Annotated in this window: 114 protein-coding genes and 5 tRNA genes (2 of these 119 only partly in view); 42 read left to right on the forward strand and 77 right to left on the reverse strand. The window is 53.7% G+C overall.

Going from position 1 to position 113,056, the window contains the following annotated elements; all coding sequences use genetic code 11:
• From ptsG to yceD, 14 genes are all read right to left on the reverse strand, one after another.
• Positions 1–1,255, reverse strand: the 5' portion of a protein-coding gene (ptsG, locus tag PAGR_RS13530; RefSeq protein WP_013025374.1) for a PTS glucose transporter subunit IIBC. Its footprint begins 185 nt before the window's first position; the window shows 1,255 of its 1,440 coding nt (coding positions 1–1,255); its start codon is at positions 1,253–1,255; its stop codon lies beyond the left edge, outside the window.
• A 289-nt stretch (positions 1,256–1,544) separates the two neighbouring features.
• Positions 1,545–2,336 (reverse strand): metal-dependent hydrolase, encoded by a 792-nt coding sequence (locus PAGR_RS13535; protein WP_026020996.1) that lies wholly within the window; start codon positions 2,334–2,336, stop codon positions 1,545–1,547.
• Between the two features lie 15 nt (positions 2,337–2,351).
• Entirely contained in the window at positions 2,352–3,341 is a 990-nt protein-coding gene (holB, locus tag PAGR_RS13540) for a DNA polymerase III subunit delta' (RefSeq protein ID WP_014606127.1), read from the reverse strand.
• On the reverse strand, positions 3,338–3,973 hold the full coding sequence (gene tmk, locus PAGR_RS13545) for a dTMP kinase (RefSeq protein WP_014593431.1): 636 nt from the start codon (positions 3,971–3,973) through the stop codon (positions 3,338–3,340). Before tmk ends, holB begins: the two co-directional genes overlap by 4 nt.
• Positions 3,963–4,982, reverse strand: a complete 1,020-nt coding sequence (gene yceG, locus PAGR_RS13550) for a cell division protein YceG (RefSeq protein ID WP_013025370.1) — start codon at positions 4,980–4,982, stop codon at positions 3,963–3,965. The genes tmk and yceG overlap by 11 nt, the downstream gene beginning before the upstream one ends.
• Positions 4,979–5,794 (reverse strand): aminodeoxychorismate lyase, encoded by an 816-nt coding sequence (gene pabC, locus PAGR_RS13555; protein ID WP_044042559.1) that lies wholly within the window; start codon positions 5,792–5,794, stop codon positions 4,979–4,981. The genes yceG and pabC overlap by 4 nt, the downstream gene beginning before the upstream one ends.
• Before the next feature lie 122 nt (positions 5,795–5,916).
• Complete coding sequence (gene fabF, locus PAGR_RS13560; protein ID WP_014606129.1) at positions 5,917–7,158, reverse strand: beta-ketoacyl-ACP synthase II; 1,242 nt, start codon at positions 7,156–7,158, stop codon at positions 5,917–5,919.
• A gap of 85 nt (positions 7,159–7,243) precedes the next feature.
• A complete protein-coding gene (acpP, locus tag PAGR_RS13565; protein WP_003849865.1) occupies positions 7,244–7,480 on the reverse strand; it encodes an acyl carrier protein in 237 nt (78 codons plus the stop codon).
• 153 nt (positions 7,481–7,633) lie between these two features.
• Positions 7,634–8,368: a 3-oxoacyl-ACP reductase FabG gene (fabG, locus tag PAGR_RS13570; protein ID WP_014593428.1), complete on the reverse strand. Its 735-nt coding sequence runs from the start codon at positions 8,366–8,368 to the stop codon at positions 7,634–7,636.
• Between the two features lie 10 nt (positions 8,369–8,378).
• The gene (fabD, locus tag PAGR_RS13575) at positions 8,379–9,311 is read right to left on the reverse strand and encodes an ACP S-malonyltransferase (protein WP_014593427.1); all 933 of its coding nucleotides are present in this window, start codon (positions 9,309–9,311) and stop codon (positions 8,379–8,381) included.
• A 16-nt stretch (positions 9,312–9,327) separates the two neighbouring features.
• Positions 9,328–10,281 carry a beta-ketoacyl-ACP synthase III gene (locus PAGR_RS13580; RefSeq protein WP_014606130.1) on the reverse strand — a complete coding sequence of 318 codons (954 nt, stop codon included), beginning with the start codon at positions 10,279–10,281 and terminating at the stop codon, positions 9,328–9,330.
• Positions 10,282–11,322 (reverse strand): phosphate acyltransferase PlsX, encoded by a 1,041-nt coding sequence (gene plsX / locus PAGR_RS13585; RefSeq protein ID WP_013025363.1) that lies wholly within the window; start codon positions 11,320–11,322, stop codon positions 10,282–10,284.
• Positions 11,323–11,347: 25 nt separating this feature from the next.
• On the reverse strand, positions 11,348–11,518 hold the full coding sequence (rpmF, locus tag PAGR_RS13590) for a 50S ribosomal protein L32 (RefSeq protein WP_013025362.1): 171 nt from the start codon (positions 11,516–11,518) through the stop codon (positions 11,348–11,350).
• A 14-nt stretch (positions 11,519–11,532) separates the two neighbouring features.
• On the reverse strand, positions 11,533–12,054 hold the full coding sequence (gene yceD, locus PAGR_RS13595; protein ID WP_014593425.1) for a 23S rRNA accumulation protein YceD: 522 nt from the start codon (positions 12,052–12,054) through the stop codon (positions 11,533–11,535).
• A gap of 140 nt (positions 12,055–12,194) precedes the next feature.
• On the opposite strand from yceD, the gene PAGR_RS13600 reads away from it, so the two are divergent.
• Positions 12,195–12,782 carry a Maf family protein gene (locus PAGR_RS13600; protein WP_013025360.1) on the forward strand — a complete coding sequence of 196 codons (588 nt, stop codon included), beginning with the start codon at positions 12,195–12,197 and terminating at the stop codon, positions 12,780–12,782.
• 11 nt (positions 12,783–12,793) lie between these two features.
• Here the strand turns inward: PAGR_RS13600 and rluC are convergent, their stop codons facing one another.
• Positions 12,794–13,750 carry a 23S rRNA pseudouridine(955/2504/2580) synthase RluC gene (rluC, locus tag PAGR_RS13605; RefSeq protein WP_014606131.1) on the reverse strand — a complete coding sequence of 319 codons (957 nt, stop codon included), beginning with the start codon at positions 13,748–13,750 and terminating at the stop codon, positions 12,794–12,796.
• 571 nt (positions 13,751–14,321) lie between these two features.
• Between rluC and rne the strand changes: the two genes are divergently transcribed.
• Complete coding sequence (gene rne, locus PAGR_RS13610; protein ID WP_014606132.1) at positions 14,322–17,642, forward strand: ribonuclease E; 3,321 nt, start codon at positions 14,322–14,324, stop codon at positions 17,640–17,642.
• Positions 17,643–17,924: 282 nt separating this feature from the next.
• Here the strand turns inward: rne and flgL are convergent, their stop codons facing one another.
• The 11 genes from flgL to flgB all read right to left on the reverse strand — a co-directional run bounded on the left by flgL (position 17,925) and on the right by flgB (position 27,857).
• Positions 17,925–18,887, reverse strand: a complete 963-nt coding sequence (flgL, locus tag PAGR_RS13615; RefSeq protein WP_013025357.1) for a flagellar hook-associated protein FlgL — start codon at positions 18,885–18,887, stop codon at positions 17,925–17,927.
• Between the two features lie 14 nt (positions 18,888–18,901).
• On the reverse strand, positions 18,902–20,542 hold the full coding sequence (gene flgK / locus PAGR_RS13620) for a flagellar hook-associated protein FlgK (protein ID WP_014593422.1): 1,641 nt from the start codon (positions 20,540–20,542) through the stop codon (positions 18,902–18,904).
• Between the two features lie 124 nt (positions 20,543–20,666).
• On the reverse strand, positions 20,667–21,611 hold the full coding sequence (gene flgJ / locus PAGR_RS13625; protein WP_013025355.1) for a flagellar assembly peptidoglycan hydrolase FlgJ: 945 nt from the start codon (positions 21,609–21,611) through the stop codon (positions 20,667–20,669).
• Positions 21,611–22,720, reverse strand: coding sequence for a flagellar basal body P-ring protein FlgI (locus tag PAGR_RS13630; RefSeq protein ID WP_014606133.1), 1,110 nt, complete (start codon positions 22,718–22,720; stop codon positions 21,611–21,613). Before PAGR_RS13630 ends, flgJ begins: the two co-directional genes overlap by 1 nt.
• A gap of 9 nt (positions 22,721–22,729) precedes the next feature.
• Entirely contained in the window at positions 22,730–23,434 is a 705-nt protein-coding gene (locus PAGR_RS13635; RefSeq protein ID WP_014593420.1) for a flagellar basal body L-ring protein FlgH, read from the reverse strand.
• Between the two features lie 65 nt (positions 23,435–23,499).
• Positions 23,500–24,282 (reverse strand): flagellar basal-body rod protein FlgG, encoded by a 783-nt coding sequence (flgG, locus tag PAGR_RS13640; protein WP_013025352.1) that lies wholly within the window; start codon positions 24,280–24,282, stop codon positions 23,500–23,502.
• Positions 24,283–24,299: 17 nt separating this feature from the next.
• A complete protein-coding gene (locus tag PAGR_RS13645) occupies positions 24,300–25,058 on the reverse strand; it encodes a flagellar basal body rod protein FlgF (RefSeq protein WP_014593419.1) in 759 nt (252 codons plus the stop codon).
• 20 nt (positions 25,059–25,078) lie between these two features.
• Positions 25,079–26,326 carry a flagellar hook protein FlgE gene (gene flgE / locus PAGR_RS13650; protein ID WP_014606134.1) on the reverse strand — a complete coding sequence of 416 codons (1,248 nt, stop codon included), beginning with the start codon at positions 26,324–26,326 and terminating at the stop codon, positions 25,079–25,081.
• Positions 26,327–26,352: 26 nt separating this feature from the next.
• Positions 26,353–27,024, reverse strand: coding sequence for a flagellar hook assembly protein FlgD (gene flgD / locus PAGR_RS13655; protein WP_014606135.1), 672 nt, complete (start codon positions 27,022–27,024; stop codon positions 26,353–26,355).
• A 12-nt stretch (positions 27,025–27,036) separates the two neighbouring features.
• Complete coding sequence (gene flgC, locus PAGR_RS13660; RefSeq protein ID WP_013025348.1) at positions 27,037–27,441, reverse strand: flagellar basal body rod protein FlgC; 405 nt, start codon at positions 27,439–27,441, stop codon at positions 27,037–27,039.
• A gap of 2 nt (positions 27,442–27,443) precedes the next feature.
• Entirely contained in the window at positions 27,444–27,857 is a 414-nt protein-coding gene (gene flgB / locus PAGR_RS13665; protein ID WP_014606136.1) for a flagellar basal body rod protein FlgB, read from the reverse strand.
• 153 nt (positions 27,858–28,010) lie between these two features.
• Here flgB and flgA point away from each other — a divergent pair, with 153 nt between their 5' ends.
• The 3 genes from flgA (at position 28,011) to PAGR_RS13680 (ending at position 29,513) form a co-directional block, all read left to right on the forward strand.
• Complete coding sequence (flgA, locus tag PAGR_RS13670; RefSeq protein ID WP_014593417.1) at positions 28,011–28,670, forward strand: flagellar basal body P-ring formation chaperone FlgA; 660 nt, start codon at positions 28,011–28,013, stop codon at positions 28,668–28,670.
• 103 nt (positions 28,671–28,773) lie between these two features.
• Complete coding sequence (gene flgM / locus PAGR_RS13675) at positions 28,774–29,076, forward strand: flagellar biosynthesis anti-sigma factor FlgM (protein WP_013025345.1); 303 nt, start codon at positions 28,774–28,776, stop codon at positions 29,074–29,076.
• 5 nt (positions 29,077–29,081) lie between these two features.
• Positions 29,082–29,513 (forward strand): flagella synthesis protein FlgN, encoded by a 432-nt coding sequence (locus PAGR_RS13680; protein ID WP_013025344.1) that lies wholly within the window; start codon positions 29,082–29,084, stop codon positions 29,511–29,513.
• A gap of 371 nt (positions 29,514–29,884) precedes the next feature.
• Here PAGR_RS13680 and PAGR_RS13685 read toward each other — a convergent pair whose 3' ends face one another.
• The 5 genes from PAGR_RS13685 to rimJ all read right to left on the reverse strand — a co-directional run bounded on the left by PAGR_RS13685 (position 29,885) and on the right by rimJ (position 35,760).
• A complete protein-coding gene (locus PAGR_RS13685) occupies positions 29,885–31,576 on the reverse strand; it encodes a methyl-accepting chemotaxis protein (protein ID WP_014606137.1) in 1,692 nt (563 codons plus the stop codon).
• A 356-nt stretch (positions 31,577–31,932) separates the two neighbouring features.
• Positions 31,933–33,471: a murein biosynthesis integral membrane protein MurJ gene (gene murJ, locus PAGR_RS13690; RefSeq protein ID WP_014606138.1), complete on the reverse strand. Its 1,539-nt coding sequence runs from the start codon at positions 33,469–33,471 to the stop codon at positions 31,933–31,935.
• 120 nt (positions 33,472–33,591) lie between these two features.
• Positions 33,592–34,512 (reverse strand): Gfo/Idh/MocA family protein, encoded by a 921-nt coding sequence (locus PAGR_RS13695; RefSeq protein WP_014606139.1) that lies wholly within the window; start codon positions 34,510–34,512, stop codon positions 33,592–33,594.
• A complete protein-coding gene (locus tag PAGR_RS13700) occupies positions 34,513–35,154 on the reverse strand; it encodes a DUF480 domain-containing protein (protein WP_014606140.1) in 642 nt (213 codons plus the stop codon). It lies immediately after the preceding gene.
• A 15-nt stretch (positions 35,155–35,169) separates the two neighbouring features.
• Positions 35,170–35,760 carry a ribosomal protein S5-alanine N-acetyltransferase gene (gene rimJ / locus PAGR_RS13705; RefSeq protein WP_014606141.1) on the reverse strand — a complete coding sequence of 197 codons (591 nt, stop codon included), beginning with the start codon at positions 35,758–35,760 and terminating at the stop codon, positions 35,170–35,172.
• Between the two features lie 431 nt (positions 35,761–36,191).
• Here rimJ and PAGR_RS13710 point away from each other — a divergent pair, with 431 nt between their 5' ends.
• The 8 genes from PAGR_RS13710 to PAGR_RS13745 all read left to right on the forward strand — a co-directional run bounded on the left by PAGR_RS13710 (position 36,192) and on the right by PAGR_RS13745 (position 41,843).
• Positions 36,192–36,755, forward strand: a complete 564-nt coding sequence (locus tag PAGR_RS13710) for a lipoprotein (protein ID WP_014593411.1) — start codon at positions 36,192–36,194, stop codon at positions 36,753–36,755.
• 156 nt (positions 36,756–36,911) lie between these two features.
• Positions 36,912–37,955 carry a dihydroorotase gene (gene pyrC, locus PAGR_RS13715; protein ID WP_014606142.1) on the forward strand — a complete coding sequence of 348 codons (1,044 nt, stop codon included), beginning with the start codon at positions 36,912–36,914 and terminating at the stop codon, positions 37,953–37,955.
• 62 nt (positions 37,956–38,017) lie between these two features.
• Positions 38,018–38,263 (forward strand): DNA damage-inducible protein I, encoded by a 246-nt coding sequence (gene dinI, locus PAGR_RS13720; protein ID WP_013025336.1) that lies wholly within the window; start codon positions 38,018–38,020, stop codon positions 38,261–38,263.
• Positions 38,264–38,408: 145 nt separating this feature from the next.
• A complete protein-coding gene (locus tag PAGR_RS13725; RefSeq protein WP_014606143.1) occupies positions 38,409–38,681 on the forward strand; it encodes a hypothetical protein in 273 nt (90 codons plus the stop codon).
• A gap of 247 nt (positions 38,682–38,928) precedes the next feature.
• Entirely contained in the window at positions 38,929–39,183 is a 255-nt protein-coding gene (gene bssS, locus PAGR_RS13730; protein ID WP_013025334.1) for a biofilm formation regulator BssS, read from the forward strand.
• A 96-nt stretch (positions 39,184–39,279) separates the two neighbouring features.
• Positions 39,280–40,395 (forward strand): N-methyl-L-tryptophan oxidase, encoded by a 1,116-nt coding sequence (gene solA / locus PAGR_RS13735; protein WP_013025333.1) that lies wholly within the window; start codon positions 39,280–39,282, stop codon positions 40,393–40,395.
• 295 nt (positions 40,396–40,690) lie between these two features.
• Positions 40,691–41,266: a cytochrome b gene (locus PAGR_RS13740; protein ID WP_014606144.1), complete on the forward strand. Its 576-nt coding sequence runs from the start codon at positions 40,691–40,693 to the stop codon at positions 41,264–41,266.
• A 1-nt stretch (position 41,267) separates the two neighbouring features.
• Positions 41,268–41,843, forward strand: a complete 576-nt coding sequence (locus PAGR_RS13745; RefSeq protein WP_013025331.1) for a YceI family protein — start codon at positions 41,268–41,270, stop codon at positions 41,841–41,843.
• Between the two features lie 38 nt (positions 41,844–41,881).
• On the opposite strand, the gene trhO is transcribed toward PAGR_RS13745, so the two are convergent.
• Positions 41,882–42,931: an oxygen-dependent tRNA uridine(34) hydroxylase TrhO gene (trhO, locus tag PAGR_RS13750; protein WP_014606145.1), complete on the reverse strand. Its 1,050-nt coding sequence runs from the start codon at positions 42,929–42,931 to the stop codon at positions 41,882–41,884.
• Between the two features lie 260 nt (positions 42,932–43,191).
• Between trhO and PAGR_RS13755 the strand changes: the two genes are divergently transcribed.
• Entirely contained in the window at positions 43,192–44,115 is a 924-nt protein-coding gene (locus PAGR_RS13755) for a Kdo(2)-lipid IV(A) acyltransferase (protein WP_013025329.1), read from the forward strand.
• Between the two features lie 26 nt (positions 44,116–44,141).
• On the opposite strand, the gene PAGR_RS13760 is transcribed toward PAGR_RS13755, so the two are convergent.
• Positions 44,142–44,750 carry a TetR family transcriptional regulator gene (locus tag PAGR_RS13760; RefSeq protein ID WP_014593406.1) on the reverse strand — a complete coding sequence of 203 codons (609 nt, stop codon included), beginning with the start codon at positions 44,748–44,750 and terminating at the stop codon, positions 44,142–44,144.
• Positions 44,751–44,864: 114 nt separating this feature from the next.
• Between PAGR_RS13760 and PAGR_RS13765 the strand changes: the two genes are divergently transcribed.
• The 3 genes from PAGR_RS13765 to PAGR_RS13775 all read left to right on the forward strand — a co-directional run bounded on the left by PAGR_RS13765 (position 44,865) and on the right by PAGR_RS13775 (position 47,413).
• Positions 44,865–46,352 carry an MFS transporter gene (locus PAGR_RS13765; RefSeq protein WP_014606146.1) on the forward strand — a complete coding sequence of 496 codons (1,488 nt, stop codon included), beginning with the start codon at positions 44,865–44,867 and terminating at the stop codon, positions 46,350–46,352.
• Between the two features lie 144 nt (positions 46,353–46,496).
• Positions 46,497–46,847, forward strand: a complete 351-nt coding sequence (locus PAGR_RS13770) for a DUF3147 family protein (protein ID WP_013025326.1) — start codon at positions 46,497–46,499, stop codon at positions 46,845–46,847.
• 164 nt (positions 46,848–47,011) lie between these two features.
• Positions 47,012–47,413, forward strand: coding sequence for a MysB family protein (locus PAGR_RS13775; protein ID WP_013025325.1), 402 nt, complete (start codon positions 47,012–47,014; stop codon positions 47,411–47,413).
• On the opposite strand, the gene PAGR_RS13780 is transcribed toward PAGR_RS13775, so the two are convergent.
• The 3 genes from PAGR_RS13780 to PAGR_RS13790 all read right to left on the reverse strand — a co-directional run bounded on the left by PAGR_RS13780 (position 47,404) and on the right by PAGR_RS13790 (position 51,874).
• Positions 47,404–47,643 carry a YceK/YidQ family lipoprotein gene (locus PAGR_RS13780; RefSeq protein ID WP_013025324.1) on the reverse strand — a complete coding sequence of 80 codons (240 nt, stop codon included), beginning with the start codon at positions 47,641–47,643 and terminating at the stop codon, positions 47,404–47,406. The genes PAGR_RS13775 and PAGR_RS13780 overlap by 10 nt on opposite strands.
• A 147-nt stretch (positions 47,644–47,790) precedes the next feature.
• Positions 47,791–50,343, reverse strand: coding sequence for a glucans biosynthesis glucosyltransferase MdoH (mdoH, locus tag PAGR_RS13785; RefSeq protein ID WP_014606147.1), 2,553 nt, complete (start codon positions 50,341–50,343; stop codon positions 47,791–47,793).
• Entirely contained in the window at positions 50,336–51,874 is a 1,539-nt protein-coding gene (locus tag PAGR_RS13790; protein WP_041457564.1) for a glucan biosynthesis protein G, read from the reverse strand. The genes mdoH and PAGR_RS13790 overlap by 8 nt, the downstream gene beginning before the upstream one ends.
• A 281-nt stretch (positions 51,875–52,155) precedes the next feature.
• Between PAGR_RS13790 and mdoC the strand changes: the two genes are divergently transcribed.
• Entirely contained in the window at positions 52,156–53,280 is a 1,125-nt protein-coding gene (gene mdoC, locus PAGR_RS13795) for a glucans biosynthesis protein MdoC (protein ID WP_014593404.1), read from the forward strand.
• Positions 53,281–53,311: 31 nt separating this feature from the next.
• Here the strand turns inward: mdoC and PAGR_RS13800 are convergent, their stop codons facing one another.
• Positions 53,312–54,772: a phospholipase D family protein gene (locus PAGR_RS13800; protein ID WP_014606149.1), complete on the reverse strand. Its 1,461-nt coding sequence runs from the start codon at positions 54,770–54,772 to the stop codon at positions 53,312–53,314.
• Between the two features lie 156 nt (positions 54,773–54,928).
• Here PAGR_RS13800 and PAGR_RS13805 point away from each other — a divergent pair, with 156 nt between their 5' ends.
• A complete protein-coding gene (locus PAGR_RS13805; protein WP_014606150.1) occupies positions 54,929–56,089 on the forward strand; it encodes a glycoside hydrolase family 1 protein in 1,161 nt (386 codons plus the stop codon).
• Here the strand turns inward: PAGR_RS13805 and PAGR_RS24010 are convergent.
• The 6 genes from PAGR_RS24010 to PAGR_RS13825 all read right to left on the reverse strand — a co-directional run bounded on the left by PAGR_RS24010 (position 56,080) and on the right by PAGR_RS13825 (position 61,176).
• Positions 56,080–56,253 carry a hypothetical protein gene (locus PAGR_RS24010; protein WP_014606151.1) on the reverse strand — a complete coding sequence of 58 codons (174 nt, stop codon included), beginning with the start codon at positions 56,251–56,253 and terminating at the stop codon, positions 56,080–56,082. The genes PAGR_RS13805 and PAGR_RS24010 overlap by 10 nt on opposite strands.
• A gap of 32 nt (positions 56,254–56,285) precedes the next feature.
• Positions 56,286–56,429 (reverse strand): hypothetical protein, encoded by a 144-nt coding sequence (locus PAGR_RS24015; RefSeq protein ID WP_014606152.1) that lies wholly within the window; start codon positions 56,427–56,429, stop codon positions 56,286–56,288.
• A 157-nt stretch (positions 56,430–56,586) separates the two neighbouring features.
• Entirely contained in the window at positions 56,587–57,966 is a 1,380-nt protein-coding gene (locus tag PAGR_RS13810; RefSeq protein ID WP_014606153.1) for an efflux transporter outer membrane subunit, read from the reverse strand.
• Complete coding sequence (locus PAGR_RS13815) at positions 57,963–59,063, reverse strand: HlyD family secretion protein (RefSeq protein ID WP_014606154.1); 1,101 nt, start codon at positions 59,061–59,063, stop codon at positions 57,963–57,965. The genes PAGR_RS13810 and PAGR_RS13815 overlap by 4 nt, the downstream gene beginning before the upstream one ends.
• Positions 59,060–60,745: an MFS transporter gene (locus PAGR_RS13820; protein WP_014606155.1), complete on the reverse strand. Its 1,686-nt coding sequence runs from the start codon at positions 60,743–60,745 to the stop codon at positions 59,060–59,062. The genes PAGR_RS13815 and PAGR_RS13820 overlap by 4 nt, the downstream gene beginning before the upstream one ends.
• A gap of 2 nt (positions 60,746–60,747) precedes the next feature.
• On the reverse strand, positions 60,748–61,176 hold the full coding sequence (locus PAGR_RS13825; protein ID WP_013025313.1) for a MarR family winged helix-turn-helix transcriptional regulator: 429 nt from the start codon (positions 61,174–61,176) through the stop codon (positions 60,748–60,750).
• Positions 61,177–61,330: 154 nt separating this feature from the next.
• Here PAGR_RS13825 and PAGR_RS13830 point away from each other — a divergent pair, with 154 nt between their 5' ends.
• The 4 genes from PAGR_RS13830 (at position 61,331) to PAGR_RS13845 (ending at position 64,897) form a co-directional block, all read left to right on the forward strand.
• Positions 61,331–62,176, forward strand: coding sequence for an AraC family transcriptional regulator (locus tag PAGR_RS13830; protein ID WP_014606156.1), 846 nt, complete (start codon positions 61,331–61,333; stop codon positions 62,174–62,176).
• A gap of 42 nt (positions 62,177–62,218) precedes the next feature.
• Positions 62,219–62,626 (forward strand): DUF2000 domain-containing protein, encoded by a 408-nt coding sequence (locus PAGR_RS13835; RefSeq protein WP_014606157.1) that lies wholly within the window; start codon positions 62,219–62,221, stop codon positions 62,624–62,626.
• Positions 62,627–62,996: 370 nt separating this feature from the next.
• Entirely contained in the window at positions 62,997–63,257 is a 261-nt protein-coding gene (locus tag PAGR_RS13840; protein WP_013025310.1) for a biofilm/acid-resistance regulator YmgB/AriR, read from the forward strand.
• A 134-nt stretch (positions 63,258–63,391) separates the two neighbouring features.
• Positions 63,392–64,897, forward strand: coding sequence for a SulP family inorganic anion transporter (locus tag PAGR_RS13845; RefSeq protein ID WP_014606158.1), 1,506 nt, complete (start codon positions 63,392–63,394; stop codon positions 64,895–64,897).
• 36 nt (positions 64,898–64,933) lie between these two features.
• Here PAGR_RS13845 and PAGR_RS13850 read toward each other — a convergent pair whose 3' ends face one another.
• The 11 genes from PAGR_RS13850 to uvrY form a co-directional block, all read right to left on the reverse strand.
• Positions 64,934–65,131 (reverse strand): DUF6404 family protein, encoded by a 198-nt coding sequence (locus PAGR_RS13850; RefSeq protein WP_013025308.1) that lies wholly within the window; start codon positions 65,129–65,131, stop codon positions 64,934–64,936.
• Positions 65,132–65,373: 242 nt separating this feature from the next.
• Complete coding sequence (locus tag PAGR_RS24020) at positions 65,374–65,553, reverse strand: hypothetical protein (RefSeq protein ID WP_014606159.1); 180 nt, start codon at positions 65,551–65,553, stop codon at positions 65,374–65,376.
• A 109-nt stretch (positions 65,554–65,662) separates the two neighbouring features.
• On the reverse strand, positions 65,663–65,932 hold the full coding sequence (locus tag PAGR_RS13860; protein ID WP_013025306.1) for a YrhK family protein: 270 nt from the start codon (positions 65,930–65,932) through the stop codon (positions 65,663–65,665).
• Positions 65,933–66,235: 303 nt separating this feature from the next.
• Positions 66,236–66,637, reverse strand: a complete 402-nt coding sequence (locus PAGR_RS13865) for a hypothetical protein (RefSeq protein ID WP_014606160.1) — start codon at positions 66,635–66,637, stop codon at positions 66,236–66,238.
• 988 nt (positions 66,638–67,625) lie between these two features.
• Positions 67,626–67,832 (reverse strand): hypothetical protein, encoded by a 207-nt coding sequence (locus PAGR_RS13870; RefSeq protein WP_013025305.1) that lies wholly within the window; start codon positions 67,830–67,832, stop codon positions 67,626–67,628.
• 423 nt (positions 67,833–68,255) lie between these two features.
• Positions 68,256–68,342 (reverse strand) — tRNA-Leu (locus tag PAGR_RS13875).
• A 10-nt stretch (positions 68,343–68,352) separates the two neighbouring features.
• Positions 68,353–68,426 (reverse strand) — tRNA-Cys (locus PAGR_RS13880).
• Positions 68,427–68,466: 40 nt separating this feature from the next.
• Positions 68,467–68,542, reverse strand: a tRNA-Gly gene (locus tag PAGR_RS13885).
• Between the two features lie 191 nt (positions 68,543–68,733).
• On the reverse strand, positions 68,734–69,282 hold the full coding sequence (pgsA, locus tag PAGR_RS13890; RefSeq protein ID WP_006118776.1) for a CDP-diacylglycerol--glycerol-3-phosphate 3-phosphatidyltransferase: 549 nt from the start codon (positions 69,280–69,282) through the stop codon (positions 68,734–68,736).
• A gap of 68 nt (positions 69,283–69,350) precedes the next feature.
• A complete protein-coding gene (gene uvrC, locus PAGR_RS13895) occupies positions 69,351–71,183 on the reverse strand; it encodes an excinuclease ABC subunit UvrC (protein WP_013025304.1) in 1,833 nt (610 codons plus the stop codon).
• Entirely contained in the window at positions 71,176–71,835 is a 660-nt protein-coding gene (gene uvrY, locus PAGR_RS13900; RefSeq protein ID WP_013025303.1) for a UvrY/SirA/GacA family response regulator transcription factor, read from the reverse strand. Before uvrY ends, uvrC begins: the two co-directional genes overlap by 8 nt.
• 429 nt (positions 71,836–72,264) lie before the next feature.
• On the opposite strand from uvrY, the gene PAGR_RS13905 reads away from it, so the two are divergent.
• A complete protein-coding gene (locus PAGR_RS13905; protein ID WP_013025302.1) occupies positions 72,265–72,489 on the forward strand; it encodes a DUF2594 family protein in 225 nt (74 codons plus the stop codon).
• A 33-nt stretch (positions 72,490–72,522) separates the two neighbouring features.
• On the opposite strand, the gene PAGR_RS13910 is transcribed toward PAGR_RS13905, so the two are convergent.
• Both PAGR_RS13910 and PAGR_RS13915 read right to left on the reverse strand, forming a co-directional pair.
• Positions 72,523–73,134: an acyl-homoserine-lactone synthase gene (locus tag PAGR_RS13910; protein WP_014606161.1), complete on the reverse strand. Its 612-nt coding sequence runs from the start codon at positions 73,132–73,134 to the stop codon at positions 72,523–72,525.
• Between the two features lie 122 nt (positions 73,135–73,256).
• On the reverse strand, positions 73,257–73,979 hold the full coding sequence (locus PAGR_RS13915) for an autoinducer binding domain-containing protein (protein WP_013025300.1): 723 nt from the start codon (positions 73,977–73,979) through the stop codon (positions 73,257–73,259).
• A gap of 57 nt (positions 73,980–74,036) precedes the next feature.
• Here PAGR_RS13915 and PAGR_RS13920 point away from each other — a divergent pair, with 57 nt between their 5' ends.
• Positions 74,037–74,315: a hypothetical protein gene (locus tag PAGR_RS13920; RefSeq protein ID WP_128574356.1), complete on the forward strand. Its 279-nt coding sequence runs from the start codon at positions 74,037–74,039 to the stop codon at positions 74,313–74,315.
• A gap of 585 nt (positions 74,316–74,900) precedes the next feature.
• On the opposite strand, the gene PAGR_RS13930 is transcribed toward PAGR_RS13920, so the two are convergent.
• Complete coding sequence (locus tag PAGR_RS13930) at positions 74,901–75,596, reverse strand: extensin-like domain-containing protein (protein ID WP_014593363.1); 696 nt, start codon at positions 75,594–75,596, stop codon at positions 74,901–74,903.
• Positions 75,597–75,880: 284 nt separating this feature from the next.
• Here PAGR_RS13930 and cycA point away from each other — a divergent pair, with 284 nt between their 5' ends.
• Positions 75,881–77,272 carry a D-serine/D-alanine/glycine transporter gene (cycA, locus tag PAGR_RS13935; RefSeq protein ID WP_013025298.1) on the forward strand — a complete coding sequence of 464 codons (1,392 nt, stop codon included), beginning with the start codon at positions 75,881–75,883 and terminating at the stop codon, positions 77,270–77,272.
• 41 nt (positions 77,273–77,313) lie between these two features.
• Here the strand turns inward: cycA and PAGR_RS13940 are convergent, their stop codons facing one another.
• The 3 genes from PAGR_RS13940 to PAGR_RS13950 form a co-directional block, all read right to left on the reverse strand.
• The gene (locus PAGR_RS13940) at positions 77,314–78,288 is read right to left on the reverse strand and encodes a metal-dependent hydrolase (RefSeq protein WP_014606162.1); all 975 of its coding nucleotides are present in this window, start codon (positions 78,286–78,288) and stop codon (positions 77,314–77,316) included.
• A gap of 47 nt (positions 78,289–78,335) precedes the next feature.
• On the reverse strand, positions 78,336–78,971 hold the full coding sequence (gene rutR / locus PAGR_RS13945; protein ID WP_014593360.1) for an HTH-type transcriptional regulator RutR: 636 nt from the start codon (positions 78,969–78,971) through the stop codon (positions 78,336–78,338).
• Between the two features lie 169 nt (positions 78,972–79,140).
• Entirely contained in the window at positions 79,141–80,055 is a 915-nt protein-coding gene (locus tag PAGR_RS13950; protein WP_013025295.1) for a DMT family transporter, read from the reverse strand.
• A 563-nt stretch (positions 80,056–80,618) separates the two neighbouring features.
• On the opposite strand from PAGR_RS13950, the gene wrbA reads away from it, so the two are divergent.
• The 3 genes from wrbA to PAGR_RS13965 are packed head-to-tail and all read left to right on the forward strand — an operon-like array spanning position 80,619 to position 82,907.
• Positions 80,619–81,218 carry an NAD(P)H:quinone oxidoreductase gene (gene wrbA, locus PAGR_RS13955; protein WP_013025294.1) on the forward strand — a complete coding sequence of 200 codons (600 nt, stop codon included), beginning with the start codon at positions 80,619–80,621 and terminating at the stop codon, positions 81,216–81,218.
• Positions 81,219–81,238: 20 nt separating this feature from the next.
• Positions 81,239–81,469, forward strand: coding sequence for a YccJ family protein (locus PAGR_RS13960; RefSeq protein ID WP_013025293.1), 231 nt, complete (start codon positions 81,239–81,241; stop codon positions 81,467–81,469).
• Positions 81,470–81,524: 55 nt separating this feature from the next.
• Positions 81,525–82,907 (forward strand): NAD-dependent succinate-semialdehyde dehydrogenase, encoded by a 1,383-nt coding sequence (locus PAGR_RS13965; protein WP_024470944.1) that lies wholly within the window; start codon positions 81,525–81,527, stop codon positions 82,905–82,907.
• A gap of 60 nt (positions 82,908–82,967) precedes the next feature.
• Here PAGR_RS13965 and agp read toward each other — a convergent pair whose 3' ends face one another.
• From agp to PAGR_RS13980, 3 genes are all read right to left on the reverse strand, one after another.
• Positions 82,968–84,605, reverse strand: coding sequence for a bifunctional glucose-1-phosphatase/inositol phosphatase (gene agp / locus PAGR_RS13970; RefSeq protein WP_014606164.1), 1,638 nt, complete (start codon positions 84,603–84,605; stop codon positions 82,968–82,970).
• A 263-nt stretch (positions 84,606–84,868) separates the two neighbouring features.
• A tRNA-Ser gene (locus PAGR_RS13975) sits at positions 84,869–84,956 on the reverse strand.
• 72 nt (positions 84,957–85,028) lie between these two features.
• Positions 85,029–85,116 (reverse strand) — tRNA-Ser (locus PAGR_RS13980).
• A 221-nt stretch (positions 85,117–85,337) separates the two neighbouring features.
• Between PAGR_RS13980 and yccA the strand changes: the two genes are divergently transcribed.
• On the forward strand, positions 85,338–85,994 hold the full coding sequence (yccA, locus tag PAGR_RS13985) for an FtsH protease modulator YccA (protein WP_014606165.1): 657 nt from the start codon (positions 85,338–85,340) through the stop codon (positions 85,992–85,994).
• Positions 85,995–86,097: 103 nt separating this feature from the next.
• Positions 86,098–86,424: a sulfurtransferase TusE gene (gene tusE, locus PAGR_RS13990; RefSeq protein WP_014606166.1), complete on the forward strand. Its 327-nt coding sequence runs from the start codon at positions 86,098–86,100 to the stop codon at positions 86,422–86,424.
• Here the strand turns inward: tusE and yccX are convergent, their stop codons facing one another.
• Positions 86,425–86,703, reverse strand: coding sequence for an acylphosphatase (yccX, locus tag PAGR_RS13995; protein ID WP_013025288.1), 279 nt, complete (start codon positions 86,701–86,703; stop codon positions 86,425–86,427).
• 82 nt (positions 86,704–86,785) lie between these two features.
• Here yccX and rlmI point away from each other — a divergent pair, with 82 nt between their 5' ends.
• Positions 86,786–87,976, forward strand: a complete 1,191-nt coding sequence (gene rlmI, locus PAGR_RS14000; RefSeq protein WP_013025287.1) for a 23S rRNA (cytosine(1962)-C(5))-methyltransferase RlmI — start codon at positions 86,786–86,788, stop codon at positions 87,974–87,976.
• Between the two features lie 59 nt (positions 87,977–88,035).
• Positions 88,036–88,353 (forward strand): heat shock protein HspQ, encoded by a 318-nt coding sequence (hspQ, locus tag PAGR_RS14005; protein ID WP_014606167.1) that lies wholly within the window; start codon positions 88,036–88,038, stop codon positions 88,351–88,353.
• Positions 88,354–88,386: 33 nt separating this feature from the next.
• Here hspQ and PAGR_RS14010 read toward each other — a convergent pair whose 3' ends face one another.
• Positions 88,387–88,800 (reverse strand): CoA-binding protein, encoded by a 414-nt coding sequence (locus tag PAGR_RS14010; RefSeq protein ID WP_013025285.1) that lies wholly within the window; start codon positions 88,798–88,800, stop codon positions 88,387–88,389.
• A 167-nt stretch (positions 88,801–88,967) separates the two neighbouring features.
• Here PAGR_RS14010 and PAGR_RS14015 point away from each other — a divergent pair, with 167 nt between their 5' ends.
• Together PAGR_RS14015 and mgsA are read left to right on the forward strand one after the other, a co-directional pair.
• A complete protein-coding gene (locus PAGR_RS14015) occupies positions 88,968–89,606 on the forward strand; it encodes a YccT family protein (protein WP_014606168.1) in 639 nt (212 codons plus the stop codon).
• A 68-nt stretch (positions 89,607–89,674) separates the two neighbouring features.
• Positions 89,675–90,133 carry a methylglyoxal synthase gene (gene mgsA, locus PAGR_RS14020; protein WP_014606169.1) on the forward strand — a complete coding sequence of 153 codons (459 nt, stop codon included), beginning with the start codon at positions 89,675–89,677 and terminating at the stop codon, positions 90,131–90,133.
• Between the two features lies 1 nt (position 90,134).
• Here the strand turns inward: mgsA and helD are convergent, their stop codons facing one another.
• Positions 90,135–92,189 carry a DNA helicase IV gene (gene helD, locus PAGR_RS14025; RefSeq protein ID WP_044042382.1) on the reverse strand — a complete coding sequence of 685 codons (2,055 nt, stop codon included), beginning with the start codon at positions 92,187–92,189 and terminating at the stop codon, positions 90,135–90,137.
• Between the two features lie 120 nt (positions 92,190–92,309).
• Between helD and PAGR_RS14030 the strand changes: the two genes are divergently transcribed.
• Positions 92,310–92,753, forward strand: coding sequence for a YccF domain-containing protein (locus tag PAGR_RS14030; RefSeq protein ID WP_014606171.1), 444 nt, complete (start codon positions 92,310–92,312; stop codon positions 92,751–92,753).
• Positions 92,734–94,881 (forward strand): YccS family putative transporter, encoded by a 2,148-nt coding sequence (yccS, locus tag PAGR_RS14035; RefSeq protein ID WP_014606172.1) that lies wholly within the window; start codon positions 92,734–92,736, stop codon positions 94,879–94,881. Before PAGR_RS14030 ends, yccS begins: the two co-directional genes overlap by 20 nt.
• Here the strand turns inward: yccS and PAGR_RS14040 are convergent.
• A complete protein-coding gene (locus PAGR_RS14040; protein ID WP_014593353.1) occupies positions 94,878–95,504 on the reverse strand; it encodes a TfoX/Sxy family DNA transformation protein in 627 nt (208 codons plus the stop codon). The genes yccS and PAGR_RS14040 overlap by 4 nt on opposite strands.
• A 210-nt stretch (positions 95,505–95,714) precedes the next feature.
• On the opposite strand from PAGR_RS14040, the gene sulA reads away from it, so the two are divergent.
• The gene (gene sulA / locus PAGR_RS14045; RefSeq protein ID WP_013025278.1) at positions 95,715–96,206 is read left to right on the forward strand and encodes an SOS-induced cell division inhibitor SulA; all 492 of its coding nucleotides are present in this window, start codon (positions 95,715–95,717) and stop codon (positions 96,204–96,206) included.
• Positions 96,207–96,557: 351 nt separating this feature from the next.
• Complete coding sequence (gene ompA, locus PAGR_RS14050) at positions 96,558–97,631, forward strand: porin OmpA (RefSeq protein ID WP_014606173.1); 1,074 nt, start codon at positions 96,558–96,560, stop codon at positions 97,629–97,631.
• Between the two features lie 110 nt (positions 97,632–97,741).
• Here the strand turns inward: ompA and matP are convergent, their stop codons facing one another.
• Positions 97,742–98,212 (reverse strand): macrodomain Ter protein MatP, encoded by a 471-nt coding sequence (gene matP, locus PAGR_RS14055; RefSeq protein WP_014606174.1) that lies wholly within the window; start codon positions 98,210–98,212, stop codon positions 97,742–97,744.
• 95 nt (positions 98,213–98,307) lie between these two features.
• Here matP and PAGR_RS14060 point away from each other — a divergent pair, with 95 nt between their 5' ends.
• Positions 98,308–100,134 (forward strand): AAA family ATPase, encoded by a 1,827-nt coding sequence (locus PAGR_RS14060; RefSeq protein ID WP_013025275.1) that lies wholly within the window; start codon positions 98,308–98,310, stop codon positions 100,132–100,134.
• A gap of 68 nt (positions 100,135–100,202) precedes the next feature.
• Positions 100,203–100,721, forward strand: a complete 519-nt coding sequence (gene fabA, locus PAGR_RS14065) for a bifunctional 3-hydroxydecanoyl-ACP dehydratase/trans-2-decenoyl-ACP isomerase (protein ID WP_008925876.1) — start codon at positions 100,203–100,205, stop codon at positions 100,719–100,721.
• Between the two features lie 65 nt (positions 100,722–100,786).
• On the opposite strand, the gene rmf is transcribed toward fabA, so the two are convergent.
• The 6 genes from rmf to rlmKL all read right to left on the reverse strand — a co-directional run bounded on the left by rmf (position 100,787) and on the right by rlmKL (position 108,747).
• Positions 100,787–100,954: a ribosome modulation factor gene (gene rmf, locus PAGR_RS23225; protein ID WP_006118662.1), complete on the reverse strand. Its 168-nt coding sequence runs from the start codon at positions 100,952–100,954 to the stop codon at positions 100,787–100,789.
• Positions 100,955–101,208: 254 nt separating this feature from the next.
• On the reverse strand, positions 101,209–101,796 hold the full coding sequence (pqiC, locus tag PAGR_RS14070) for a membrane integrity-associated transporter subunit PqiC (protein ID WP_014606175.1): 588 nt from the start codon (positions 101,794–101,796) through the stop codon (positions 101,209–101,211).
• Complete coding sequence (gene pqiB / locus PAGR_RS14075) at positions 101,793–103,436, reverse strand: intermembrane transport protein PqiB (protein WP_014606176.1); 1,644 nt, start codon at positions 103,434–103,436, stop codon at positions 101,793–101,795. The genes pqiC and pqiB overlap by 4 nt, the downstream gene beginning before the upstream one ends.
• Positions 103,423–104,691, reverse strand: coding sequence for a membrane integrity-associated transporter subunit PqiA (pqiA, locus tag PAGR_RS14080; RefSeq protein WP_014606177.1), 1,269 nt, complete (start codon positions 104,689–104,691; stop codon positions 103,423–103,425). The genes pqiB and pqiA overlap by 14 nt, the downstream gene beginning before the upstream one ends.
• A 16-nt stretch (positions 104,692–104,707) precedes the next feature.
• Complete coding sequence (locus PAGR_RS14085) at positions 104,708–106,627, reverse strand: ABC transporter ATP-binding protein (protein WP_013025271.1); 1,920 nt, start codon at positions 106,625–106,627, stop codon at positions 104,708–104,710.
• Between the two features lie 5 nt (positions 106,628–106,632).
• The gene (gene rlmKL / locus PAGR_RS14090) at positions 106,633–108,747 is read right to left on the reverse strand and encodes a bifunctional 23S rRNA (guanine(2069)-N(7))-methyltransferase RlmK/23S rRNA (guanine(2445)-N(2))-methyltransferase RlmL (protein WP_014593346.1); all 2,115 of its coding nucleotides are present in this window, start codon (positions 108,745–108,747) and stop codon (positions 106,633–106,635) included.
• Positions 108,748–108,856: 109 nt separating this feature from the next.
• Here rlmKL and PAGR_RS14095 point away from each other — a divergent pair, with 109 nt between their 5' ends.
• Entirely contained in the window at positions 108,857–109,966 is a 1,110-nt protein-coding gene (locus PAGR_RS14095) for a YcbX family protein (RefSeq protein WP_014606178.1), read from the forward strand.
• Position 109,967: 1 nt separating this feature from the next.
• On the opposite strand, the gene PAGR_RS14100 is transcribed toward PAGR_RS14095, so the two are convergent.
• From PAGR_RS14100 to PAGR_RS14110, 3 genes are all read right to left on the reverse strand, one after another.
• Complete coding sequence (locus tag PAGR_RS14100) at positions 109,968–110,510, reverse strand: cell division protein ZapC (protein WP_015700640.1); 543 nt, start codon at positions 110,508–110,510, stop codon at positions 109,968–109,970.
• A gap of 141 nt (positions 110,511–110,651) precedes the next feature.
• Entirely contained in the window at positions 110,652–111,662 is a 1,011-nt protein-coding gene (gene pyrD / locus PAGR_RS14105) for a quinone-dependent dihydroorotate dehydrogenase (protein WP_014606179.1), read from the reverse strand.
• 134 nt (positions 111,663–111,796) lie between these two features.
• Positions 111,797–113,056 carry the 3' portion of a flippase gene (locus tag PAGR_RS14110; protein WP_013025266.1) on the reverse strand. Its footprint extends 42 nt past the window's final position, so the window shows 1,260 of its 1,302 coding nt (coding positions 43–1,302); the start codon falls outside the window, past its right edge; the stop codon is at positions 111,797–111,799.

A 113,056-nucleotide genomic window follows, 5' to 3' on the forward strand; every position in this document is an offset into this window, starting at 1 on the left:
GGTTAGTGATGTTTTCTTTGCCACCAAATGCAGACACCAGTTTGCCCGCCATTTCACCGCCGGTCGCGGAAGAAGACTGTTCGCTTGCGCTGTCTTCACGGCCAGGGGTTTTCAGATCCAGCTTCACGATCAGGACGCGGAAAACGGTGTAGTAAACCGCGGCGTAGATCATACCGATAATCGGGAACAACCAGATTTTGCTGCTGTTACCACTCAGGACGATAAAGTCGATCAGGCCATGGGAGAAACTGGTACCGTCACGCATGCCCAGCAGGATACAGATTGGGAAAGCCAGACCGGCCAGAATGGCATGGATGACATACAGGATTGGCGCAACAAACATGAACGAGAACTCGATCGGCTCGGTGATACCGGTCAGGAACGAGGTCAACGCCGCAGAGATCATGATACCGCCCACTTTGGCACGGTTTTCAGGTTTTGCCGAATGCCAGATGGCAATCGCCGCGGCAGGCAGGCCATACATTTTGAACAGGAAGCCGCCAGAAAGTTTACCTGCGGTTGGGTCACCCGCCATGTAGCGAGGGATATCGCCGTGGAATACCTGACCTGCGGCATTGGTGTACTCACCAATCTGCATCTGGAAAGGAACGTTCCAGATGTGGTGCAGACCAAATGGCACCAGCGCACGTTCAACGACGCCGTAGATACCAAACGCCACCACCGGGTTTTGGTAGGCCGCCCACTGAGAGAAGTCCTGAATCGCTGAACCGACCGGTGGCCAGATAAACGACAGCACCAGCCCCATCGCGATAGCCGCCAGGCCCGAGATAATCGGCACAAAGCGTTTACCGGCAAAGAAGCCCAGATATTCGGGCAGCTTAATGCGATAGAAGCGGTTAAACATATACGCGGCGATGGAGCCGGCAATAATACCGCCCAGCACCCCGGTATCGGCAAGGTGTTTTGCCTCAATTTCCGCTGCCGGCAGATGCAGGACTAAGGGAGCGACCACCGCCATGGTTTTCACCATGATGCCGTAAGCCACGACCGCTGCCAGTGCGGAAACACCGTCGTTATTGGTAAAGCCGAGTGCCACGCCAATGGCAAAAATCAGCGGCATATTGGCAAAGACCGATCCACCCGCTTCCGCCATTACATGCGATACCACCGCAGGTAACCAGCTAAAGTTCGCTGAACCAACACCTAATAAAATACCGGCAATCGGAAGAACCGATACCGGCAGCATGAGCGATTTACCAACCTTTTGTAAGTTGGCAAAAGCATTTTTGAACATAGCGTGAAACTCCTGAGTATGAGTGCGTTTTTCGCGCAGTGCGCGTGGTAAAGAGGGAGGTTCTTTACCGGTTGGCGTTATCCGCCTTTTTGATTTATTACGAAGGGTAAAATAAATTACCCTTCGTTACTTTGACGGCTATCACGTTTCGTCAATCACACGCCAGCAGCCGGCCACAACGGCGGTTTTTTTGCTGATTTTTCAGCCAATAAAAGTTGACCCTGTCGAATCACAACAGGGTCAACGAACATAATCTCGTATTTATTACAACGTCTGAAATAACTCTGAATCAGGCACCAAGACGGCTCATCGGCACATGAAACAGCGTAGAAAAGTTTTTTGTAGTGGCGGCGGCCAGCGTCTCAATATCTACGCCTTTCAGCACCGCAAGATAATCGGCAACGTCACGCGTGTAAGCAGGCTGGTTCTCTTTGCCCCGGTAAGGAACAGGCGCCAGATAAGGGGAGTCGGTTTCGACCAGAATGCGATCCAGCGGGACGTAGCGCGCCGCGTCACGAATCTGCTCTGCATTGCGGAAGGTGACGATGCCCGAGAATGAGATATAGAACCCCATATCCAGCAGTTTTGCTGCCGTCGCCTGATCTTCTGTAAAGCAGTGCAGTACGCCGCCACAGCGTTCAACCTGCTCTTCCTTGAGAATGGCCAGCGTGTCTTCACGTGCATCACGCGTATGCACGATAATCGGCTTATTCAGCGCAATTCCGCTACGGATATGTTCACGAAAAGAGTCCTGCTGCTGAGCTTTGGTTTCCTGCTGATAGTAGTAATCCAGCCCGGTCTCGCCCAGCGCGATCACCTGAGGATCGGCGGCCAGGCGGCGGAATAACTCAACATCATACGGCGCCTCCTGATTCAGCGGATGCACGCCACAGGAGAGCGCAATATTTTCACGATCGCCCACCAGCGCTTTCAGCGTACTAAAGCCGGGTAAGGTCGTGGCGATAGCCAGCATGAACCGGACGTCGCGCGCCGCCGCTTTGGCAATCACATCATCAAGATCGTGATGATTTTTCTCATAATCCAGACCATCAAGATGGCAATGGGAATCAACAATAAACATATTTTTCTCAGTCATTTAGCCGGGTAACCTGGGCTTCAGGTTATCTGCCCAACTCAGTAATCTGTCAGTCAGGAGGAGTTCACGATTCACTGCCGCAACCTGTAATAACGATTCACGGCAGCGCATCCAGTCTTGAGCGCTGTTATTGAGTGCCGTTTGCGAGAAGTGCTGCGCCAGCATGGCGACCACGTCCTGACGATCGACGTTAGTCAGCCACTGGGTTGCGCCCTGCTGCCATTTCATCGCATCCAGTATGAATGATAACAGCCAGCCAATCCGTGCCGCGCTGTTATCTGCGTTCAGCACGGGCAGGAGTTGCAGAATGTCCTGTTGCAACGCACCCGGCAGGGAATCGCACAGTTTTTGCCGGGCCTGCCACAGGCAATCATCCAACAGCGTCAGCGCCGCACCGGGCGCACCTGCACTGAGCCGCAGCGCGGCCAGTAGCGGGGCCTCATCATGTTGCCCCTGCTTTCTCAGCCAGGCCAGACTGTGATTTTCATCTGGTGGAGGTAACGTCAGCACCATGCAGCGACTGCGCAGCGTTGCCAGCAGGCGTGAGGGCTCGCGACAGCTTAAAAAGAACCAACTGTTGGCTGGCGGCTCTTCCAGCGTTTTCAGTAAGGCATTAGCCGCCGCCTCGCTGAGCTGAGCCGCATCTGGCAGCCAGACCACCTTGGCACCGCCCTGCTGCGCATAGTGATACATTTTTTCCGTGACCTGACGCACGGCATCAATGCCCAGCGTCGTTTTGCCTTTTTCAGCTTCAAGCCGGTACCAGTCAGGGTGCGTATTTGCCTGCATCAGCTGGCAGCCATGGCAGTGACCACAGCTTTTTAATCCGTCGCGTTGCAGGCACATCAGCCAGCGGCTGATCCCCCACACCAGCGCATCATCGCCCATGCCGTCAAGAGAGGTGATCAACAACGCATGATGGGCACGGCCATCCTGATGCTGACCAATCACCTGGCGGTAAGGTTGATTGAGCCAGGGATACCAGTTCATGCGCGCTGTTCCGCCAGCCAGGCCGTCAGGGTGGCGTGCAGCGCGCTTGTAACCTGCTCAAGCGGCTGAGTGGCATCTATCGTCAGGATACTGTCATCGGCGGCAGCCAGCGCCAGATATCGCTCACGCGTGCGTTCAAAAAAGCGCAGCGACTCCTGCTCAATGCGGTCTAATTCTCCGCGGGCGCGGGCACGCTGTAACCCGGTTTCAGGCGTAACATCGAGGTACAGCGTCAGGTCAGGACGAAAGTCGCCCAGTACCGTATCCCGTAAGGTGCGCATCAGTTCGGCGTCCAGCCCGCGACCGCCGCCCTGATATGCCTGGGAGGAGAGATCGTGACGATCGCCTATCACCCAGGCCCCCCGCGCCAGCGCAGGCTTGATCACCGTTTCCACCAGTTGGACGCGCGCGGCATACAGCATTAACAGTTCCGCTTTATCGGTTACCTGCTCGCCCTCAATGCCCTGCTTGACCAGCACGCGGAGCTGCTCAGCCAGCGGTGTGCCGCCGGGTTCGCGGGTAAAGACAATATCGTCGATTCCACTGGCCCGCAGTGTTGCAACGACCGCATCGCGCGCCGTGGTTTTTCCTGCGCCTTCCAGGCCTTCAATAACAATAAACTTACTGTCCATTTTTTTCCTTTAACACCAGCCGGTAAGCCTGCACGGCCTTGTTGTGGCTGGCAAGATTGGTGGTGAAGGTATGTCCACCTTTGCCATCCGCCACGAAGTAGAGATAGTCGGTTTTTTCCGGATGCGCGGCCGCAATCAGTGAGGCTTTGCTCGGCATCGCAATTGGCCCCGGCGGCAGGCCGCTGATGATATAGGTATTATACGGCGACGGCGTTTCCAGATCTTTACGCGTCAGCGTGCCAGTATAGGCGTTACCCATGCCGTAGATCACGGTAGGATCGGTTTGCAGACGCATCCCCACGCGCAGGCGATTAATAAACACGGAAGCCACCTTAGCCCGCTCTTCACTCACACCGGTTTCTTTTTCGATGATCGACGCCATCGTGACCATTTCCTGCGGATCTTTATAGGGCAGGTTATCCATCCTGCCCTGCCAGACTTCATCGATGGTCTTTTTCATCCGCTGATGCGCGCGTTCCAGCAACGCGACATCGGTGGTGTTTGCGGTGTACAGATAAGTATCCGGAAAGAAACTGCCTTCCAGCGCCTTTTCGTCCAGCTTCAGCGTGCTGGCGACGGTCGCATAGCTGTCATCCGGCAGCGTATGTTTCACGTAGGGCGCTTTACGTAATTCGCTAAGCCACTCTTGCAGGCGTTGTCCTTCCACAAACCGCAGCGGGAATTGTGCCTCTTTGCCGCTGGCGAGCAATTCCAGCAAACTGCGGACCGTCATTGTCGGTTCAAGGCGATAGGTTCCGGCTTTGAATTTGGCCAGCTCAGGCTCCAGTTTAAGCAATGCGCCAAACCAGATGCTGTGAGGGATAATCTTTTGACTTTCCAACTGCGCTTCCAGTGCAACGCGACCGGTTCCTGCCGGCAGCGTGTAGATCGTTTCCTGGGAAAGGGTCAACCGGGTTGCTGCAAGTTGTTTAACCTGCCAGTAACTCACGGCTGCCGCGATGAGCAGGATGACCACAACGCTCACCCCTATTTTTTTGATTCGGCTCATGATGCTTCCATTATCTTTCTACAGCTCGCCTGTAGGTGGTTAAACAAGGTGCGCTGTTCAAACGATAGCGCATCAAGTTGTCGAACGGGTAATACGGGCATCAGCGCGTTGCATACCACAATCTCATCGGCTGCCTGGAGTTGCGCCAGTCCCGCCTGAACCACCTGACAAATCTGACCTGCGGCGCGCATTTCCGCTATCAGACTGCGCCGCATAATGCCGTCAACGCCCGCCTGATCCAGCGCCGGGGTAAAAACCGTGCCGCCGCTTCGCCAGAATAAATTGGCCGCACAGCATTCCACCACCCAACCGTCAGTGTCAAGCACCAGCGCCTCATCGGCGTCGGTCTGCTCAAGGTGGGCACGAATCATCACCTGTTCCAGCCGGTTCAGGTGCTTAAGGCCGGCAAACTGAGGCTGGCGCGCCAGGCGGACCGGGCTCACGGCCAGCCTGACGCCGGTTTGCTGTAGCGCCGCATAATGCGCAGGCCAGGGGGATACCGAAACGATTCGTGTGGTGCCGCTACAACCGCTGCGGCTGTAGCCCCGCCCGCCGCTGCCCGCGCTGATGATGACTTTAAGCACTGCCCTGTCATGTCCGCTGGCCGCGTGTTGCATCTCCTGCGCCAGCGCGGGCCAGTCAACGCCATTCAGCCACAGCCGTTCACAGCTTTGCTGCAATCGCTGCATGTGCCTGTCAAACAGCAGGATTTTGCCGTTGCCGATCGCGGCGGTCGTAAAGCAGCCATCGCCAAACTGTACGGCACGATCGGTGGCCGCCAGCTGGGATTGCTCAGTGCCGTTTATCCACATTGCCGTTTCTCCGGTATCAGAACGTTGCTCGACGATGGCCATGATTTTATCGGTTTCTTCGCGCCGCTGGATAGAAAAAAGGCCCGCATTGCGGGCCTTTACAGCAATCATAAACGGAATGTTTAGATTTTACGGAAAATCAGCGAGCCGTTGGTACCGCCGAAGCCGAAGGAGTTACACAGCGTGTATTCCAGCCCCGAAACCTGACGAGCGGTGTGCGGAACGAAATCAAGATCGCAACCTTCATCAGGATTATCCAGGTTCAGCGTCGGTGGAATCGCCTGGTCGCGCAGGGCCAGAATCGAATAGATCGATTCAACCGCGCCCGCCGCACCCAACAGATGGCCGGTCATGGATTTGGTGGAGCTGACCATTACCGTACTGGCTGCTGCACCAAAAACGGATTTCACCGCCTGGGCTTCCGCTTTATCGCCGGCTGGGGTTGAGGTACCGTGTGCATTGACGTAACCAATCTTATCTGGCGTCATCTGCGCATCACGCAGCGCGTTGATCATCGCAGCGGCTGCACCTGAACCGTCTTCCGGCGGTGAGGTCATGTGATAAGCATCGCTGCTCATCCCAAAGCCCACAATTTCCGCATAGATTTTTGCGCCACGTTTCTTAGCATGCTCATACTCTTCCAGTACGATAATGCCAGCGCCGTCGCCCAGTACAAATCCATCTCGGTCTTTATCCCATGGACGGCTTGCCGCCTGGGGGGTTTCGTTACGCGTCGACAGCGCACGTGCCGCGCCGAATCCGCCAACGCCAAGTGGCGTACTGGCTTTTTCCGCACCGCCCGCCAGCATCACGTCGGCATCGTTATAGGCGATGATACGTGCAGCATGACCGATATTGTGCACGCCAGACGTACAGGCGGTCGCAATGGAGATGCTGGGGCCTTTCAGGCCATACATGATGGTGAGATGCCCCGCCACCATATTGACGATTGTGGAAGGCACAAAGAATGGGCTAATTTTACGCGGGCCACCGTTCACCAGAGAGGTATGGTTGTCTTCAATAAGACCCAAGCCCCCGATGCCCGAACCAATTGCTGCGCCAACCCGGCCTGCATTTTCGTCGGTCACAACCAGACCGCTGTCCTGCATGGCCTGAATGCCTGCCACGATGCCGTACTGAATGAAGTCATCCATCTTGCGTTGATCTTTACGAGAGATAAAGTCATCGCAATTAAAATCTCTTACCAGACCTGCAAAACGTGTTGCATAGGCGCTGGTATCAAAATGGTCGATCAGGTTAATGCCGCTCTGACCGGCAAGGAGAGCACTCCAGGTAGACTCTACGGTATTGCCGACAGGAGACAACATGCCAAGACCAGTCACAACTACACGACGCTTAGACACGTTCGTCCTCCAGGGAGGGATAAAAATGACTATTGTGGGGCAAACATAAAACTCAGGCGGTCATATGACCGCCTGAAGATATTCATTAGCCTTTATGGCTATTGATATAGTCGATCGCTGCCTGAACGGTAGTGATTTTCTCAGCTTCTTCGTCTGGAATTTCAGTATCAAACTCTTCTTCCAGAGCCATTACCAGCTCAACGGTATCAAGAGAATCGGCACCCAGGTCTTCTACGAAAGATGCAGAGTTGGTCACTTCTTCCTCTTTCACACCCAGCTGCTCACTGATGATTTTCTTAACGCGTTGTTCGATATCGCTCATACTATTTAATTTCCTATCAAAACTCGCTTTCGCGATGGTTTTCGTAGTGTATAAAATGTTGAAAAAGATGCAACAAAATCCCGGCTGGTCGAACCACGATTTTACGCTATTGTGCGGTTTTATCCGCAAATAATGCAAATGATTTCGTGATTATCAGACCATATACATGCCGCCATTGACGTGCAGCGTCTCACCCGTGATGTAGGCTGCTTCGTCAGAGGCTAAGAATGCAACGGCATTAGCAATTTCCTGCGCTTCGCCTAAACGACCCGCTGGGACCTCCGCCAGAATACCGGAACGTTGATCTTCGTTCAGTGCCCGCGTCATGTCAGTCTCTATGAAGCCCGGAGCCACGACGTTGACGGTAATGCCACGTGACGCGATTTCGCGCGCCAGTGATTTGCTAAAGCCAATCAAACCTGCTTTTGCTGCAGCGTAGTTTGCCTGACCCGCATTGCCCATGGTTCCAACAACAGAACCGATGGTGATGATACGACCCATGCGCTTTTTCATCATGGCACGCATCACCGCCTTCGAAAGACGGAAAACCGATGTGAGGTTGGTATCCAGGATATCCTGCCACTCATCGTCCTTCATACGCATCAGTAGATTATCACGCGTAATGCCTGCATTATTGACTAAAATGTCCACTTCGCCAAATTCAGCGCGAATTTTCTCTAAAACGCTGTTTACAGAAGCGGCATCCGTCACGTTTAACAGCAGACCTTGTCCTTTATCGCCAAGGTAATCACTGATAGCATCGGCGCCACTTTGGCTGGTTGCAGTACCTACCACTTTCGCACCGCGTGCGGCCAGGGTTTCTGCAATCGCACGGCCGATGCCGCGGCTTGCGCCAGTTACCAGCGCTACTTTACCTTCAAAGCTCATGATTTTCCTCTTATTCCTGTGCAAGCGCCGCAGTCAATGACGCAGTATCGTTCACCGCTGCTGCGGACAGGCCGTCTACAATGCGTTTTGTCAGACCGGTAAGGACTTTACCCGGTCCCATTTCAATAAGTTGCGTGACGCCCTGCGCGGCCATAGCCTCAACGCTCTCGGTCCAGCGGACCGGGCTGTAAAGCTGACGAATCAGCGCATGTCGAATCGCGTCGGCGTCCGTTTCGGCTTTGACATCCACGTTGTTAATGACCGGCACAGCTGGCGCATTGAACGTGATGTTTTCCAGTGTTAATGCCAGCTTATCGGCAGCGGGTTTCATCAGCGCGCAGTGTGAAGGGACGCTTACCGGCAGCGGTAGCGCACGTTTTGCGCCTGCCGCTTTGCAGGCTGCACCCGCACGTTCAACCGCCTCTTTATTGCCGGCGATAACCACCTGGCCTGGCGAGTTGAAGTTAACCGGCGAAACCACTTGGCCCTGCGCACTTTCTTCACAGGCTTTAGCAATCGCAGCGTCATCAAGGCCGATAATTGCCTGCATCGCACCCGTGCCCTCAGGCACGGCTTCCTGCATCAGCTTACCGCGCAGTTCAACCAGCTTGATCGCGTCCGCAAAATTCAGCACACCTGCGCAGACCAGCGCGGAGTATTCTCCCAGGCTGTGACCTGCCATCAGGGCGGGTTGTTGACCGCCCTGCTGCTGCCAGACACGATAGATGGCTACCGAGGCAGCCAGCAAAGCAGGCTGCGTCTGCCAGGTTTTATTCAGCTCTTCAGCCGGCCCCTGGCTGACTAACTGCCAAAGATCGTAACCGAGAACATCAGAAGCTTCACGAAACGTCGCTTCAACCGCCGGATAAGCAGCGGCCAGATCCGCTAACATGCCCACAGTCTGTGAACCCTGACCTGGGAAAACAAAAGCAAATTGCGTCATTTTCAATTCCTGTCAATCAAAAGCGAACCAGCGCAGAACCCCAGGTGAATCCACCACCAAAGGCTTCCAGCAAAATAAGTTGTCCGGGTTTGATGCGGCCATCGCGCACCGCCTCATCCAGCGCACTTGGCACGGATGCGGCAGAGGTATTTCCATGGCGATCCAGCGTCACGACCACTTTCTCCATGGTCATACCCAGTTTTTTCGCCGTGGCGCTGATAATACGCAGGTTAGCCTGATGCGGCACCAGCCAGTCCAGCTCTTCACGCGCAATGTTATTTGCCTGCAAGGTTTCGTCCACAATATGGGCTAACTCGGTGACCGCCACTTTGAAGACTTCATTGCCTGCCATTGTCAAATAAGCGGGCTGATCCTGATTTTCGCGATCCTGATACGGCAGCGTCAACAGTTTCGCATAGCGACCGTCAGCGTGCAGGTGAGTTGAAATGATCCCCTGCTCTTCGCTCTGGCCCAGCACAACAGCGCCGGCACCATCACCAAACAGGATGATCGTCCCACGATCGTCTGGATTGAGCGTACGCGCGAGGACATCGGCACCGATGACTAACGCATGTTTAACGGAACCGTTTTTAATATATTGATCGGCCACGCTTAACGCATAGGTAAAGCCGGCACAGGCTGCTGCGAGGTCAAACGCCGCACAGTCTTTGATGTCAAGCATCTGCTGAATCAGGCAGGCAGAGCTTGGAAAGGCGTGACTGGACGAGGTGGTCGCAACGATGATCAGACCGATATCATTGGCGTCAACGCCTGCCATTTCCAGTGCACATTGTGCAGCCTGATGTCCCATACTTGCGACAGTCTCATCCGGCGCAGCAATACGGCGCTCACGAATGCCGGTACGGGTAACAATCCACTCGTCCGAAGTCTCCACCATTTTTTCCAGATCGGCATTGGTGCGGATCTGGCTGGGCAAATAACTGCCCGTACCGATAATTTTGGTAAACATCTAGGCTTTGTCACTCCTGGCTAATACAGCGTCCAGACGGGCGGCAATGCGTTCAGGCACCTGCCGCCTCACCGTCTGCTCGGCCTGATTGATCGCCACGGCAAAAGCATGTTGATTTGCTGCACCATGGCTCTTTATCACTGTCCCGCGTAATCCTAACAGACAAGCGCCATTATACTGGTCGGGGTTGAGATGCCCGAAGCGCCTGACCAAACGCTTTTTCATCCAGCGCCCCAGCAACGTCAGCCACCACGACCGCTTCTTACCTTCCTCTGATGACTTGAACAGAGAAAGAAACATTCTTACTACGCCTTCCATTGTCTTCAGAGTGATGTTTCCTGCGAAACCATCACAGACCAGCACATCCGTTTTGCCAGTCAGTAAATCATTACCTTCAAGGTAACCAATGTAGTTAATCTGCGGCAATGCCTTGAGACTTAACGCCGCATCGCGGATGCTTTCAAGCCCTTTATGCTCTTCATGACCAATATTGAGAAGTGCCACACGGGGATTCGCAATCCCCAACACTTCTTCCGCCATCACTGAGCCCATTACCGCAAACTGCACCAGCATCGCACTGTCTGAGTCGACATTGGCACCTAAATCTAAAATGACCGTTTTTCCCTTCTGCTGATGGGGTAAAACGGTCATAAGCGCCGGACGTTTAATCCCGTCCAGCGGCTTCAGTAATAATGTCGCCAGCCCCATCAGCGCGCCCGTGTTGCCGCTGCTGACGCAGGCCTGAGCCCGCCCTTCTTTAACCAACTCTAACGCCACTCGCATAGAACTGCCGCGGCTGTTACGGATGGCTTGTGCGGGTCGCGCATCACTTGCAATAACTGATTCGGCAGGCACAACCTGCAGTCGCTCCAGCAAGGAGGAATCCGCTTTGGCAAGCAATGGCGTGAGAATGTCGGGATCTCCGACAAGAAGAAGGATAATTTCCGAATGAGAGGCCAGTGCCTGCAATGCTGCAGGCACCGTCACGCAGGGACCGAAGTCCCCGCCCATGGCATCGATAGCCAGGGTCAAACGTGCCAAGGTATCGCCTTGCTAAGCAAAGAACTTACTTAACGATAACCTTGCGACCGCGGTAGTAACCGTCCGCAGTGATGTGGTGACGCAGATGAGTTTCACCAGAAACTTTATCTACTGACAGAGTGGCAGTGGTCAGCGCATCGTGCGAACGACGCATACCACGCTTAGAACGGGTGGGTTTATTCTGTTGTACGGCCATGGACCTTACTCCTATTACTTACGCTTTAAACTGGCTAATACGGCAAATGGGTTTGGTTTTTCTGCCTCTGCAGGCAACTGACCAAAGACCATGTCCGCCTCGGACACTTCACAGTGTTCAGAATCGTGCACCGGAACCACAGGCAGCGCGAGAATAACTTCATCCTCGATAACTGCCAGCAGGTCAATCTCACCAAACTCGTTGACATCAACCGGCTCGTACGCTTCCGGCAACGCTTCGGCCTGCTCGTCAGACGACACAGGACTGAAGCAATAGCTTACGTGTACATGATGTGGAAAAACCTGGTTGCAGCGCTGACAACGTAGCGTAACCTGTACATCAGCAGTACCCGTCAGTACTGCCAGACGCTGGTTGTCAACCGCAAACGACATGACACAATCTACATCACTGTCCACACTGACGACCGACTCAGCAACACGCTCAACCTGTTGAGAGGTATAAACACCTTGATAATCCAGGCGTTTTTGAGCGGTGCGGACTGGGTCCAGCGTCAGGGGTAATTTTACCTTTTGCATAGGGCGCGCATATTAACTTTGTAATCACATAGAGTCAAAGAAAAAGGCCGTTTACCAGCATCTTTCAACCACTATTCGCATCCAGTGCGGCGCACAGTTTAAAATGACTGCCACCAATTCGCTATCAATATTGAAAAAAAATGACAGCATCGATTCTTTTAGCATCAACGTCGCCCTTTCGTCAGGCACTGTTAGCGCGGCTGGGCCTGCCTTTCACGGTCGATTCGCCGCAGACAGATGAAACGCCGTTAGCGCATGAAAGCGCGGAAGCGCTGGTCACCCGATTAGCCATCGCCAAGGCGCAGGCGCTGGCCCAACGTTATCCTGACCACTGGATTATTGGTTCTGACCAGGTCTGCGTGCTGAATGGCGTGATAACCGGGAAACCCCATACGGTTGAAAACGCGGAAGCACAGTTGCGGGCCGCCAGCGGCCAGCGCGTAACGTTTTATACCGGGCTGGCGCTATACCACCCTGCCAGCCAGCGCTTAATGCAATGCTGTGAGCCGTTTAGCGTCCATTTCCGCACGCTAACCGACGCCGAGATCCGTGCCTATATAAAGAAAGAGCAACCGCTGCAGTGCGCAGGGAGCTTTAAAAGCGAAGGGTTGGGGATTTGTTTATTCGATCGTCTTGAGGGACGCGATCCGAATACGCTGGTCGGTTTACCGCTTATCGCGCTCAGCAATATGCTGCGAGAAGCAGGCATCAACCCCCTGTCGGATTGATGCCCGGCGCGTCAGATTTTCTGCTGGCGCAGCATCGTCAGGCAATGCTGCAACTTGTCATCCAGTGGCGCTTCCATGCGGAGCGTCTCACCCGTGTTGGGATGCGTAAAGGTCAGCGCGGCCGCATGCAGGAACAAGCGGTTAAGCCCCGTAGAGGACAGCTGGCTGTCAAACGCGCGATCGCCGTAGCGGTCGTCGAATGCAATAGGATGACCGGCATGCAGCGTATGCACACGAATCTGGTGGGTACGTCCGGTAACCGGGCTGGCTTTTACAAGGGTGGCGAAGTCGAAGCGCTCTTCCACTTTAAACCGGGTTTCTGAAGGCTTGCCGTCGCTGCTCACGCGTACCATGCGCTCACCGCTTTGCAGAATGTTTTTCAGCAATGGTGCCTGAACCACTTTCAGATGCGATGGCCAGTTACCCTGAACCAGCGCCAGATAGTCTTTCTGCATGCCTTTCTCACGCAGTTGTTCATGCAGCGAGCGCAAGGCTGAACGCTTTTTGGCCACCAGCAGGACGCCAGAGGTGTCACGATCCAGACGGTGCACCAGCTCCAGGAAGCGAGCCTCAGGACGCAGGGCGCGCAAGCCTTCTATCACGCCAAAGCTCAGGCCGCTGCCACCGTGTACCGCTGTACCGGACGGCTTATTCAGCACCAGCAGGTGATCGTCTTCAAAGAGAATGGCATTGGCTAAAGAAGCCACTTTGGCCAGCTTGGGCGAAACGCCCTCTTCGTCCCGTTCGGCCACCCGGACGGGCGGGATACGCACCTCATCGCCCTCTTCCAGCTTATATTCTGGCTTGATGCGTTTCTTGTTAACCCGCACCTCGCCTTTACGCACGATGCGATAAATCATGCTTTTCGGCACGCCCTTTAACTGGGTGCGCAAAAAGTTGTCAATGCGTTGTCCGGCATTTTCAGCCGTGATGGCGACAAAGTGTACGCCTGGATTCTCTGTTTTCATGGCGGCGATTCTAAATAGTGTCCCCTGATAGCGCCACCCCTTTTTCTGTGCTTAACTCTTTGCGTCTCGTCAGGAAGCGTAATGTGATTGCTGTGATTTTCAGCAGCGCGGGTGCACTTCTTGTCGTAGGGTTCTTAAAATGTAAAGAAAATTGATCAGTGAGTTAAAGTCACCTTGCTATATGAAGGTTAGCAGTGGAATAATGCTTGGGTTTCTTAGCTGAAGATTCAGATAAGAAAAAAAACGAAATTAGTTATTTTGTCGGATTGAGCAGACACGCAGCAATGGCGTAAGACGTAATGCGAAATCAGACACTTAGCGGGCTGCGGGTTGCGGCCTGGACATGAGATGGAGTGCACGGGTTTACTGAATTATCTCTCGCATTTCCACTATCTGGTGCTGTTGTTCCTTATGAAAAACAGGCCACCGACGTTATTTGCGCCCCTCGCGCGGTCGATAACCGTGAGGTTGACGACATTGCACTAAGTCACGGGGCCATCGGTTGATACTCGTCCAGGGTAACTATGCCCGCAGCTTTAATCACTCATGAAAGAATAACGAGTACGTTACGATGAAAAGAATGTTAATCAACGCAACTCAGCAGGAGGAGTTGCGCGTTGCCCTGGTTGATGGTCAACGTCTGTACGATCTGGATATCGAAAGCCCAGGACACGAACAGAAAAAAGCCAATATCTACAAAGGTAAAATCACCCGTATCGAACCCAGCCTTGAAGCGGCCTTCGTCGATTACGGTGCAGAACGTCACGGTTTCCTCCCTCTGAAAGAAATTTCCCGCGAATACTTCCCTGCTAATTACAACTCACACGGTCGTCCGAACATTAAAGACGTGCTGCGTGAAGGTCAGGAAGTCATTGTTCAGATTGATAAAGAAGAACGCGGCAACAAAGGCGCTGCGCTCACTACCTTTATCTCTCTGGCAGGCAGCTATCTGGTATTGATGCCAAATAACCCGCGCGCGGGTGGGATTTCACGTCGGATTGAAGGCGATGACCGTACCGAACTGAAAGAGGCGCTGTCGGCGCTGGAACTCCCCGATGGCATGGGGCTGATTGTTCGCACGGCGGGCGTCGGTAAATCAGCCGAATCGCTGCAGTGGGACCTTAGCTTCCGTCTGAAGCATTGGGAAGCCATCAAAAAAGCGGCTGACAGCCGCGCGGCCCCGTTCCTGATCCATCAGGAAAGCAACGTGATCGTGCGCGCCTTCCGCGATTATCTGCGTCAGGATATCGGTGAGATTCTTATCGATAACCCTAAAGTGCTGGAGCTGGCACGTCAGCATATCGCCGCGCTGGGCCGTCCGGACTTTAGCAGCAAAATTAAGCTCTACACCGGTGAGATTCCGCTGTTCAGCCATTACCAAATCGAATCGCAAATCGAATCCGCTTTCCAGCGTGAAGTTCGCTTGCCGTCAGGCGGCTCAATCGTTATCGACAGTACCGAAGCGCTTACCGCCATCGATATCAACTCCGCCCGTGCCACGCGCGGTGGCGATATTGAAGAAACCGCCTTTAATACCAACCTGGAAGCGGCCGACGAAATTGCTCGCCAGCTGCGTCTGCGCGACCTGGGCGGCCTGATCGTTATCGACTTCATCGATATGACACCGGTTCGTCACCAGCGCGCGGTTGAAAACCGTCTACGTGAAGCCGTCCGTCAGGATCGCGCCCGTATTCAAATCAGCCATATTTCACGTTTTGGCCTGCTGGAGATGTCCCGCCAACGCCTCAGCCCGTCCCTGGGCGAGTCCAGCCACCATGTGTGTCCACGTTGTAGCGGCACCGGCACTATTCGTGATAACGAATCTCTCTCGCTGTCCATTCTGCGCCTGATTGAAGAAGAAGCGCTGAAAGACAACACCAAAGAAGTGCATGCTATCGTGCCGGTCCCGGTTGCCTCTTACCTGCTGAATGAAAAACGTGAAGCGGTAAATGCTATCGAGAAACGTCAGGGCGGCGTACGTGCGGTCATCGTGCCGGACGACCGGATGGAAACCCCGCACTACTCCGTTCTGCGCGTGCGCAAAGGCGAAGAAACGCAAACGCTGAGCTATCACCTGCCGAAACTGCATGAAGCCGAGATGGCGATGCCATCTGAAGAGGAGCATGCTGAGCGCCGCCGTCCAGAGCAGCCTGCTCTCGCAGCCTTTGTGATGCCCGATGCGCCGCCAGCACCGGCCGAAGCCTCACCGGAAGTGGCCACACCTTCAGCGACTGTGACGCAACCCGCACCAGCGGCCGCGCCGGCCAGTGAAGGTTTTGTCAGCCGTCTGCTGAGCGGATTGAAAAAACTGTTTGCTGGCGAACCTGCTCCGGCGGCTGTCGAGCCGGTTGCCGAGGTGACGGCCCCGCAGAAAACCAGCGAGGACGAGAACGGCAACCCGCGTGGCGATCGTCGTAATAATCGTCGCAACAACAACCGTCGCGAACGTACCCCGCGCAACGGTGATAACGCACAACAGCGCGAATCTCGCGATAACCGTGACGCTCGTGATAACCGTGATAACCGTGATAACCGTGATAACCGTGATAACCGTGGTGAGTCTCGAGATAATCGCGAGCCGCGTGAAGACAATCGTCGTAACAAGCGTCAGGCCCAGCCTAATGAGGTGCGTGACGATCGTCCGGTACTGAGCGATGAAGCGCGCCAGCAGCGTGATGAGCAGCAGCAACAGCGCCGCGAACAACGTGCTGAACGTCAGCGTCGTCGTCAGGAAGAGAAACGTGCTCAGCAGGACGCTAACAGCGCGGTGGAACAAACCGCCGAAGCGGTCGCGCCTGCTGCTGTGGATGCGCAGGAAGACGAGCGCGTTCAGGTGATGCCACGTCGCAAACCGCGCCAGCTGACGCAGAAAGTCCGCGTTGGTGATAACAATGACCAGCCGCAGGCCGCCGCCGTTGAATCAGCCGAATCGGCTGACGTTCAAAAGGTGCAGCCTGTTGTCGAAACGTCGCAGGTTGAAGAGACGGAGGAGAACGAAGGTCGCGATAATGCCAATATGCCACGTCGTTCACGCCGTTCACCTCGCCATCTGCGCGTAAGTGGTCAGCGTCGCCGTCGTTACCGTGATGAACGTTATCCGACTCAGTCCGCGATGCCTTTAGACGCTGCTGCGGCTTCGCCTGAAATGGCGTCCGGCAAAGTCTGGATTCGCTACCCGGTCGCGCAAGCGAATGAAGAGCAAATCGTTCAGGATGCGCCTCAATCGACACCGGACTACAGCCGTGAAGAGACTGCACCTGCTGTTGCCCTGCCTGTCGCCACTGAGGAAGCGCCGGCTTCACAGGCTGCGCCAGTACAAATCGCAGAGCCGCAGGCTGACGCCCCGGTTACCGTGGTGAATACTGACGATACTCAGGCCATTGAAGCCCCGGTTCATCATGAACCTTCGGTGATTCCAGCCGCCGCTGAAGCCGGTGCTGAAGCGATCGCGCAACAGGCTCAGCCTGCTGACGCTGTCGAAGCGCCGGAAGTGAGCGTGCCGGAGGTGAACGTGCCGGTTGTCGCAGAATCCGCGCCTGAAGAAACGGCGGATGAGCATGCGGGCACTGAAGTCAGCGCTGCGACCGAAGCGCAGGTGGAAGAGGTTTTACACGCGCCTGTTGCCGCTGAGGAAGCCATTACGCCGGTTAGTGAACCTCATGCACCTGTTGCCGCACGCGACATCCCTGTTGAGGCATTAAAAGCCAACGCCGAAACGCGCTGGAAGCACTTTGCTTCTGCACCGATGACCAAGGCGCCTGCGCCAGTGTGGCAACCCGAGCCTGCCCGTCAAAGTGACTGGCAACGTCCGGCCTTTAAATTTGAGGGCAGAGGTTCTGCTGGCGGCCACAGCGCCACCCATCAGGCTACTGCACCTGCCACCAAGCCGTAAGGCGCGCTAGCAGCACACATGAACCCGGCTCCGGCCGGGTTTTTTATTGCATGCTCGGCGTAACAGGCGATGGTTCGGGGATACGCAGCCCTTAACTGAATGCGGCTCTCAGACAGGGCAGCGTTACAGGGATAAAACCGCGCGCGCGAGTCACGCGTTAACGCATGCTTCTCAGAGTGGCCTTGTGGCAACGCACAGGCTGCAGGCAAAAAAAATCCCACCGTCCCTTATCAGGACGGTGGGAAAAACTAAGCGCACCCGGTTAAAGTACGCCCAAATTTTTTATGAATTTAACTGAAACAGCGACATCTGAGACATATCGGTAAAAGTCTTGTATGAAGCCTGCAGCGCCTGCTGTTGCATGGTGTAGCTGGAGATCGCCTGGGTGTAATCAACGTCCACCAGGCTGCTCATCTGGGAATCATAAATGACCTTGCGATCGTCCCCCTGCGCATTCAACGTATCTAACTCTTTCAACTGAGTACCGATCTCGGAACGGACGCTGAGCACGTTGTTCAACGAGTTGCTCAAACCACGGCTGGTTTTATCCATTGCCGCAGAAAACGTGGCTTTCGTCGCATCGTCCGCGCCGTTTTGCGGCACTTTCAGCGCACTGATCGCGCTGTCCAGCATGTTAAACAAGTTCGTTTCACTGGTACCGCCGTTAGGCTCTTTCACCGCATTGCTGGTGATAGACATCACGATGCTGTTACCAGTATGACCGATGGTCATGGTACGGTCAGTGTCCACTTTTTGCGTAATGGCGTCGGTTCCGCCCTGATAGGTCACTCCGCCCGCACCGTCCACAAACGGCGGGCTATCGGTTTTGTAACCCGCGAAAATATAGCGACCGTTGGCGTCTTTGCTGTTGACCTGGTTCAGTAACTGCGCACGCACGCCTTCCAGCTGAGTCGCATAGGAGGCGCGGTCATCATCGCTTAAGGAACCGTTTGCCGCGGCCACGATCATCGACTGCGCGCTCATGATGCTGTTCGTGACGCCGTTAAGGGTATTTTCTTCCAGCGATAATCCCTGGTCGGCAAAGGTACGCGCAACAGAATACTGGCTTGCCTGCGCCTGCGTTTGCGACAGCACGACCGCACGCGATGCGGCAATCGGGTCGTCTGAAGGATTAGACACTCTGAGTCCGGTGGAAAGCTGTTTTCCCGCGTTTAACCAGGAGGATTGCGCATCGCTAACGCCGCGAACCTGCTGGTCAAAAATCATATTTGTACTGAGTCGCATGATGTCCTCTGCTTTTAGTTGATGCTAAGCAGGGCGTCAAAAACGGTGCTGGCCGTTTTTAAAACCTGCGCATTCGCCATGTAATATTGTTGGTATTTCGTCAGGTTCGCGTACTCTTCATCCAGGTTCACGCCAGAAACAGACTGCTGGCGGTTGGTTAGCTGCGTCACCACGTTCTGCTGTGTCGTGCTGGCGGTTTTGAGTGCCTGAGTTTTGTTGCCAACGGTACTCACCATCGCGCCGTAAGCCTGGGAAATCGTCGCGTTGCCGTTAACAATTTTGGCATCCTGCAACGCCAGCAGCTTTTGCGCATTGCGGTTATCACTTTCACCGCCGGTCGCGGCCGCAGCGGCGATTTGCGATCCGCTGGTAATAGCAACCGACATGCCGTTAACCACGTTCTGAACCGGCTTCACCAGGAAACTGTCTTTGGCGTTTGGCGTGCCGTTGACCGTCAGGCTCATTCCATCCAGATTAAGCGTCGTAACGCCGCCCGAGGTCGTGGGTGTAAGCGTGGTTTTGCTGTTATCTGACAAACGTGTCGCTGACCAGTTTGTCCCGTCATAGCTGACGGTATAGTTTGATGCCTGCAGGGCACTGGTGTTAGTCCACGCGGCCGTCAGGGTGGCAGAAGAGGTATTTTTGCTGTCCCCCTGCGCCGTAGGAGTGCCGATATTAAAGAAGTCGACGCCCTGATTACCGTTGCTGTCGAAGCCTTGCTTATGCACGGCGTTAAAACTGGTTGTAAAGGCCGCCGCTAACTGGCCCAGTTGGTTTTGTGCCAGGTCCAGATCCTGCGAACGAAAGCTCAGCATACCGCCCAGCGAACCCGTAGTTATGGATGATTCGGGAAGCTGCACGTTGCCAGCTTGTGGATCAACATAACCCACTGTGGTGCGAGTCAGGTCACTGCTGGAGGGCATAGCCACCAGTTTGGTGGACTGAAAACCATTCACCAGCGAAAGACCGTTAGCCATGGAAACGGTATAGCTTCCATCTTGTTGTGACACTGTCACACCAACGATATTATTCAGACCGTTGACTAACTGATCGCGCTGATCCAGCAAATCATTCGGTGTTGCACCGTTAGCCGTGCTGAGTTTGGCAATTTGCTGGTTAAGATTCGAGATCTGCGTGGTGAAGGTATTAATCTGATCAACATCAGAGGCAATGTTGGTGTTCACGCTGTTTTGCATGTTGGTCAGGTACTGCGCCTGGGTCTGGAACTGGTTAACCAACCCCTGCGAGTTGCTGAGCATCGACTGACGCGCCGCCGGATCGTTGGCGTTACTGACCACGTTCTGCATGTTGCTGAAGAAGCCCTGAATCGCCGTCGACAGGTTAGTGGTCGAGGTCGACATCAGATCGTCAATGTTCGATACCTGCGAATACTGTGTATTCGCTGCGTTATAGGTGGCTGACGAACCGCGCAGCTGAGCCGCGATAAAACTATCATATTCACGCTGAACGCCAGTGACGTTAACGCCATTGCCGTAATAGCTTTTCCCCTGCAGGGTACTGTTTGCTTCGGCCAGAATGGTGGTCTGACGTGAGTAACCCGCGACAGTGTAGTTACTGATATTGTTACTGGTCGTGCTTAAGGCGGCCTGTGCGGCACTGAGCCCGCTCATTGCGGAGTTAATTATGCTGGACATCTCGGTTCCTTACATTCCCCCGTTAACCGGGTTGCTGTCATCAGTGTGGTCGCCAACATGCGCTGGCGCGCCTGGCTCTTGCTGTTATTATCGGCATGCTTAAGTGAAACTTGAGGCGGAATAATCAGAACAGCGTACTTAAATCCTGGCTATAGGCTTTAACGACTTTTTCGCCCATGCTCTTGAATTGCTGGATCATTCCTACCAGTTTTTGTGCGTATTTCGGATCGGTCGCATAACCCGCGGCCTGTAATGCCTGCGCGCCCTGCTCGGCACTTTGCGCATTGGCCACGGCCGCATAACGCGGATTATTCGAAATCAGTTTGACGTAGTCGTTTAACGCTTCGAAATAGGAGCCATAGACCCGGAATGTCGCGCGCACTTTTTTCGCTTCGCCATGCTCGTATTCGGTGGTCATGATATCGGTTGTTTCGCCCTTCCAGTTGCCGCTGGCTTTAATGCCGAAGACGTTGTAGCTCGGCTTGCCGTCACGGGTCAGGATTTGACGCTGCCCCCAGCCGGACTCCAGCGCGGCCTGCGCCAGAATCAGGTGGTGAGGAATACCGCTTTGCTGGCTGGCAGCCTGAGCAGGCTGCGTCAGTTGCGCAATAAAATCGCGGCTGTCGCTGGGCAGACCGGTCGGAGATGGCGCGGGCAGGCGCGGCATCGCTTTACGCACCATCTGCTCCAGCGGCGTTGCCCCTATGCTGCTCATGATAAAGCTGTTATCCAGCTTCATCGGAACGGTTCCGGCGGTTTCGTCCGGTGCTTTGGCGGGTTCCATCTGTTTAACGATAATATCCGCCAGGCCCAGGCCACGTTTACCAATATCCTGCGCAATCTGCTGATCGTACATTGACGTGAAAAGTTTGGTCTGTTCATTGCTGAGTATGCCGTCCTGCGGTAGCGCCTCGCGCATACTCTTCAGCATCATCTGAACAAACATCCCTTCGACCTGCTGTGCCACCTGTAGCGCTTTTCCTTTCGGATCAACAGTCACCTGGCGTTTAAGGTCATTCAGTGAGCGGCTGTCGAAAGCCGCATTCATCAGCGATTGCGCATCGTTCATCAGATAATTTCCAGTTTAGCGCGCAGGCAACCCGCGCTTTGCATTGACTGCAAAATAGACATCAGTTCGATAGGCGATGCCCCCAGGGCATTGAGCGCGCGCACGACACTGTTCAGGTTGGCGCTGGAGTTAACCCGTTGGAGAGCGCCGCCGCTCTGACGCAGATCGATCTGCGTATTGGTGGTGGCCACGGTTTGTCCACCCGCCAGTGGCGTATCAGGCTGGCTCACGTTTTGCTGCTGATTGACCGTGACTGACAGGTTGCCCTGCGCGACGGCACAGGTATTCAGTTTCACTTCACGGTTCATGACGACAGAGCCGGTACGTGAGTTGATGATCACCTTGGCATCTTCTACAGGGACAGACACATCGATATTCTGTATCTCAGCCAGTAAGCGAACCTGTGCACCGTTATTCGGCGATACGCGGACCTGCACAGTGCGCGCATCCAGCGGCTGAGCAGAACCGTATCCGCCACGGGCGTTAATGGCATCCGCAATACGCTGCGCCATAGAGAAATCTTCGGTGTTGAGCTGCAGGTTGATGGTGTTCTGCGAGCCAAAGTTGCTCTGCAGCTCACGTTCAACCGTGGCACCATCGGTAATACGTCCCCCGTTAAGCTGGTTGACCTGCACGCTGCTGCCGCCTGCTGCGGCACCCGCGCCGCCGACCAGGATGTTGCCCTGAGCCAGCGCATAGACCTGGTTATCGACACCTTTCATCGGCGTCATTAACAGCGTACCGCCGCGCAGACTTTTCGCATTACCCATGGACGAGACAACCACGTCCAGCGTCTGTCCCTGGCGGGCAAACGAAGGCAGTTTTGCCGTCACCATAACCGCCGCCACGTTTTTGAGCTGCATGTTGGTGCCAGGCGGGACGGTAATGCCCAGCTGAGACAGCATGTTACTCACGGTCTGCGTGGTAAAAGGCGTCTGGGTGGTCTGGTCACCGGTACCGTCAAGGCCAACCACCAGTCCGTAGCCCAGCAGTTGGTTATCACGCACGCCCTGAACAGTGGTTAAATCGCGAATCAGATCGGCACGGGCCATCAGGCTTACGCCTAACAGTAACCCCAGACCGACACGCCATAATGCTAACTTTTTCATTGCAACCTCTTAGAACGGCGAGATATTCAGGAAGAAGCGCTGCAACCAGCCCATATTCTGCGCTTCATTGATATAACCATTTCCGACGTACTCAATACGTGCATCGGCGACGGCCGTTGATAACACCGCGTTGCTGGCGCTGATGGTGCGTGGGTTAACCACGCCCGAGAAGCGAATAAACTCGGTGCCCTGGTTGATCTCAATCTGTTTTTCCCCGACCACGTGCAGGTTGCCATTCGACAGAACCTGATCCACCGTGACGGTGATGGTGCCGGTAAAGGTGTTATTGGCAGAAGCCCCGCCTTTACCAGCGAAATCATTTTTGCCACCCGCCGCAAAGTTGGCTTTCTCGCCCGATGCGCCGGCTAAACCGGCTAAACCGGTAGGAACGGCCGTGATGCCCAGACTGCCGCTGCCGTTACGGCTGGCATTCGAGGTTGAACTTTTGCTGGCGCTGACGTTTTCCTGCAAGGTGATGGTCAGCGTATCGCCGATATTACGTGGACGACGATCCTCAAACAGCGGCTGATAACCGTAGTTAAGCGGCGCGACGCCCTGAAAAATTGAACCGTTCACCACCGGTGGTGCAGATGGCAACGGCTGAGCCGTGGTCGCCCCTTGCACCAACGGCGTGCGCGGTACCAGTGCACAACCGTTAAGAGTGAGTAGCAAGCTTGCTACTAACCAATGTCCAGGCTTGAGAATATGTTGCATCGCCACGGAGTCACGACCTTATAAATGACTGTTCTTCAGGCCAGCCTGCGCCGGCCCTGTTCGTATTACAGCTGAGTTAACTTCGCCAGCATTTGATCGGAGGTGCTGATCGCTTTGCTGTTAATTTCATACGCGCGCTGCGTCTGGATCATGGTGACCAGCTCTTCCGCAACGTTAACGTTGGAGGTTTCGGCATAGCCCTGATACAGCAAACCTGCACCGTTCTGGCCCGGCGTACTGTCAGTCGGGGCACCGGATGCCTGGGTTTCTTTGTAGAGGTTTTCACCCACGCTATCGAGACCGGCATTGTTCATAAAGGTGCTCAGCGTTAACTGACCAACCTGGGCGGCCTGTGTCTGCCCCTGCTGGGTAACGCTCACCACACCATCGCGCGACACGGTAATGCTGGTGGCGTTAGCGGGAATCGTGATGCCAGGCTGAACCGGGAAACCGGAGTTGGTCACTAACTGACCATTCTGATCGACCTGAAACGAACCATCACGGGTGTAAGCAGACGTACCATCTGGCATCTGGATTTGGAAAAAACCCTGTCCGTTAATGGCGATATCTTTTGAGTTATTGGTCTGCGACAGGTTGCCCTGGGTATGCAGACGTTCGGTCGTCACCGGACGTACACCGGTACCAATTTGCAAACCTGACGGCAGCGTGGTTTGCTCAGATGACTGGGTACCCGGCTGACGCATCGTCTGGTACATCAGGTCTTCAAATACCGCACGTGAACGTTTAAAGCCATTGGTACTGACGTTTGCCAGGTTGTTGGCGATAACGTCCATGTTCATCTGCTGGGCATCAAGACCGGTTTTCGCGATCCATAAAGAACGAATCATGTATTTATCCTCGTGCCTTAGCTGCCGATGCTCAGCAACTGATTGGCTTTCTGTTCGTTTTCGTTGACGTTTGAAATGACTTTCATCTGCATCTCAAAACGTCGGGCATTGGCGATCATATCGACCATGGTCTCAACCGGTTTGACGTTACTGCCTTCCAGAACGCCGGGCATCACCTGCATGTTCGGATCGGCCTGCAGTGCGGCACCGCGAGTCGCCTGCGTTGCGGCGGTCGGACGGAACATGCCATCATCACCGCGCTGTAACTCTTTACCTGTTGCCTGAACCAGCTTCAGACGACCCAGTTGCACGGTGGCATTGGGTGAGTCGCCAGCGTTCAGTCCGGTAATCGAACCGTCAGCCGCAATCGTGATCTCTGAACCTTGTGGGATCACAATCGGGCCGCCCTCGCCCATGACGGGATTGCCCTGCACCGTCAGCGTGCCGTCCGAACGGATTTGCATGTTGCCGTTGCGGGTATAGGCTTCGCTGCCGTCTGCAGTACGCACTGCAAGCCAGCCATCCTGCTGCATCGCCACGTCCAGCGGACGTTCGGTGTAATCCATTGCACCCTGACTCATATCGGCACCCGGCGTGGATGCCGTTACCAGCGTACGCGTAGGCAGTGACCAGCCGTTAACCGGTACAGCACGCAACGCGTTCAACTGCGCCCGGAAACCGGGCGTTGAGGCGTTGGCGAGGTTGCTGGCGGTAACCGCCTGCTGATCCAGTGTCTGACTGGCCGCGCCCATCGCGGTATATATCGCGTGATCCATAGAGCAATCCCGTTAGCGAATTAACGTAAGTTGACCAGGGTGTTAAGGATCTGGTCCTGCGTTTTGATGGTCTGCGCGTTCGCCTGATAGTTGCGTTGCGCGACGATCATGTTGACCAGCTCTTTACTCATATCGACGTTCGAAGACTCCAGCGCACCTGCGGTCAGTGAACCAAATGTTCCGGTGTTCGCCAGGCCAACAGCGGCCTGTCCAGACGCATTCGTTTCTGCCCAGACGTTGTCGCCCTGAGATTTCAGACCTTCCGGGTTAGAGAAGCTGGCCAGTACGATCTGTCCCAGCAGCTGAGTGCGTTGGTTGGAGTAACTGCCGGTGATGGTACCGTCATTGTTGATGGCGTAGCTGGTCAGGTCGCCAGGCGCGTAGCCGTTTTGTGTGGCGTTACCAAACGTGGTGGCACCGGTGTTTTGCTGCAGGCTGCCCACAAAGTTCAAGGCGACGGTGGTACCGTTTGCGCCATTCACACCAGGAATGGTCACGGTAGCGGTGCTGGCCGTGGTTGAGCCCGCGACGACATTGCCGGTCGCATCCAGTGAAGAAACGCCCGTCAGCTGACCGTTGGCATTGTAGCTCATCTGGTAATTACCCACGTTTGAGCCCGCAGTGGAGTCAATGCCGTGAATTTTCCAGGTGTTGTCTGCGGTTTTAACGAAGTACAGGTCAAGCGAGTGCGAGTTACCCTGAGTGTCGTACATGGTGATGGTGTTTTTGGCGCTGTACGTCGTTGGGTCAGTCGCCGAGAACTTGGTGTCATCCAGTGCTGCAGACGTGGAGTTCAGCTTCGCAACCTGATTCGCCGTGGTGGTGGCATTCGCCGGCATTTGCGTGGTAGGGATTTTAATCGCAACCGGGCTCGCACCGGTCTGGATTGTGGGTGGCACGCCTGACGCCGGATAGCCGGTCACATTCAGACCCTGGGTATTCACCAGGTTACGGTTCTGGTCCAGCGTGAACTGGCCGTTACGGGAATAGGAAACCGCACCCGCCGAGTTGGTCAGACGGAAAAAACCGTTGCCGCTCAGCGCAACATCCAGCCCACGGCTGGTGGTGGTGGTAGAGCCATCGTTGAAGTTCTGGATAACGGCCGCAACTTTTGTACCCAAACCCACGTTAGAGCCGGCAAACATATCGGCAAACGCGATGGTACTGGATTTGAAGCCCGCTGTGGCGGAGTTAGCGATGTTGTTACCGATAACGTCCAGGTTACTTGAGGCAGCGCCGAGACCGCTGACCGCTTGTGAAAATGACATTTAAACCTCTCCTGTCTACAGGTGAATCAGAGAATCTGACGTACGTCGTCAAGGGTGGCGGAGCCCATGGTGCCGAGATCCAGTTTTGCGGTATTACCCGCCGTGCTTACGCCATTGACGTAGGCATAATTGAGTGGCTGAGCCACCTGTTGACCGCTGCTGTTACTGGCAGCAATCGCAACCTTGTATTTCCCGTCTGGCGCCACGCTGCCATCCGGTAATTTGCCGTCCCACGAGAACGTATGGACGCCGGCGCTCAGTGCGCCCAGATCCTGAGTGCTCACCACGTTGCCTTGCGCGTCGCTAATCGTCGCCGTGGCGGTAGTGGCCGCGTTGGTCAGCTCAACGCCGAATGGCGTCGTGGTGCCTTTGCGGACCAGAATCTGAGAGCCATTCACCATCACGCCATGCCCAATCAGCGTGGAGCTCTGCAGAGACTGGCTGGTGCTGATCTGGCCGGAAATGGATCCCAGCGTGGTATTGAGTTTTTCAATGCCGCTCAGGGTGTTGATCTGTGCCAGCTGCGTTGTCAGCTGGCTGTTATCCATCGGATTGGTCGGATCCTGGTTTTGCAGCTGCGTGACCAGCATGGTCAGGAACTGGTTTTGCAGGTCCTGAGAGCTGTTCCCCGTTCCGGTGCTGGATGAACTCAGTACCGTGGGGTCCAGCTTCTCGTTAACGCCTACCGAAATAGCCATTATTTTTCTCCGTTACTGACCCATCGTCAGCGTTTTCATCATCATCGACTTCACGGTATTCAGCACCTCGACGTTAGCCTGGTAGCTGCGTGACGCCGACATGGTGTTAACCGTTTCGGCTACCACGTCCACGTTAGGCATCTTCACGTACCCTTTGGCATCGGCCATGGGATTACCTGGGTCATACACCAGTTTTGCCGGGGTCGGATCGTCCACCACCTGCGCCACTTTCACTCCACCCGTTGCGGCGCCAGCGGCGGCATCGGTCTGAAAAACGACCTGTTTTGCCACGTAAGGCTGTCCGTCCGGACCGGTTACGCTGTCGGCGTTTGCCAGGTTACTGGCGCTGACGTTTAATCGCTGTGATTGCGCGGTCATCGCTGAACCGGCAATGTCAAAAATATTAAGCAAGGCCATAATTATTGCCCTTGTAACACGCTCATCATGCCCTTGATCTGGCTACTGATAAGCGTGAGGTCGGTTTGATATTTCAGGCTGTTATCCGCGAACTGCGTACGTTCACGGTCCATATCCACGGTGTTACCGTCGGCTGATGGCTGATCCGGAATGCGATACAGCAAGTCTATTGACGGTGCCGAATTCGTCTGCGCTTCAATGTGGCGCGCCGACGTGACTTTAAGCGCCAGGCTACTGCCTTCAGCACGTCCATTCGCCATTGCCCGATTCAGCTCGCTGGCAAAGTCGATATCCCTGGCCTGATAGCCCGGGGTGTCGGCGTTGGCAATGTTTGATGCCAGAATCTCCTGACGTTGAGCTCGCAGGTTAAGGGCTTCGGTACCGAAATGTAGCGCCGCATCGAGTTTGTCGAGCATGCTTCCTCCGCAAATGAGAATTTCGAGCTGGCAGCTTAATCGGGAAAAAGCAAGAGTCATCGTCTGAATAACGCCTCAAATCGTCGCTATTTTTGCTCTTGAGTTTTTTTTTATGCGCGTACACTCGTTGGCATCATCAGTGAGGAAAAGCACATGCGTGGATATTCAGCCCTGTTAGCAAGCCTGCTGGCCCTGATTGCCCTACCCGTAATGGCAGGCGATTTCAGCGCCCAACTGAGCCAGTTTTTTAAGGCACGCGATCCCCAGCACGCGGCCGGAATGAATGTGGTGATTCGTACGCCGCAGGCCCAGTGGCCAGAATGTGAGGCCCCGCAGTTTACCCTGCCGGGCAACAGCCGGGCCTGGGGCAACATGAGCGTGGCGGCTAACTGTGGTGAGAACCGTCGTTATATTCAGGTCCAGGTTCAGGTAACCGGTGACTATCTGGTCGCAACAAAATTAATTGCCCGTGGCAGCACCGTCACCAAAGAGGATTTCCGTATTGAAAACGGACGTCTTGATAACCTGCCCCCGCGCACACTGTTCACCGATGAGTCCGTAGCGGATTCGGTGGTCCTGCGCGACATCCAGCCGGGACAACCCGTGAGTCAGTCCATGCTGCGCCAACCGTGGCGGGTCAAAGCGGGTCAGGACGTGATGGTGGTGGCCAGCGGAGACGGATTTGACGCCAGCGGCGAAGGCAAAGCGTTAAACAACGGTACGATTTCACAGTGGGTTCGGGTGCGTATGGGAAATGGCCAGGTTGTGAGTGGCCGGGTGAGCGATGATGGGAAAATTCTTATAACACTATAAAACATTAAAGAAGCCTGTTTATCTGCCGATAGAAGAATCAGCTAAGCGATTACGCTATTATGATTCAGGTGGCAGACTCCCCTGACTTTACAGGAGCCCGAATATGAGCATCGACAGAACACAACCGACAAAGCCCGCCAGCACTGTGCAAACACGTGACAGCAGCGAGCAACAAACTACCCGCGTGCGTCAGAGCAGCACCACGACTGCTACAACGCCTGCGGCCGCTCAGGTCAGCCTGAGCAGCGCACAAGCACAGCTGATGCAGCCCGGCAGCCAGGACATTAACGTCCAGCGCGTAGAACAATTAAAAACCGCCATTCGCAATGGCGAGTTGAAGATGGATACCGGCAAAATCGCTGATGCGCTGATTGCCGACACTAAGGCGTATTTAGAGGGTAAATAATCCCCATGAGTAATTTGCTGACCACGTTAGATAAGATGCAGGAAGTGCTGGTGTCTCTGGCCATCGTTCTGGATGAAGAGCAACAGCAGCTGTCGTCTGGAATGATCAACAGCAACAACCTGCAGCGTATTACGGAAGACAAGAGCGCGCTGCTGAGTACGTTGAATTATTTAGACGAGATGCGTCGCAGCAACGAGAAAAGTCTGGGTACATCTGCACCTTATCGTGGTCAAAGTGACATGGCGCGCCGCTGGGAAGGTATTCAGCAGCATACGCGTCGGTTGCATAACGCAAATACGCACAATGGTATTCTGTTGCAGCATCAAATTACCTTTACCCATGACGCGTTAGACATTTTGAAGCCGCATCAGACGCAGGCGTTTTATGGTCCGGATGGTAAAGGACAGGGCCAGGCAACGTTAAGTCGTAAAGTCTGACCTGTTTTCCTCCCTCCCGGTATCGCGGGCTGCCTCAGCGAATCTGATGCAGGCGTGACCCTGGCAGGCGTAAAAAAGCCGTCATCTCGCCGAGAAGATGGCTTTTTTTGTATCCGATCGCCGGAATCTCCCCTCCTCTGCGCCCAGCTTAACCCTTCTTCTCTCTGCTTCGCGCCTGACGGAATGACGCAATGCACTCACGGGTACGCCAGGCGCATCCCGCGATATTCTCCGCAAGGCAGGCGATTCAGCCTGTTCGCCCAAAGGCCTACGGTTGAACGTCTCAGTTAGTGCTGTACGACGTTGTGCAGAGTGCCGACAGACGCGCGTTCACCAGACAGGTAAAACGCGCGCCTTAATCCTTTCCCGGCTTAAAATGCCTCCCAGTTTTCATGTCCACGTTCAGGCGGAATGATTGGCGCCACAGCCGCTTTCAGGGTCGCAGGGAGAGTGGCGTTCGCATGTTTCAAAGGCGGGCTTTCAAGTTTGAAAACCGAAACGGCCTGGGTCAGTTTGTCAGCCTGCTCTTCAAGCGAGGCGGCTGCAGCCGAGGCCTGCTCAACCAACGACGCGTTCTGCTGTGTCACATCATCCATCTCGGTAACGGCCAGGCTGACCTGCTGAATGCCCCGGCTCTGCTCATCGGAGGCCGCCGCGATCTCCGAAATGATGTCATTTACCCGACGGAAAGCTTCTACCGTTTCCATCATGGTGCTACCCGCATTGCTGACAAGCGTGGTGCCGCCGTTGATAAGCCCGACCGAAGCAGAAATGAGCCCTTCGATCTCTTTGGCCGCCTGCGCGCTTCGCTGCGCCAGACTGCGCACTTCGCTGGCAACCACGGCGAATCCGCGGCCCTGTTCTCCTGCCCGCGCGGCTTCCACCGCCGCATTTAGCGCAAGAATGTTGGTCTGGAAGGCAATGCTGTTGATGACGCTGGTGATCTCGGCAATCTTTTTCGAACTGCCGGAGATATCGTCCATGGTTTTCACCACGCGATTAACGATGTTCCCGCCCGTATGGGCTTTGTCAGAAGCGTCAGAGGCCAGCTGACAGGCATGGTGAGCATTGTCAGCGTTCTGTTTCACCGTGGCGGTCAGTTGCTCCATGCTTGCCGCTGTCTGTTCCAGTGACGCCGCCTGTTGTTCTGTTCTTGACGAGAGATCGGTATTCCCGGAAGAAATTTCTCCCGCGCTCTGAAGAATGGCAATGGCACCATCGCGCACGGTTCCAACCGTACTCGACAGCGAGGACTGCATCAGTTGAAGACGCGAGAGCAGCAGGCCTGGCTCGTTTCGGCCACAAACGTCAGGCGGTAGCGTCAAGTCACCATGTGCAATCAGGTCGATACGCGAGAGGGATTGCCGTAACGGGGTGATAATGACCTTTTTCAAAAGAACAAAAGCCAGGAGTACGATCGTCACCGATGCCACAAAAGCCGCCAGCATCGTGATATAGCCCGTATTCACCTGATCCACCGCATCCTGTTTTATCGCCTGCGACCGCTGATTGCGCATATCAATCGCTTTCATCAACACATCTTTATAAGCTTTATCGAGTCTGTCGGCTTCCGTTTCATCGGCGATGATTTCTTCAAAGCTTCCCTGTTTCGCCGCGTCAATCATCGGCAGCAAACCTTTACGAAGATAATCGCTGAAACGTGCCTGAAGCTGTGTATCAATATCCGCGCCTTCGGGCGATTTGACGGCGCGATGCAGATAAATGTTAAGCCCTTTCTCTGCCTTCTTCAGGCTGACATCTGTTGCAAGTAAATGCGCTTTATAGTTATCCGTGTCCGCAATGCGCGCGGCGGCACCCGCCTGAATAATTTGCAGCCGCGCCGAACGCATATGTGTCGAACTGTCGAGCAGCCCCTGGCGAACCGCAATCTCGTCAGTCGAATCATCCAGCGAGTGTTTGCCCTGAGCAAGAAACCAGGCCGAAAGGCCTATGCCAGAGACGAATAACAGTAAGATGCAGCCAAATACCAGGCTGAATAAAGGAACAAGCTTAAGGTTATGCCAGAGACTCAGCTTGACGTTGTCATTGGCTGTGATGTGCATTTTCGTCCTCTCCTTATGTGATGAACTGTTTATAGTCATCGGCAGGAAAAGGGCAGTTTTTACGATGAAATTGACCTCAGAATCAATTCCTTACAACATGTCATCATTCTCACGTGATGTTTTTAATAAAGCTAAATATCACGTCAACAGACCTGTTTTTTTAACAATTTTTTAGGAAAAAACATCTTACTGTCACAAAGACGTTCAACGTGAATATCAGGCTGAGCGCGATATTCACGCGGCAGCTTATGACGTTCACTGTCGCCTTGGGTTAAACAACAAAAAGGCCGCAACGTGCGCCGTTGCGGCCTTGCTTACAGGTGACGCGCCGAATGAGGTTCAGCGCAGGTTTATATTCAGACGGTTGTGCGCCGTGCGTAATCCCGCAGGCGAAAACCCATCAGCCCCAGAGCCAGGAAGTAGGCTCCCCCGCCTACCGCACAGACTAATGCGAGTCGCAGCAGGCGCCAGAGCATATTCCCTTGTTCCCAGACGGGCATCCAGTACAGCATGCCAAACAGCGCGGCTGCCATTATCGCGACGGCCACCAGTAAGCGCAGCAGAAAACCCAGCCAGCCCGGCTGCGGCTGGAAGATCTTCTTTTTGCGCAACTGGCAGTAAAGCAGTGCAGCATTGAGGCAGGCCCCCAGACCAATCGAGAGCGCGAGGCCAGCATGCTTAAGGGGGCCGATAAAGGCCAGGTTCATGAGCTGAGTCACGATCAGCGTGATAATGGCAATTTTGACCGGGGTTTTAATGTCCTGGCGCGAATAAAATCCCGGTGCCAGGACTTTCACGACAATCAGCCCCATCAGCCCGACCGAATAGGCAACAAGCGCGCGCTGGGTCATGGCGGCATCGAACGCGGTGAATTTGCCATACTGGAACAGCGCGACAGTCAGGGGACCGGATAACATTCCCAAGGCTACCGCGCTGGGTAACGCCAGCAAAAAGCACAAACGCAGGCCCCAGTCCATTAAGCGTGAATACTCATCGTGATTGCCGCTGGAGAAACTTTTCGCCAGCGACGGTAACAAGATGGTGCCCAGCGCCACGCCCAACACGCCGGAAGGAAACTCCATCAGACGATCGGCATAGTACATCCAGGAGACAGAGCCCGATACCAGGAAAGAGGCAAAAATGGTGTTGATAATCAGCGAGATTTGACTGACGGAGACGCCCAGGATGGCGGGCCCCATCTGACGCATGACGCGCCACACACCTGCATCACGTAGGTTAAGACGCGGCAGTACCAGCATGCCGAGTTTCTTGAGGTGCGGTAACTGATAGCCTAACTGCAGCAGTCCACCCACGACGACGGCCCACGCCAGCGCCATCACTGGCGGATGGAAATGCGGCGCCGCAAACAGGGCAAAACCAATCATGCTGACGTTCAGCAGCGTGGGCGCAAAAGCCGGTACGGAAAAGCGGTTCCAGGTGTTAAGTATTGCTCCGGCCAGGGAGGCAAGGGAGATCAACAGAATATAGGGAAAGGTGACGCGCAGCAGCGCGCTGGTCAGGGCGAATTTATCCGCCGTATCCGCGAATCCCGGCGCAGTGACCAGAATGACCCAGGGCGCGGCAACCATTCCCGCAACCGTCACAACAGCCAATGCCAGCGTCAGCAGCCCCGATACGTAGGCAACAAACAACCGCGTCGCCTCTTCTCCCTGCTTGCTCTTGTACTCGGCTAAAATAGGCACAAAAGCCTGCGAGAATGCGCCTTCCGCAAAAATGCGTCGCAGCAGATTCGGCAGTTTAAAGGCAACAAAGAAGGCATCGGTAGCCATACCGGCCCCGAATACGCGCGCCACAATGGCATCACGGGCGAAGCCCAGCACGCGGGAAAACAGCGTCATGGAACTGACCGCTGCCAGCGATTTCAACAAATTCATAATTGACGGGGCATCCTGAAAAAAATCGGCAAATGCGTGACTTAGCACGGGTTATGTCACATCTCGGCCGATAGTCTACTGCCATCGCGCGAAATGACCAGTGCTGAGTGTTACAAGGCGTTATTCCCGTTCGGCATCGCGCCACATTGATTCGACCACGCGTTGTGCCAGCAGGGCCTGCTCGCCACTGGTCTCCGGCTTTGTCTGATTTTCGACACACTGGATAAAATGCTCTGCGGCCCCGACAAATCCGCGCTGGGCCAGATGGCTCTGCCAGGAGGGAGAAGGCGTGATCACCACCCCCGCCCCTCGCTCCACTTGCCCGTCGCGCATGTCATGAATATCAATGCATTGGCCATCGCCTATGGCGCTGACGCGTTCGCGCTGGCTTCCTGCCCGACGATGCATGCTGGTCGTGACCTGCAACTGTCCGGCATTGAAATGGTGCTCCGCATACAGCATCTGTCCCTGCTCATTGGTCAAGATGTGCCCCTGACGCGGAAGCGAACGTCCCCCGGCCAGCCACAAGGCGGTGTCGACAACATGGAGATAATCATCCAGTAACGTGAAGCGCAGATCCTGTGGACCCACGCTGTCGCTGCGGTGTTTCTCAACACGCAGCGAAGCAACCGATGCCATCTCGTCTTTGAGCTGCTGATAGGCGGGCGCAAAACGGCGATTAAAGGCCACCATCAGTCGGCGCTGTTTCTTTTCGGCCAGCGTAACAAGCGCCTCGGCCTGACTCAGGTTTTCTGCCAGCGGCTTATCGACACAGACGTCTTTTCCCGCCTGCAGCAGTGCATGCACGACCTCGTAATGACTGGCCGTACTGGTATGAACAAACACGGCATCACAGGCGGCCGCCAGGGCATTCAGCGTGCTGAAACAGGGGATCCGGTAACGTTCGCACACGACCTGCGCGTTCGCCTGGTTCGGCGAAAATGCCCCCACTAACTGCCATGCACGCGCCTGCGATAATACGGGCAGCCAGGCCTTTTGCGCGATGCCGCCTAAGCCGACCACACCAATACGAATCGTCATTTAGTGTTCTCTTTCCTGTAGCAGCGCCAGCTGCGCCTGTAAGTCTGCCACCTGCTGCTCCAGCGCGACGACGCGTTCCAGTAGGGCGACATCATGTGTGACTGCGTCAACCTGCGTCGGTGCGGGCGCTACCTCGCCGGCCAACAAGTGCATAAAGCGGCTTTCACGCTTGCCGGGCTCACGGGCCAGCCGTACAACCATCGGGCCGTCATCGCGTGACGCCAGCCCTTCCAGGATCTGTTCGACTTCAGCCACGTCGGCAAACTCGTGCAGGCGTCCGCTTCGCGTGCGCAGTTCACCCGGCGTCTGCGCGCCGCGCAGGAACAGAAGCGTCAGAACGGCTACTTCTGCACGGCTGAGCTGCAGATGTCCAAATGCCGAATTGCAGAAGCGCTGCTCATATTTAACGACCCGCTGGCCGAAGCCACTGTTCGCCGTCACCAGGTGTTTTTTAACCAGCTGGTCGAGCTCATTCTGGACATCGCTTTCGCTCAGTTCCATCACCGGCTCGCGGTTTGACTTCTGATTGCAGGCGTTAACCACCGCGTTCAACGAAAGCGGGTACTGTTCCGGCGTGGTCACCTGTTTTTCCAGCAGGCAACCTAACACGCGCAGAGCCTGCACCGACAAGGCTATCTTCATTTACCCCTCCTCGGGTTATCCACGACGGTTGGGCGTCCATTCTTTGCAGGTCAACGCCGTCAGGACATGATCCTGCCACTCGCCATTAATCATTAAATAATTTTTAGCATATCCCTCTTTTTCAAACCCGAGGCGCGCCAGCAGATCGCCACTACGCTGGTTGTGCGGCATATAGTTAGCCATGATGCGATGAATATACTGTTGCCGCTGCATATAACGAATCGCCGACTGCAGCGCTTCAAACATCATGCCCTGCCCCTGCCATTTTTCGCCGAGGGAATACCCAAGGTAACAGGCATGAAAGGCCCCGCGCAGGACATTGCTGAAGTTAGCCACGCCGCGTACCTCGGTTTCGTTGCTGTCCATCAACACAAAGTAGAAAGCCGATCCCTGTTTATGCATATCCGCAATCAGGCCGAGCCGCGCCTGCCAGCCAGAGGGATAACAATGGCTGTCATCGCGAACCGGTTCCCACGGCCTGAGAAAATCGCGATTTTCCGCATAGTAATCCGCTAACCGCCACGCATCGCGTTCGTGAACCAGTCTTACCACCAGCCGCTCGGTCGTGAGTCTCACCCTCAGCGCGGCAGAACGATAGCCAAACATCATCTCTCCTGAAATCCATGGCGGGAAGGAAATGCCAGTCTTTGATAACGTTCACTATAACCGTCGCCAGGTCTGCGGTAAAACGTTACGCGCGCAATCACAGACGGGCTGACCGTTTATGCTCCTGTGCGCTGACAGTGAAACCGCTCTTAACTGTTTCACTGCAGTCTGCGCGACACAAAAGACGCGTCGCGTTCCTGTCCTGCACGTGAACAGTTGCCCTTGCTGGCATGGGCGGGTTAGCCGTCACTGATCACGATGTCTGACCTGCTGGACGGGGCCTGGCTGACCCGGTGATCGCCGGCGAAGGGCGGCCAGCCTGCAGCGAAAGGCACGTTCGGTTACCCTAACTCAGCCCATTCCTGATGACAGACTGCACGCATTAGGGCAGGCTATGCCCTGATCTACTTTTTCATTTAAACGAGGGAATTATGAAGAAGGCTTTTCACGGGCTGATTGCCCTGTTTTTCGCGGTATTGCTGAGCGGCTGTAATCAGTTAACCCAGTACACCATCAGCGAGCAGGAGGTCAATCAGGCGCTGCAAAAACACAATAATTTCGAAAAAGACGTTGGCGTCTCAGGGCTGGTGAATGCCCATATTGTCCTGAATAACCTGACCAGTCAGATTGGTCGCGAAGAGCCGGGTAAAGTAACGTTATCGGGTAATGCGAAAATCAACGTGTCTTCGCTGTTTGGTCCACAACAGGCCGATATGCAGTTGAAGATGCGTGCGCAACCGGTGTTCGACAAACAGCAGGGTGCGATTTATCTGCGCGATATGGAAATTGTGGATGCACAGGTTCAGCCAGACAAGATGGCGTCCATCATGAAAACGCTGACGCCCTACCTGAATCAATCGCTGAAAAGCTATTTTGACCAGCAGCCTGCCTATGTGCTGAGTGCCGATCGCAGTAAAGCTGAATCGCTGGCGAAGAAATTTGCTAAAGGGTTGGAAGTGAAGCCAGGCGAGCTGGTGATCCCGTTCACCGATTAGCGCGTTCCGACAAATTTATCGCCTGCCTGATCCGCGCCTTTCGGCGCGGATTGCTTATCAGATGCAAAAACAGGTGCAAACGGTTGCCTGAGTCCTTATGCTTATAACCCGGCCTAAACACGCCATTCGTTTATCCTTCATGCCGGAGCCGTATTAATGACCGCACAACCTCAGCAACTTACTATCCGCCGCCCAGATGACTGGCATATCCATCTTCGTGATGACGAGATGCTTAAAACGGTGCTGCCTTACACCAGCGCGGTGAACGGTCGGGCTATCGTGATGCCCAACCTGGTTCCGCCGGTGGTCAGCGTCGCGGCGGGCGAAGCCTATCGCGATCGCATTCTGGCCGCGTTGCCTGACGGTCATGACTTTACCCCGCTGATGACCTGCTACCTGACCGACTCGTTAGACGCCGAAGAACTGGCGCGCGGTTACCACTCCGGCTTGTTCACTGCGGCCAAGCTCTATCCTGCCCATGCGACAACCAACTCCAGCCACGGCGTGACCAACATTGCGTCAATCGCGTCGGTGCTGGAGCGGATGCAAACGCTGGGCATGCCGCTGTTAGTGCATGGCGAGGTGACTGATTCACATATTGATATCTTTGACCGTGAAGCCCGCTTTATTGAAACGGTGATGGAACCGCTGCGTAAGCAATTCCCTGCGCTGAAAGTCGTGATGGAGCATATTACGACCAAAGAGGCCGCAGACTATGTGGAAAGCGCCAATGAAAACCTGGCCGCTACCCTTACCCCCCAGCACCTGATGTTTAACCGCAATCATATGCTGGTGGGCGGAATTCGTCCGCACCTTTACTGTCTGCCCATTCTGAAGCGCAATACGCATCAGCAGGCGTTGCGCAAGGTGGTGGCCAGCGGTCATCCACGTTTCTTCCTGGGTACCGACACCGCGCCTCACCTGAGCCATCTGAAAGAGAGCAGCTGCGGCTGTGCTGGCGTATTCAATGCGCCTACCTCCCTGCCCGCTTATGCCACGGTGTTTGAGGAGATCGGTGCGCTGGCGCATTTTGAAGCGTTCTGTTCAGAGAACGGTCCCCGCTTCTATGGTCTGCCGCTGAACGAAGGCACCATCACGCTGGTGCGTGAGCCCTGGACAGTCGCAGAAACAATTGAAATGGGCTCACATCAGCTGGTGCCTTTCCTGGCCGGTGAAACGCTGAACTGGCGTGTAAAATAATTTCACTTGCCTCCGGCATATTTATACTGTATTTATATACAGCATCTTATACGGAGGCTTTTATGCGTGTTGAAATTACCGTTGCCAAGACCCAACCTCTACCCGCTGGTGCGATAGAAGCCCTGAGCCAGGAACTGTCGCGCCGTATCGATGAACAATTCCCGCAATTCACCAATCACGTCAAAGTGCGTTACGCCACGGCTAACCAGCTCAGCGTGATGGGCGGAGATAAAGAGACGCGTGAACAAATCAGCGAAATCCTGCAACAAACGTGGGAAAGCGCTGACGACTGGTTCATTACCGATTAACCGCCACTGTGCTGTTTTTTGCCGGGTTTCGCCACCCGGTTTTTTTATCTTCATTTAAAGTCTGCCTAACCCCTCTCCCCATCTGGACTCTGAATGATCAATGTCCTATGCTGGCGCTGATCATGCATAAAAGGAGTTGCATCCCATGACTACAGATAAACCCGAAGAAGCGATGACCTTTGGCGAGTTGTTAACGCTGATTGGTGAACAGCAGCGTCGTTTAACGGTGCTGGAAAATGCGTTCTCCAGCCTGATTTTCTGTCTTGATGACCGGGCCAGTCAGTTACTGGTGCATAATCTTTCTCTTGAAGCCCAGAATCAAAACCATGATGAGCAACTGCAGCAGCAGTTTGCGCGCCTGGCCGAAACGTTACAGAAGCGCAGTGGGACAACCGGCGCGGAGACCGCCCTAATCTGACGTGCGGTTAACGCCAGTGATGAACAACTTTTACTGTTTAAATAGGACGATTAGCTACCTGTCATTCTGGTATTATATCTTCTCAGCTTTACCGTTTTAGAGACAAACATTCTGCTTTCAGGCGTTCCGTGATACGTTTTAATCAGTAAATCGCTATATTGCTGTTATAATTGTTTCGCAGTGGAAATAAAAAAGCCGCATTGAACCTCATCATGCACTTCGTTTAACGAGTAATAAGGAGGTTATAATGGACAGTCGCAAAGATGTAATTCAGACCCATCCACTGGTGGGCTGGGATATCAGTACTGTTGACAGCTATGATGCGATGATGATCCGCCTGCACTCCCTTTCGTCGCAAGATCAAACAGAAGAAGACGCAGACGTTGGCCCGACTTACTGGCTGACGACTGATGTAGCAAAGCAGTTCATCTCCATTCTTGAAGCCGGTATCGCCAAGATAGAATCTGCCGAGCAAGTAGAACGACTACTAAAGAAGCATTAATACTGCTGCATCAGCAAGGCACCCTTCAGGGTGCCTTTTTTATTGGGCTTTCTGGTATGCTGTTGATTATGTAACCCTTTCAGGAGTTCCATTTTCATGATTTACGATCTTATTGTGGTCGGGAGCGGCTCAGTCGGCGCAGCAGCAGGCTATTACGCCACGCAGGCCGGCCTCTCCGTACTGATGATTGACAGCGCCCATCCGCCTCATACTCAGGGCGCCCACCACGGCGAAAGCCGCCTGATTCGTCATGCTTACGGAGAAGGCGAGCGCTATGTGCCGCTGGTATTGCGTGCGCAGACGTTATGGGATGCGCTTGAGCAGCAGGCTGGCGAGCGCATTATGCACCGGTGCGGCGTCCTGAATATCGCCCCTGCTCACTCCGTGTTTATTCAAAACGTCATCAACAGCGCAAAAGCCTGGCAGCTTCCCGTCGAGATATTACAGGCCGCGGAGGTCAGAAAACGCTGGCCGCAGTTTAACGTCCCCGATGAGTACCTGGGCGTATTTGAGCCACAGTCCGGTTTTTTAAAAAGTGAACAGGCGGTGCGGAGCTGGATTCAGCTGGCGGAAAAACAGGGCTGTGCGCAGCTGTTTAACTGCCCCGTCACGCAAATCAGTCGTGAAGGCGATTTACAGCAGGTCACCACGATTGACGGCATTTACCGTGGGCGAAAAATGCTGGTGAGCGCCGGGACATGGGTCAGCAAACTGGTGCCGGATTTGCCGGTGGCACCAACGCGTAAGGTCTTTGCCTGGTATCAGGCTGATGGTCGTTACAGTGAAAACAATGCCTTTCCCGGATTCACCTGTGAAATGGCCGATGGCAGCCAGTATTATGGTTTCCCTGCCGATAACAACGCCCTGAAGTTAGGCCGCCATGATGGGGGCCAGTTGATGACCCAACCCGAAGATCGCAAACCCTTCGGTAGCCTGGCCGCCGATGGCAGCGAAACATTCCGCTTTTTGCGCCAGTTTTTACCCGGCGTTGGCGTGTGTTTGCACGGGGAAGCCTGCAGTTATGATGTCAGCCCCGATGAAGACTTTATTATCGATACCGTGCCGGGCGATCCTGACCGTCTGGTGATAACGGGCTTAAGCGGACACGGTTTCAAATTTGCCAGCGTTTTAGGCGAGCTTGCCAGTCAGTTTGCGCAGAATCAGCCTTTCAGTTTTGATCTCACACCGTTCAGGCTGTCACGCTTTCAGTAAATAGGGTGCGGCGGCCCGGTTTTACGCGGCGCCGCACTGACATATATTTACACTCCGGTTTTATCTGACTCCCTTCCTGCTGTTATATCCACGCAAACAGGCCCGTTTATCCACTTTTCAACGTCTCAGCGCCCGCGTAAAAAAGCCTTGTTCAATAATATTGTGCTTACGCGCACCGCTACGCGAGCCGATTTCATTAGTACAGGAGATATTTATAGAAAAGTAAGCATTATTGCTTTTGTGTTTCATTCTGTAGATTCTTATTTCTACATATTCTTAAGATACCGCTGCAAAAATGTTGCTAAGAAATTCACCCGGTCGTTATGGATGGCTCTCCATTTTCCTACACTGGTCAATGGCATTGGTTATCTATGCCATGTTCGCCCTGGGATTATGGATGGTTGGGCTGAGCTATTACGATACCTGGTATCACAATGCGCCAGAGATTCATAAGAGCATCGGGGTCATTCTGATGCTGGCCCTGATTATTCGCCTGATATGGCGCGTGGTTTCGCCGCCGCCTAAACCCCTGAGCAGTTATTCCCCTCTTGTGCGCATCACGGCTGTCGTGGCGCACGGATTACTCTATGGCCTGCTGATCGCCATCCTCTTCAGTGGCTATTTAATCTCTACCGCCGACGGCAAACCGGTTTCGGTGTTTGGCTGGTTCTCTCTGCCTGCTGTACTGACCGGCGCGGGCGAACAGGCAGATTTAGCGGGGAATATTCATTTATGGCTGGCCTGGTGCATCGTGATCCTGTCGGTGTTACATGGTCTGGCCGCACTAAAGCACCACTTTATCGATCGCGATATCACCCTGAAAAGGATGCTGGGTCTGGGCATCCGTTCCCCCTCTGAAAAGGAAAAATAATATGTTCAAAAAAACGCTTCTGGCCATCACAGGTGCCGGCCTGCTGCTGGGTTCACTGACCGCCAGTGCCGCTGATTACAAAATTGATAAAGAGGGCCAGCACGCCTTTGTACAGTTTCGTATCAAGCACTTAGGCTACAGCTGGCTGTACGGCACCTTTAAAGATTTCGACGGTTCGTTCAGCTTCGATGCCAGTAATCCTTCAGCCGATAAAGTGGATGTGACCATCAACACCAACAGCGTGGACACCAATCATGCCGAGCGTGACAAGCATATTCGCGGTCCTGAATTCCTGAATGTGGCTAAACATCCCACTGCGACCTTTAAATCAACCTCGGTGAAGAAAGACGGCGATAAACTGGCCGTTACAGGAGATTTAACGCTGAATGGCGTGACCAAACCTGTGACGCTGGAAGCCAAAATGATGGGTGAAGGTAAGGATCCGTGGGGCGGCTATCGTGCCGGTTTTGAAGCGGAAGGCGAGATTGCGCTGAAAGACTTTAATATTACTCAGGATCTTGGGCCAGCCTCTCAGAACGTTGAGTTAATCATCTCAGTAGAAGGCGTACGTCAGTAATCTTAAGCCGCCTGAAGCCAGGCTTCAGGCGGCTCCGGCTATTTGCGGGTTGGCGCAGGAATGGTCATATTCAGCAAGCCACGCGACTTGTTGAAAATTTTATTGCCATTCTCACGTCCTGCCCGGCGAGCGCGTTGCTCTTCGGGTGACAGGCGGGCTTCCTCCTGACAGAGCGGGCTACAGCAGTGCTCGTACTTTTCGGCACAACGTTCACACTGGATAAACAGCAGGTGACAGCCGTCATTAACGCAGTTTACGTGGGTGTCACACTGCGTCCCGCACTGGTGGCAGTGGGATAACACATCATCCGAAATACGCTCGCCCATGCGTTCATCAAAGACAAAGTTCTTGCCTTTGAAACGCACCGGAAGATTTTGTTCCCGTGCGCGGCGCGCATACTCAATAATGCCGCCTTCGACGTGATAAACATCTTCGAACCCGTTATGGCGCATCCAGGCGCTGGCTTTTTCGCAGCGAATCCCCCCGGTGCAGTACATGACGATTTTTTTATCCTTCTTATCCTTCAGCATGTCCACCGCCATCGGCAACTGGTCACGGAAGGTATCGGCAGGCACCTCAAGCGCATTATCAAAGCGCCCGACTTCATACTCGTAATGATTTCGCATATCCACGAATACCGCATCGGGATCGTCAAGCATAGCGTTCACTTCCGCCGCTTTCAGATAGTTGCCGACGTTGCTGGCATCAAAAGTTTCATCGTCGATGCCGTCCGCGACAATGCGGTCACGTACTTTCAGACGCAATACCCAAAACGATTTGCCATCGTCGTCGAGCGCGATATTCATACGCAGATGATTTAACGCCGGATCAAAACCGTACAAATAGGCCTTCATCGCCTCGTACTGGCTGGCGGGCACGCTCAGTTGTGCGTTGATGCCTTCGTGCGCAACGTAAATACGCCCAAACACCTTCAATGCGGTTAACCCGAGATAGAGTTCGTCGCGAAACGCTTTTGGATCGGCAATAGTGAAATACTTGTAAAAAGAGACTGTGGTGCGCGGCTCGGTTTCCGCCAGCATGCGCGCCTTCAGCTCTTTATTGGAAACAAGGTTGTGTAACACTGGCATGGTGTTCGTTCCTGTTATCAATAGAAGAAATTTAGCGCGCACATGATACCTGAATTGAAAAAAATGCGAAGCGTATAAGAAAAATTGATAGTTTAACCTGTACATTTTCGCCGGTCCGGGTATTCATACTTCTCTTTTTGCTCCCGACAACAACCTGCGAAATGCTGTAACATTTCAGCAGTGGGAAAAAAATGGCACAATAACCGCAACTGACGAAAAACAGCACCGCTGGTGCACGACGCAGGATAATAATATTTAAGATGACCCAATTGCCCCAATTTTCACGCGCGCTTTTGCATCCCCGCTATTGGTTAACCTGGCTGGGCATAATTCTGTTGTATATCCTGGTATTGCTGCCCTATCCACTACTCTATGCACTTGGTTGCCGTATTGGTCGCCTTGGTATGCGCTTCATGAAGCGACGCGTGGCCATTGCGCGCCGTAATCTGGAGCTCAGCTTTCCCGAGATGCCGGAAGTCGATCGCGAAGCCATGATTAAGCATAACTTTGAATCGGTAGGGATGGGGCTGATTGAAACCGGCATGGCCTGGTTCTGGCCCGACTGGCGCATCCACAAATGGCACAAACCTTCTGGTCTGGAACATATTCAGCAGGCCCATGATAGCCAGCGCGGCGTGCTGTTAATTGGCATGCATTTCTTAACGCTGGAGATCGGTGCTCGCATGTTTGGCATCCATAATCCCGGCATTGGCGTCTACCGGCCTAACGACAATAAATTAATCGACTGGCTGCAGACGCGCGGTCGTATGCGCTCAAACAAAGGGATGTTAGATCGTAAAGATCTCAAAGGCATGATTCGGGCGTTAAAGCGCGGCGATATCATCTGGTACGCGCCCGACCATGATTATGGCCCGCGCAGCAGCGTATTTGTGCCCTTCTTTGGCGTGGAAAAGGCGGCAACAACCGTGGGTACGCATATGCTGATCCGCACCGGTAAACCCGCCGTCATCCCCTTTGTTCCACGTCGCCTGCCCGAAGGACGCGGCTACGAACTGATTATTCTGCCTGACGTCAGCGCGAATTTCCCCCTGACCAGCGACGAAGACACGGCTCTGCGCATGAACAAGGTGGTTGAAGAAGGCGTGCTCATCGCCCCTGAACAGTACATGTGGCTGCACCGCCGTTTCAAAACCCGGCCAGAAGGTGAGCCTTCACGCTATTAGATCCGCTGCTCAGCCGCTGTTCGCGTTTACTGCGAGCAGCGGCTGCCGGGCGATAACGGACTGAACAGTTCCAACGTAATCAGGCGATGAATATGATTATCCGAGGCGGCGATGTCCAGCCCTGGCATGTTGAGTATGCAAAGCCCGTCGAGCCCACAGACCAGACTAATTAGCCGCCAGGCAATATTGTCCGCTTTATCAAGTAGCCTGAACTCACCGGCTTCCTCCCCCGCCTTGATGACGGCGACGGTTTCCTGCTGCCACATCTCCATTGCAACGATATAGGCGCCGCGCATTTCTGCATCGCGTCCTGCCAGGATCTGGGCTTCGCGCCACAACCGAATGTAGGGCTCAAACCGGCCATCATCGCTACCCAGCATGGAGAAGAGTCGCTCACGCCAGCTGGCGTTTTTCGTTACGGTTTCGGTGTCCAGTATTCTTCGGCTCAGGCGAATAAACGCCTGGGACTTAAGCTCGCCAATACCCGAGAAGTGATGGTGCACCTGACCAACGGCAACCTGCGCCTCTGCGGCGATACGTCTTACCGTCATGGCCGCATAGCCTTCCTGAAGGGCTACGGTCATTGCGGCCTGCAGTATGCCTTCCCGGCGCTCATCGCGACTTAAATAGTTCATCTCAACCTACCTGAAACGGTAAAGCAACGAGTCTAACAAAAAGCTGGACAAGCGTTCAACATTAAGTAGGATCCGTTTTGGACATGTGTTCAACTTTATTTCAAAGGGATCGTAATGCTTCGTCAGTGGGTCGCGTTGGTGATTATCGTCATGCTGTATATCCCGGTCGCAATCGATGCCACGGTGCTGCATGTTGCCGTACCGACGCTGAGCATGACGCTAAACGCCAGTGGCAACCAGCTGCTGTGGATCATTGATATCTACTCACTGGTCATGGCCGGTATGGTGTTACCTATGGGTGCACTGGGCGATCGTATCGGATTTAAACGCCTGCTGATAACGGGTAGCCTGCTGTTTGGCCTGTCATCGCTGGCGGCGGCGCTGGCCCCTTCGGCTGCGTGGCTGATAGCAACCCGCGCGTCACTGGCCATCGGGGCGGCCATGATCATCCCGGCAACGCTTGCCGGGATCCGGACACTGTTTGTTGAAGCGCGCGATCGCAATATTGCGCTGGGCGTCTGGGCCGCCGTCGGTTCCGGTGGCGCCGCGTTTGGCCCGCTGATTGGCGGTGCCGTACTGGAACATTATGACTGGGGGGCGATTTTTTTCATTAACGTCCCGCTTGTCGTGGTGATAGTTGCGCTCGCCGTCTGGCTGATTCCGGGACAGCCGGGGCGACCGGAGCAAAAACTGAATCTGCCCCATGCGCTGCTGTTGATCGTCGCCATACTGCTGTTGGTCTACAGCGCCAAAACGGCGCTCAAGGGTGATGTATCGCCGTCGCAGGTCACGGCAGCCCTGATCGCAGGCGCCGCGATGCTTGCCTTGTTTATCCGTCTTCAACGGCGAGCGGAACAGCCGATGATCGATTTGCAGCTGTTTTGCCATCGCATAATTTTAAGTGGTGTGGTGATGGCCCTGACCGCGATGATCGCGCTGGTGGGTTTTGAACTGCTTATGGCGCAGGAGCTGCAGTTTGTTCATGGCTTCACGCCCTTCGAAGCCGGAAAATTTATGTTGCCGGTCATGATTGCCAGCGGCTTCAGCGGCCCCATCGCAGGGATCCTGGTCGGCAAGCTGGGTCTGAGGCCGGTCGCAGTTGGCGGCATGGGATTCAGCGGTATCAGCTTTCTGGGGCTGTCGATGCTGGACTTCAGTACCCAGCAGTGGCAGGCCTGGAGCCTGATGGTGCTGCTGGGCTTTAGCGCATCCAGTGCCCTGCTGGCGTCGACCTCTGCCATTATGGCGGCCGCGCCAAAAGAAAAAGCCGCCGCAGCCGGCGCCATTGAAACCATGTCCTATGAGCTGGGTGCCGGACTGGGCATTGCCCTCTTTGGTCTGCTGCTGACCCGTAGCTTTACCGCTTCGATTGTGCTGCCGTCGGCACTGGACCCTGGGCTTGCAGAAAAAGCCTCATCCTCCATCGGTGAGGCCATTAAAGTGGCACAGACGCTGGAGCCTGCACTCGCCGGGGCAACGATTCAGGCGGCAAAAGCGGCCTTTATCACCTCTCACAGCGTGGCGCTGGTCAGCGCGGCTGTGCTGTTACTCCTGCTGGCTGCGGGTATTGGATTTAGCCTGGCAAAGAGCACGCAGAAGTAACCGATGCGTTGCCGCGAACCGGCGCTGCAACGGGAGAACGATCCCGCAGTAACGATCGTGATAATATTCGCGATCGTTACTGCCTGAAGCCCTGTGATCAGGCTGGCGATAGCGCCGCTGAGCGGCTCAACAACGGAAAAATCTATGCTCTGGCTTATCTCTAAATATGCGATAACTGCCCTGATGGTGGTGATTATTTCTGAAGCGGCTAAACGCAGCGATCGCCTGGGTGGGCTCCTGGCCGCCCTGCCGCTTGTCACCATCCTGGTGTTGATCTGGATGAAACTTGAAGGACAGAGCCAGACAAAGATCGCCGCTCATGCCTGGTATACATTCTGGTATGTGGTACCGACCCTGCCAATGTTTATCCTCTTCCCGTTTTTGTACCAACGTACCGGCTTCTGGCTCACGCTGGGGCTGAGTTGCCTGATCACGATCGTCCTGTTCATGCTGTGGGCAGGTTTTCTGAAAAGGTTTGGTATTGACCTGTTGTAGCCTACCGATATGGCCAGCAGGTGTTCAGCTATAGCAGCTAACGGATGCGATTCAGGACTGGCTGTATGTGCAGAACGTTCGTCCGCTAAAGTGGCCCGACTTTCCCTCCTGAGATTTTCGTCTATTCTTCACTGAAATCACGTTAATCAGGCAAGGAGAGAAGCATGAGTATGTTCACTACACTGGAAGAAGCGATTGATGCTGCGCGTGAAGAGTTTCTCGCCAGCCATCCGGATATTGAGCAAGACGATGCGGCCATCAACCAGTTTGGCTTGCAAAAATATGTGATGCAGGACGGTGACATCATGTGGCAGGCAGAGTTCTTCGAAGACGAAGGGGATTCGGGCGAATGCTTGCCTGTGCGCAGCAATGAAGCCGCTCAGGCTATCTTTGACGGCGATTTTGATGAGATTGAACTGCGTCAGGAGTGGTTAGCAGAAAATACGCTGCACGAGTGGGATGACGGTGAGTTTCAACTTGAACCTCCGCTGGACAGCGAAGAAGGTAAAGCCGCAGCGCAGGAATGGGAAGACGATAACAGCGACTCTGACCGCAGTTACTCGTAAGGGCCATGGCTGGCATCTACCGGAATCAGCAGCGTGTCGACCACCAGTGACAGCGGCAGGTCGAGAATGGTGATAACCCGCCATGCGCCATCACGGATATCCCACTTTACGCCGGGGTAAAACTGATTACCGTGTCCCTGCCCGGGCACGGTACGGCTGATGATACTGCCGCAGCCGCTCAGCGTAACGACGGCGAGGGATAACAGGATGACTTTAGCGAATGTATTCACAATAGCGACTCAGGTTAAACAGGCGCTATTTTAATCATGAGTTGAGCCGGGTTGCCATCCCCATTCGTGCAAAGTGCAAAATAATGTTGCCGTCTGTAACCGGCGACGGGCGTAAAAAAAGCGGCATTTCTGCCGCTTTCTTCGTTGCTACGCCTGATGCGGTAAGGCATCGGGGTTGAGAGGCATTTTTTGATAGCTCTCTACCCACTGATGATACTTTTCACCACTTTCCCACAGGCGAGTATGTACACGCGCCAGCACCACCGGATCGCTGATCAGCTGCAAGCGCTGCTCTCGATTCAGTTTTTCCGGCGCATCGCTCAGTGCCTGATCGACGTGGCGATCGCGCGCATGATCCAGTAACTGGCTCTGCTTGTGGCGTGAGGTCGCAAGCGCGGTCGCCAGGGCGTTAAACGCAGGATGGAACAGCGCATGCATAAAGCCATTTTTCAGCACGCGCTGACGGTTGAGTTCCACATAGCGATCGGTATCCACCAGCTCTTTCGGCGGATCGTACTCTTCCGGGATCAGGAACAGCTTCGCTTTCTTACTCTTGATGCCGAGGCCAGAGCGGCTCGACATCACCGATACAAACGGCGACAGAATAAGCGAGAACACGATTGGCGCCAGCCACCACAGGAAGTTGAGATCCAGCCACCCCATCCCGGCAGCCCAGACAATGCCCAGGGCCATCTGCGAACCGTGACGCTTGAAGGCTTCGCTCCAGGGTGTGGCATCATCGTCACGCTGCGGTGAGTTCCAGACCACTTCCCAGCCCAGGAACGCGCTTACCACAAATACGGTGTGGAACAGCATACGCACCGGTGCCAGCAGCACCGAGAACAGCATCTCCAGCAGCAGCGAGACGAACAGACGTAGCGCACCGCCGTAGGGTTTCGCCCCCTTACACCAGATCAGCACGACGCTGAGCAGTTTCGGCAGGAACAGCAGCACCAGCGTGGTCGAGAACAGCGCAATCGCCAGTTCAGGACGCCACTGGGGCCAGACCGGGAACAGCTGCCTTGGCTGCAGGAAGTAAGTGGGCTCCATGAGCGTATGCACCACCTGTAACGCGGTGGACAGTGCCAGGAACAGGAACCACAGCGGTGCCGACAGATAAGACATCACGCCCGTCAGGAAGACGGCACGGTGCACCGGGTGCATCCCTTTCACCAGAAACAGGCGAAAGTTCATCAGGTTACCGTGACACCAGCGGCGATCGCGCTTAAGTTCGTCCAGCAGGTTTGGCGGGAGCTCCTCATAGGAACCCGGCAAATCATAGGCGATCCATACGCCCCAGCCAGCACGGCGCATCAGTGCCGCTTCCACGAAGTCATGCGACAGGATGGAACCGGCAAACGAGCCTTCACCCGGCAGCGGTGCCAGTGCGCAGTGCTCGATAAACGGCTTCACACGAATGATGGCGTTATGGCCCCAGTAGTGCGATTCACCCAACTGCCAGAAGTGCAGACCGGCGGTAAACAACGGGCCGTAAACGCGGGTCGCAAACTGCTGACAACGCGCATAAAGCGTGTCCATGCCCGAGGCTTTTGGCGAAGACTGGATGATACCGGCATTAGGGTTAGCATCCATCATGCGCACCAGGCCCGTCAGACATTCACCGCTCATGACGCTGTCGGCGTCCAGCACCACCATGTAGCTATAGTTGCTGCCCCAGCGACGGCAGAAGTCATCGATGTTGCCGCTTTTACGCTTCACACGGCGACGACGACGGCGATAGAATATCTTGCCCGCGCCACCGACGTCACGTACCAGCTCCATCCAGGCTTTCTGCTCAGCGATAGCGATATCGGCATCGTAACTGTCACTCAGGATGTAAACATCAAAGTGCTCAGCATTGCCGGTACGCACCACTGATTCCCAGGTCGCCCGTAAACCAGCAAAAACGCGTCCTACATCTTCATTACAGATCGGCATGATCAGCGCGGTACGGTGCGCGGGATTAAGGGGTTCATCGCCGACGGTAGAATAGGAAATGCTGTATTTATCCCGACCAATCAGCAGTTGCAGGAAGCCCATCAACGCCGTCCAGAAACCCGCCGACACCCAGCAGAACAGGATCGCAAACAGGAACAGAATCCCGGTCTGCAACACATAAGGCAGAATCTGCATAACAGACTGCTGCCAGTTCTGGTTGATCATGTCCATGGGATCCAGCAGCGTCCAGCCCTGGTAAGGCAAAATGGTTTTCATGTACCACGTCGCCACCACGGTCTGCATAATCGTGAGGATCAACAGAATATAACGACGAATGGACCCCACGTGGCGCCACTTCTCTTCCGCGCGCTGCTCTTCGGCCGAAGCATAACGGGGAACAGACTTGTGTCCCCGTAGCGAGTCCCAGGCGCGAGCCAGCGGGTTAGTGCGCCAGGCTTCCGGGAACATCAATGAACGCTTCACTTTTGGCATCGCCTTTAACGTGGTGCGATCAAGATAGTCCTTGCCTAACTGTTGTCCCCCGGCAAGTGAATCGGGCCAGGCCATTTCCACTCGCGACGACACCGATTTTAAAGGTGCATCCTCAGGGCGATCGCTGGCAGCCACATCCTGGCCCAGCGATTCGTGTAACTGGTGAAACGTCTGCGCATTTTGCAACGAAGCGGCCAGACGCGTTTTTCCTGCCGCATCCAGCGGCAGGGCTTCTACATAGCGTTGAGGTGTAAAAGTCAAATTATTCATTGGCAGGTAACTGATAGCTCCAGGTTTCCGTCAATGTCTTGTCACCGCTGACCAGCGCTGCACGCATCTCTGTCGCCTGCTTGTTATCTTTCACGCGCAGACGCAATACCAGACGCCAGCCTTTGGTGACCGGATTGTAGCGAACGCTTTGTTCGACCACTTCGGCGTTCTTGCCTACGCTGACCTGCGGCGCAACCTGACTGTCGGCAGGCATTTCACTCATGTCTTTGCCGACGAAATCGATGGTGAAGGCAACAGTGCCATCCGGTTGACGGACTAAATTCGACTGCTTCACATCGCCCGCTGAACGCAGCGTATCTTTCACCCAGGCAACATCGTCAGAATGCAGTTTGTTTTCATTACGGCCAAAGTGCAGACGGTATTTGAAATCCATCGCTTTACCCGGTTCCGGCAGGTTTTCCGGTGTCCAGAACGTCACGATGTTATCGTTCGTCTCATCTGCGGTAGGAATCTCAACCAGCTCAACGCGCCCTTTACCCCAGTCGCCGATTGGCTCAACCCAGCCGCTTGGACGCAGGTCGTAACGGTCATCCAGGTCCTGATAGTTATTGAAATCACGTCCGCGCTGTAACAGCCCGAAGCCTTTTGGATTTTCAATGGTATAGGTGCTGACGGCCAGGTGACGTGGGTTATTCAGCGGACGCCAAATCCACTCACCGTTGCCGCTGTGAATCGACAGACCGTCTGAATCATGCAGTTCAGGACGGAAATTAGACACTGGCGACGGCTGATTGCGGCCAAACAGGAACATGCTGGTTAACGGTGCAATACCCAGTTTACCTACGTTGTCGCGTAAATAGACTTTGGTCTGCACATCAACCGTGGATTCCTGGCCTGGATGGATGGTAAAGCGATAAGCACCGGTCGCGCGTGGAGAATCCAGCAGTGCGTAGATCACCAGCTGCTTGTCCTGAGGTTTGGGTCGTTCAATCCAGAACTCTTTAAAACGCGGGAACTCTTCGCCTGATGGCAGTGCGGTGTCGATAGCCAGACCACGGGCAGACAGGCCATAAACCTGACCGGCACCGATCACGCGGAAATAGCTGGCGCCGAGGAAGCTGGCGATTTCGTCATCTTTCTTGTTCTTGCTGTTCAACGGATACAGCACTTTAAAACCCGCAAAGCCGAGGTTTTTCACCGCATCGGCATCGTGTTTCACATTGCCGAAGTTGAAATAATCAGGACTGTATTTGATTTCGCGTACGGTATTGGCGGTGATCTCGTTAATTTTCACCGGCAGATCAAAGTACATCCCCTGATGGTAGAATTCGAGTTTGAACGGCGTACGCAGTTTGCCCCAATACGCTTTATCGTGGTTGAACTGAATCTGCTGGTAGTCAGCAAATTTCATATCACGAAATTGAGAGGGTAAATTGCTTTTTGGCGCTTCGAAGCTTTTTCCGGACAGATCTTTGGCTTGTTTTGCCACATCATCAAAATTAAACGCCCAACTGTTGTTGGCATACAAAGCCAGCAGGACTGCCGCGCCAATCCAGCGCATTTTCGTCAGCCCAACATTATTTTTTTCTTTAGTCAGCACATCCCCCCCTTTCGTGTGCTTAATACAAACCCGCTTATCTTAATGGATAATTCGGCTTTCCGACAGCACATGCACAACAATGTTCCCGATAATCCTCTGCTCGAGGGGTGATTTTAGGACAATTAAACGTTACGGGCTCAACTGAGATTCAACTGATAGTATACTCTGTTATCTGCAGCTAGAATTTCCTTCCGACATAATACGGTTTCAGGGCGAAACCGGCTAAAAACGTACTAACGAACTGGAACTTTATGAGTACAACAAAAACTGAGCGTGAGTATTTTCTCGACTCGATCCGGGCCTGTTTGATGTTATTGGGCGTGCCGTTTCACGTTTCCCTGATCTATTCGTCGCAGAAATGGGCCGTCAACAGCAGCGACGCTTCGCTATGGCTTACGACCCTGAATGATTTTATTCATGCGTTCCGCATGCAGGTGTTTTTTGTCATCTCCGGCTACTTCTCTTACATGCTCTATCTGCGCTATCAGCCCCGACGCTTTCTGAAAGTTCGTCTGGAGCGGGTCGGCATTCCGATGCTGACGGCGGTGCCCTTAATTACGCTGCCGCAGTTCTTTATGCTGAAGGCATGGACAAGCAAATACGCGGACTGGAGCGCCCTGCCGCCCTACGCGAAATTCAACAACCTGATGTGGGAGCTGATCTCCCACCTGTGGTTTTTACTGGTGCTGTTAATTCTTACCACACTCGGCATGATCACGTTCCGCTGGTTGCGGGATCAAAAGCGTAACATTGATTATCAACGCGTGGGCTGGGGGAAACTGGCGCTTGGCCTGTTGATCTGGGGCCTGATGTGGGGCGCATTTCGACGCGTTGTCTTTTACACGAATCCAACCCTGTTAAGCGATGCGCTGTTTAATTTCGTGGTGATGCAGTCCCTGTTCTACCTGCCCTTTTTTATGCTGGGCGCACTCAGTTGGAAACATCAGGCGCTGAAACAGCTGTTCGTGCGGGTGAATCCCGTGCTGTTCATTGGCGCAGTGCTGCTGCTGGTGGCATATATTGTCAATCAACGCACAAGCAGTGGTGAAGGCTGGTTGTATGAGCTGGACGCGTTAATCAGCAGCATGATGGGACTTTGCATGCTGAACGTCTGCTACAGTCTGGGACATAAACTGCTTAACTCACATTCGCCAGGCATTATGTATCTGGTTAACGCCTCGCTGTTTATTTATCTGGTGCACCATCCCCTGACGCTGCTGTACGGCATTTATGTGACGCCTGTACTGCATAACAATACGCTGGGCTTCCTGCTGGGTCTGGTCATGGTATTTGGCGTGTCATTCACGTTGTATGAGTTGCACCTGCGTATTCCTCTTCTGCGTTTTCTGTTTTCCGGTAAGCCGCAGAAGCGCTAATGATAAGGCGATCGCTGCCGATCGCCTTGCTTCAAAGCAGCCACTCAATAGGCAATCGCCACACCAGTCGAACCTGCAGACGCTGCCACCAGCTGCAGCCGGGTTCATGCTTGTGAACAACCTGCTGCGCCTCGCCGGGATACTCCAGCCAGTTTACTCTTCCCCACTTGTCCAGCCGCAACGTCCAGGCCCGATCGCGCATTGAGTCGCTAAAACGCTGATGGGTTTCGGCGGCCAGTTTTTCACTTTCAATGACCAGCCCCATTTCGGTGTTGAGCACCGCCGAGCGTGGATCGAAGTTAAATGAGCCGATAAACAGGATTTTTTCATCCACTGAAAAGGTTTTCGCGTGCAAACTTGAGCCTGAATTACCGGTCAAGCCGCGATCGTGCGGCGTGTCATTCAGGCCGGCCTGGGGTTTTAATTCGAAAAGCGAAATGCCGTGCCGCAACAGTTTTTTCCGCCATTTTGCATAGCCCGCATGCACAATGGACACATCGTTTGCCGCCAGCGAGTTCGTTAACACGGCGATCTTCACCCCTTTGCGCTTCATCGCCAGCAGTTGGGCAACGCCCGCGCGGGTCGGCACAAAGTAAGCGGAAATGATGTCGAACTGATGCTGAGGCGCGCCGATCACTTCCATCATACGCTGAGGCAGAAGTGACTTGCGTCGCGCTTTTCCCAGGCCCTTGCGCGGATCGTCACTCAACAGTCGCGTTTTGGCCCAGACAAAAGGCAGATCGTCCTGAGTCAGTTGATCGATCAGCGAGGACTTATTCAGGCGCTGAAGATAATGCTGTACGGTCTCGCTTTCACGCCACTCCGGCGGTAACACCACATCCGGATGCGCCGACATCGGCTGATCCAGCACCTCGCTTAGCGGCGAAACGGGTTTACTGTTCCAGTAGCGTTCAAAATCTTCGGCCACTTCGTTAACCACCGAGCCGATAGCCAGCACGTCGAGATCGGCAAACAGGGGTTCGTTGCCCGTACCAAAATATTCGTCGCCAATGTTACGTCCACCGACTACCGTCGTGACGCCATCCGCCGTGAAGCTCTTATTATGCATCCGCCGGTTGAGGCGGGCGAAGTCGGTGAGATAGCCCAGCGCGCGCAGGGTACGAAAGGAGAACGGATTGAACAGCCTGACGGTAATGTTGGGATGGTGATTCAGCTGCGCCAGCGTATCATCCAGCCCTGGCGTATTGTTATCGTCCAGCAGCAGCCGTACGATCACCCCGCGATTGGCGGCCGCCAGCATGGCACTGAACAGCAACCTGCCCGACATATCGTTTTGCCAGATATAGTATTGTATATCCAGCGTCTTCGCGGCTTTCTCCATCAGCAGGTAACGTGCGGCAAAAGCATCCAGCCCGTCACTGAGTGGATGAATGCCGCTCAACCCCGGATGGTGCAAACAAAGTGGAACCAGCCGCTCTTCAAGCCAGCTCTGCCGTGATGGGCTCTGGGGCAAATCAAACGCTTCGGTCATGGATATTCCCTGAATCATACTGTCATTTATTATTATTCCTCCGGGCGCCAGAGTATGCCAGCGCCGGTTGCACATCAGCCATGCTGATGGCACCGTTTTTTAGTCTAGACTTAGTCGAACGATCTGTGACTGTCATTTGCCCGGCAGGAGAGGAATATGAGTCAATCGCCCTTAACTGACGACCGTTTACGCCATCATCCCCGCCTGTTTCAGAGCTTTTTTCAGGGCAGCTTCCCCTGTTCCACCGCCTGCCGCACGCCGGGCAAACGGCTGGATATGGTGATCAGCAGCGGGCACGATATGCTGCTTAAAAAAGACTATGCGGCACTGGTCGATCTGCATCTGTTGACCGCGCGGGATGGTGCACGCTGGCACCTGATTGAAAAAACGCCTAACCAGTACGACTGGAGCAGTTTCCTGCCAATGGTCGAAGCGGCACGGGATAACCAGTTGCAGATCATCTGGGAACTGGCCCACTTTGGCTATCCCGATCATATTTCTGTCTGGAAAGCCGGGTTCGTCGACCACTTCGAACGTTATGCCCGGGAAATGGCGCGCATTATCCGCGATCAGGGCATTCAGCAGGCTTTTTTCACGCCCGTAAACCAGATCTCATTCTGGTCCTGGGCAGGTGCCGACGTGGCCTGGTTTAATCCCCATGCCAGTCAGCGTGGTAAAGAGCTTAAGCGGCAACTGGTTCGTGCTTCTCTGGCTGCCATGCAGGCAATTCGTGAGGTGATACCTGACGCCCGTTTTGTGCTGACCGATCCTTTGGTGCAGATTGCCCATCATCCCGATAACCCCGACAGTAAACCCGGGGCTGATGCACAGCATCAGGCGCAGTTTGAAGCCTGGGATATGTTAGCCGGACGTGTCGATAAAGAACTGGGCGGGCACGAAGATTTTCTGGATATTCTGGGCCTGAACTACTATCCGGATAACCACTGGTTCTTCCCCGATCGGCCAATGGACAGAGACGACCCGGTACGCGCCCCGCTCCATATTCTGCTGGCGCAATACTGGCAGCGTTATCAACGTCCTATGCTGATAGCCGAAACTGGTGCCGAAGGCGAAGCTCGCGCGCCCTGGCTACAGGAGGTCAGTGAAAACGTTGCCGTTGCCCTGGATCAGGGCATTGCGATGGAGGGCATTTCGCTCTATCCCGTGGTGGAGTACCCGGCATGGGCAGACGACAGGCGTTCTCCGGGGTCACTGCTGGGCCTCGCCGATCCCAATGGCAACCGCACCGTGCATGAGGACCTGGCACTGGTGCTGCGCAGTCAGCAGATAAAGTTCACTAAGCGCGATCAGAGCTGACGCGAGGGCGGTTTGGGATAACAGGTTTGCGTATCAAGGCGCTCCGGCGGCGAGGCAAGGCGGCTGTCGTTTAGCCACGTCACCACAAACAAGAAAGTGACGCCGATCAGGCAAGCGGTCAGCAGGCCAATAATCGCAATCAGTTTATCATCTCTCGATTCCATCCCTCACTCCTTTCAGGTCCGGTTGATAAACACTAACTCATCCAAAGCGTGACGATCAAAACGAAAATAATCAGCGTGACCGAGGTTACTGCCAGCACCACAATCGCAAAGTGAGCATCGGCAAGGGGCTGAACCACAGGTTCATCGTGCTCTTCTGGTGGGCTGGGTAAAAGCATGCTCTTCCTGGTTAACGCGTGGCTCAAAGGTGCATTTGCGGGCTACAGTGTAGAGCAATCTTATTCAGGAATCCGTTATTTTACAAACCCGCCCTGATGGCGCGGCACGACCGGGATGTGCCGCCCTTCAGCCCCTGCCATACCGGATAGTGCGACGCTATTTCCCGGCAGACCAGCCGCCGCCCAGCGCGCGATACAGCTCAATTTGCGCCTGCAGTAGATTATTTTTGACCGTCACCAGGTTCAGTTGAGTCGCAAACAGGGTGCGCTGTGCATCCAGCTCGTCCAGATAAGAGGCATAACCGTTTTGGTAGCGTTCGGTCGCGATGCGCAACGCGTCGGCGACAAACTGTTCCTGTTGACGAAGCGCTTCCTGTTGCGCCTCGCCCTGGCGAATCGCATCCAGTGCATTATTCACCTCTGAAAAGGCGTTTCGCACCACTTTCTCATAGCTGTACAAAGCCTGATTACGCGAAGCCATGGAGACATCCACCTGCGCGGTTAACGCTTCACGATTGAGTAAGGGGGCCAAAATGCTGCCGCCGACGCTCCACAGGCGGAAAGGATCGTCCACCAGCTGATGCAACACGGAACTCTGAAGCGTGCCTGAGGCAGTGAGGTTAATTCCCGGCAGCAGCTTCGCTTTGGATGATGCCAGCGTGGCATCGGCGGCCAGCAGTTGACGCTGTGCCTGCACGATATCAGGACGACGATTCAGCAGTGCAGACGGCAGTACGCCCGGCATAACCTGCGGCATGATGGCCGTGAACGCCCGATGGCGTGCGATTTCACGTGGATTCATCCCTACCAGGATGCTGAGCGCATTTTCCTGTTGCGCAATTTGATGCTGGAGTTGCGGAACCTGAGCTTTAGCGGACTGATACTCAGATGAAGCCTGCATCCACTCCAGCCGGGAGGTATATCCCGTTTCGAACTGGCGCTGCGCCAGTTTGAGAGAGTTGTGCCGCGTTGCCAGCGTAGCCTCGGTAACGCGCAGTTGCTCATCCAGCGCGCACAGCGTCATATAACCGGATGCCACCGAACTGGCGATGGTCAGCTCGGCTGCCGAGGCGGCGGCCTGCTGTGCCTCCAGCGTCGCCTGCGCCGCATCGATCGAACGGCTGCGCGCGCCCCACAAATCCACATTGTAGCTGGCCTGTAGCTGTCCCTGAAAAACCGAGGTGTCATTAGGCTGTCCCGTCGCCGCGGATAATGCGCGCTGACGCGTCGCCGCGACGCCGCCACTGAGCGTCGGAAAATTGTCCCCTTCCGTTGCACGTAGCTGGGCCCGATACTGATCAACCCGTGAACGGGCGATCAGGATATCCGGATTATTACGCAATGCCTGATTCACCAGGCGATTCAGATCGGCGTCGCCGAAGGCCTGCCACCATGCGGCTTCCGGTGGCGCAGAAGGCCCTACCCGATCGCGCCACTGTGGGGGAATGGGCAAGGCAGACGGGGCTTTGTCGACCTGGGTGCTGCACCCTGCCAGCACGACCGCCAGCAGGGCAGCGGCTATACGCAAGCCCTTCATGGCGTTTTCTCTCCCTCTCCGTCCACGTGTGCGGCCGTGTCAATGCTGACCTCAACCGACATACCGGGACGCAGCTGTTGCTGGACCTCTGGCGCCACATCAATACGTACCGGAATACGCTGAGCGATTTTAACGAAGTTGCCGGTCGCATTGTCCGGCGATATGGCACTGAATTCTGAACCTGCAGCAGGTGAAAGATATTCAACGCGACCCTGGAAGGTTTTACCGTCCAGCGCATCCACACGAATCGTTACCGGCAGCCCCGGACGAATATGCGCCAGCTGCGTTTCTTTGTAGTTCGCGATAATCCACTTATGGTTGGGCACCACCGACGTCAGGCGCGTACCGGCCGTCACGTAGGCGCCTTTACGCACGGATAGCTGTCCGAGTTGCCCTTCGTCAGGTGAGGTAATGCGCGTGTTGGCCAGATCGATTTCCGCCAGTTCCAGAGCGGCCTTTGCACTGGCCACGTCCCCTTCAAGCGAGGCACGGTTAACAATGACCGTTTGCAAGTTTTGCTGGGCCACCGCAACCTGCGCTTCCGCCTGATGCAGCTGAGCCAGCCCCTGCGCATTCGCCGCGCGCGCCGCATCGCGTTCGCGCATCGAGAGCGAACCGTCTGCGGCCAGATTTTCAACACGTTTTAGATCCAGACCGCTTTTCACCGCCTGGGCTTTGGCGTTTTCCTGCGCCGCTTTATTACTCTGAATCGTGGCCTGCGCGCTGAGGCGCTGCTGCTGATTATTATTGAGTGCAGCCTGCTTCATGGCCAGCTGCGCCTGCGCCTGGTGCACGCGCTGACGATAGATACGATCGTCAATGGTCATCAGTAACTGACCTTTTTTAACCGGCTGCAGGTCAACCACATCCACCTGGGTCAGATAACCATTTACCTGCGGGCTGATAAACGTGACCTGCCCGCGGACATAAGCATTTTCCGTGCTCTGAACGGAACTGGTGAAAGGCCAAAGCTGCCAGGCATACAGAATAACCAGCACGCCTGTCACCACAATACCGCTGCCTAAGGCAATCGAGAGAATACGACGGCGGTTGGCCCGATCGCGCTCTGCTGCCTGAAGTTCATCCTGTTGACTCATTGTTGCTCCGTTCGTTCTTGTGCGGCGGCAAGCTGACGCTGCTCTGCCAGATTGAAGGTGGCCTGTCGCCAGTCGAGATAGCGCCGACGCGTTAAGCGCCACAGCACCCACATCAGGGTAATCAGCGCCAGAGCCGCCGTCAGCAGATAGGTATCGTTATAGGCCAGTACGTTGGCCTGCAAGGTTGCGACTGACTGAAGTTGGCTGGTGCTTTGTGCACTTAGCAGGGCGCTGTCGCTGATCTGACTGGTAAACAGGGCGCCGTATTGGCTAAGCCGTTCACTGACGTTGGGATCCAGTAACGATAATTGATCGCCAAGAAGACTGGAGTGATATTTTTCACGCCAGGTTTGAAAGGTGCCCAGAATAGCCGAGCCGATTAAGCCGCCCAGATTTTGGCTCATGCCAAACAACACCACAAAACTGACCAGATTTTTCGGCTGGGTCACCACGCTACCAATGCCCATCAGCATGGCGGGCGCCATAAAAAAGGCGCTGCCGAATCCCAGTAAAAACTGGCTTAAGTACATGTTGTTCGCGCGGGTAACCGGGCTGGATTGCGCGTCCATCAGTGAGGCGATGATCATCACGATGAGTGACACCACAATCGGCCAGTTGAGATGCGTTGGCTTAATGGTTAGCGCACTGGCAGCAATGCCGGCAATCACCCCGGCGATGATCGCCCAGGCTAAGCCGTGCAACTGATCGTTTTGTAGGCCAATCTGCTGCAAAAAACCTATCGCACCGGTATTCTGCTCCGCCAGCACGATACGAATCATGATCATCACGATGCCCAGACGCACGATCATCCCGTTGCTGAGCCAGCGCGTATTGATCAGCGGATTGCGGCGGTTATGCTCGATCACGAAAGCCGTGACGATCAGCACCAACGCCAGCGCAGCACAAACGCCGAGCCAGGGCGTGCTAAACCACCATTCAATTCGGCCAAGTGACAGTACGCCGCACAGCAGTGCCATGCCCGGTGCCAGCAGCATAAAGGTGACGAAATCCATCTTCTCAAACGCCTTAATACGATCGCCCGGCGGCAGCTTAACCACTAACACCGCGCCCAACGCAATCAGCGCTAATCCCAGCTCAAACAGATAAAGCCCGCGCCACTCCTCAAGCTGGAGCAACTCGCTGGAAAAGAGTCGGGCCAGCGGAATCGCCAACTGCGAAACGGTCAGGCCAATAACCAGGGCCTTCAGGCGATGTTTCGCCGGCCACGCCTGCACCTGATAATAGATCCCCAGCGAGCTCAGGGCAGCGCCCACCATGCCATGGGCGGTGCGTACGATAATCGCCGAACTGAGATCGTTGGCAAAGAGATGGAAAAAGGCGACTAAGACATAAAGCACCAGAAAGGCTTCGGTGAAAACCCGCAGTCCAAACTGCTGACGAAATTTCACCAGCAGCAGGTTGATGGAGATATTCCCCATCACATATACCGCCGGTAGCCAGGCGATTTCATTGGAGTAAGCGGCAAAGGTTCCTTGCAGATTCGTGAGGTTCGCACTGACCAGCGCGTTGCTCAGTGCACCGGTCAGGGAGATCAGCAGGCCAATCAGCCCAAACGCAATGCGTTTAGGCGTTGAGTGCAGCGGCGTCGAAGGCGACCCCGGCAGCATAGGTTTTTCATGTGGCAACCATTCACGCGCAGCGTAGGGATTGCGCCGGGCCATAATTACATCGTTCCCATTCGGGTCAGCAGTGTCTCTAAAATTCGCTCAACCACCGCGAGCTCCTGAGGATCGATATCAGCCAGCAGCTCAGCACGTAAGGCATCCGCGTGGGTTTTAACGTTGGCGAACGCGTCATTCCCTTTTTCGGTCAGCACCAGGTGACGTTTGCGGCGATCTTCGGCTGGCTGTACGCGCGTCAGTAAATCCTGCTTCACCAGACGATCCACCAGCGGCACCATACTGGCATCCTCCAGCCCCATCCGCTGTGCCAGTTCCGTTTGCGTAAGCCGCTGAGGTTCGCTGGCAATAAGCCCAATCGCCATCCAACTGCTGGTACTTAAGCCACTGTCTTTCAAATGACGATCGACGGCCAGACGCCAGGCATGAGCAGTAAGATGGAGCAAGTGCGTAAAGGTACGGGTAGATGACATTTCAATAGCAACCTAATGATTAGAGTTCTAACTAGTTGAATAAGTTATTATACGCAAAGCAAATTGCGAATGAAAAGTGTCTGTTCTGTTAAATACTGGATAATCGCGGCAGAATGTCCAGGTTGATACTGTCGTAAAAGTTTAGTGGAGTAAAATGCGTGTGAAAGACTCAACAGACAGCTGGGTGGATTTGCGTCGCGACCCAAACAGCGGTATTGAATCTCTGCGGGCGCATTTTACCGGTCATGCCTACGATCCTCACTGGCATGACAGCTATTTAATTGGCGTGACTGAGCAAGGCGTACAGCAGTTCCATTCCCGACGTCAGCGTCATCACAGCCGCCCCGGCACCGTCTTTATGTTAGAACCTGAAGAACTGCATGACGGCGATGCCGTTGATGCCCAGGGTTTTACCTACCGTATGCTGTATCTTTCGCCCCACCAGCTACATCAGCAGCTTGCGCCAGCCTGTCTTGATGGACTCCCCTGCGGAGACCTACGCTTTGCCAGCACGCTGAAAGACGATGGTCAACTCTCCTGGGCGGTCTGGCACGCGTTTGACGCTTTCTGGCACGATCATCCCCGGCTCATTAAAGATGCAGCGCTGGATCGCTTATTCCAGCAACTCCGTTATTCTCCCGTCTTGCGCGGCGCCCGGGCAGAGACAGCACCGTCGCTGGCGCATCAGGCGCGCGACTGGTTGATGGCTTATCATGCGGAAAATCCCGGCATTGCCGAGCTGGCGCAGGCGCTCAACGTCGATCGGTTCCGCCTCTCCCGGCTGTTTCAAAAACAATGGGGCCTGCCACCGCACGCCTGGTTAGTGCAGTGGCGCCTGAGCCAGGCGCGCCGTCGGCTGGCCATCGGTGAATCGCCCGCACAGGTTGCAGCCGAGCTGGGTTTCGCCGACCAGAGCCATCTGGGGCGCTGGTTCAAACGCGCCTGCCAACTGACGCCCGCGCGTTACCAGCAACTGTGCACAAATCTTCCAGACGCCTGAGCTGAGCCTTGCCACAATGGCTTTTTGCCTCAGGAGATGAAAATGACAGAACCACGATGTGTAATGATATTGAACAGCGCGTTACCCGCTGGCAAAGCAACCAATGCCGCAGCCGTTATCGCCCTGACCGTGGGTCAGCGGCACCCTTCCCTTGCAGGCGAAGCCCTTGAGGATGCCGCCACCCGGCGCTTTCCCGGCCTGATTCCGGCAGGCATCCCCGTGCTGGCCGCTGATGCACAGCAGCTCAGCGCATTATGGCCGCAGGCTGAGCAGGCGGAATGCGATATTGTGGTGTTTCCGGAAGAAGGTCAGTCGACGACAGACTATGGCGCCTTTACTGCCGCCATGAAGACACAACCGGCATCGGAATGGCGTCTGCTGGGCGTGGCTATCGTCGGGGACAAGAAGAAGGTCCGTAAACTCACCGCGAAACTTCACCTGTTTGCTTAACCTGCTGTGAATCGTGCTGCTCACGCGCCGATTTTTCAACTTGTACACATTTCCCTGTACAGATTAACGGCAAATAATTTACCTAAAATGCTGATTGTTAACCATTAGCATTTTTTGCTTAATAATTTACTTGTACAATCAAAGTTACATTGTATAACTTTACAGCCAACGAGTTGTGATCACGACTCTGTAACGAATGATGCATCTGCGTCGCCTCTGAAGGTGTAATGGATTTCCACCCTCAGAGGTTTCTTTTTTGATTATCTCGACCTGTTTACGGCGTTGGGTTCCATTGTATTTTATGCGATGGCTTTTAGGTCTGTTTGTCCTGCTGTCCGCCCGGGTAGCTGGCTATTTGAAAGGCTAACACATGCAAAACACACTGCCCCAAACTGATAAAGAGATTGCTGACTACTTTACCGTTGCTGGTAACAAGCCTGACAGTGATATGGAAATTCTTGGACTGGTGGTTGCAGAAATTCTGCAGTCAGGCATGGCTGTGAATAACAAAGCGATAATTTCTAAGCTGATTCATCGTCTTGAACTGGAAAGTGACGAAGTTTCACTGGATGTTTATCGTCACCTGCTGGAGATGGTGGTGTATAAAACCCCTGACGACTTAACGGTATAGTCCTTTCTCCATGGATGGAGTCATTTCGCTTTCTCTGGCTTCTTCGTTTATCCATCGGTAACATCTGCCCCTCACCATATCCAGTCCTCCTTGCCTTTCGCGCAAGATATGAATAAAAGAGCCTGCACAACATTATGATTCAACAAAACGATGTCGCCACGACCGCCGTTGTGGAAAACGATATCAGTGTGGGGCGCGTACTGCGCTCGCCTGCACTGCTTACCCGAGAATGTCTGGCTGGCGTCATTACGGCCCTGGCACTGATTCCTGAAGTGATCTCTTTCTCTGTTATTGCGGGCGTCGATCCCAAAGTCAGCCTGGTCGCCTCTGTTGTACTTTGCCTGACGCTGTCCATTCTTGGCGGACGGCCGGCCATGGTGACCGCGGCGGCGGGTTCGGTGGCGCTGGTGATTGGCCCGATGGTGCATGCGCATGGCGTGGCCTACATTCTGCCTGCGGTCGTGATGGCCGGACTGATTCAGATTCTGTTTGGTGTCACCGGGATGTCACGGGCGATGCGCTATATCCCACGTTCGGTGATGATCGGCTTTGTGAATGCGCTTGGCGTGTTGATTTTCTTTGCTCAGGTTCCCCATGTCTGGGGTCAGTCGCCTGTAGTATGGGCTCTGTTCGCACTCACTCTGGCGATTGTGCTGCTGTTGCCCCGAGTGCTTAAAAGTGTTCCTTCCCCTCTGGTCGCCATTATCGTTGTGACCGGCGTGGCGCTGCTGATGGGTTACCGGGTACCGGATGTGGGGGATGAAGGCCCGATGAGTGCCGGCTTACCTGACTTTACGGCCTTAGCCGTACCGCTCGATCGCCACACGCTTCAAATCGTCTGGCCCACGGCGCTCAGCATTGCGTTTGTCGGGCTGATGGAATCGCTGCTGACCGCCAAATTAGTTGATGATCTTACGGACACGCCTTCCAGCAAACGGCGCGAATCCTGGGGGCTGGGCATAGGCAATATTTTTGCTGGCTTTTACGGCGGCATCGCCGGCTGCGCCATGATTGGCCAGACCATTGTTAACGTAGAACTCGGCAAAGCGCGCAGTCGGGTATCAACGATTGCGGCGGGCCTGGTCCTGCTGCTTCTCGTCACCGGCCTGAGCCACATTATGGCGAAGATCCCTATGGTTGTTCTGGCCGGAATCATGATGGTGGTCGCCGTCAAGACGGTAAACTGGCACAGTCTACAACCGGCAACCCTGAAACGGATGCCCTGGTCAGAAACACTGGTGATGGTGCTGACGGTAGGCATTACGGTACTCACCGGTAATCTCGCGCTTGGGGTACTGGCTGGGGTTATCGTTGCGATGATGTTATTTGCACGCCGCGTTGCGCATGTCATTCATGCCGAAAGGCAGCTAAGCGAAGACGGGCAGTCGGTGCGTTACACCGTGCGCGGGCCGCTGTTTTTTGCCAGCAGCAACGATTTGTTTGAGCACTTTGATTACGCACAGGATCCGAAATCCGTCATTATCGACCTCACCCACGCGCAAATCTGGGATGCCTCCAGCGTCGCCGCGCTGGATGGAATCGAATATCGCTACCAGCGTTATGGCACGCACGTGACCATAGAAGGACTGGATCTGCGCAGCAGTGATTTCCATCGCCGCTTGACCGGTAATCTAAGCTGAGTCACTGGCCTGCTGCCTGAGCGCAGCAGGTCGCAGTCAGGCTTGCTGGCGGCGGGCTTTGTAGCGGGCCACCATGGTGATGAGTGCCTGGTATAGCAAACCGGCATACAGGCTCATTAAAATGGCCAGTCCAATCTCTTTGCCCTGCGCCTGCCATGACATAAACCACATGAAGACGCCCCACAGAACCGAAAAAATCAGCCAGCCGCGGACGAATTTCAAAATGCCATTCATAACATTACTCCTCTACATTGATGCGCTACCTTAACCGGAGTGAAGACAAAAAGCCGAATCATCATCGTGAGATGAGAAGTATCTCAAAAAACAAACAAATGGCCTTCCTCGCTTCGCTTTTCCCCTTCGCCGCCCTATTTTTAGTTACGGGTGTCTACAATTAGCTTACTGTTAATTTCATAAGGGAAATAGAATGAATCGTCGTCTGACCTTTTTAGCCGCTGCTTTTGTCGTTTCCACGCTCAGCGCCTGCGCACCGCCGCCGCCAGGTCCGGGTTGCGGCGCGCCACCGCCGCCGCATGATCGTCGTCCACCACCACCGCCTCCACCGCCAGAACAGGCTTTCGCGCCACCACCTCCTCGGGCTGACGCCCCTCCTCCGCCCCCTCCAGCCGCAACCGGCGAACAACCGCCTCCGCCACCGGCTCGCACCTGGTAACGTTTTAGCAGCGATGTTAAGTCTGACCGCCTTACAGCCGGGCCGCAGGATAGCGGCCGGGCTGACTCATCTGAACCACCTATCTCAGGCTGTCACCGCGAAGTGGCAGGGCGAGAGCGATAAACACGTTTGACATGAATAAGCTCTGCCAGGGTTATCGCCGGGCGTAACAGAAGTTGAAGGCTGCCGACCACAAATAACCAGGTACCGCCGGTCATTAGCGAATCGAAGAAAAAAAGAACGCTTCCTGTCAAAAACCATATCGCGATAAAGAGATCGTTCAGTGCCCCAAGGGCCCGGTAGCGGCGCGCTATGATGATGTGGTCTGAACCGAAATCGATTTCTGCTTGATGTCCGGGCACGGCTTGTCCTTATCAGTCACGAGTGTAGAGTTGGTGATGATAAGGTTAGTGCATCAAGAGGCATCTCAGGTGAGTCTTCCTCACCGACGCATGACGCTTTAAATAAGTTTTAGTCTTTAGGCAAAACCGCACGCAGATAACCCAGCTTCTGCTGCCCTACTCTGATCTGAACACAGGTTTCACAGTAACGTACATCCACTGTCGTTTATCCTTTCAGATAAGACGAGCTCAGCCAGGAAAAACATTATCAGACGCATTCGAAAATGCGTCTTGTGATAGTCTTAGTGAAACGAACGTGCTTGTTTACTGGACCTTATCTGCCTGAATGGTCACAGAACCTGTATTGTCTGCGCAGTTGTCATCACCAATGTAAGCGATAAGATAATAATTGCTTCCAGCCACATTAATCTGTTGTGGTGTACTGCTGATTGCAGACCCCCATCTTGCCGTACTCATTCCACCAGCCATAACAACCCGATCAATCTGACATGAACTTCCTGTGACGCAGTTGGCGCTATTCGACGTCAGGTAAATATTATAGGTACCCGCATCGAGGTTGAATTTCAGAGGCGAACCACTTTGAACCTTACTGTTAACGGCCTGAGGATCAAAGCAGTTATTTTTGGCATCGACGACAAAAGATGCAGCCTGACTACCAAACGACAGTGATACTAAACTCAATGCGATGAACGATTTTAATTTCATTATGGTGACTCCCGTTTAATTTGATGTAATTGACTGAGCGCGTTCCGGCCTTCACGGCACAGCCCTTGCGCTCGATTTCATTCTGTACTGAGGCTTGTGAGAGTACTACGGACATGCGTCCGGCTATCGATGGCACGTCAACAGAAGAGAACAGCCGTCATAAAGCCTGGCAATCAGGATTTTCAAGATATGTCGTTGCGGCTTTTAACTGCCTCAGGTTGAGACAGACAGTGACGGGATTACAAATGGAAAAACGGTATGAGGAATAACCATCTCAAAATATCTTTTGTGAGAGCGCGATTGATCACTATGTCCAGTTGAGCCTGAATACAGGGTATGTGAAAAATTGCGGGTATGAAACAATCGCACTGAGCCTGTGCCAACCACAGTCCTGGCAGCAGGTGTTCCAGACCGGTAAAAGTCGAGTGCTTACCCTCGCGCCGGTTTAGCTACGTCTTTCATCTCAGCGGAAAACTTCCGCAGCTTATGAGTGAAAGTCACAAGCATTAACCCAAGATAAACCGTGCCTGCCTATACAAGCTCGTAGCGTGATACCCGACGATAGAGCGTTAAGGACAGGGATATACATTGGAAAAAGATGTCTCGCGATAAGAAAAGAGGCCAATCAGGGTCATTAATTTTATGAAGGATATCTGAGGAAAGTTAAAGACCGGCAAACCATTGAAGTATAAGAATAAAAAAACAAATGATCGTTGTCGTTTTTATCCAAATTTAGATCTGAAGGTTTCTGCTTCCCAGCCGATAATCAAAATGTAATCGATAGTACCTTATCTTTATAGCCCTGTTCGCTATGCCCACATCCGAGTGGGCTTTTTTATATCTGACGCAGGCATATCGTGCCTTTTATCGATCAAATCTCATTCAGTTGTATCTAAAAAGCACGATCACTGTATGCTTCCACAGTCAGTCAAAATTGACTGCTGGATTTTCCCTTGTAACAGTTTCTGCCTGTGTAACGCAGGCCTTTTTAATTTACTGCCTTCCCTGCCCTGACAAACTCCGCCGCCATTCTGTAAACCTCCGCCTGAAGTGGATTCGTCTCCTCTTTCATCCAGTCTTCAAGTATTTCAGCAAGCTCTAAATCAAAAAAACCTTCTTTTACATCAAGCAGTTCCAGCACGGCTTTACCGATTGCGGTAAAGATAATATAGGGCCGTTCATCATCGTCGTCCATGTGAGCCTAAGTTGTGAAACGGAAATTCAGCATAGCACATAAAATGAGCAATTAATTTTATTCCTGCGGTTGAAGGCTTCCCTGCTCTTTTGGCTGTTGCCCATCAAGCTCAAACGCTAGCGCTGATGCCGCTGACTACAGCCTGCACGCATCTGTTTTCCTCTTTAGTTTGTGAACGACCTGGCCTTGAGTTTTCGACGCGGGCCTAAAGCTGAGGGATGCCAAAATGCAGGTTTATGCAAGGCAGGAGAGTACGAGGATAAGGATGGGCTGAAAGTCCATGATGAAAGATGGCAGCAAAAAATGTCTGTTGCCACACTGCTGCCATTTTGCTACCACTGCCGAATGTCAGACACAAAAAAACCGCCCAAAGAGGCGGCTTAAACGACATTGCTACTACTTGATTTTATTGGTGTTTCAATATGGTGCCCGGGGCGGGACTTGAACCCGCACGACCTTGCGATCGAGGGATTTTAAATCCCTTGTGTCTACCGATTTCACCACCCGGGCGAGGTATAACTGGAGGCGCGTCCCGGAGTCGAACCGAGGTACACGGATTTGCAATCCGCTGCATAGCCACTCTGCCAACGCGCCTTAAACTTGTCTGCTGCCAGGTTATCCTGGCCTGCTAATTTGGAGCGGGAAACGAGACTCGAACTCGCGACCCCGACCTTGGCAAGGTCGTGCTCTACCAACTGAGCTATTCCCGCATCATCTTACCGTTCAGTTTACTGCCTGCTGAAGGGCTCGATATTTAATGCACTTCATCGAACTTACTGATTTTTCTTAGCTTCTGCAGCTGTGCTGCCGTTCGATGCGATGCATTCTACTGAGATGACGCGATGAGTCAATAAAATTATCCCCACAATGCGTCCGTTTGCTGCTTTTTAAATCGTATCGATCACGGTTCGAGCAAATCCCCGCGCGCCGCGCTCAGATACTGAAACATCGACCAGAAAGTCAGCACTGCCGCAATGTATAACGCAACGACACCCACGCCAACAACCATGCTGTCCGGACGCCACAACAAGGCAAAAAGTGAGAACATCTGTGCCGTTGTTTTTACTTTACCAATCCAGGAAACGGCAACACTGCTGCGTTTGCCGATTTCAGCCATCCATTCGCGCAGCGCGGAAATAATAATTTCTCGTGCAATCATCGTTGCGGCTGGCAGCGTGATCCACCAGGCATGAAAGTACTCCGCAACCAATACCAGGGCAATTGCCACCATGACTTTATCGGCAACAGGATCGAGGAAAGCGCCAAAGCGGGTTGTCTGCTTCCAGCGACGCGCCAGAAAGCCGTCGAACCAGTCGGTTACGGCTGCCACAACAAAGATCAACGCGGTAACAAATGGCGCCCAGTGGAACGGCAGATAGAAAGCCAGCACAAAGAACGGAATAAGAACGACGCGAAACAGGGTAAGACAGGTCGGAATGTTAAATTGCATATGCTGGTAACTGTCTGGATTGGGTGGTGTTTAACGTATGTTCCTACATTGCCCACCCTGTTTCAATGCTAGTGTTTCAACGAGTAGTAGATTTTTTCCGCCAAAGCATGGGATATGCCAGGGACATTCGCGATCTCTTCCACCGATGCATTCATCAGCGGTTGCAGGCCCCCCATGTACTTAAGCAGCTGCTGGCGTCGTTTTGGCCCCACACCTTCAATGCTTTCCAGAGCACTGGTATTTTTCACTTTGGCCCGCTTTTTACGGTGCCCTGAAATAGCATGATTGTGAGCATCATCACGAATATGCTGAATCACGTGCAGCGCTGGTGCATCAGGCGACAGGGAAATCCCCTCGCCCTCCGCCTCGAAAAACAGCGTTTCAAGACCGGCTTTGCGATCGGTGCCTTTTGCTACGCCCAGTAAAATGGGACGTGATTTATCCCAGCTCACGTCCAGTTCGGCAAAAACCTGCTTTGCCTGAGCCAATTGGCCTTTACCGCCGTCGATCAAAATGACATCGGGGATCTTCTCTTCCTCAATCGCTTTTCCATAACGGCGACGCAGCACCTGATTCATCGCTGCATAATCATCACCAGGCGTGATGCCGGCAATGTTATAGCGGCGATAATCGGCACGGAGGGGACCGTTTTGATCGAACACGACACAGGACGCGATGGTCTGCTCTCCCATGGTATGGCTGATATCAAAACACTCCATTCGGGTGATCTTATCCAACTCCAGAAACTCGGCTAACGCAGTGAGACGCTGATGAATGGTCGAGTGCTGAGACAAACGGGTTTTTAATGCCGAACCGGCATTGGTTCGTGCCAGTTTGAGATAGCGCGCGCGATCACCACGAGGTTTACTTTGAATATTCACCCGACGCCCGGCTAATTCGGTCAGCGACTCAGACAGCAGTTCGCGCTCAGGTAAGGTGAAATCCAGCAAAATTTCACCGGGCAGCGTCCGCATTTCGCTACCCTGCAAATAAAACTGCCCCACAAAGGTTTGGACGACTTCCGCCAGATCGGTATCGGCGGGCACCTTTGGAAAATAGCTTCGGCTTCCCAACACTTTACCCTGACGGATAAACAGCACGTGTAAACAGGCCATACCGGCATCGTAGGCCACGCCAATCACATCCAGGTCGTCGCCCTGATTAGACACAAACTGTTTTTCGGTGACGCGCCTGACGGCCTGGATCTGGTCGCGCAGGCGTGCCGCTTCTTCAAACCGCAGGGCATGACTTGCATCTTCCATACGGCGGACCAGTAAATTCAGCACCTGATCATCCTTACCCGCCAGAAAAAGCCGCACGTAATCCGTTTGCTGTGCGTACTCTTCCTCACTCACCAGCCCGGCAACACAGGGACCAAGGCAGCGGCCAATCTGGTATTGCAGGCAGGGGCGCGTACGGTTGCGATACACGCTGTTCTCGCATTGACGGATAGGAAACACTTTTTGCAGCAGCGCCAGCGTTTCTCGTACCGCGTAGCCATTGGGGAACGGGCCGAAATATTCGCCTTTCGCGTGTTTCGCGCCCCGATGCATCGCCAGGCGAGGATGAACATCGCTGCTGAGAAAAATGTAGGGGTACGATTTATCGTCGCGCAACAGAACGTTGTAGCGCGGTTGATAAAGCTTGATGTAATTGTGCTCAAGCAACAACGCTTCGGTTTCAGTATGGGTTACGGTGACATCGATGTGATGGATGTTACTCACCAGCGCTTCGGTTTTTCGGCTGCCAACGTTCGTACGAAAATAGCTCGTAAGCCGCTTTTTCAGATCTTTGGCTTTGCCGACATAGATAACCGTTCCGGAAGCGTCATACATCCGGTATACGCCGGGTTCACTGGTGACCGTACTCAGAAAGATTTTGGGATTAAAGAGGTCACTCACTACTTATTAACGGCTCCGCATTATACAGGCCATGTCTGATGGCCAGATGCGTTAACTCTACATCGCCACTGATATTCAGTTTGCTGAACATCCGGTAACGGTAGCTGTTAACGGTTTTAGGACTGAGATTAAGCTGCTCGGAAATTTCCGTCACCTTTTGCCCCTTGGTGATCATCAGCATAATCTGCAATTCCCTTTCCGACAAACAGCTGAAGGGAGATTCGGCTTTTTGTGGCTCAATCTGGCTAAGCGCCATTTGTTGAGCGATGTCCGATGCAATGTAGCGCTGCCCGGCGTTGACCGAGCGAATCGCGTTTACCACTTCCTGTGGCGCTGCGCCCTTACTGAGATAACCTGCGGCACCAGCCTGCATGACTTTTGCCGGCAGGGGGTTTTCAGTATGGATAGTCAGCATGATGATTTTGATATCAGGGTTGTAGCGCACGATTTTTCGCGTCGCCTCCAGCCCGCCGATGCCCGGCATGTTCATATCCATTAAAATGACATCAACCTGATTAGCACGGCACCACTTAACGGCATCTTCACCACAACAGGCTTCGCCAGCGATCACCAGACCTTTAATATCTTCGAGAATACGGCGGATACCGGCACGTACCAGTTCATGGTCATCGACAAGAAGGACAGTGATCAACGCGAAGCACTCCGCAGCTAATAAAGAGGTAGCATTTAACGATTGCGAGCGGCAATCATACCCGTTTTTGCATTAAAAGCACATATACAAAGTCGTGGGAGGAGAGCTTTCAATGATTTATATCAATGCAAATCCTGGGTTATTGGAAAGCGCATCCCAAAAAACAGCTACTGCAATGGGATTTTTAAAAAAATAGTCTTTTCATGAAGTTAAAAAAAACATAACGTTTAGATTAATCATATTCCTGACATTACTGTCTGTTTTTTTGACCTGACCATTCCTGCACGTGATTAATAAATTTAACTGAACAAAGTAAGGCGGGAACGCCTGCTGTCGTGATGCACTCAGCAAGCGTAATCCCCTGTGGTATACTCTCGGATTGCTGTGCGTACCGAATAAGAGACGACGTTAACCACCAAGGAGAAATTCATGAGCGATGAAGATTTCGCGACCTCGCAGGAAACGCAAAAATTATCTGATGAAGTGGCTTGCCTGAAGATGATGATCACACTGATTCTGAAAGGAATGGGCCAGGCCGATGCGGGCAAAGTGATCATTAACATGGAACGCTACGTCAAAACCCTGGGCGACATGCCGCAGGCGGAAGTGTTCAGCAACACGATCAAGCAAATCAAAGCGGCTTATCGTCAGTAACGCTAAGATGCCCCCGTCACCGGGGGCATAAACTCAACCGTGCGGGTGCCAGTTAACCGAGACGCCCAATGAAGGCAGAACCTCCTCCGGGCTGAAGCGACGTGCACCACGGTATTTTTCTGCCAGTGCTGGCTGGCTGACGGGAATACGGATGGCAAACAGGTTATCTTCCGACTGAATCAGTCCGGGCGTTAAGGGCTGATAAACGACCTGATGCTGCTCGAACATCTTTTCCAGCATCGGCGTGGCCGAGCTGATAATAAATTCAATACCGTTAATTTCGGCCAGTTGAACAGCATGCCAGAGAATCGTAAGTGGCAACTCAGGATCGACCTCCAGCCGCGCTGAGAAACGCGACATTTCCCAGACTTTTTCGTGGTTGAACGGTAAAACGATACCTTCCGTTTGCTCGGGTTCAGTCCAGGGCATTAATCGCGCACAGCCACTGATACCATTGCGTACACTCCATGCGATCAACCAGGTTACATCAGAGCGATCAAAACGATCGTACTCTTGCCCAGGCGTGCTCAGACGCGGCGGAATCGACCAACCTTCACCCCGTGCAAACACGCTATAACGGTAACTGCCAAGCTCGGCAAGCAAGGAAGATGGCATATCCTTTAACTGCGTTTGAACTATTTTCATCATGCGCCTCTGACATCCCCATGTTTGCAATGATTTCTTTGCGCCTGCCCAGGAGCGCACTAGCGCAGGGTAGACAAGTGACCTCAACGAGGGAACTACTAAAGTTGGCAGTTGCTTTTCATTTAAATCAGTCCAATTGCTGCGGCGTAGCATGCAATTTGAGTTTTATTAGAAACATTAAAACGTTTTTTCATATTTTTTTGGTAAAAATTTACGGTGTGCTCAGAAATCGACAAAATAAGTGAAATTTCTTGTGACGTTTTGCCTTCAGCAGTCCATCTCAAAATTTCGAGCTCACGCTGACTAAAATCATTTCCCTGGACCATCAGTGCTTCATCATTCAGGCGTTCGAGTAAGGACAGGCTTTGCTCAGCCAAAAAATGCAGCTTTACCTCGAGCTCAACTCGCCGGCTGCCAGTAATAAAGGGACGCTTTGATCCTATAGATAATATACCAACGGCGCGATTTGATGCCATTGCAGAACACGAAAATCCGCTTAGGAGCCCAAAATTACACGCATCCTGCCACATTTCTTTTGCCGAGCTAAACAGCTCAGGCGTCCACTCAACCCCTTTTCCTGAGCGCAGGCAAAGCTGCAACACGGGATCGATCGCATAATAATTCTGCTCTTTATAACGTTTAATCCATAATTTAGGATAAGTGTCATGTAAATAAACACGTGGTCGGGTAAAAGGAACGCGGTGCTGGATAAAAAAAGCGAAATAATCGAAACCCAGTGACTGGATATAATCCTGCAGGAGCCCCTTTAATTGTTGGGTCGTCGCCAGTGCCTGAAAATGATTTTCAGTCTCAGTCCGCCAGGAAAAATAATCTTCACTTGTCATATTGCCTCAACTTCCACTACGTGCTTGATATCTTTGCATCAGAAATGAATTTACCCTGTGTCAGCACATCAAAAAAAGCTTTATTTTCATTTGGTTTTCAGGACCCGTTACGGGCAAAATGCCAAAACCAGGGATAAAAGAATGCTGCTGGCAATTCAGGCAACGCGTGATGGGCAGAATAATAGGATTTTTCTTATATTTTTTCAATCTTTAAACGCAGCCAGCATTGAAAATAAGACTAAAGAAGTTGCGGTCCGCAACTTATTATTTTCCCTGATGACCCATTTGATACCCGCAACGGGTCAATGTACACCTTTTATGCATCATCATTGCTGATTAAACGTTCAAGGCAAAGCCTAAAAAAGAACATGCTGCAGTATCGCTGACATCAAATGTGGCGTTATTCAAACCTCCGGGTAACATGATCTCTGCCGAAAACGCGTCCCTTACCGCGCCTGGAGCCCTACTCTTTTGGCTCTGCTCAAGCGTGATGCACGACCTTAAGTGAAACGCGTGACGCAAAGAGAATGTCTTTTCCCTGATAAGAAAGAAGCTGTTCATATTGTTGCCCCAGGATAAAATATCAGACATGAATTAACTTAACATATTGTCTGAGCGGGGGTAAAATACAGCCTGTAAAAAACAATCAATAACGTATTTAATAAGAAAAAAATATCACAATAAAATATCGGAATGTTAATAAAATTAAAACACGGCAACGACCTCATAATTCATTATCCCACATGCATTAAATAACGTCTATTCGCTGAAAGGCACAACGCCACACATAAAAAAGGTTGCATACCCGGATATAATGTTAATAAAAAAAGCGAAGCCTGAAAAACCGAAATAGTCGCATATTTTTTATGCTGGATAATAAGAAATAAAAACCCCGTAATTACCCTCAGCGCTGTCCTGTTACTATCTGCAATAACCTGCCCCACGCATGCCAAAATGAAAATGTGTTGCATGCGCAGTATTATAATCCGGCCCAAGCGCATTACCAAAAAAGTGACAACCTGTTCGCCACAATCCGTGAAGTAATAGCGCTTTCTCTTCAGGTTGCTGCCAGTGTTGACTGACCACCAGCCGCTGACCATTGGCCAGACGATAGGCCGTTATATCCCAGGCGTCAGCAGTGGCATGTTCGCTTAGTCGCCCCTGAGTTCGGTGATAGATATTACGACAGGCATAACTGCCAACATGCTCAATGCCCACCAGCCGGGTGCCCGACTGCTGAAGAATCTGCTGACTGCTGTGAACCACATACAGGGTGGCCGCAACGGCCATGGGACAGCTGGCCAGAAAGCTGCTGCTGAGTGATACTGCGCCCATTTTTTGCACTCTCAGCGGCTGAGCTAGCGGACACTGGCCGGCGATGGCTGGTTGCTGGCTGAAACTCACCCGTCCCGCCTGCTCTGCCCGACGCATGACGTCAAGACAGGCGGCAGGATCATTTTGCAGACGCTTGATTTTCAGCCGCGTCATCCAGCCTGGCGGATCGGTCACCGACAGAGGCGTGAACGGATTAAACTGCGGGGGTAAGTGCTGTTTCAGCCAGGGCAAACTCATCCACCCCAGTCCGGTCATGATAATAAGCAGGACAAGCGTGCGCATAATGCCTCTGATGTGAAACAACCAATAATGAGGAAGTGTAGAAGCGCCGTGCGTTGTCTGCCCCGGAGATAACACAAGGTGATGAAATATTACCTAATCTGACGTAAAAACCGCCTGCTGGAAGCAAAAATGCTCTTTTGATGAGTATGTTGTCTGATATTGTTAAAAAATGATTACCGTTTTTATCCTTACTTCCTCTATCTTATGCCCAATTGTTTCAGACACTCAGTCATCCTCAACAGCCATCAGAGCTGACACAACATCAAGACAGGAAAGACAATTTCATGGTTGATCACTCTCACCACACGCAGAGCCCGCAAGGCTCAGACACATTGCGGCGTAATCTGCATAACCGGCATATCCAGCTCATCGCTATCGGCGGCGCTATCGGAACGGGTCTGTTTATGGGCTCGGGAAAAACCATTAGTCTGGCAGGCCCGTCCATCATTTTCGTCTATATGATCATCGGCTTTATGCTGTTTTTCGTCATGCGCGCAATGGGCGAATTGCTGCTGTCGAATCTGGAATACAAATCCTTTAGCGATTTTGCGGCCGACTTACTTGGGCCGTGGGCGGGCTACTTCACCGGTTGGACATACTGGTTCTGTTGGGTGGTCACCGGTATCGCCGACGTGGTGGCTATCAGCGCCTACTTCCAGCTCTGGTTTCCAGGGTTCTCCATCTGGATGAGTGCGCTGTTGTGCGTCTTTGTCTTTTTGGCGTTGAATATCGCCACGGTGAAGATGTTTGGTGAGATGGAATTCTGGTTCGCCATCATCAAAATTGTGGCGATTGTCGCCTTAATTGTGACCGGAATCGTGTTGGTTTCACTCCACTATCCTTCTCCCGGTGGCGGTACCGCAGCCCTGAGTAATATCTGGGATCACGGCGGTATGTTTCCCAAAGGACTGAGCGGATTTTTTGCCGGGTTTCAGATCGCTGTGTTTGCCTTTGTCGGCATTGAGCTGGTCGGTACGGCCGCCGCCGAAACACAGGATCCGCACAAGGTCTTACCGCGCGCCATTAACGCGATTCCCTTGCGCGTCATTATGTTTTATGTCCTGGCACTGATGGTAATCATGTCTGTCACGCCCTGGACAGAAGTGATGGCCGATCGCAGTCCGTTCGTTGAGATGTTTGTTTTAATTGGTCTTCCGGCGGCGGCAAGTATCGTGAACTTCGTGGTATTAACATCTGCCGCCTCATCGGCTAACAGCGGCATTTTCTCGACCAGTCGCATGCTGTATGGCTTATCACAGCAGGGCGTTGCCAGTCGGGCTTTTGGGCGGTTATCTGCGCGCGCCGTTCCCACGACCGGCCTGTTCTTCTCCTGCTTCTGTTTGCTGTGCGGCGTAGCGCTGATTTACCTGATTCCGGATGTGATGACCGTCTTTACTCTGGTCACCACGGTTTCGGCCATTCTGTTTATGTTCGTCTGGACCATCATCCTGTGCAGCTATCTGGCCTATCGCAAAAAATTTCCGGAACGCCATGCGGCATCTAACTTTAAAATGCCGTTGGGTAAATTCATGTGTTGGGTTTGTATGGCCTTCTTCGTGTTTATTCTCGTCCTGCTCACGCTACAGGAGGATACACGTCAGGCATTAATGGTGACGCCATTATGGTTTATCCTGCTGGCCATCGGCTGGCAGCTGCGTAAACGCACGCGCCGTTAATCCCCAGCATGAAGAAAGCCCGACAAAAGTCGGGCTTTTTTTTATAACTGCTCAGCAATATGGCTGAACGTGCGCTTCAACGTGCGCCCGGCGGACGGGAGGCGCTGCGGCCGGGCATCCGGACGCTGTGCCGTTCCCAAACCAAAGGTGAAGGTGTAGCGGTCATCGTCGCCCATACGCAAATCGGCGATGGTGACCTGTCCATCGCGCTCACTCATGGCATAAAAGCCGTGGCTGAACCACGCAATGCGCTCTGCAAACCAGTTCCCCTTGAATGATGCAAATAATTCAGGATGACGGGGCCGCCAGGTCACCGTAACGGGACGCCGCGGCGACAGCAAAGACCAGTAAGCTTCCCCATAACGATCGGGCGTGATAATGACGCTACGCCAGACAAGGGTATTTAGCGCCGTGGGCGTGACCAGCACCTTGTTTGTTGCAATGCCCTGCTGTTCAAGTGACTGTTTAATCTGCCCGTCCGCGACCTGCTGAATCAGCACGCTCCAGACGAGATAGGCCGAGCTCAATGCCAGTCCCGCGCGGTTCCAGCGCAATCCCCGATCGCTGCGACGCCACAACGCCACCGCTAAGCCAACGAGCAGCGGTAAGGTATAAAGCGGATCGACAATATATATGCTGCCGATCGCGTAAGGATGATCGGTAAGCGGTAATCCCAGTTGCGTGCCATATACCGTCATCAGATCGAGAAGAGGATGGGTGATCAGCGCCAGCCAGATGGCGGGCCACCAGGCCGTCCATGCTGGCCCGGCACGACAAAGCCGTGCAACCAGCCAGGCCACTAAGGGGGAAAGCAGCGTCAGATAAAGCAGCGCATGGCTTTCGGTTCGGTGCAGCGTCATATTGCGGATAGCATCACCGTGATCGAGAAAGACATCAAGATCCGGCAACGTTCCGCAGGCCGCGCCGATAATGGCGGCCTGCCAGGCCGGAACACGGCGGCCCATCACCGCCAGGGTTACTGACGCGCCCAGTACGCATTGTGAAACAGAATCCATCAGCCCGCTCCAGTGTTTATTCCTGTATTCAGTATGGCCTTGTTCTTTTAACGCACCCGAATACCTTCAATAATAATGCGCTGAACGTTCTCTACCGTTTCTTCAAAAAACAGCGGATTAGTGAGCCTGTTTCCCGTAATGGCTTCAACCTGACTGGCAAAATCGGCGTAGTGCTGCGTGGTTGCCCAGAGCATAAAAATCAGGTGTTGGGGCTGAATACCCGCCAGCCTTCCTTCGGCTATCCAGCGCTGTATAATCGCTGTTTTATCATCCATAAGTTGTTTTAAATCCCCCGCCAGTTCACCTTTCAACAGGGGCGCCCCCTGGAGCATTTCCAGGCAAAACAGCCTTGATGCCTGCGGATGGTCCCGGGAGACTTCAAGTTTTAGGCGGATATAGTGCCGAATGGCTCTCAAAGGATCCTGATCGTGGCTCAGTGCACGCAGGGGCGCCAGCCAGACATCCAGGATCTCTTTCAACACGGCAATATAGAGCGCTTCTTTGGAAGGATAGTAGTACAGCAAATTCGTTTTAGAGACACCGGCGCGGTCAGCGACTTTTTCCAGTCGCGTACCGTGGATGCCAAACTGGGAAAAAAAGCTCAGCGCGGCCTCCAGAATAGCCGCCCGTTTGGCAGCGACGGCCACTGAGCGGCGCGTGGGCACTGATTGTTCCTTTTTCATAGGGTTCCCCTCGCCTGACACTGTGTATCACAGCAAGCTCATGAATTTGCCACGTGATAACAGTGAAGGTTTAAACGCTGCGGTAATGTCAGTAACACGCACAACGACAACATCTCTCTCAGAACAGGCGCAATAACCGACTCGCGCCTTCGCGTCATCCTTTTGACCTTCATTCGTCCCGCGAAGAGGCTGAGGGTATCGCTTTGCGGCGCTTCAGACGCAGTTCACTGATAATCACGCCGCAGACGATAAAAGCGCCACCAAGTATCGCGGCTGCCGGCAAACGTTCGCCGGCGATGCGCCCGACCACGCCCGCCCATACCGGCTCTCCGGCGTAAATAACCGTTGCCCGCGTGGGCGACACGCTGCGTTGTGCCCAGTTCATCGTCACCTGGATAAGCGCACTGGCGGCACCCAGACCTAATGCGCTGAGCAATAACGGCGTCGACAGGGCAGGCAACGTTTCCCCGTTGGGAAGCATAAAGCAGAAGGCACAGAGTGAAGCGACGGTAAGCTGTATAAAGGTCACACGACGAACATCAACATGACCGGCAAATCGGCTGATAAGAATAATTTCGCCCGCAATCGCCAGGGTACTGATCAGCGTGGCAATCTCACCCTGATTGAGCACCACCCTTCCGTCCTGCGGCCCCGCAACCAGTATTAAGCCGCAAAACGCCAGTAAGATACCCAGCCATGCCATTAACGGAGGTGGACGCCGTAGGAACAGCCATTGTAAAAGCGGCACAACCGGAACATATAAGGCGGTCAGAAAGGCCGACTGGCTGCTGGAGATGGTCTGCATTCCCCATGTCTGCAGACCGTAACCCGCGGCAATGGTCAGGCCGATAAGCGTTCCCGCCTTTATTTCAGTCCAGCTGATTGCGGCAAGGTAACGGCGAAAAAAGAGCGCCAGCAGGATGGCCGCAGTGGCAAACCGCACCCCAACAAAGAAAAACGGGCCTGAGTGCTGCATCGCCCGATGTACCACTAAGAACGTCCCGCCCCAGATCATCGTAATGAAAATAAGTACCCATTCCTGACGCGTTATACGCACGGTCAGTCTGCGCGTCGTAGTCGACATAGTTCACCTGCCTGATTGATTCAGGCGCTATTGTGATCGGCGATGCCGGGTAATGCAATGTCACTCGCCGACGCGCTGACCCTGAAGACGAATAAAACGCGCTGCCGCCATCGGTAATGGGACACTTTACCTTTCCGCCCGGAATGAATCCGGTCAGGCGCGGCATCATGTCTTACCGCTTCCGTTGCACGCCGTATCATCTTTCATTGAGCCGCCTTTATAAACGGACAGCCTTTGATGAGTCATATTCCGAGTTTGATGAGTCATATTCCGAGAAGGATGCGCGACGACATGTTGCAACCCCCCGAATTAGATGACCTTCAGGCTTTCAGGGCTTTCAGGGCTTTCAGGGCTTTCAGGGCTTTCAGGGCTTTCAGGGCTTTCAGGCAGAAATTTACATTTAGAAACATAGCAAACGCTAAGAATCGCCCTGGAATTAGAATATTAACCCCAACAAAACCCCATTTTCAGCGTTTTTTAAGCCGTTAGGCCGAGTGCGTGCCAGCAGTTGTTCAAAGCTCTTCTATACTTTTGGGTGTGTTGAATAACCCCCGGAGAGACCAATGGCCAAGATTCTGGTGCTGTACTATTCAATGTATGGACATGTTGAAACCATGGCTAACGCCGTGGCAGAGGGCGCCCGCAAGGTACCGGGTGCGCAGGTAGACGTGATGCGCATTCCTGAGACTATGGACGCTGACCGCTTTGCAGACGTTGGCGGTAAAACGCAACAGTCCGCGCCTGAAGCCACGCCTGAGATATTGCCGCAATACGACGCCATTATTGTCGGCACACCTACCCGTTTCGGTAATATGTCCGGTCAGATGCGTACGTTTTGGGATCGCACAGGCGGCCTGTGGGCATCCGGCGCGCTGTACGGCAAAATCGCCAGCGTCTTTGCCTCAACAGGTACAGGCGGCGGCCAGGAGCAAACCATTACCTCCGTCTGGACCACCCTCGCCCATCACGGCATGGTTATCGTTCCGATCGGCTACGGCACGAAAGAGATGTTTGACATTTCTCAGGTGCGGGGCGGCACGCCTTATGGCGCAACCACGCTGGCAGGAGGAGATGGCTCACGTCAGCCTACGGAAGAAGAATTGATCATCGCCCGTTTTCAGGGTGAACACGTTGCCGGACTGGCAGCAAAACTTAAGGATTAAACGCCCGGAAGGAGATCGTTATGTCGAATAGTCAGGCAAAAGCCCACCATGTTGGCGAATGGGCCAGCTTACGTCACACCTCACCTGAAATTGCCGAGGCCATTTTCGAAGTCGCCAATTATGACGAACGCCTTGCTGAAGAAATCTGGCGGCAACAGGGCAGTGACGACGTATTAATCCGTGCATTTGAAAAAACCAACCAGGATGTCCTTACCTGGGACGACAAAACGGTAGAACGAAAGAACGTTTAGCAGCATGGCGGGCTATCCCGCCATGCTTTTTTTATCGCTGACCAAGGAGCACTCTATGTCTTCCTATCAAAGCATCAACCCTGCAAACAACCAGTTAATGAAAAGCTGGCCTTCCCACGACAGCGCGGCGGTAAGTCATGCGCTGGAAACGGCCGACCGCCTCTATCATTCAGACTGGAGTAAAGGCGACATCCAGCCACGCCTCCAGGTGCTGAAAAAACTGGCTGATCTGATTGATGACCGTGCGGAAGAACTGGCTGCCATTGCCAGTAAAGAAATGGGCAAGCTAATAGGCCAAAGCCGCGGTGAAGTGCAGATCTGTTCCCAGATTGCGCGGTACTATGCCGAGCATGCGGAGCGCATTCTTAAGCCACAACCTTATGACAGTGAACTGGGCGAAGCCTGGGTTGAATATCATCCTATCGGTGTGCTGGTGGCGGTTGAGCCCTGGAACTTCCCGTATTATCAGCTAATGCGCGTGCTGGCACCCAACCTGGCGCTGGGAAACCCTGTACTGGCCAAGCATGCCAACATTGTCCCGCATTGTGCTGACGTATTCGAGAAGTTGGTCAGGGAAGCCGGCGCACCCGAAGGGGCCTGGACTAACCTGTTCATTTCTACCGATCAGGTGGCGGAACTGATTGCCGACGATCGCGTTCAGGGCGTGGCACTGACCGGCTCCGAACGTGCCGGAAGTGCTGTCGCAGAACAGGCTGGTAAGCATCTGAAAAAATCGACGCTGGAACTGGGCGGCAACGATGTCTTCGTGGTAACTGAGGACGCCGACCTGGATGAAGCCGTACGCCAGGGCGTGCAGGCGCGTCTGAGCAACTGCGGTCAGGTTTGTACGGCCGCTAAGCGCTTTATCCTGAATGAGAAAATTGCGGATACCTTTATCGATAAGTTCAGCGCGGCAATGAATGCCGCAACGTTGGGCGATCCGCTGGATGAAAAAACCACGCTCGGTCCCCTTTCCTCCGCCGACGCACGCGATCGTCTGGTAAAACAAGTTGATGAGGCAGTGGCGAAAGGTGCCCGTCTGATCACCGGCGGTAAAGCCGTGGCAGGCGTGGGCTGCTTCTATCAGCCCACGGTCCTGACCCACATCACGCGCGACAATCCTGCTTACTTTGAGGAGTTCTTTGGCCCCGTCGCGCAAATGTACGTGGTGGCTAACGACGCAGAAGCGGTGGCGCTGGCCAATGATTCGCATTATGGGCTAGGCGGTTCGGTGTGGACACAGGACATTGCGCGTGGCCGCAAGCTGGCATCGGCGATCGAAACCGGCATGGTCTTTATTAACTCGCAAAGCGATACCTCGGCTGAGCTGCCGTTTGGCGGCGTCAAACGTTCGGGCTATGGACGTGAACTGTCCGATCTCGGCATTAAAGAGTTTGCTAACCAGAAGCTGGTGGTCGTTGCAGGCCAGGCCGGTTGATTCCGGCAATAAAAAAACCCCGTCTCGACGGGGTTTTTTCTTTTCAGGTACTGTGCAGGATCAATTGGCGGTAGCGGGTTGCTTCGCCTCACCGGTTTCAGCTTTGGTCTGCGCATTACTGCCAGGCGCATTGCTGCTGCCAGCCGGGGCCGCGCTGCTGTCGGCCTTAGCCTTCTCATCAGCCGCTTTTTGCGCGGCAGCCTTATCTGCTTTGGCCTTTTCGTCTGCGGCTTTCTGCGCAGCCGCCTTGTCAGCATTAGCCTTTTCTTCAGCCACTTTATCCGCTTTGGCCTTCTCATCAGCCGCTTTCTGCGCGGCGGCTTTGTCGGCGGCCGCCTTATCAGCATCCGCCTTTTGCGCCGCATCGCCCGCCGTGGCCGCTTTCGCATCCTCAGGTTTCGCCGCAGTCGCAGGCTGTGCCGGCTGGGCTTCCGCAGCAGGTTGCAGCGCCGTACCCTGTAGTGCGCTGTTCAGCACCTGGGCAAACTGATCCCAGCTGCAGTATCCGTTAGCGTCTGTCGGGCAACCCGCCAGTTGAAGCGTAACGCGCTTAGGCGGCTTCTTAAGGCTCAGAACCTCTGCATCGCGCAGTTGATCGGCGGTCTGATAAACGTATTCGATTTTAAGCAGATCTTTATTGTTTTTCGCATCGTGCCAGCGTTCAAACACCACCTGACCGCCGATTGGCGTTTTTTCGTAGGTCTCAGGTAAGTCATAAGGCTTAACCTGTAACGCACTCAGCAGTGACGCAATGTTGGAGTCATGCCCGACCATCAGCGTAACTTTAGGTGAGTCTGACTTTTCCTGATCGATCAGCTGGCTGCGAATGTAGTCCACCAGTGGCGCGGCAACATCGCGTGCAACCTCAGGCGTGGTAAACAGCGTGTCCTGATAGCCATTTTTAATGGCGGATAGTGCCTGCCACTGTTCAGGGGTTTTGATTTGTCCCCAGGCGACCTGATCCAGCGGGAAGCCTTCATAATATTGCAGCGTAAAGGCATCCATTAGCGAATTGCCCACTTTTAGTGGCCCGTTCACGCCAGGTTCTTTACCGTTTTCAACGATAAAGGTGTTCTGGCCATTGCTCAGATCGCACTGCTTTTTGTTATTACAGGCAGGAGAGGATTTGTAGTCAACAATCTTCTCGAGCCGCTGAAAAGCGGGTTTCAGTGACAGCTTTTCGTTGGCAGCGGTCATTCCGGCCAGCGCTTTCTTGATGAATTCTTCGTTCCCGTCTGTAATAACCGGATTAAATACCGGATCCATGCTGCCCATTTCATCCTGGTGAGTCACAGCAATGTCACAGCCCGGGAAGGCACCATTTACGAAGAACTGAGCCGTTGCCACGGTACGCTGCAGGCTGTTGGCGTAGACAAAGACGCTGTTGCTGTCCGGACAAACGCCATTTTTTACCAGCCCCTGCTGAGCAAGCCACTGACGGGTATAGTTACCCATGTACACTTCCAGCACGCCGCCTTTAGTGGTCAGCTGTCCACCCGGCACATCCCACTCCGGCCAGGTTTTTTTGGTGGATTGCGCCAGCACGCTGCCGTTATCCGCAAGCGGTGCACGCAGGTTATGGCGGCTGAACATTAACACCTGCTGTAACTGCATATCGTTGTCAGCGGCCTGTGCCAGCGTTCCAATCGGTAATGCAGCAAGTACCGACAATGCGCAAAGACTCAGTTTCTTGATCATTGTGCCTATTCCATTCATTCAGTAAAAAAACACTCTGGCTATCAACCGATTAGCTCGCATCAGAGCGACGTGGCGAATAGTGTAACTCAGCTTGCCCCTGAAAAGCGCCAGGCAACAGCAAAAACAATTAATGGACTATAGCAGAGATGCCAGATGCCGTTCAAAACCGCGCAGTCCGCTGAAAAGCAGGAAGAATTTTAAACGGGCGTGAGAAGAGAAAACAAAACGAAACAGGCCAGCACACTGTGCTGGCCTGTAAAATGTGGCGGAGGAAGAGAGATTCGAACTCTCGGATGGTTTCCCATCGGCGGTTTTCAAGACCGCTGCCTTAAGCCGCTCGGCCATCCCTCCGGGTTGTAACACTACTGCAAAGGCAAGATGATATTATGCTGTCTTGCCTCTTCATGCCTGGTGGCAATGAAGTGGCGGAGGAGGAGAGATTCGAACTCTCGGATGGTTTCCCATCGGCGGTTTTCAAGACCGCTGCCTTAAGCCGCTCGGCCACCCCTCCGCAATGACGCGCACTATAAACATCCCCTCTGGAGATGTAAAGCCTGCGATAATCCGTTCGCGTGAAAAACAGCCAAATTCGCGTTATTCGTTGGCTAAATCGCCATTCTGCTCAAAGAATTAACACCTTAACGCGTAAAGAAGGGTAAAACGGCTTTTCCCTCTTTATAGGGCTGCGTATTCTCAGAGCATATTTGGTGTTCTGCCTTACAGGAGCGCAACATGGACAGAATAGTTTCTTCATCATCGCGACAGTCATTACTCAGCACGCACAAAGTGCTGCGTAACACCTATTTTCTGCTGGGCCTGACGCTCGCCTTCTCAGCGGTGACCGCCACGGCAAGTACACTTCTGGCATTACCGGCACCCGGTTTAATTTTGATGCTGGTGGGCTTCTACGGTCTGATGTTTCTGACCTATCGCCTGGCTGACAGCCCAATGGGGATTTTAGCCGCCTTCGCCTTTACGGGCTTTTTGGGTTACTGCCTGGGGCCAATCTTAAGTTCTTTCCTGACGGCAGGAATGGGCGATGTGATCGCGTTGGCGTTAGGCGGTACAGCGCTGGTGTTCTTCTGCTGCTCCGCCTATGTGCTGACAACAGGTCGTGACATGTCATTCCTGGGCGGCATGATGATGGCGGGCTTCGTGGTGTTACTGGTGGCCGTTGTGGCTAACCTGTTCCTGCAGTTGCCTGCTCTTCACCTGGCGATTAGCGCCCTGTTTATCCTGTTCTCTGCTGGCGCCATTCTGTGGGAAACCAGCAACATTATTCATGGCGGCGAAACTAACTATATTCGTGCCACGGTAAGCCTGTATGTTTCCCTGTATAACATCTTTGTTAGCCTGTTAAGCATCCTGGGTTTTTCCCGCAGCAATTAATCGACGCCGCTGGCGCGATACGAACCCCGCTCAGGCGGGGTTTTTGCTTTTTCTGCGGTGCCATTTTGCTAAACTGCAGCCCGAATGATAATGAGGACGCGTTATGAACTATAAGGGTGACGAAGTAGCGGTGGATGCCGAAGGCTATTTGAAAAACCACCAGGACTGGAGCGAGGAGCTGGCACAGCAGATTGCTGACAACGAGGCCATCGTAATGACGGAAGCCCACTGGGAAGTCGTGCGCTTTGTCCGTGACTTTTACCTGGAATTTAATACTTCTCCCGCCGTACGTATGCTGGTGAAGGCGATGGCGAAAAAGTATGGCGAAGAGAAGGGTAACAGCCGCTACCTGTTTCGGCTGTTTCCTGAAGGGCCCGCCAAACAGGCGACAAAAATTGCTGGCCTGCCCAAGCCTGCCAAATGCCTTTGATTAACCGGTGGTGAAACTGCGGGGGAAGTCGCCGGGCTGATGCGGCTCCAGCAGCACCTTTTCCACATGGGCCGTGCGCGGCCCACCGGCTTTTAACCATGCGATTAACGCCTCGACCTGCTCTGCCTCACCGCAGGCGAGCACCTCAACCCGGCCATCATCAAGATTACGCGCATAACCCTGCACACCGAGCGCGTTGGCTTTCGCCTGTGTGCTGTAGCGAAAACCCACGCCCTGCACGGTGCCCTGCACCCAGGCTTTGTAACACATGCTCGCCATGGTTCTCTCCCGCTGTTCGTTGCAATTTGCCGTTATCCACTGGACAATAGCGCCTCATTTTTTCAGGTAAGCATAGCAAACTATGACAGTTCGATTGATTCTCGCCAAGGGACGTGAAAAGTCCCTGCTCCGTCGTCATCCCTGGGTTTTCTCTGGGGCCGTCGCCCGCCTTGAAGGGAAAGCCCAACAAGGGGAAACCATTGATGTTTGTGACAGCAACGGTAAATGGCTGGCGCGTGCCGCTTATTCACCTCAGTCACAAATTCGCGCTCGCGTCTGGAGCTGGCAGCAGGACGAATCTGTCGATATCGCTTTTTTTGTCCGCCGTTTTCAGCAGGCACAAATCTGGCGCGACTGGCTGGCTGCACGCGACGGCCTGGACAGCTATCGTCTGATTGCCGGGGAGTCAGACGGCCTGCCAGGCGTGACTATCGATCGCTTTGGTCAGTTTCTGGTGCTGCAACTGCTGTCTGCCGGTGCGGAGTATCAGCGGCCCGCCATTATCTCCGCCTTGCAGCAGTGTTTTCCGGATTGCGCTATCTACGATCGCTCAGATGTCGCAGTACGTAAAAAAGAAGGTCTGGAACTGACCCAGGGAACCGTAACCGGTGAACAGCCTCCCGCGCTATTGCCGATCACAGAGCACGATATGAAGCTGCTGGTAGATATCCAGGGCGGACATAAAACGGGCTACTACCTTGATCAGCGAGACAGCCGCTATGCCACACGCCGCTATGCCAAAGACGCGCGCGTGCTGAACTGCTTTTCTTATACCGGAGGCTTTGCCGTTTCGGCATTGATCGGCGGCTGTAAAGAAGTGATTAGCGTTGATACGTCGCAGGATGCCCTGGATGTGGCACGTCAAAACGTCGAACTGAACGGTTTAGATCTGTCCCGTGCCCGGTTCCAGCGCGATGACGTCTTTAAGCTACTCCGCCGCTACCGCGATGAGGGTGAGAAATTCGATCTGATCATTATGGATCCGCCCAAATTTGTTGAGAACAAAAGCCAGCTGATGGGCGCCTGCCGTGGCTATAAAGACATTAACATGCTGGCCATTCAGTTGCTGAATCCAGGCGGGATGTTACTGACCTTCTCCTGTTCTGGCTTGATGGCAACAGACCTGTTCCAGAAAATTATTGCGGATGCCGCGCTGGATGCAGGCCGTGACGTCCAGTTCGTTGAGCAATTCCGCCAGGCTGCCGATCATCCTGTGATCGCCACCTACCCCGAAGGTCTTTACCTGAAAGGTTTTGCCTGTCGCGTCATGTAACTTGAAAAAACTGTCTTTGCCCCCATCTCTTGTGCAGGACAGTTTTTTCGGAGGTCATCATGATTGCCAGTAAATTTGGTATTGGTCAGCAGGTTCGTCATCGGTTATCCGGCGTGCTGGGTGTGATTGTCGATGTCGATCCTGAATATGCGTTAGATGAGCCACAGCTGGACGAGATCGGGGCAACTGACACGTTGCGCAGCGCGCCCTGGTATCACGTGGTCATGGAAGATGAAGAAGGTAGTCAGGTCCATACCTACGTCGCCGAAATTCAACTTGCCGGTGAAACCAGCCCTGAACATCCAGAGCAACCCTCTATGGATGAACTGGCCGCATCGGTACGTCAGCAGCTCCAGGCACCGCATTTGCGTCACTAACAGTGGGCGGCAATCTGTTTGCCGCCGCTATTGTTATTGCCCCATTCCCAGTCGCGGGATTTCAATTTTCGGGCAGCGATCCATCACGACCGTCATGCCCGCATCCTGCGCCAGCACGGCAGCCTGCTCATTAATCACGCCCAACTGTAACCAGAGCGTATCCGCACCGACCGCAATGGCTTCCTGCGCGACGCCCCATGCCGCTTCCGAATTGCGGAACACATCGACCATGTCAATTTTTCCGGGGACTTCTGCCAGCGAACCATACGCGGTTTGTCCCAGCAGAGTCTGACCTGCAAGCTTAGGACTGACCGGAATCACTTCATAACCCTGATCGAGCAAATACTTCATTACCCCATAGCTGGGGCGTTCGGGGCGATCGCTGGCGCCTACCAACGCAATACGTTTTGTGCGGGTCAATACGTCGCGAATAGTCTGATCATTCATGGGCTTCTCCTTTCTGTCTGCTCTTCATTGTAGTTGAGCCTTTACACACTCGCGGGGCGTTGCAAATACATATTGTGCCGCTTCGCTGGAATAAATATGTATAATTGTAAACTTAATGCCATAATGTAAGAATTTGCTACATCCATTCATTTTTAACCGGAGTCGAAATGAAGCTGTCAATGGCTGTAACGGGGTTCATTGCTCTCCTCGTTTCGGCATCCTGCTCTGCTATTACCCTGAAGCTTGATCCTCAAATCACGTTGCTGGTTTTGGACGGTCGCAAGATCTCCGGCTCACTGCTGAAAGGGGCTGACAGTTTAGAGCTGGAGCGGGGTCAACATCAGTTCCTGTTTCGGGTGGAACAATCGCCTGGTGACAGCAAAACCCCTTCTCAGTACTATCAGTCTGTGCCGATGATCGTGACATTCACCGCCGAAGCCAGGAGCATCGCTATCCGCCTGCCTCCGCTCAGCAATTCACGAGAAAGACATAACTTTGACCGTTCACTGGCGTTCAGGCTGGTTGATGAAAAGGGTAAAGAGGTTTTTAGCGTGCGCGATCGCCTGCCGGTTACGGCTGGTGCGGATGTTGAAAAAGCGATGGTCAGTTACAATCGTATGGGCTTAGCGGCTTCGGTGCCTCAGTTCGCCAATCTCACCACCCCTTCCCCATCAGCACAACTTACTGCCGATCTTGCCTGGTCGGTTGAAACTACTACGCCGTCAATTCAGCACTGGTTTCAGCGTTTCGATGAGGCCACTCGTCAACAGTTCATCAATCTGGTCAAAATGCTGCGGGCAAGTTGATAGTGTGAAATGGCGCAGGGTAAACTGCTGCAACGGGCGTTTTTGCTCCTTTGCATCAGGATGCTGTTATGGAATACACCTTACGTACGCTTGGAAAACAAAAACATATCGCGCTGGTCGCTCATGACCACTGCAAAGACTCTCTGCTGGATTGGGTGACGCGTAATCAACCCGCTCTGGAATCTCATATTCTTTATGCGACAGGCACGACAGGCAATCTCATCAATCGTCACACCGGCCTGAACGTAAATGCAATGCTGAGTGGCCCAATGGGCGGAGACCAACAGGTTGGTGCCTTTATCGCCGAAGGCAAAATTGATGCGCTAATCTTTTTTTGGGATCCGCTAAATGCGGTTCCTCATGATCCTGACGTCAAAGCGCTGCTTCGTCTGGCGACGGTCTGGAATATCCCGGTCGCCACCAACCGGGCGACCGCCGATTTTATCATTCAGTCGCCGCTGTTTGATCAGCCCGTCGATGTCCGTATTCCGGATTATGCACGTTATCTTGCCGATCGCCTGAAATAACTCAGGCTTTACGCAGCACCGGCACGTCCAGCTCGCGGAAGGTCTCGACAAAGACCGAAGGTTGCTGCTTATCAAACAGCAACCAGACCTGCTGGCGCGCACGGGTTAACGCAACATAGGCCAGTCGCCGCTCTTCCGCATCCGGAAACGCTTCGGGCTGAGGCAGCAAGCCTTCCTCAATGATGGACTCGCGCTGCGCCGCCGGAAAGCCTTCTTTACCTTGCTGAAGCCCCAGCAGAATGACGTAATCTGCCTGCTGGCCCTTACTGGCATGAATGGTCAGAAAATCGATGTTTAATTTTGGCCAGCGGGTTTTGGCTTTATCCAGCACGTCAGGGCGCAAATAGTGGTAACGCGCCAGTATCAGCACCCGCTCGTGGGGCTTTGCGTAGCCACTCAGCTTATTCAGCAACGGCTCCAACTGATCCTGCGGTAACAGGGCAATGGATTTTTTATTGCCCTTAACCAGGCTGTTTAAGGGTTTGCGCAGCTGATGCGGATTCTGCTGGATGAAGCGATTTGCGACTTCACCAATCCGATCGTTAAAGCGATAGGTCGTGTCCAGCACGCAGCGATCGCCCTCACCAAAATAGTGATGAAATGCCGTTGTGAGGCTCATTTCAGCCCCGCTGAAGCGGTAGATCGCCTGCCAGTCATCGCCAACAGCAAACAGCGTAGTGCGCTTGTTTTGCTGGCGCAGGGCGCTGAGCAAGGCTGCACGCTGGGGCGAAATATCCTGAAATTCATCGACCAGAATATGCTTCCATGGGCTGATAAAACGCCCCTTTTCCAGGATCGCTACGGCCTGATGAATCAGCCCTGAAAAATCGACGGCGCCCTCTTCCTTGAGTGCGTTTTTCCAGGCCTTCAGCAGCGGTGCCATCAGCTTGATGCGTTTACTGAACAGCTCCCGTAGCGCCTCAGGAACGCCGTCGATCATGGCGGCCTGTGCACCACCGTGCATGCGCATCAGGCTTAACCAGCGTTCGAGCCGCGGTGCCAGACGCTCAGCCAGGCGATCGTCCTGCCAGAAAGGCCCCTCGCCGACCTCCCACGCCAGTTCATCACGCAGCCATTGCCGCCAGCCATTCGCCTGGGCTTTCTTTTCATGGCATTGCTGACGCCAGATGTCGATCAATAATGCCCGGCGCGCGGCGGCGTCGCTTTCCAGTTTACTGATGACAGGCTGTTTATTACTGCCTTCGCGGATAATGTGCAGGGCCAGAGAATGAAAAGTACGTGCCTGCATATCCGTTGCCTGTAGCCTGCTTTGGATGCGGTCGTTCATCTCTTCAGCAGCATGACGGCCAAAGGCTAACAGCAGAATCTGATCGGCGCCGGCGAGTCGGCGTTGTAATAACCAGCCCGCCCGGGCAACCAGCACAGAGGTTTTGCCACTGCCCGCGCCCGCCAGTACCAGCACCGCATCCTCACCGTTTACCACGGCTTCAGCCTGAGATCCGTTAAGCGGCGTGGACTCAACCGTGGCGAAGAAATCCTGATAACGCGTGAGCATCGCAGCCGTCCAGTCGCGGTTACGCTGACGGATTGCGGCCTCGCCCTGTTGCAGCCAGTGTTGGCAAAATGCCCAATTTTCCCGACAGGACTCAAAATCGTTGATGCGTGACAGCGGGAGTGGCAAGGCATCAAACTGCTTGAGAATTTGATCGTTAATCGCCTGCAGCTCACTGCGTTTTAACCAGCGGTCCTGCTCACTGAACCCGTTAATTTCAGCACGAAGGCCCTGCAGAACCGAGGCACACACGTCACTCATCTCATGGCTCCAGTCCTGCCATGCCTGCATCAGATAATGATAGAAACGTTGTGTCTCCTGCCATTCAGTGCCGTGCAAACGCACAACCTTATTGTCCGCCAGCAGAAACTCAAGCTCTCCCCAGACCATGCCACGCTTACAGGTAATGTCCGACAACTGGTTAAAGGGAATCAGATATTCGTGTTTATCACCACTGACTTCAACACCAGCGGTCAACAGGCGAACACGATTGTAAGGATGCTGGGCAAGCCGTTTGCCCATGGATGTTGCTTTAAGTTCCACGCCGACACCAACGACCGAGATAAAGAGTAATCGGAGTTTACCTGTCAGACTCTTGACGCTCCAGCCTTAAAACACGCTAAACTGCGACATATCTTGCGGAGTGCAAAAGGAAAAGCGGTTATGCGCACTGTTTTAAATATTCTTAATTTTGTATTGGGTGGCTTCTTCACCACGCTCAGTTGGCTGTTCGCGACACTGATCAGCATTGTGCTGATCTTTACCCTGCCGTTGACGCGTTCATGCTGGGAAATCACCAAACTCTCGTTTCTTCCGTTCGGCAATGAGGCGGTGCACGTGGATGTGCTGCGTCCCGACAGCAAAAGTCACATAATGAACACCGGCGGTACCTTCCTGAATATTTTCTGGCTGATTTTCTTCGGCTGGTGGCTCTGCCTGTCCCACATCTCTGTCGGTATTGTGCAGTGTGTCAGCATCATTGGTATTCCGGTGGGAATCGCGAATTTCAAGATTGCGGCTATTGCACTGTGGCCGGTCGGCCGTCGGGTTGTCTCTGTGGAAGAGGCGCGTGCCGCGCGTGATGCCAATGCCCGCCGCCGCTATTAGTATTCTGTCCGGATGGCGTAAGTATCTTTTTAACAGCACCTGGCGTTACCTGCTGCGGATTCTGTTCGCCTTAACCGGCTGTGCAGCAGTGCCCTGGGTGCTGCAGCAGATTGAATGGACCATTCCCCTCACGCTTGGGGTGGTCGCCGCCGCGCTGGCCGATCTGGATGATCGACTGGCGGGACGTTTAAAAAATCTGCTGATTACCCTGTTGTGCTTTTGCGTTGCGTCGGTTTCAGTGGAACTGCTCTTTCCCCATCCGCTGGCCTTTATTATCGGTTTGGCGATCTCCACCTGGGGTTTTATTTTGCTGGGCGCCCTCGGGCAGCGCTATGCGACCATTGCTTTCGGCGCCTTGCTGATTGCCGTTTACACCATGTTGGGCATCGGACTGTTTTCCCAGTGGTATCTGCAGCCCATCCTGCTGCTGGTCGGCGCGCTCTGGTATAATCTGCTGACGCTGTTGGGCCACGTCATGTTTCCCGTTCGCCCGGTTCAGGAGCAGCTGGCAGCCAGTTTCTCGCAGTTAGCGCAATACCTGGACGCCAAAGCTAACCTGTTTGATCCGGACGCCGATGCGCAGGATGATGCCACGTTTGTTGAGGCGGCGATGGTGAACAGCCAGCTGGTCGCCCAGCTTAATCTGACCAAAACCACACTGCAAAGCCGCTTACGCGGCGACAGGGGCTCACGTGGTACCCGACGTAGTCTGCACTACTATTTTGTTGCTCAGGATATCCACGAACGCGCTAGCTCTTCTCATCTCCAGTATCATTTACTGCGCGGCAACTGGCGCTATAACGAAATTCTGTTCCGCTTTCAGCGCCTGCTGAATATGCAGGCTCAGGCCTGTCGGCAACTGGCCCGGTCTGTTTTACTGCGCGAACGCTGGGAACATGACAGTCGTTTTGAGCGTGTTTTTGAGCGCTTACATAATGCGATTCAACGCCTTGAAGATAGCCATCCGGATGCCACGCATACCCGGGCCCTGTTTTGGTTATTACGTAATCTGCAGGCGATTGATGCGCAACTGGCTTCTCTCGAATCTGAGCAGGCACTGGCCGACGATCCGCAGCACAGCGACAACATGCTGTCACGTGAAGAGATCAGCGGCTGGAGCGACATCAAGCTGCGCTTCAGCCGCCACCTGACGCCCTCTTCGGCCCTGTTCCGTCATGCTGTCAGAATGTCAGTGGTAATGTGCACCGGGTACGGATTCATTCAGGTTACCGGTCTGGAACGAGGCTACTGGATTCTGTTAACCAGCCTGTTCGTTTGCCAGCCCAACTACAGCGCGACCCAGCGCAGGCTGGCACTGCGCATCGGCGGCACGCTGGCTGGCATTGCCATTGGGTTGCCATTGCTCTGGCTGGTGCCCTCAGTAGAAGGCCAGCTGTTTCTGATTGTCGTGACGGGCGTACTCTTCTTTGCTTTCCGCCAGGTGCAATACGCGCATGCCACCTTGTTTATCACCCTGCTGGTTCTGCTCTGTTTTAATCTGCTGGGTGAGGGATTTGAGGTCGCGCTGCCGCGGGTAGTGGACACCTTACTGGGCTGTGCGCTGGCCTGGCTGGCCGTGAGCTTTATCTGGCCTGACTGGCGTTTTCGTCAGCTTCCGGCCGTTGCCACTCGCACGCTTAATGCCAACTGCCGTTATCTCGATGCGATCATGGAGCAGTACCATCAGGGCAAAGACAATCGTCTTGCTTATCGTATTGCGCGACGTGACGCCCACAACGCCGATGCTGAGCTGGCATCGGTGGTATCAAATATGAGCAGCGAACCCCGTACCAGCACTAAGCTCAGGGAATCGGCATTTCAGTTACTCTGCCTGAATCACTCCTTCCTGAGCTATATCTCCGCTCTGGGCGCTCATCGCGACAAAGTGACCCAACCAGCCCTGCTGGCCCTGCTCGACGACACAGTATGTTATGTTGAAGATGTGCTGCAGACGGATGTCGTCAGCGACAGCCGGGCAGAGAAAATGCGTATTGAGCTGGTGCAGCGCATCGCGCAACTGACCGCCGAGCCCGATCCGCGTGCGCCGCTGGTTTTGCAACAGTTGGGCTTGCTGGTTGCCCTGATGCCCGGCATTGCGCGCCTGCGACGCTCGCTGGACAGGCGCTAACGGCCTTTTTCTTTACATTCCGGCGTACTGAGTGCGGCCTGATACCATTCTCCTAACTCGGTTTTAATGGTTTGTGGCAGCGCCGCATGATGATGGCCGGAAATCGCCCCTTCAAGCGCTAATAAGGTTTTAAGGCCGAGGTGTTGATTATTGCGCCGCAGCCTTAACCAGCACTGCCTGGCCCCCGTTTCACGCAGATGTTTGACGGTACAAATACCTATCTCATGCAGCATCATTTCCAGTCGCAGGCTGACGTTCGGTAAGTCTTTTAACCGCACCTTACCCAGCCGCTCATTGTGCTCACGTTGGGCGGTCTGCAGAGACGCAGCAGAAAGGCGAACCAGATGCTCCGGATGCGCCCAAAGGCGATCGTCTACCTTAAAATAGTTGAGGCTTACCGCAATACCCCGCTTATGGAATGTCAAGGGTTCCAGCGGCTGCTTTGCCCCATATTCCCGTAATGCTTCACTGGCACGTAAGTAGAGTTCGTCTTCTTTTACCAGCGCAAAAACCACGCGTTCAACAGCCAGTGCGTAGCCACCGAACTGGGTACGGGATTCAATTTTGCCCAGCGGGGCCAACTGCTGTATTGAGCGTAAAATTATCCGCTTCTGTTTCTTCATTTCATCACCTCCTTGTAACAAAAGCCTGTTAAAAATGTTACTATTCAGGGGGTTAGAAGATAATTAAATTCAGTTAGAGGTTCAATGAATAAATCCGTTTAAAGACAAGCTGATGCAAATTTTGCGAGGCGTTTTCAGAAATTCAGGTTGATCTTTACCCAGGATGCCATTACTGTACATCCATACAGTCAACTGCTGAGTGATTAATTTATGCGCACCCAACATACCAGTAATGTATGCTCTGCTCACCGTTACGCTTCGTCCTCTGTTCCGGCTACTCATAAAGGCTGGATTACTGAATTACGCTATAGCGAACAACCCGGAATGATGCAGATGCTGCTGTTACCACTGCTTCAGCAATTAAGCCAGCAGTCTCGCTGGCAGCTGTGGTTAACCCCCGCGCACAAGTTGAGCCGGGTCTGGATGCAGGAAGCCGGTTTGCCACTTGAGAAAAGTATGCATATCGCCGATGCTGAACGTTACAATGCCGTTGAAGCGATGATCAAAGCGCTGCGCACAGGAAATTACAGCGTGGTTTTGGCCTGGATTCCTTATGAATTAGACGTGGACGAACGTCGTGAACTTGAACGTGCAGCAGCGGAAGGAAAGGCGTTGGGGCTGATTTTACGCTCGGGTGAAACCCTCAAAACGGCAGTAAGACCAGAAAACTCGCTAAAAATTCAGTCTGATTTGTTTCATTAAGTAAAAAATAAGATTTATCTCAAGCAGTTTTTTATCTCGCTCAAGGCTAAGGCACTGATTCTGCTCCCCCCAGCAATGACAACGGCTTAGCCCCCATTTTGTGGGGTAAGCGCCTCACAGAAGTTCAGGGTAAATTGTTAGAATTTATGTATAAAACACTGTTTTTTTACATAAGTGCCTCACATCACACTTGTAAGTTTCCAATCTCGTTGTAGACTTTATCTCGCCAGGGTGCTCAATAACCTCCGTTTTTTGCGGTAGAGTCATAAGCGAGCGTTTTGACCCGGCGAAGGATTAAACCAAGAGCAACCTTTATGCTCATTGCCTATTTGGATGATAACGAGGCGCAAAATGAAAAAGACAGCTATCGCAATTGCAGTGGCACTGGCTGGCTTCGCTACCGTAGCGCAGGCCGCCCCAAAAGATAACACCTGGTACACCGGTGCTAAACTGGGCTGGTCTCAGTATCACGACACTGGCTACTACGGTCACGGTTACCAAAACAACGACGGTCCAACTCATGAAAGCCAACTGGGCGCAGGCGCGTTCGCTGGTTACCAGGCTAACCCATACCTGGGTTTCGAACTGGGCTATGACTGGTTAGGCCGTATGCCTAATAAAGGCAACCAGGTAAATGGCGCATTCAAAGCACAGGGCATCCAGCTGGCTGCTAAACTGAGCTACCCAATCGCAGACGATCTGGACATCTATACCCGCCTGGGTGGCATGGTATGGCGTGCAGACTCTACTCAGCAGAACCTGGCTAATGGCACTCGCATCAGCGACCACGACACCGGTGTTTCTCCACTGGCAGCCGTTGGTGTTGAATATGCTCTGACCAAAAACTGGGCAACCCGTCTGGATTACCAGTGGGTTAACAACATCGGTGATGCACAGACCGTTGGTGCTCGTCCAGACAACGGCATGCTGAGCCTGGGTGTTTCTTACCGCTTCGGTCAGGATGATGTTGCTGCGCCAGCTCCGGCTCCAGCACCAGCTCCAGCGCCAGTGGTACAGACCAAGCGTTTCACTCTGAAATCAGACGTTCTGTTCACCTTCAACAAATCAACCCTGAAGCCAGAAGGTCAGCAGGCTCTGGATCAGCTGTACAGCCAGCTGAGCTCCATGGATCCTAAAGACGGTTCAGTTGTTGTTCTGGGCTTCACCGATCGCATCGGTTCAGAGCAGTACAACCAGAAACTGTCTGAGAAACGTGCTCAGTCAGTAGTGGATTACCTGGTATCTAAAGGTATCCCTGCTAACAAGATCTCTGCTCGCGGCATGGGTGAATCTAACCCAGTAACTGGCAACACCTGTGACAGCGTGAAAGGTCGTAAGGCCCTGATCGACTGCCTGGCGCCAGACCGTCGTGTAGAAATCGACGTTAAAGGCATCAAAGACGTGGTAACTCAGCCACAGGCTTAAGTTATCCGTTATGAAAAAACCCCGCTTATGCGGGGTTTTTTTTGGCCTGAATTTATCAATGCTGCTCATCCCATATCGCGAAGTCTGAATCCGTAATCTATCGCGTGAACTCAGGACTCTTTTTCAGACCCTGGATGACCTAATATTGCCTGCAGATCCTGCTTTAACGTTGACATCTGACTGGCATACTTCTCTTTACGTTCGGCATCTTCAATAAGCTGTACGATGGTTTCAGACAGCGTATTGTTACGACGTTGCGCCAGCCCTGCCAGTCGCTGCCAGACCAGATATTCCAGATCGATTGATTTTTTTCGGGTGTGCTGGTGCTCAGCATTGAAGTGACGTTTACGCCGGGCGCGGATAGTTTGCTTAAGCCGGTTATCGAGGTCGGGGTGAATATGCTGGCTGATCCAGTTGTTTATCTCTACCGGATTATTTTCCATCACCAGTAATTTATCCACCGCGGCCTGCGCAGCGCTAAGTTCAAGGTGACGCGTGATCAGTTCACCCTCCCGATGTTTTTTCACCAGGTATTTCCACTTCCATCCACTTTCAAGATTTTCGAGCTGCTGGTATTTCATCGGAATCTCATCGTGATCGCGTAACAAACTAAGAATAACAGCTTTTTTACCGGATGCAGCAACGAAAAACATGCTGCCAGCGTCACAACATCTGAATGAACTCTGCAGTGCTTAAGCAGGGTGAATCCTGTATAATCTCGCTTTTCTCAAAACAGACAAATGCGATTATTTTGACCAGCACTCAACTTACGTGGCAAACCTTACAGCCGGATAGCACGCAATATCAATCCGTTTTCTCCCGAATCGCTGATGAAGAGACCGATGCCCTGGCAACGGTACAGCCCCGACTGCTGAACGCGCTGGCCCACTTACATCATCAAAGTCAGGGTCTTCCCCTGCTGCTGGTTCGCAGCCAGGAAAACCGTGAATACCTTGCGCTGATAGCAGAGGCGGCTCAACGCGTTATGGGTGAGTCATCAACCCTGTCAGGCGGTGACTACCATATTCTGGCCGACAACGTCACGTTGCAACCGCCTACCGACAGCCAGCGCCCTTTTACCAGCCAGGGCGGGATTCACTATGCTGACTGGATCGAGCAGGAGCAGCTGTTTGGCTGCGTGCGGATGCACAAAGATCGGATCCAACTTGAGCCAGGGCTGATCCATCGCGCCAATGGCGGAACGTTAGTCCTTTCACTTCGTGCTTTACTCACTCAGCCGCTGCTGTGGCTGCGTCTGAAAAAGAGCATTGAGCAAGGCTACATCGAGTGGCAATCCCAGGACGAACGTCGTCCCCTGCCGGTTTCCGTGCCTCCGCTCCCGCTCAAGCTTAATCTGGTGCTCTGTGGCGAGCGCGATACGCTGGCCGATTTTCAGGAGCTGGATGCTGAAGCGCATGAAATGGCGATCTACACCGAATTTGAAGAAAATATTCAGATTGTGGATGAAGACGACATGCTCGCATGGTGTCGCTGGACGGTCGATCTGGCCGGGCAGGCTGATATTGCTGCACCCGACGAAGACTTCTGGCCCGAACTCATCAAAGAAGGTGTACGTTACAGCGGCGATCAGGATACGCTTCCGCTCTGCCCTCGCTGGCTGCTGCGCCAGCTGCGCGAGACCGCGTTGATGGGAGAGACGCTCAGTGCTGAAGCGCTGCGTGACGCCCTGGAAGCGCGCCTGTGGCGTGAAAACTACCTTAATGAACGTATGCGTGATGAAATCCTGCTACGACAGATTTTGGTTGAAACGGAAGGTGAGGTCGTCGGCCAGATAAACGGCCTGTCCGTTGTGGAATATCCCGGTCATCCGCGCGCCTGGGGCGATCCCTGCCGTATTACCTGTGTGGTGCATCCTGGCGACGGTGAATTCACCGACGTCGAACGCAAAGCGGAGTTAGGCGGCAATATTCATGCGAAAGGCATGATGATTATGCAGGCCTATTTAATTGCTGAACTGGAGCTGGATCAGCAACTGCCCTTTTCCGCTTCGCTGGTATTTGAACAATCCTATTCCGAAGTTGACGGCGACAGTGCATCGCTGGCAGAACTGTGCGCATTAATCAGCGCCCTTGCCGGTGCGCCACTGAATCAGCAGATTGCGGTTACGGGCTCGGTGGATCAGTTTGGTAATGTGCAACCGGTTGGTGGGCTGAATGAGAAGATTGAAGGATTCTTTGATATCTGCCATCAGCGCGAGTTAACCGGTCAGCAGGGTGTCATTATTCCCGCCTGTAACGTTCGTCACCTTAGCCTTAACCAACAGGTGGTGAGCGCGGTGGAAGAAGGACGCTTCCATATCTGGGCGATCGACAGTGCGGATGAAGCGCTGCCGCTGCTTACGGGGAAAATATGGAATACGGAAGACGGCGAAGGCGAATGCCTGCTGCGCACCATTCAGGAACGCATCAGTCAGATGAATCAGCCTGAGCCCTCACCGCGATCCTGGCCGCTGCGCTGGCTTAACTGGTTTAACCACCGCTAATCCTGTTTGCTCAGCGTACAACTGTTCGCTAATATTCGTGATTCACTAAAAGAAGGCATATTAAGAACATGGTAGATAAACGCGAATCCTATACCAAAGAAGACCTGATTCTGTCCGGTCGCGGTGAACTGTTCGGCGAAAATGGTCCGCCGCTTCCATCCGGCAATATGCTGATGATGGACCGCGTGGTCAAAATGACCGAAGACGGCGGTAAATACGATAAAGGCTTCGTAGAAGCTGAACTGGATATCAATCCGGACCTGTGGTTCTTTGGTTGCCACTTTATTGGCGATCCGGTGATGCCCGGCTGCTTGGGTCTTGATGCAATGTGGCAGTTGGTTGGCTTCTATCTCGGCTGGTTGGGCGGCGAAGGCAAAGGCCGTGCGCTGGGTGTGGGCGAGGTTAAATTCACTGGCCAGGTTCTGCCAGAGGCGAAAAAAGTCACCTACCGTATTCACTTCAAGCGTGTGATCAACCGTAAACTGGTGATGGGCGTTGCAGATGGTGAAGTGCTGGTTGACGGTAATCTGATTTACACCGCCAGCGATTTAAAAGTCGGTCTGTTTAAAGATACCGCAGCGTTCTAATCGTTCCCCAGAAACGAAAACCTCCGCTTAGTGCGGAGGTTATATCCCTTTTCAGTGACATCCGGCTAAGCAGCAGCCGACCTGTCCTCCATGGCTTGTCGCCAACCTCCCAACCAGTGAGACTTAGCATCTATCATTTGATACGGACACATCTCTTTAGAGCGTCCTGTAATACCTGCTTGATAACCACGTGAATGGGCGCGCTCAAGGCGGTCTCGTTTCTGTCTCTTCATACTCCGTGTCCCTCATGTAAGGTCTGTGGAATCTGGTGGAAAGAAAAAGGTGACTAATAAATGTTCAGCCACCCTTTTGTTTTACTCGCTCTGTATGAAAAGATCAATGCGCAATATTCACGCCAATGTCACAAATGTGACCTGAAGTAGACATGAATTTTCTGTTTCGTGATGTAAGCCTATTGCTTTATCCACATGATTTATATAGAAACCCGATGTTATGTCAGAAAATAAGCTCTAACCGAAACAACAGGTTAACTACAAGCCCGTTCCTGTCGAATTCTCAGAGCCACATTGCGGGCAATCTGTTGCGCAATTTGCTGCCAGCCCTGAGCAAGGGTTTTGACAAGGGCATCATAGCCATCTTCCTGCTGTGGCAACACCAGGTTGAAAGCCTGCTTTGTGAAGCGTCCCTGATGTTCCAGCGTCCACTGCCCGCTAATGACCGCTTTGCCGTCATAGCGTCCCTGGAAATCGTTGACCGTAATGTTCAGGGTGTCATGTTCCTGCCCCATTAACGTCTGAGTCACCAGCCGACCCGGTAACGCTTTGGTGAGATTGGTTATCATCGTTTGCTGTAGCTGCTGATCGAGCGGGCTGGCCCACAAATTATTGGCGGCGATAACGTATTTAACATCGCTGGTTTGATACACCAGCCCATTACCCGCCAGATAGTCCGGAACCACAACCTGCTGTACCCATAAGGTCGGCTGTGCATTTGCCTCACTGCCGATCACCTGCATCGAGGCCGCCCCTGAGGGCAGCTGATAGTAAGTGGTATTGACCGTGCTGCTACAGGCACTCAGTGCGAGAGCGGCCAAAAAAACGAGTCCTTTTTTCATTGTTTTGCCCTCTTCGGCTGGGGATCCTGTCCCGGTTTTGCTTCAAACACTAACGCATTACTTTTGGCATTTAGCGTCTTCAGCACTGGCTGCAGTTCGCGCAGCACCTGATCAAGCCGTTGCATATCGCCCACCAGCTTGCTGTAGGCCGGTGAGCCAGGCTGCAGGCCTTTCATACTGCGGTTGAGCTCACGTAGCGTTTGCTGCGTCTCTTCCGGCAGCGTTTTCATCGCCGGACTGCTGGTTACAACGTTAATGTTGTCGATGGTACGTTGCAGATCGCGCAGAGTTTTCTGGCTCTCCTTCAGCGTTCCGGTGGCTTCCGACACCATATTGTTGAGCGGTAGACCGTTAATTTTATCCAGCGCAGCCATCAGTTTCTGCTGAATCTGGCTCAGGCCACCACTCACCGTCGGGATCACTTCATAACCCGCGACTTTATCTGGCCCTTTATAGGCAGGGGCATTGTCATAGAAGTCGATATCGACAAACAGCGCGCCAGACAACAGGTTGCCGGTTTTCAACGTTCCGCGCAGGCCACGTTTCTTACCGTCCTGCAGATGCTGCTCAAGATCGAAGTTTTCACCCAGACGGCTAATAAAGCGATCGGGTTCAATGCGAATCAACACCGGCACGCGGTAGTCATTATTCAGCGCCTGCGCAGTGCCCGCATTCATGAACGGCACCTCCGCAACGGTACCCAGACGAATGCCGCGGAATTCAACCGGCGCGCCCACCTGCAATCCACGAATCGAATCAGAGAAGAACATCAGATAGTCGATATGATTGGTATACAGTGAATCCTGAATACTGCGCTGATCGTCAAACAGGTGATATTCAGCCTGATTCTGCGCCGCCTTACCTAAATCCCAGCCGTCAGGCACGTCAAAGCTGACCCCGCCGCTAAACAGCGTGGTGAGCGACCCCATTTCAACCCGCATGCCTGATGCCGACATATCCACCGCGATGCCGCTGTCTTTCCAGAAACGCACATTCGTCGTCACCAGACGATCGTAGGGGGCGGCGACAAACAGCTGATAGGTCATCATGCGCTTATCGGTGTCGAAGCTGCTGGTTTCAACGGTGCCGACACGATAGCCGCGAAACAGCACCGGATCGCCAGCGTTAAGCTGCCCCGCTTTTTTGCTGTCGAGTGTAATACGAATGCCCTTCGCATCAGGCGGCGCTAACGGCGGCGCATCCAGCAAGGTGTACTGATCCAGGGGATCTTTTTTGGTACCCGGCTGCAGCTCGATATAGGCACCAGACAGCAGCGTTCCTAAGCCCGTAATGCCTTCGCGACCGACCTGCGGCTTAACGACCCAAAATACGCTGTCGCTGTGCAACAGCTTTTCCATACCTGAATTCAGTCGGGCTTTAATCTCAACGTGATGGAGATCGTCTGTGAGGACGGCACTCTCGACCACACCGACATTGACGCTGCGACTTTTGATGGTGGTTTTACCCGCTTCAATTCCCTCTGCGCTCTCGGTGATCAGCGTCACTTCCGGTCCCTGATGACTAAAATGATAAAACAGAATCCAGCCGCCAATTAACAGCGTGACAATAGGGACGATCCATACCGGTGACCAGCGCTTAATCTGATCCACTTTGGCATGACCGTGATTATTTTCCGTCAAGATGCGGCTCCTTCATATTTTTCTCACCAGCACGATCCCAGGTTAAGCGCGGGTCAAACGTCATTGCTGCAATCATGGTCAGAATCACCACCAGCGCAAACAACACCGCTCCCCATGCCGGATACACTTTCATTAACTGTCCCATACGCACCAGCGCGGAGAGCACGGCAATCACAAAGACGTCGATCATTGACCAACGCCCAACAAACTCAACCACCTCATAGATCAGGTGCATTTTATGGCTGTCGCGCTGCCCGCGTCCGCTGGCATCCCAGCACAGCCAGCCAATCGCCAGCATCTTCAGAGACGGAACCATAATACTGGCGATAAAAATCACCAGCGCGACCGGATAAGATCCATCGCCCCAAAGTAAAATTACCCCGGCCATGATGTTCGAGGGCATCGCCGATCCCAGCGTTTCGGTAATCATAATCGGCAGCAGATTGGCGGGCACATAAAGCATAACGGAGGTTATCAGCAGCGCCAGTGTCCACTGCAGGCTGTGTTTACGGCGGGCATCGGCAACCACGCCGCAGCGCGGACATTCCCGCTGTGTCACAGGTAACACCGCAGTGCAGCACGGACAGGAGCGCAGGCCCTGGCTTAATCCGCTTACGCCTGCCTGGGGCGCATGGGGTAAAGACGGCATCGCTTCAATACGATCCCACAGCCAGCGGCGATCCAGACACTGAAACGCGCGCAGTTGCAAAAGACAAAACAGACACCAGGGCCAGAAGCTGGTTTCGAGGCCAATTTCGCCATAGGCCATGAGCTTGACGAAACTAACCAGCACCCCGGCCATGAAGATTTCTGCCATTCCCCAGTTGCGCATATGAAAAAGGATACGCGCCAGGCCCAGTTTCAGGCTGACGGGCATTTTCATCTGATTGACCAGCAGGACAATGGTGATCATACAAAAGGCGGGAATTCCCTGGACAAACAACAGGAACAGTGTGGCCAGGCTGGCGTAATCGTCGGCCACCATCACCCTGGGGATTTGCATCAGGCTGATCTGACTGGACAGCCCGGCGACTTTCATGGTGATAAACGGAAACAGATTGGCAAGCACCAGCATAAACAGCGCGGCCAGCGCGTAACCGGTCGGACGCTTACGCGGCTCCGACCAGTTGACGGTCAGGGAGGTATGGCAGCGCGGACAGGACGCTCGACTGCCAACGGGAATGGCCGGCAGTTTTACCATTAAGTCGCACTGTGGACAGAGCATCCACGCGTTCGTTTTGTCTGCTGAACACATTCCCGCCCCTTAATGACTATGCGCCGTTTCTCATTGATTCCAGCTCTTCCCAACGCGCAAAGGCGGTTTCCAGCTGCTGTTCGACGTCAGCCAGTTCATCGAGCACCGGCTGCGTTTTATCGTGTGGCTGACTGAAAAAATCCGGATGACTCATTTTGGCCTGAAGCTCGCCAATACGCGCCTCTAACTGTTCCAGCTTTTGCGGTAACTGTTCCAGTTCACGCGTCAGGTTATAGCTTAGTTTGTTCGCGTTACGTTTGGCAGCGTCATTTTTCGCATCGGCAGGCTTGAGGGCACTATTTGTCCCCTTTGCTGAGCCCTGCACCTTTTGCTGTTTGTACGCTGCGCGCTGCTGCTGCGCATCGTGATAGCCGCCGACAAAGGTCCCTATCTCGCCGTTGCCTTCAAAAATCCAGCATTCGGTTACGGTGTTGTCAACGAACTGACGATCGTGACTGACCAGCAGCACTGTGCCCTGGTAACCGTCGATGAGCTCTTCCAGCAGCTCCAGCGTTTCCACATCAAGGTCATTGGTCGGTTCATCAAGGATCATCAGGTTACTGGGACGCAGGAACAGACGCGCCAGCAGCAGGCGGTTACGCTCCCCACCCGACAGCGCCCTGACCGGCGTCATCGCGCGTTTAGGATGGAACAGGAAATCCTGCAGATAGCCCAGCACGTGACGCGGTTTACCATTGACCAGCACCTCTTGTTTGCCTTCCGCCAGGTTGTCCATCACGGTCCGATCGGGATCGAGTTCCGCACGGTGCTGATCGAAATAGGCCACTTCAAGTTTGGTCCCGGAGTGCACACGACCGTGATCGGCCTTCAGCTGTTGCAGCATCAGACGCAGTAACGTGGTTTTACCACAGCCGTTCGGCCCAATCAGGGCGATCTTGTCCCCGCGCTGCACCTGGGCTGAGAAATCTTTCACCAGCTGCTTGCCGTCTACCGCGTAGTCCACGTTTTCCAGTTCAAAGACAATTTTGCCGGAGCGTGATGCTTCACCGACCTGCATATTGGCTTTGCCCATGACTTCACGGCGTTCTGAACGCTCGCGACGTAAGGCTTTTAACGCCCGAACGCGGCCTTCATTACGGGTTCGACGTGCTTTGATGCCCTGACGGATCCAGACTTCTTCCTGTGCCAGCTTGCGGTCAAACTCAGCATTTTGCATCTCTTCAACGCGCAGGGCTTCTTCTTTGCCTTCCAGATACGCGTCGTAGTTACCCGGCCAGGAAACCAGCTTGCCGCGGTCCAGATCCACAATACGGGTGGCCATATTACGGATAAAAGAACGGTCGTGAGAGATAAAGACGATACTGCCGCTGAAGCTTTTCAGGAAGGTCTCCAGCCAGTCAATCGTTTCAATATCAAGGTGGTTGGTGGGCTCGTCCAGCATCAGTACGCGAGGATTACTGACCAGCGCACGCCCCAGCGCGGCTTTACGCAACCAGCCACCGGACAGAGACGACAGTTCAGTGTCCGGCGACAGACCAATCTGCTGCAGCACGTCCATGATACGACTTTCCAGCTGCCACAAATTGTGATGATCCAGGATGCCCTGCAGACGCGCCATCTCATTGAGATTTTTATCACTGGGATCGTCCATCACCTGGTGCGAGATCGCATGGTAGGCTTTGAGATGCTCCGCCTGCTCTTCGACGCCCTCTGCCACAAAATCATAAACAGATCCGGTGATATTGCGCGGCGGATCCTGCTGGAGCCGCGCCACGACCAGATCGGTTTCATAAATGATGCGTCCGTCATCCAGCGGCTGCTCGCCGTTGATGATTTTCATTAGTGTGGATTTGCCCGCCCCGTTTCGGCCAACCAGACACACGCGCTCATTTTCTTCGATATGCAGTTCGGTATTGTCTAACAGAGGCGCATCGCTAAAAGACAGATAAGCGCCGTGGATACTAATCAATGACATGAAACTTATTCCTTACCAGCATGAGTGATCAGCCAGCAGTTATGAATTTGGCGATTACGCGCAAAATCCTGTGACAGGGTTTTCTGAGTGATGTCCTGAGCCTGGAGCCCTAATGCGTTAAGGCCATCCAGATCCATTTTGAAACCACGTTTATTATTCGAGAACATGATAGTACCGCCTTTACGCAACAGCCGTTTCAGGTTACGCATCAGCATCATATGATCGCGCTGCACATCAAAACTCTCTTCCATACGTTTTGAGTTAGAGAACGTGGGCGGATCGATAAAGATCAGGTCGAAATTTTCGTCGCTCTCGTTCAGCCAGCTCAGGCAGTCGGCATGCAGCAGGCGATGCTGACGACCGGTGAGGCCGTTCAGCCGCAGGTTACGCTCTGCCCACTCCAGATAGGTACGCGACATATCCACGGTGGTGGTAGAGCGTGCGCCGCCCAGACCCGCATGCACGCTGGCAGAGCCGGTGTAAGCAAACAGGTTCAGGAAATCCTTGCCCTGACTCATCTGACCCAGCATCTTGCGGGCAATACGGTGATCGAGGAACAATCCCGTATCCAGATAGTCAGTCAGGTTCACCAGGAAACGGGCGTTAAATTCCTGCACTTCAAAATAGTCGCCCTTCTCACTCAGCTTTTGATACTGCGCTTTGCCCTTCTGACGTTCGCGCGTCTTGAGGATTAAGCGGTTTGACGGCAGCGCCAGCACGCTCAGGGTGGCACTAATCACGTCAAACAGGCGTTGACGGGCTTTATTCGCGTCGATGGTTTTGGGTGGCGCATATTCCTGCACCACCACCCAGTCCGCATAGCGATCCACGGCCACATTATAGTCCGGCAGATCGGCGTCATAAATGCGGTAGCACTCGATACCTTCCTGGCGCGCCCACTTATCCAGCTTCTTGAGGTTTTTGCGCAAGCGGTTCGCGTAATCTTCAGCAATCTGATTACCGCGCTCAGCGCTGTTGGCCGACAGCTGATAGTTTTTCTGCACACAGTCCAGCGGGCCATTTTTGGCTTTGAACTGACGGTCGGCACGCAGTTGCAGACAGCTCAGTAGTTCGGGCGATGCGCTAAACAGCGACAGATTCCAGCCGGCGAAGTGCTGCTTCATCAACCGGCCAAGCTGGCTGTGCAGCGCAATAAGCGCAGGCTCACTTTCAAGACGTTCACCGTAAGGTGGGTTACTGAGCACCGTTCCCGTCACCTCAGTCTGAAGAGGATTCTGCAGCTTCAGCAAATCCTGTTGGCCAAAGGTGAACAGTTCAAAAACGCCGGCACGACGTGCATTCGCTTTTGCCCATTCCAGCACCCGTCCATTATTGTCATAACCAAAAAAGCGCGCCTGGCACGCCGCCGTCCCGGCACGGGCACGGGCCTGAGCATCGCTCTTGACCTCGCGCCACAGGCTTTCGTTAAAACCGGCCCATGCCGTGAAGCCCCACTGGTTACGCAGTAAACCCGGCGCGCGGTCGCAGGCCATCAGCGCAGCTTCGATCAGTAACGTGCCTGAACCACACATCGGATCGATGAGCGGCGTGGACGGCTGCCAACCTGAACGCATCACAATCGCTGCGGCCAGGTTTTCTTTCAGCGGCGCCTGACCCGTTTGCTGACGATAGCCGCGCTGATGCAGGGCACTGCCGCTTAAGTCCAGAGCTATACTGGCGCGGTCGTCATCAAGCCAGACGTTAATACGAATATCGGCCTGTTCACGATCGACGTCCGGGCGTGCCAGGTTACGACGTGTAAAACTGTCGACAATCGCATCTTTGACGCGCAGCGCGCCAAACTGGCTGTTACGGATCTCATCGTTGGTGCCATTAAAGTGCACCACGAAGGTTTTGTCGCTACCGAACATGGCGGGCCAGTCAATGCCCTGCACGCCCAGATAGAGATCGAGATCGCTGTAAACGCCGACCTCGGTCAGAGGCAGCAAAATACGCGAAGCCAGACGACTCCACATCAGGCTTTGGTACATTACGCGGTCATCGGCCTTGAAGTGAACGCCTCCCTGTACCACTTGCAAATCCTGCGCGCCCAGCGCGTCCAGCTCATTTTTTAACAGCTCTTCGAGCCCACGCGCCGTGCTGGCAAACAGAGAATTCATATCGTCACTTTTTTACTCTTGAGAAAATTGTTGCGCATTATAGCGAATCGCAGACCTATGTCATAAAGTTAGCTTCTTTTGTCTTGCGCGCCCGCTTCTGGAGACTTTCATGATCACGCTTTCCCGCTTATTTATCCATCCCGTAAAATCCATGCGCGGGTTGCAGGTCTCACATGCCTGGGCTGCCACTAGCGGGTTAACCTATGACCGTATTTTTATGGTGACCGAACCTGACGGAACCTTTATTACGGCGCGTCAGTTTCCGGAGATGGTGCAGTTCACGCCGGCGATTACGCCAGGCGGTCTGTTCTTACAGGCCCCCGACGGGAGCCAGTCACTCATTCGTTTTGCCGACTTTACCCATGCTGAGCTGCCCACGGAGGTCTGGGGCAATACGTTTACCTCACGAATCGCACCCGAGACGATCAACCAGTGGCTGAGTGCGTTCTTTCCACGACCGGTGCAGCTACGCTGGGTCGGACCGCAGCCTTCACGCCGCGTCAAACGTTTTACCGATGTGCCACTGGGCTTTGCCGATGGATATCCCTACCTGCTCGTGAACAGTGCTTCGCTGCAGGATTTACAGCAGCGCTGTCCCGCCAGCGTGCGAATCGAACAATTCAGGCCAAACCTGGTCGTGAGTGGCGCACCTGCGTGGGATGAAGACAGCTGGGCGGAGATCGCTATCGGTCAGGTTAATTTCGCCGTTCCAAAACCCTGTAGCCGCTGTGTTTTTACCACGATTGGCGTGGAAAGTGGTCAGAAGCATCCTGAGGGGCAACCTTTGACCACGCTGCAGGGCTTTCGGACAGCGCAGGACGGCAGCGGGGACATTGATTTTGGCCTGAATCTGATCGCGCTCAACAGCGGTATTATTCGCGCTGGCGACGACGTCAGGATACTGAAACGCCAGTCGCCGCGCGCCTATGGTCCAGGAGAGGTGACTGAAACACTGAAACCGCAACGGCAACCCGCCGCGCAGGTAACCATCACCTGGCAGGGCCAGCGTTTCAGCGGTGATAATCAGCAGGTCTTACTTGAGCAGCTTGAAGCCCAGGGCTTTCGCATTCCCTATTCGTGTCGGGCGGGTCTGTGCGGCAGTTGTAAAATAACGCTGGTTGCGGGAAAGGTGAACGCCTTAAAGCAAAGCGCCATCCGTCACGATGGCACTATATTGAGTTGCAGCTGTATTCCTGCAAGCGATATCGAGGTGATCTGAATTACACCGCGCGCGCATAGCGCGTGGTTTTTTCCTGCTGGTGCGGTTGTAGCCGATCGTTCATCACTTTAATCGCATCGCCGAGCACCATCCCCTTGCCCGCCAGCGTCAGAGCGGGCTGTGCCAGTAAGCAGAGTGCGGCATTATCACCGTTTTCAACCACCAGCAGACGCGCCTGCTCGCCGCTGTCCGCCAGCGTCACCGCCACCATCTCACCCACCGCAGGCTGCATAGGCTGGCGGTGCGCGGAGAAATGCCAGCTTTTCGGCATCAGTGGCTTCAGGAAACGTGCGGCAACCAGCGCATTTAAAACCAGCTCGGCACGCTGGTCGCTGCTTAGCGGGCTTTGACGACACTTCTCTTCGAACGTGAAATAAAGAGCCGCATCGTCAACACAGAATCCGGATTCGGTGAAAGCATCAGGGGTCAGCATTTTACGTGCATAGCGGGAACGAAAAAGCATACCGTCAGCCAGATCGAGCATCATACGGTCGTGCTCTGCGTCGTAGAACCAACGCCATTTGTCATCGGGTTTAATTTTCATCATGTGCCCTGTATTTACCGCTGCGCTAAAGCTAAAAATCCATAAAATAAAAATGCATGCTGAAAAATCGTGCAACAGGACAAAATATAAACGAGCCGGAGGGATAAATAAACCCCCCGGCGCATTATTATGGCGAATGTCTTAGATATGGGTCACGATATCTTTAATTAAACCGGGCCCTTTATAAATAAAGCCAGAATAAATTTGAACCAACGTCGCGCCCGCTGCTATTTTTTCACGCGCAGCAGTAAGCGAATCAATACCGCCTACGCCAATAATGGGCAATCTTCCCTGTAACTCCTGCGACAGTCGCTGGATGACGGCGGTACTGCGCGACTGTACCGGACGACCACTTAATCCACCGATTTCTTCGCCATATTTCAGGCCCTTTACCAGAGAACGATCGAGCGTGGTATTGGTCGCAATGACACCATCAATTTGGTGACGTATTAAACTGTCGGCAACCTGGATCAATTCGTCTTCAGAAAGATCCGGCGCGATCTTAACAGCCACCGGCACATATTTGAGATGCCGTTTTTCCAGATCTTTCTGTTTGGCTTTTATGGAAATGAGCAGATCGTCCAGCGCCTCACCATATTGTAACGAGCGTAAACCCGGCGTATTGGGTGATGAAATATTGATCGCAATATAACCGGCGTGCGCGTACACCTTCTCCATACAGATCAGATAATCGTCTTTTCCCTGCTCCACGGGTGTGTCTTTATTTTTGCCAATATTGATCCCGAGTACGCCTTTAAAGCGGGATTTTTTTACGTTTTCAACCAGGTTATCAACGCCGAGATTATTAAATCCCATGCGGTTAATAATCCCTTCGGCTTCCACTAAGCGAAACATGCGTGGCTTGTCATTGCCCGCCTGCGCGCGCGGCGTGACTGTTCCGACCTCCACAAAGCCGAACCCCATTGCCCCAAATGCATCAATACACTCGGCGTTTTTATCCAGGCCCGCCGCCAGGCCAAGAGCATTGTCGAAGGTCAGCCCCATGCAGGTAACCGGACGCGAGGGTAAATGCTGGCGAATGATCATTTCCAGCGGCGTGCCGCTCATAAAGCGTAATTGCTGAAAGGTGAGATGGTGCGCACGTTCAGGATCGAGCCTGAACAACGCCGGTCGGACAATTGAGTAAAACATGCACTCTCCTGGAAGACGGAAGCGATGGTGAAAATCAGTGCACGGGAAATTGTGCGCCAGAATGGTAAGGTGCTCTGGCGCAAAAGTAAATCGCGGGGCGCTAAGTCGGGAGACTGTTTAAAGTCGTTTTGATCTTACACAACGGAATCGTTTGCTGTACGGGAATTCAGCCTGTCCGGGAAAGCATAGTCGCGCCAGATGTTATGCCGCACCATAATGCCGAAGATACCAATACAGACCAGCACCTCGGCCAGCACCATCGACCAGGCCGCACCGATGGCCCCAAACTTCCATGCCAGCAGACAGCACACCGGGACGTTAACCACCCCCGCAACCATCATTACCATCATACGTTGCCGCGCCAGTCCATGCGGAATCAAAATCTGCAGGCCCGCCGGATAGGCAATATTGCCAAACAGGAAGCAGAGTACAAAGACGCGCAGCACATCCGCTGACGGCAGGAAGTCTTTCCCTAACAGCAGTGCGACAACCTCATCGGCAAACAGCCAGGTGAAGATCACGATAGACAGGCTCAACGCAAACGACAGCATCAGGCTTTTGCGCGTCGCCGCCACTGCAGCGGCTTTATCACGCCCAAATAAGTGGCTTACGCGGGGGAAAAACGCGCTACCAATCTGCTCCGGCACCGAGTTGGCGGCCTTGCGCAGCCTGTCCGCACCGTTATAGATCCCCACCATATAGTGCGAGGTAAACGACGCCAGAATCACGACGTTTACGCTGTTAAACAGATTGGCACCTGCGATGGCAATAAAGACATCGGCACTGTCGGTAATGCGCTGTTTGATTTCGCGTGGTTCAAAGCGATACGCGCCAATCACCTTCATTTCCAGCACAAACTTCAGCGTAATGATGGCATTGATGATCGATACCGCGCCCGGTATCAACGCAGCCAGCCAGGTATCGTCCGGCGTTTTAACCAGTAGGAACGTGAGCGGAATGGCACAAAAGTTACCAAAAGTGGCAATCACTGCGGTTTTGCCCAGCTTTTCGAAGCCCTGCATTAACCAGCCAAACGAAAACAGTGAGCCGATTAAGGTGGTGCAGTTGGCCAGAATAATAAAGAACAGCGAATGCCAGGACGGATTAAACCACGTCGCAGTGAGTAACGTACCGCTGGTCACCAGTAACAGCATCAGCTTGGCGTTAAAGGTGGACCAAAAAAGCTGGGTAACACGTGCCTTATCGTCACGGTGATGGGCAATGTCCTTGGTAGTAAAAACATTGAATCCCCAGTCGGAGATGGTACTGCAGTAAAGGACGCAGGCAATCGCCAGCGCCAGAATCCCCATATGGTCCACCCCCAGCACGCGCGCCAGATAGGGGAGCGTCGCCAGCGGAAACAGGAACGAGGCTCCCCGGTACGCCAGCAAAGA

It is taken from the genome of Pantoea ananatis PA13 (assembly GCF_000233595.1).
Classification (GTDB): Bacteria; Pseudomonadota; Gammaproteobacteria; order Enterobacterales; family Enterobacteriaceae; genus Pantoea; species Pantoea ananatis.

Excerpts from the sequence above, each read along its gene's own strand:
- rlmKL (WP_014593346.1), bottom strand. The coding sequence starts at position 108,747 with ATGAATTCTCTGTTTGCCAGCACGGCGCGTGGGCTCGAAGAGCTGTTA.
- PAGR_RS13840 (WP_013025310.1), top strand. The coding sequence starts at position 62,997 with ATGCAAAACACACTGCCCCAAACTGATAAAGAGATTGCTGACTACTTT.
- PAGR_RS13820 (WP_014606155.1), bottom strand. The coding sequence starts at position 60,745 with ATGGCCCGGCGCAATCCCTACGCTGCGCGTGAATGGTTGCCACATGAA.
- yccX (WP_013025288.1), bottom strand. The coding sequence starts at position 86,703 with ATGGCGAGCATGTGTTACAAAGCCTGGGTGCAGGGCACCGTGCAGGGC.
- PAGR_RS13845 (WP_014606158.1), top strand. The coding sequence starts at position 63,392 with ATGATTCAACAAAACGATGTCGCCACGACCGCCGTTGTGGAAAACGAT.
- PAGR_RS13940 (WP_014606162.1), bottom strand. The coding sequence starts at position 78,288 with ATGGATTCTGTTTCACAATGCGTACTGGGCGCGTCAGTAACCCTGGCG.
- PAGR_RS13910 (WP_014606161.1), bottom strand. The coding sequence starts at position 73,134 with ATGAAAATAGTTCAAACGCAGTTAAAGGATATGCCATCTTCCTTGCTT.
- flgA (WP_014593417.1), top strand. The coding sequence starts at position 28,011 with ATGCGTGGATATTCAGCCCTGTTAGCAAGCCTGCTGGCCCTGATTGCC.
- PAGR_RS13740 (WP_014606144.1), top strand. The coding sequence starts at position 40,691 with ATGTTGCTAAGAAATTCACCCGGTCGTTATGGATGGCTCTCCATTTTC.
- rpmF (WP_013025362.1), bottom strand. The coding sequence starts at position 11,518 with ATGGCCGTACAACAGAATAAACCCACCCGTTCTAAGCGTGGTATGCGT.
- PAGR_RS13825 (WP_013025313.1), bottom strand. The coding sequence starts at position 61,176 with ATGTCATCTACCCGTACCTTTACGCACTTGCTCCATCTTACTGCTCAT.
- rmf (WP_006118662.1), bottom strand. The coding sequence starts at position 100,954 with ATGAAGAGACAGAAACGAGACCGCCTTGAGCGCGCCCATTCACGTGGT.
- PAGR_RS14095 (WP_014606178.1), top strand. The coding sequence starts at position 108,857 with ATGATCACGCTTTCCCGCTTATTTATCCATCCCGTAAAATCCATGCGC.
- PAGR_RS13775 (WP_013025325.1), top strand. The coding sequence starts at position 47,012 with ATGAGTATGTTCACTACACTGGAAGAAGCGATTGATGCTGCGCGTGAA.
- yccA (WP_014606165.1), top strand. The coding sequence starts at position 85,338 with ATGGACAGAATAGTTTCTTCATCATCGCGACAGTCATTACTCAGCACG.
- PAGR_RS13805 (WP_014606150.1), top strand. The coding sequence starts at position 54,929 with ATGAGTCAATCGCCCTTAACTGACGACCGTTTACGCCATCATCCCCGC.
- PAGR_RS14085 (WP_013025271.1), bottom strand. The coding sequence starts at position 106,627 with ATGTCATTGATTAGTATCCACGGCGCTTATCTGTCTTTTAGCGATGCG.
- matP (WP_014606174.1), bottom strand. The coding sequence starts at position 98,212 with ATGAAATACCAGCAGCTCGAAAATCTTGAAAGTGGATGGAAGTGGAAA.
- PAGR_RS13915 (WP_013025300.1), bottom strand. The coding sequence starts at position 73,979 with ATGACAAGTGAAGATTATTTTTCCTGGCGGACTGAGACTGAAAATCAT.
- pyrC (WP_014606142.1), top strand. The coding sequence starts at position 36,912 with ATGACCGCACAACCTCAGCAACTTACTATCCGCCGCCCAGATGACTGG.
- yceG (WP_013025370.1), bottom strand. The coding sequence starts at position 4,982 with ATGAGCCGAATCAAAAAAATAGGGGTGAGCGTTGTGGTCATCCTGCTC.
- flgB (WP_014606136.1), bottom strand. The coding sequence starts at position 27,857 with ATGCTCGACAAACTCGATGCGGCGCTACATTTCGGTACCGAAGCCCTT.
- murJ (WP_014606138.1), bottom strand. The coding sequence starts at position 33,471 with ATGAATTTGTTGAAATCGCTGGCAGCGGTCAGTTCCATGACGCTGTTT.
- sulA (WP_013025278.1), top strand. The coding sequence starts at position 95,715 with ATGCGCACCCAACATACCAGTAATGTATGCTCTGCTCACCGTTACGCT.
- PAGR_RS13580 (WP_014606130.1), bottom strand. The coding sequence starts at position 10,281 with ATGTTTACCAAAATTATCGGTACGGGCAGTTATTTGCCCAGCCAGATC.
- PAGR_RS13905 (WP_013025302.1), top strand. The coding sequence starts at position 72,265 with ATGAGCGATGAAGATTTCGCGACCTCGCAGGAAACGCAAAAATTATCT.
- PAGR_RS14040 (WP_014593353.1), bottom strand. The coding sequence starts at position 95,504 with ATGAAGAAACAGAAGCGGATAATTTTACGCTCAATACAGCAGTTGGCC.
- PAGR_RS13770 (WP_013025326.1), top strand. The coding sequence starts at position 46,497 with ATGCTCTGGCTTATCTCTAAATATGCGATAACTGCCCTGATGGTGGTG.
- pyrD (WP_014606179.1), bottom strand. The coding sequence starts at position 111,662 with ATGTTTTACTCAATTGTCCGACCGGCGTTGTTCAGGCTCGATCCTGAA.
- flgD (WP_014606135.1), bottom strand. The coding sequence starts at position 27,024 with ATGGCTATTTCGGTAGGCGTTAACGAGAAGCTGGACCCCACGGTACTG.
- PAGR_RS14100 (WP_015700640.1), bottom strand. The coding sequence starts at position 110,510 with ATGAAAATTAAACCCGATGACAAATGGCGTTGGTTCTACGACGCAGAG.
- mdoH (WP_014606147.1), bottom strand. The coding sequence starts at position 50,343 with ATGAATAATTTGACTTTTACACCTCAACGCTATGTAGAAGCCCTGCCG.
- PAGR_RS13835 (WP_014606157.1), top strand. The coding sequence starts at position 62,219 with ATGACAGAACCACGATGTGTAATGATATTGAACAGCGCGTTACCCGCT.
- PAGR_RS13960 (WP_013025293.1), top strand. The coding sequence starts at position 81,239 with ATGTCGAATAGTCAGGCAAAAGCCCACCATGTTGGCGAATGGGCCAGC.
- yceD (WP_014593425.1), bottom strand. The coding sequence starts at position 12,054 with ATGCAAAAGGTAAAATTACCCCTGACGCTGGACCCAGTCCGCACCGCT.
- mgsA (WP_014606169.1), top strand. The coding sequence starts at position 89,675 with ATGGAATACACCTTACGTACGCTTGGAAAACAAAAACATATCGCGCTG.
- PAGR_RS14010 (WP_013025285.1), bottom strand. The coding sequence starts at position 88,800 with ATGAATGATCAGACTATTCGCGACGTATTGACCCGCACAAAACGTATT.
- tmk (WP_014593431.1), bottom strand. The coding sequence starts at position 3,973 with ATGGACAGTAAGTTTATTGTTATTGAAGGCCTGGAAGGCGCAGGAAAA.
- PAGR_RS13710 (WP_014593411.1), top strand. The coding sequence starts at position 36,192 with ATGAAGAAGGCTTTTCACGGGCTGATTGCCCTGTTTTTCGCGGTATTG.
- bssS (WP_013025334.1), top strand. The coding sequence starts at position 38,929 with ATGGACAGTCGCAAAGATGTAATTCAGACCCATCCACTGGTGGGCTGG.
- PAGR_RS13685 (WP_014606137.1), bottom strand. The coding sequence starts at position 31,576 with ATGCACATCACAGCCAATGACAACGTCAAGCTGAGTCTCTGGCATAAC.
- PAGR_RS13535 (WP_026020996.1), bottom strand. The coding sequence starts at position 2,336 with ATGTTTATTGTTGATTCCCATTGCCATCTTGATGGTCTGGATTATGAG.
- solA (WP_013025333.1), top strand. The coding sequence starts at position 39,280 with ATGATTTACGATCTTATTGTGGTCGGGAGCGGCTCAGTCGGCGCAGCA.
- PAGR_RS24015 (WP_014606152.1), bottom strand. The coding sequence starts at position 56,429 with ATGCTTTTACCCAGCCCACCAGAAGAGCACGATGAACCTGTGGTTCAG.
- flgC (WP_013025348.1), bottom strand. The coding sequence starts at position 27,441 with ATGGCCTTGCTTAATATTTTTGACATTGCCGGTTCAGCGATGACCGCG.
- PAGR_RS13800 (WP_014606149.1), bottom strand. The coding sequence starts at position 54,772 with ATGACCGAAGCGTTTGATTTGCCCCAGAGCCCATCACGGCAGAGCTGG.
- PAGR_RS13635 (WP_014593420.1), bottom strand. The coding sequence starts at position 23,434 with ATGCAACATATTCTCAAGCCTGGACATTGGTTAGTAGCAAGCTTGCTA.
- pqiA (WP_014606177.1), bottom strand. The coding sequence starts at position 104,691 with ATGTGTTCAGCAGACAAAACGAACGCGTGGATGCTCTGTCCACAGTGC.
- PAGR_RS13630 (WP_014606133.1), bottom strand. The coding sequence starts at position 22,720 with ATGAAAAAGTTAGCATTATGGCGTGTCGGTCTGGGGTTACTGTTAGGC.
- PAGR_RS14015 (WP_014606168.1), top strand. The coding sequence starts at position 88,968 with ATGAAGCTGTCAATGGCTGTAACGGGGTTCATTGCTCTCCTCGTTTCG.
- PAGR_RS14060 (WP_013025275.1), top strand. The coding sequence starts at position 98,308 with ATGAACTCTGCAGTGCTTAAGCAGGGTGAATCCTGTATAATCTCGCTT.
- ompA (WP_014606173.1), top strand. The coding sequence starts at position 96,558 with ATGAAAAAGACAGCTATCGCAATTGCAGTGGCACTGGCTGGCTTCGCT.
- PAGR_RS24010 (WP_014606151.1), bottom strand. The coding sequence starts at position 56,253 with ATGGAATCGAGAGATGATAAACTGATTGCGATTATTGGCCTGCTGACC.
- flgK (WP_014593422.1), bottom strand. The coding sequence starts at position 20,542 with ATGTCCAGCATAATTAACTCCGCAATGAGCGGGCTCAGTGCCGCACAG.
- flgM (WP_013025345.1), top strand. The coding sequence starts at position 28,774 with ATGAGCATCGACAGAACACAACCGACAAAGCCCGCCAGCACTGTGCAA.
- rlmI (WP_013025287.1), top strand. The coding sequence starts at position 86,786 with ATGACAGTTCGATTGATTCTCGCCAAGGGACGTGAAAAGTCCCTGCTC.
- tusE (WP_014606166.1), top strand. The coding sequence starts at position 86,098 with ATGAACTATAAGGGTGACGAAGTAGCGGTGGATGCCGAAGGCTATTTG.
- flgG (WP_013025352.1), bottom strand. The coding sequence starts at position 24,282 with ATGATTCGTTCTTTATGGATCGCGAAAACCGGTCTTGATGCCCAGCAG.
- PAGR_RS13755 (WP_013025329.1), top strand. The coding sequence starts at position 43,192 with ATGACCCAATTGCCCCAATTTTCACGCGCGCTTTTGCATCCCCGCTAT.
- acpP (WP_003849865.1), bottom strand. The coding sequence starts at position 7,480 with ATGAGCGATATCGAACAACGCGTTAAGAAAATCATCAGTGAGCAGCTG.
- PAGR_RS13865 (WP_014606160.1), bottom strand. The coding sequence starts at position 66,637 with ATGAAATTAAAATCGTTCATCGCATTGAGTTTAGTATCACTGTCGTTT.
- fabG (WP_014593428.1), bottom strand. The coding sequence starts at position 8,368 with ATGAGCTTTGAAGGTAAAGTAGCGCTGGTAACTGGCGCAAGCCGCGGC.
- rne (WP_014606132.1), top strand. The coding sequence starts at position 14,322 with ATGAAAAGAATGTTAATCAACGCAACTCAGCAGGAGGAGTTGCGCGTT.
- flgE (WP_014606134.1), bottom strand. The coding sequence starts at position 26,326 with ATGTCATTTTCACAAGCGGTCAGCGGTCTCGGCGCTGCCTCAAGTAAC.
- mdoC (WP_014593404.1), top strand. The coding sequence starts at position 52,156 with ATGAGTACAACAAAAACTGAGCGTGAGTATTTTCTCGACTCGATCCGG.
- pqiC (WP_014606175.1), bottom strand. The coding sequence starts at position 101,796 with ATGAAAAAAGGACTCGTTTTTTTGGCCGCTCTCGCACTGAGTGCCTGT.
- yccS (WP_014606172.1), top strand. The coding sequence starts at position 92,734 with ATGCCCGCCGCCGCTATTAGTATTCTGTCCGGATGGCGTAAGTATCTT.
- flgL (WP_013025357.1), bottom strand. The coding sequence starts at position 18,887 with ATGCGACTCAGTACAAATATGATTTTTGACCAGCAGGTTCGCGGCGTT.
- PAGR_RS13680 (WP_013025344.1), top strand. The coding sequence starts at position 29,082 with ATGAGTAATTTGCTGACCACGTTAGATAAGATGCAGGAAGTGCTGGTG.
- fabD (WP_014593427.1), bottom strand. The coding sequence starts at position 9,311 with ATGACGCAATTTGCTTTTGTTTTCCCAGGTCAGGGTTCACAGACTGTG.
- agp (WP_014606164.1), bottom strand. The coding sequence starts at position 84,605 with ATGATCAAGAAACTGAGTCTTTGCGCATTGTCGGTACTTGCTGCATTA.
- PAGR_RS13645 (WP_014593419.1), bottom strand. The coding sequence starts at position 25,058 with ATGGATCACGCGATATATACCGCGATGGGCGCGGCCAGTCAGACACTG.
- rutR (WP_014593360.1), bottom strand. The coding sequence starts at position 78,971 with ATGAAAAAGGAACAATCAGTGCCCACGCGCCGCTCAGTGGCCGTCGCT.
- PAGR_RS13725 (WP_014606143.1), top strand. The coding sequence starts at position 38,409 with ATGACTACAGATAAACCCGAAGAAGCGATGACCTTTGGCGAGTTGTTA.
- pgsA (WP_006118776.1), bottom strand. The coding sequence starts at position 69,282 with ATGCAATTTAACATTCCGACCTGTCTTACCCTGTTTCGCGTCGTTCTT.
- PAGR_RS13965 (WP_024470944.1), top strand. The coding sequence starts at position 81,525 with ATGTCTTCCTATCAAAGCATCAACCCTGCAAACAACCAGTTAATGAAA.
- rluC (WP_014606131.1), bottom strand. The coding sequence starts at position 13,750 with ATGAAAACAGAGAATCCAGGCGTACACTTTGTCGCCATCACGGCTGAA.
- PAGR_RS13870 (WP_013025305.1), bottom strand. The coding sequence starts at position 67,832 with ATGGACGACGATGATGAACGGCCCTATATTATCTTTACCGCAATCGGT.
- flgJ (WP_013025355.1), bottom strand. The coding sequence starts at position 21,611 with ATGAACGATGCGCAATCGCTGATGAATGCGGCTTTCGACAGCCGCTCA.
- PAGR_RS14030 (WP_014606171.1), top strand. The coding sequence starts at position 92,310 with ATGCGCACTGTTTTAAATATTCTTAATTTTGTATTGGGTGGCTTCTTC.
- PAGR_RS13745 (WP_013025331.1), top strand. The coding sequence starts at position 41,268 with ATGTTCAAAAAAACGCTTCTGGCCATCACAGGTGCCGGCCTGCTGCTG.
- wrbA (WP_013025294.1), top strand. The coding sequence starts at position 80,619 with ATGGCCAAGATTCTGGTGCTGTACTATTCAATGTATGGACATGTTGAA.
- PAGR_RS13815 (WP_014606154.1), bottom strand. The coding sequence starts at position 59,063 with ATGAGTCAACAGGATGAACTTCAGGCAGCAGAGCGCGATCGGGCCAAC.
- holB (WP_014606127.1), bottom strand. The coding sequence starts at position 3,341 with ATGAACTGGTATCCCTGGCTCAATCAACCTTACCGCCAGGTGATTGGT.
- PAGR_RS13850 (WP_013025308.1), bottom strand. The coding sequence starts at position 65,131 with ATGAATGGCATTTTGAAATTCGTCCGCGGCTGGCTGATTTTTTCGGTT.
- fabA (WP_008925876.1), top strand. The coding sequence starts at position 100,203 with ATGGTAGATAAACGCGAATCCTATACCAAAGAAGACCTGATTCTGTCC.
- PAGR_RS13830 (WP_014606156.1), top strand. The coding sequence starts at position 61,331 with ATGCGTGTGAAAGACTCAACAGACAGCTGGGTGGATTTGCGTCGCGAC.
- PAGR_RS13810 (WP_014606153.1), bottom strand. The coding sequence starts at position 57,966 with ATGAAGGGCTTGCGTATAGCCGCTGCCCTGCTGGCGGTCGTGCTGGCA.
- PAGR_RS13695 (WP_014606139.1), bottom strand. The coding sequence starts at position 34,512 with ATGACGATTCGTATTGGTGTGGTCGGCTTAGGCGGCATCGCGCAAAAG.
- PAGR_RS13950 (WP_013025295.1), bottom strand. The coding sequence starts at position 80,055 with ATGTCGACTACGACGCGCAGACTGACCGTGCGTATAACGCGTCAGGAA.
- PAGR_RS13600 (WP_013025360.1), top strand. The coding sequence starts at position 12,195 with ATGACAGCATCGATTCTTTTAGCATCAACGTCGCCCTTTCGTCAGGCA.
- hspQ (WP_014606167.1), top strand. The coding sequence starts at position 88,036 with ATGATTGCCAGTAAATTTGGTATTGGTCAGCAGGTTCGTCATCGGTTA.
- pabC (WP_044042559.1), bottom strand. The coding sequence starts at position 5,794 with ATGTGGATAAACGGCACTGAGCAATCCCAGCTGGCGGCCACCGATCGT.
- cycA (WP_013025298.1), top strand. The coding sequence starts at position 75,881 with ATGGTTGATCACTCTCACCACACGCAGAGCCCGCAAGGCTCAGACACA.
- trhO (WP_014606145.1), bottom strand. The coding sequence starts at position 42,931 with ATGCCAGTGTTACACAACCTTGTTTCCAATAAAGAGCTGAAGGCGCGC.
- rimJ (WP_014606141.1), bottom strand. The coding sequence starts at position 35,760 with ATGTTTGGCTATCGTTCTGCCGCGCTGAGGGTGAGACTCACGACCGAG.
- PAGR_RS13765 (WP_014606146.1), top strand. The coding sequence starts at position 44,865 with ATGCTTCGTCAGTGGGTCGCGTTGGTGATTATCGTCATGCTGTATATC.
- PAGR_RS13700 (WP_014606140.1), bottom strand. The coding sequence starts at position 35,154 with ATGAAGATAGCCTTGTCGGTGCAGGCTCTGCGCGTGTTAGGTTGCCTG.
- PAGR_RS13760 (WP_014593406.1), bottom strand. The coding sequence starts at position 44,750 with ATGAACTATTTAAGTCGCGATGAGCGCCGGGAAGGCATACTGCAGGCC.
- dinI (WP_013025336.1), top strand. The coding sequence starts at position 38,018 with ATGCGTGTTGAAATTACCGTTGCCAAGACCCAACCTCTACCCGCTGGT.
- PAGR_RS13930 (WP_014593363.1), bottom strand. The coding sequence starts at position 75,596 with ATGCGCACGCTTGTCCTGCTTATTATCATGACCGGACTGGGGTGGATG.